Below are 80,887 nucleotides of genomic sequence, written 5' to 3' on the forward strand. Positions count from 1 at the left end.
GGGCCAGCATATCGACATTTCGCTGCTGGACGCCCAGGTGTCCTGGCTGATCAACCAGGGCGCGGGTTATCTCGTCTCCGGCAAGGTGCCCGGCCGCCTCGGCAACGGCCACCCGACCATCGTGCCCTACGAGACCTTTCCGGGCGCCGACCAGACTTTCATCCTGGCCGTCGGTAATGACAGCCAGTTCCAGAAATTCTGCGCTGTCGCCGGGGCGCCGGAGCTGGCGGCGGATCCGCGTTTTGCCAAGAATGCCGACCGGGTGCGCAATCGCAAGGAGCTGGTGCCGATCATCCGCCGCCTCACCATCGAAAAGACCGCCGCCGAATGGATCGCCCAGCTGGAAGCGACCGGTGTACCCTGCGGCCCTGTCAATGACCTGGCACAGGTGTTCGACGATCCTCAGGTGCAGGCGCGCGAGATGAAGATCACCCTGCCCCATCCCCTGAGCGGCGCCGTCGACCTCATCGGCTCGCCGATCAACCTGGAAAAAACCCCGGTCAGCTACCGCGCCGCGCCGCCGCTGCTCGGCGCGGACACAGCGGATGTGCTGACCCGGCATCTGGGCCTTGCGCCCGAAACCCTTGCAGAGCTTGCGACACGCGGCATTGTTGGCCTTGAAACGGCACCAGAAGGACAGACAAAGAAATGACCACCGGCGCGGACATCATTGCGGGAAAACTGGCCTCGGCGGGCTGCCGGCATGCCTTCGGCATTCCGGGCGGCGAGGTGCTGGCGCTGATGCAGGCGCTAGATCAGGCAGGGCTGAAATTCGTGCTGGTCAAACATGAAAACGCCGGCGGCTTCATGGCCGAAGGCGGCTGGCATGCGGACGGCGCGCCGGGCGTTCTGCTCGCAACGCTCGGTCCGGGCGCGGCCAACGCCATCAACGTCGTCGCCAATGCCTGGCAGGACCGGGTGCCGCTGATTTTCCTGACCGGCTGTGTCGACCAGGGCGAAGCCGAAAGCTACACCCACCAGGTGTTCGATCACCAGCAGCTGCTGCGCCCGATCGTCAAGGCGAGCTTTTCCGCACGGCTTGGTGCGCTCGACGTCATGATGGAGAAGGCCCTCGCCATTGCCCTCGACGGCCAGCCAGGACCGGTCCATATCGACGTGCCGATCAAGGTCGCCGAAGGCGAGACCGCCGAGCCCTGGAGCCAGGCCTTTCAGGCGGCCCCCGTCGCGACCCAGCCGCTGCCCGGCAGCGACCTCGAAACCGCGCTGAGCCTGATCGCCAAGGCCAAACGCCCAATTGCGATTGCCGGCGTCGATGCCGTCAACGAAGGCGCGTCCGCCGCAATCACCCAGTTCTGCGAGACTTTCCGGGTGCCGCTGGTGACCTCCTACAAGGGCAAGGGGTTGCTAGACGAAACCCACCCGCTGGCGCTCGGCGGCGCGGGCCTTTCGCCCAAGGCGGACGGGCATCTGCTGCCGCTGATCAACCAGTCGGACTGCATCCTGCTCCTGGGCTACGACCCGATCGAGATGCGCATCAACTGGCGCAACCCCTGGTCCGCCGACGCGCCGGTGATCGACATCACCCCGGTGCTCAGGACCCACGGCATGCATTCGGTTGCCGCAACGCTGAGGGGCGCCGTGGCGCCGGTCCTGAAACTGATGGGCGAGGTCCGCGACCCGGGCGCGCCGTCCTGGACCGGCGGCGAGCCGGCAAGGACCCGAGCCGACCTCGAGGCTGCCTTCGCGCCCGAAGCCTCCGGCTGGGGCCCCGGCACCGTCTTCCACACGCTGCGCGACGTCCTGCCCGACGACACCGTTGCCACCGCCGACAGCGGCGCCCACCGCATTCTGGTCAGCCAGATCTGGCGCTGCCCGATGCCGCGCCAGATGCTGCAATCCTCCGCGCTCTGCACCATGGGCTGCGCCGTCCCGCTCGCCATGGGTCACCGCCTGGTCGAGGGTCAGTCGCCGGTGATCGCCTTTGTCGGCGACGCGGGCCTGGAAATGTGCCTCGGTGAACTCTCCACCCTGCGCGATCTGAAAATCCCGGTGATCATCTGCGTGTTGGTCGATACCAGCCTAGCCCTGATCGAACTCAAGCAACGCGGCAGCCAGCGGCCGAATGTCGGCGTCGATTTCGGCGAAACGGATTTTCCAGCGGTCGCCAGGGCCTATGGCGGGCATGGGGTCTGGGTGGAGGATGCGGATACTCTCAGGAGCGAAGCCGAGGACGCCCTGAAACGCGACGGCTTCACGCTGCTCGCCTGCCGCATCGAACGGCGAGCCTATGACGGGGCGTTTTAGAGGGGCGGATTGAAAGTGCATTGCGAATACGGATTGTGTCCCACTTCCCCTGCAATTCAATCGAAGAAGACACGCCCCAAACACCGGCGTCACCCCGGGCGAACGAAGTGAGACCCGGGGCCTACTCGTTTGCAGAGAGCAGGAACAAAGGCACCCCTTGAAGACGCATCGTGGGCTTTGGCAAGCGGGTCCCGGCTCGCGCTGCGCTTGGCCGGGATGACACCGAAGGTAACGTCTTTCACCTCAGTTTTGGCGAGAAATTGCAAACACAATTGCCTTGCCCAGTGAGAGGGGCAAGTGGCCAGGTTTGTTTCTGGGCCGGCGATCTCGTTTCGCCAGGATCCCGCATCTCCTTCCCGTGAAGGCTGTCTCGCCCCCACGGGAAGCTTTCTCATTCACGCCACCGCCGCCGGGTCCAGGAACCCGCCCGACTGCCGGTTCCAGAGCTGGGCATAGACCCCGCCCTTCTGCAGGAGCGCCTGGTGGGAGCCTTCTTCGATGATCCGGCCCTGGTCCATGATGATCAGCCGGTCCATCGCGGCGATGGTCGACAGGCGGTGGGCAATGGCGATCACCGTCTTGCCCTTCATCAGGTCGAACAGGCTCTCCTGAATGGCGGCCTCGACTTCGGAATCGAGTGCCGAGGTCGCCTCGTCCAGGACCAGGATCGGCGCGTCCTTCAGAAGCACCCGGGCAATCGCGATCCGCTGGCGCTGGCCGCCGGAGAGCTTGACACCGCGCTCGCCGACATGGGCGTCCAACCCCTGCCGCCCCCGAAAGTCCTGAAGATCAGGAATGAACGACATGGCATGGGCTTTTTCGGCCGCCCGCATGGCTTCCTCCCGGCTTGCACCGGCCCGGCCATAGACGATGTTGTCGAACACCGAGCGGTGCAGCAGCGAGGTGTCCTGGGTGACCATGCCGATCTGCGCCCGGAGGCTGTCCTGGGTGACAGCGGCGATGTCCTGGCCGTCGATCCGGATGCGCCCGCCCTCAAGGTCGTAAAAGCGCAGCAACAGGTTGACCAGGGTCGACTTGCCGGCGCCCGAGCGTCCGACCAGGCCGACTTTTTCGCCCGGCGCGATCCGGAGCGACAGGTCCTCGATGACACCCTTGTCCTGACCGTAATGGAACCGGATCCGGTCAAAGACGATCTCGCCCCTGGAAACGGCCAGCGGTTTCGCGTCCGCGCGGTCCACCAGCGTGTGCGGCCGGGAGATCGTCTGCATGCCTTCCTGCACCGTTCCGACATTTTCGAAAATGTCGGTCGTGATCCACATGATCCAGGCGGACATGTTGACGATCCGCACGGACAGTGTGATCGCCAGCGTCAGCGAGCCGACCGTGACCAGACCGCCCTGCCACAGGCTGATCCCCAGTGCGCTCAAGGACGCGATGAAGATGCCGTTGACGATCCAGAGCAGGATGACCATCAGCGTCAGCGGCCGCAGGATCTCATAGAACTTCCGTGTGTGGTCCTCCAGCGACTCGCGTGTGTAGGCTTCCTCCATCCGGCCCGCGGCAAACAGCTTCACGGTCAGGATGTTGGTGTAGCTGTCGACGATCCGTCCGGTCAGGCTCGAGCGCGCCTCGGACATGATCGCCGAGCGTTCCTTGATCTTCGGAACGAAATGGACAAGCAGCCCCACATAGATGATCAGCCAGCCGGCCAGCGGCAGGATCAGCCAGGCATCGACCCCGAGAAACAGATAGACGGCCGCCGTGACATAGATCAGCACGAACCAGATCGCATCGATCAGCGAGACGACGGAGCCGCGCAGGGAAGGCCCTGTCTGGATGATCTTGTTGGCGATCCGCCCGGCAAAATCATTGTTGAAATAGGACAGGGACTGCCCGAGCACGTGTTTGTGCGTCTGCCAGCGAATGAGGTTGGTCATGGCTGGTTCGATGATCTGGAACTTGATCATCGTGTGGCCCGCGCCGAACAGCGGGCGCAGCAGGACAACCACCACCAGCATCCAGATCAGTTCGCTGCCGTGATCGGCGAGCAGCCGGTCCGGACCGGTCGTGTTCAGATAATCGATGATCCGCCCGAGATAATCGAACAGGGCGACCTCAATGATCGAGACAAAAAACCCGAACACCATCAGCCAGGCCAGCGGCTGCCAGATCTGACGGACGAAATGCCAGTAAAACGCGCTCAACTCGGACGGCGGCGGCGTTCCGTCGTGGTGTTTGAAGGGTGAAACAATGTTTTCAAGATAGGAAAAGACCGTGTTCATCGGTCCGGTGCTCCGTTTGGCTTTGAGATTCAGGAAGGGAATCGTACCGGCACGGAGTGGCTCAAAGAGAGAAACGGGTCGCGGGCGGTACGGATGAAACGCTGATACCGACACGGGAACCGAATGTGGTCTGCGTGCCGGTCTAGATTGGACCGAGATTTCGCATGTGGCTCTCTGGGGTTGTGATGGCTTTACAACGAGGAATGGCCGCACGCTCGGAAATGTGCCTGTGGACCGACACCACCGTAGCCGTTGTTCGGGGCGGATCAAGCTGAAAGTGCCACGGGGAGGATCATCACGGTATGCACGTGTGAATTGTGCCACAGTGGTGGCGGTGATGTTGCTGCCGAATGAGCTGGATGTCCTCTGAGCCTGTTGAGCGGTCCCCATCGCAGGAATGTGATTGGCTTTGAAGGGATCGGGCCGGGTCCTATTTACCGTAACAGGAATGCGGGAATGCCCGGAACACTGGAGAGGCAATGCGTCGGTTCTTGATCTGGAGTGCGGGTTTCTTGCTTCTCAATCTCGGGCTCTGGCTGGCTGTCGTGGTGTCAGGGCTGCACACGGTCTCGGAAAACTGGCGGAGCGCCAGCCGGGCGCCCCTCGGGATCGCGCCTGATCCTCGGATTGAACGGCAAGCCGTGATCCAGGTCTATGCCGCCAGGGCCGTCAGCTGGCGGGGGTATTTCGGCGTGCACAGCTGGATCTCCATCAAGGCGCCCGAGGCCGAGTATTTCACCACATATGAGGTGACAGGCTGGCGAGTCCGCTACGGCGGGCAAGCCGTTTCCGCTTCGCGCCGCGCGCCGGACAGCCGCTGGTTCGGTTCGGAGCCCAGTTTGATTGCGGACTTTCGCGGCCGGGAAGCGGAGGCCGCCATTGCAAGGCTGCAGACGGCCATCAGCGACTACCGCCACAATGACGAATACACCGTCTGGCCGGGTCCCAACTCGAACACCTTCATCGCCCATCTCGGCCGTGTCGTCCCTGAGCTGAGACTGGACCTGCCCCCGACGGCGGTGGGCAAGGATTTCCTCTCAACCGGCCTTTGGGCCAAAGCCCCGAGCGGCACAGGCTATCAACTCTCCCTGTCCGGCCTTCTGGGTGTCCTGATCGCCTGGGAAGAGGGCCTTGAGGTCAACCTGCTTGGTCTGACTTATGGCGTTGATGTCAAGGACCTGTCGATCAAGTTACCCATGGTGGGACGGGTGGGGTTTTGAGCAAACAACATGAGGCGGGACAGAAGATCCCGGTCCTTTTTTGGGTCGGGGTCGATACCGACCTGGCGCTGTTCGGACTGAAGCATCGCGGAAGCCAGCGGTCGAATGCCAGTACCGATCTTGGGGAAACGGATTCTTCGGCCGTCGTCAGCGCATAGGACCGGCGATTTGGAGAGAAGGCATTCCAAGAGCTGAAATCTGCTGCACTGCGCAGGAATGACCAGACTGAGGCGGCAGTTGAAAGACTGCTTACGTGCAGGGGGCGGCTTTGCATGGCATTTTCCGGTTTGGCCGGAAACCCGGACATCGCCGTCCAGGGATGCGCGTGCTAGGTTGACAACCAACACATCTTCGAAAGGTCCCCCGCTCAATGGTATTAGACGCGCGCTCCCCACGCCTCGCAGTGCTGATCGACGCCGACAATGCGTCGGCCAGGATTGTTGACGGGCTCTTTGACGAGATCGCGAAGATCGGCGAGGCAAGCGTTCGACGCATTTACGGCGACTTTTCCAGCCCGAGATCAAAAGCATGGATCGACGTTCTGGCCCGGCATGCCATCATTCCGCACCAGCAGTTCGCCTACACGACCGGCAAGAACGCCTCCGACATCACGCTGGTCATTGACGCGATGGACCTCTTGCTGAGCGGACGCTTCGACGGCTTTTGCCTGGTGTCCTCCGACAGCGATTTTACGCGGCTCGCTGCCCGTATTCGGGAACAGGGCGTCGATGTCTTCGGCTTCGGCGAGCAGAAGACGCCCGAGAGCTTCCGGCAGGCTTGCCGGCGGTTCACCTACACCGAGAACCTGCTCCCCGATTCCCCTGCAAACGCGGAGGCAGCGGGCAGCACATCAAAGCCGCTTCAATCGCCTAGCGCGGCAACGCCCATTATCCGGCGCGTTCTCGACCAGATGGAGACAGAAGACGGTTGGGCACCGCTTGGAGAAGTTGGAACGCATCTTGCCAACCTCTCATCGGATTTCGATCCGCGCAATTTCGGTTTCCGCAAGCTCAGCGATCTTGTCCGCAAGACCAACGCCTTCGAGATCGAGCATCCGGAGGGGCGATCCATCCGCATCCGCGAGAAGCCATCCCCGAAGAAAGCCTCGGCAAGACGGAAATCCTAACCGGCCTCCCGGTTGGACGGTTCGTGTCGGCTGTCCGGTTTGGCAGCACTTGACTGGGAAAGGAGGGGCGGATCGCTCGCTGGGCGGATGCCCTATGCATGAACGACCCGCCGACTCCCGGACGAGGATCAGGATTCCGGCAGGCTGGCTGGGTTGAAGTCGCACATCTCGGCCGCCTTGGCGAGGCTCTCTTTGAAGCCAACCGGCGAGAAGCGGCCGTAAAGCCAGGTCTCGCCGAGGCTTTCGCGTTCGACGGAAATGTCGACCGTTCGTTCCGCATTCGCCACCACGGCGATCATCTCTTTCACGAAACCACCGGTCATTGCGAGGCTGTTCGGGTCGGATTGGCCAACGGGGAACATCTCTTCGCCCAGCCAGATGTCTTCACCGTCAATCGTGATCTCGACGAGGTCGGTCTCGCTCCACGGATCTTCTTCATTGTCCGTGTAAGGCGCGTATTCGTAGCTGAAGCCCGCGTTGTAGCCCTTGGCATCGAAACTGAACTGCAAGGATCCGGACGTGTCGCGCGCCGCGGCATTGGTGTAGACGAGGCAGGTCCCGCCGATCCTGGCCGCCTCCCAGTCACCACTCGAAAATGTGGCCGCTGCCACAGGTGCCGACGCCGGCAGAAAGGCCAGCAACAGGGCATAAGGTCTTAAATTCATTCGATAGGTCTCCAAAAAGTTCTGAAATACGCAGCAAGGCTAAATGCCGACCCGCGTATGCGGCACGCATGCGGGAAAAGGTCCGATGCAGTTGCCGCGCCGCATGCTGACCGCTAACCGGTTTCCATTTGGTGTAACCGAAAGCGCGCTATTGATTTTTCCTGGCCGGCGCCTGCCACGCCCACCGCTTAATCCCGCCCCTCATCCCACGCCTTCAACTGCTCCACCGCAGACTTCGGCCCCAGTGTCAGCCGGTAGAAGTCAAACAACCCCGGTTTCACCGAGGCGAAGAAATAGCAGAAATGCAGCGGAAAGAACCGGTAGCGCAGGTAGCGGAACTTTTCCGGCGGCATCCGGTCGGGAATGCGCACGCTGTAGCGTCTCGGCTCCGGCCGCTTGCCGTCGGCCCTGGTGAGCGCGGCGTAGCGCGCCACCGGCGGCGTGCGGCCGCCGCAGAGCGGGTCGTGGGGTGAATAGAGATCCGTCCAGTCGACACCTGAGCGCGCGACACTTGCCATCGCCTCGCCGAATCCGTTCTGGGCGCCATAGCCGCCAAGGCAATCGAAGGCCGGCCCCAAGGTAACGAAGGCGAAGCCGCCCTTGCGTTTGACGATATCCGGGTTCCGGCGCAGCGCCGCGGCAAGGATATAGATCGCCACGAACGTCCCGCAGCTGTGCGAAGTGAAAACCAACTCCTCGTCCGCGTCTGCCTGTGCCTCCATGGCAACGATCTTGTCGGCGCAGTCTTCTATACGCGCCAGCATCGGGCCGTGTTCGCCGCGCGCCATGCGTGAAATGAAATGCCAGCTGTTGACCAGGTATCGGAAATAGCTTTTCGGCTCCAGGAATTGCTTGAGGGCATGCACCGCCGCCATCCAAAGGCCGCTGCCCGCCAGAAAAACCGCCCAGGAAACGGGGCCTTTATAGGGCTCCGGAGCCAAACCGGCCGCTGCCTCAAGCGCCGTGGGCGCCAGCAGAAGCGGTGGCAGCAGGCTGGTCATCAGGTAGAGCAGCAGGCCGACCGCCGGATAAAGACAGAACACCGCGTGGGCCCAATTGCTCTTCCACACCGCCCGATAGCCGCCGGCCCGGGCATAGAGAAAGAACGAGCGGATGGCATCCAGAACGGTGCGCGGCCAGATGCGTTCGAAATCCGGCCGGATCACATCCCGCCAGCCGAGCTGCACAAACCGCGTGTCGACATGGGCCTCAGGCCAATCCACCTGGCCGGCCCAGTAGGCCGAACCGTCTCCGGGATCGTTGCTTTCACTAAACGGGCCAAATGTTCCGTCCACCTTCCTGATCTTCAAGAAAGTGCCGAATTCCTTTTGGAACAGGGGGAAGCATTTGCGTACCGGACGCAGGTCGTAGCCCGGAAAGTAGAAGACCAGACGCTTGATGTTCTTTCTTATTGTCGTCCCCCACCCCAGCTGCCGATCTTGAACGCCGGACTTCAGCAAGTCGGCCGTCCTTTTAGCGCGGATGGCGCATAAGGCCAAATCTTCCGTTGCGGCCTGTGGAAACCAGTCTCCGGCGCAGGCCGGTCACGTCGCCATTTGGCCCACTGGACTTTCCCGCGCTCCTGATTATGCTGCACCCGCGAAAAGAACGGCCGATGCGGGAACAACGGCCGCGGGAGGACAAAACCATGAAGATCTGCCGGACCAGGGCGGAGCTGCGGCAGGCCGTGCGCGGCTGGAAGCTTGCGGGGGAAACGGTCGGGCTGGTGCCGACCATGGGTTATCTCCATGAGGGCCATCTCGGGCTGGTGCGCCTGGCGCGTGAAAAGGCCGACCGGGCCGTCACCACCATCTTTGTCAATCCGACCCAGTTCGGTCCGAACGAGGACCTCGACACCTATCCGCGCGACGAGGCGCGGGATCTGGCCCTGCTGGAAGCCGAAAACGTCGACGCGGTATTCATGCCGGATGTCACCGAGATGTACGGTGCCGGCGGAGACACCTTTGTCGAGGTGCCGGGCTTGTCCAGCATCCTGCAAGGGGCACTCAGGCCCGGTCATTTTCGCGGCGTTGCCACGGTGGTCACCAAGCTCTTCAACATCGCGACACCGGATTTCGCCGTCTTCGGTGAAAAGGATTATCAGCAGCTGACCCTGATCCGGCAGATGGTCCGCGATCTCGACATGCCGCTGGAAATTGTCGCGCACCCGACGGTGCGCGAAGCCGACGGATTGGCCATGTCCTCGCGCAATGTGCGCCTTTCCCCCGAGCACCGCCAGCAGGCGGTCGCACTGAGCCGGTCGCTGAGCGCCGCCGAGGCCCTGGCGACGTCCGGGCCTGAGATTGACGCGCTGGAGAAAGCTGTCCGCGCGGAGCTGGCCGAAGCCAGGGACGGCGACGTGCAAAGCGTCGATATCCGCGATGCGGAGACCCTTGCCGCGCTGTCCGGCCCGCTCAAACGCCCGGCGGTCGTGCTCCTGGCCGTGCGCTTCGGCGCCGTTCTCCTGATCGACCAGCGGGTGATTACGCCCAGATCCGTTCCCGGCGCCTGACCGGCCCCAGACTTTTCCCTGAAAGGATGCCCGATGAGCAGCCCGAAACCCGTCCGCCGCATCACCGCGCCGCAGATCACAAAGAAGAAGGGCGGTGAGCCGATCGTGTCGCTGACCTCCTATCACGCCCACACGGCGGCGATCGTCGACAGATATGCCGATTTCATCCTGGTCGGCGACAGTCTCGGCATGGTCATGCATGGCATGGAATCCACCGTCGGCGTGTCGCTCGACCTGATGATCATGCATGGCAAGGCGGTCGTGCGCGGCACCAGCCGGGCCCTGGTCGTGGTCGACATGCCTTTCGGCACCTATGAGGAAAGCCCGTCGGAAGCCTTCCGCAATGCCGCCCGAGTGATGAAGGAAACCCAGTGCGGCGCGGTCAAGCTGGAAGGCGGCACGCGCATGGCCGAGACCATCCGTTTCCTGACCGAGCGCGGTGTGCCGGTGATGGCCCATATCGGCCTGACACCGCAATCGGTCCATGTCATGGGCGGCTTCAAGACGCAAGGACGTCAGGAGAGTGACTGGGACCAGCACTTCGAGGATGCCAGGGCCGTCACGGAGGCCGGTGCCTTCGCCGTTGTGCTGGAGGGCATGGTCGAGCCGCTGGCCGCGCAGGTGACCAAGGAAATCCCGATCCCGACCATCGGCATCGGCGCCTCAGCCGAGTGCGACGGTCAGATCCTGGTGCTGGAAGACATGCTCGGCCTCAACCCGACCCCACCGAAATTCGTCAAGGTCTATGGCGATCTCGGCGGTCAGATCGAGGCGGCGGTCAAGGCCTATGCCGACGACGTCAAGGACCGCAGTTTTCCGGGCGAAGGGCAGGTCTACCGGTAAGGTGAGCCGACCGAGATGTCACCCCGGGTGAGCATCGCGAGACCCGGGGCCTACTCGCCACGCCGCTTGTCGAAGCAGATGCAAGGATCACCCAGGTGCCTCCTCCACAATGCTCAAGAAATGAGTGGGCCCCCGGATCTCCCTTCGATCGTCCTGGGTGACACTTGAGTTTGCCGCCGTTTTTTTGACAAAGCGCCTTCCCAGTCATTAAGACCAAACAGGTCAGCTCGACCCGAGCCAACGCGTTTTCCTGAAAAATGCGCAGCTTTGCCAATGTCATCTCTTGAAACAACACAACCTTTCCTAGAGTTGCATTGAACATTTCATCTTTTCGGTTGGCGACTTGTCATCCCATGCGCCAAATCACTAAACAAACCGAAATGCATTGTTTGCCGGTTTGGAAATTTTAATAAATAGTACTTCAAACTTTTCCTTCGAACTGAAGCGGGCCAATCGAGACTATTCGGTCACGGCTTCGATGAGCCGCCGCCGCAACGCGATTGTTGCGCTTTTGGCCGGTTGGTGAGGGATACACGCATGAATGCCCTGACGATCCTTACCTGCCTGATTTGCTGGCTGGTGGCCGCAAGTACCGGCGCGCGCGCGGACACGCTCCGCTTTGTCACGCTGAGCTATCCGCCATACGAATATGAGGAAGCAGACAAGGTCGACGGCATCGTCGTGCGCATCCTGCGTGAAGCCTTTTCACGGTTGGGGCATGAGTTGGAAATCGAGGTACTGCCCTGGAAACGCGCGCTGCTGATGGCGCGCCAGGGATCGGTTGACGGCATTTTCACCGTCTACAAGACCGAAGAACGACTGAAATTTCTCGACTACTCCGAAACAGTGGTGATGCCCCAGGTGGTTTCCATCTGGGCCCTGAAGGGCAGCAATGTGCCTTTCGACGGCACTATGGAGAGCCTGCACGATGTTCCCCTCGGTGTGGTGCACGGCGTCAGCTACGGCAAGATCGCGGACACCGCCATCGAAAACGGCACGCTCAAGCAGCTCGATTATGCACCCAACAGCGCACACAATATCAAGAAGCTTCTGGCAGGGCGCACGCTGGCGGTGATCATGAACCGCTACGGCGCGCTCTATCATTTGCGGCTCCAGAACGGCTTCGACAAGGTCGAGGAATTGCAGCCGGAAGTCTCCGCGGTGCCCTCCTATGTCGGCTTTTCAAAGGCCAGAAACCTCTCCGGGCTGCGCGATCAGTTCGATCAGGTCCTGCAAGCCATGATCACCTCCGGCGACTACCAGGACATCGTTGACGGATATTACCTGGATGCCCTGCCGGCATTGGACTTCTGATGCATATGAGAGATCAGGGTGCACCGATGAAGATCCCGGCATCACGGCACATTGAGATTGGGGGAACTGCCTCCCGCACCAGGATGGCAACAGCTTCGATCTGCAAGCCCTGCCCCACTGCCGGCGGCGCATCCTTCAAGGACCGGAGCATCCGGTGAGAGAGCTGGTAAAAGGCATCGGTGTTGCTGCCTTCTTGTTGTTTGCGGTTGCTTGCGCGCGCGCCGGACCGGTCAAGCTGGTGACGTTTGAATATCCGCCCTACGAATACTGGAACGGAACGCAGGCCGACGGCATCGTCGTTCGGATCGTGACCGAAGCCTTCGGGAAGCTGGGCCGTTCGGTGTCCATCCAGGTTCTGCCCTGGAAGCGGGCTTTGCATCTCGTCAAAACCGGTGAGGCGGATGCCATTTTCACGGCTTTCAAGACCGACGAGCGCGAGCAGTTTTTGGACTATTCGACCGTTGTTTTGATGCCTCAGGTGGTCTCTGTCTGGACCCGGAAAGACGCCGAAATCGGCTTCAACGGGTCGATGGAAAGCCTTGCCTGGACGGATATCGGCCTGGTGGAGGGAATAAGCTACGGACCGGTCGTCGATGCGGCTATCAAGGCGCGCCAGCTGAAATCGCTCGACTATGTACCTGAAAGTTCCAGCAACATCAGGCAGTTGCTTGGCGGTCGTGTCGACGCTGTTATCATGAACCGATACGGTGCCATGCATCACCTGAACCAGCTGAACGCATTGCCGGATGTGGTGGAACTGCAGCCGGAGATCTCGTCCGTACCGTCCTACATTGCCTATTCCAAAAAGGGCGGATCTGCCGAGCTGCGCGATGCTATTGATGATGTGCTTCAGCGTATGATTGCCTCGGGTGAATACAAGGCGATCATTGACGCCTATTTCAGGGAATGAGTCGGTTTCCGAAGAACCGCCGGGAGCAGGCTGATAGGTCGGCCCATCAGCCTGCTCCCGGCGCGTCTTCTGCAAACCTGGATAGATTTGATTAATGCAAGTCTTTACATTTGTATTTTTTCATATACTTGCCAGTTCAAAAAATAATTTTGTAATCATATTTTCAGATAAAGAATATTTATCGATCTTGTCAGAAAAATTTAATGTGAATTATTTGCGATCTGCGGCTAGCCTCGTTTGAATATTTTTCGCTGTGAGGAGGCAATCATGCTGAAGCTTGTCAAATTTATCGGAGTTGCAATCGTCGCCGCCGGTCTGTCCGTCGTAGCGCAGGCTGAAACCGTCAAACTGGTCACTCTGGAATATCCCCCTTACGAATATCAGGACGGAGACAAGGCCGACGGCATCGCCGTCAGGATTGTCCGGGAAGCCTTTAAGAAGATGGGCAAGGACGTCAGCATCGATGTGCTGCCCTGGAAACGGGCCCTGCACATGACCAAGACGGGTGAAGCCGACGCGATCTTCACCGCCTATAAGAACGACGAGCGGGTCACGTTCCTGGACTATTCGGAAACCGTGCTGATGCCGCAGGTGCTGTCGGTCTGGGTCAAGAAAGGCAATGACATTGCCTTTGACGGATCGATGGAGAGCATTGCTTCAGCCAAAATCGGCCTGGTCGACGGGATCAGCTACGGCGCCATGGTCGACGACGCAGTCAAGGCCGGTACACTGAAGTCGCTCGACTATGCCCCGGAAAGCTCCAACAACATCAAGAAGCTGATGGGTGGGCGCATCGATGCCGTCATCATGAACAAGTATGGCGCCATGCACCACCTGAAGCAGCAGAACGGCCTCGGCGATGTGGTCGAGCTGCAGCCGGAGATTTCCTCGGTGCCGTCCTATATCGCCTTTTCAAAGGCCAACAATCTCGCCGGCATGCGCGACGAGCTCGACGGCGTGCTTCAGGAGATGATCGCATCGGGCGAATATCAGGCCATCATCGACGCCTATTTTGCCGAGTGAGGGAGGCCTGTCCGCCCGCCTCCTTCCCGGAGACCGGGTCCTGAAGGATGGACCGGACTTAAAGAGCGCCCTGACTTCTGAGGCATTCCGGCCAAGTAGGCCGGCGCGGTCAGGAGCCACAACACCTGAAAAACGGCGGCCGAGGGTCGCCGTTTCCTTTTCCAGACGTTCCCTCAGGCGAGGAGCGCGTCGCTTTGCGGGCCGAGGTCGAGACCGACAATGACCGGATCGTGGTCGGAGGCCGCGAAAGGATCGTCGTTGTAGAAGTCCGGATTGTTGAAGTCCTGGTCGTAGTTCAGGAGGTCCGGCTCATCGGCGTTGATGTGCCATTCGGTCAGGCCGGTGACCTGGCCGGCCAGCGAGCCGGAGGCCAGCGCCTGGTCGAGCGTGCCCTGCTGACCGTCGAAGACGTAGCTGTAGGCGTCTTCCTGGCCGAGGAACTGATCGATCAGGTCGGTGTAGCCGGCCCCGTCGCGAACAGCCTGGACCGGGTCCTCCTCGGCATAGGCGTTGAAGTCGCCCATCAGCAGGTAATCCGCATCGGCCTTGCCGAGACCTGCGAGCGTATCGGCATAGGCACCGTCCAGATAGGCCGCCAACTCGCTGGCAGCATCCGCGCGGACCTGGTTCCAGAAACCCTGGCCATTGCCCTGATCGAAATTCGGATCCGCGATCAGCGCATCCAGCGCAGCCTGGACCGCCGCCACCTCGCCCGCCGGAACCGAACCGCCGTCAAGCGCCGCCTGCACGCCGTCCGCGAGATCCTGCAGATTGCTGTCGCCCTTGGACTTGAAGTGGTTGGAGACAATCGTGAAGACTTCGCCATTGGCGTCCTCGAAAGTCGCGATCGTTGCCGGGCGGTTGCGCTGGAAATCGCCGACCCGGTCACTGGACGAGACATAGGTGTTCAGGAATTCGGCGATGGCATAAGTGTCCGCCGCCGACGCTTCCTCAAACACCAGCGCTTCCGCATGGACCAGCGTCAGCTTGGTCGTGTCGTAGACCATGCCGGTCATGATTGCGTCGGTTCCGAGGAAACCGTCGCCGCCGAGCGGATTGGCGTAGTCGTAGACCGCTCCGGTTCCGTCCGCCAGGGCTTTGGCATTCAGGGCATCGACCAGGGTGGCGATCGCCGACGCCTCGCCGAAGCCGTTGTTCTCGATCTCCTGAAGCGCGAAGACTTCCGCTTCCGTGCGCACCATCGCCTCGACGATCTTGGCGGTCTGCCGGTCGAATTCGGCCTGGTTGTCGGCCCCGCGCGGGTTGAGATCGCCGTTCGGTCCGGTGCCGCCGGAAAAGGTGGTGAAGTAGTTCAGCACGTTGAAGCTGGCCACCTGGATTTCGCCGCCGACATCGTCCGGCATGTCCTGGCGGGCGCCGGAATTGGTTGCCTCGTCAATGTCGAGCGTGCCGTCGACCAGCACCTTGAACTCGCCGAACTCGTAGGTCAGAACGCCTTCGATCGCCGAGTTCATTTCCGCGCCGAGCCGCAGCGTCGGACCGTCGACGGTGAAATCGTCACCGGCGCTGAGGATGCCGTCGCCGTCGTCACCGGCGGTGGTGTTGGCGACATAGCTGTAGCTGTCCGGGTTCTGGCTGGAGGTCCCGTCGGTGATCACCAGACGGTTGTTCATGTTGCCTTCGATATGCGCGGCAATCTCGTCCGCCTGGGTCTGCGCATCGTAAAGCTGGGTTGCCTGGGTCTGCGCGCCGGCACTGACCGTGATGTCGCCAAAGCGGTCGAAGTTGAAGTTCTCGATGATGGTCACCCGCTCGTTTTCGATGCCCGAGGTGACCGAGATGCGCATGCCCTCATATTGCTCGTAATTGGTTGCGGCCTTAGACAGCTGGATGCTTGCCGCCGTCGGCAGCGTTGTGCTGCCGGTCTTGGTGATCTCGGCGCTGCCGAGCTGGGTCATGCCGAAGAACTCCTCGACGGTACCGGCAACGTCGACCACGTCTCCAACGACCACAGTCGGTGCGCCGCCGGTGAACACAAAGATGCCCTCCGAGGTCAGCGCATCGCCATCGGCGTCCGCATCCTCTTCCTGCAGGAAGAAGCCGTTGCCGGTGGTGTAGGTGACCACGGCGGAGACCAGCACGTAATCGCCGACGAGCAGGCTGGCCGAGCCGGTGCCCTGGATCTCGGAAATGAACCGCGCCGTCGGCTCGCCGCCGCCACCACCACCGTCATTGGCCGCGCCCTTGGTTTCCGTGGCCGGGTCGTTCCAGGAGCCGTCGTCGCTGCGTTGCAGGGACTGGCCGACCGGTGTGGAGTTGCTCTCGGAGACACCTATATCCGTGGAGGTGACTTCCGTACCGGCGATGGTCGTGGTGATGGTGCCTTCGTAAGTCAGGAACTCGACCACCCCGGTGCCGTTCACCAGGGCGACCCCATCCGGCGCACCGTTCTGGATGCCGTTCGCGGGCAGATCCCAGACGTAATAATCATAGCTGCCGTCGGTGGTCATGGTCAGGGTCGAGAGATCGGCGCTGTTGTAGCTGGCGCCGCCATTGCCGTTGATCAGCTGGACTTGAAGACCGCTGACATCGGCATCCGCATTGACTCGGATTTCGACGAACTCGCCGGTGTCGTTGCCGTCATTGTCGTAATGAAGTTCGTTGATGCGCGCTTCCGTGAGTGGCCCGGTGCCACCGCCATTTTCCGCGCCCTTGGTTTCCGGCGCGGCCTCGCTCCAGGAGCCGTCATCATTGCGCTGCAGGGAGTCGCCGGCCGCCGTGCCGCTGTCCTCGGCAACGCCGACATCCGTGGACGTAACCTCGACACCGGCTATGGTGGTGGTGATTTCGCCTTCATAGGACAGAAACTCGACCACCTCGCCATCATTCACCAGCGCGATGCCGTCGGGCGCGCCATTTTGAATACCGTTCGAAGGCAGATCCCAGACGTAGTAATCGTAAGTACCGTCGGTGGTCATGGTCAGCCCGGAAACGGCGGCGAGATTGTACTCGGCGCCGCCATTGCCATTGATCAGGCGCACGTCCAGGGCCGAGACATCGGCGCCGGCATTGACGCGGATCTCGACGAATTCGCCTGTGTCTGAACCGGCATTGTCGTAGTGGAATTCGTTGATCCGGGCATTGAGCTCGACACCCGGCGCTTCGTTGGCGGCGCCCTTGGTCGCGGCCGCCGCCTCGTTCCAGGTCCCGTCCTCATTGCGCTGGAGCGAATGGCCCGTTTCGGTGCCGCCATTCTCAGCGACGCCGACGTCGGTCGAGGTGACGGTCTGGCCATCGATCACCGTTTCGATTTCGCCTTCGTAGCTCAGAAATTCCAGAACCGAACCGCCATTGACGAGGGCGATGCCATCCGGCGCGCCATTCTGCAGGCCGTTTGCCGGCAGGTCCCAGACGTAATAGTCGTAAGTGCCGTCCGTGGTCATCGTCAGGCTGGAAACGTCAACGCGATTGTATTCCGAGCCGTTGGAGCCGTTGATCAAACCGATCTGCAGGAACGAAATATCGTCTCCGGCGGCAGTACGGATCTCGACAAATTCGCCGGTATCCGTGCCGGCATTGTCGTAATGGAATTCGTTGATGCGGGCATCCACGTCCGGAATTTCGACCACGTCTGTGACCGTGACGGTCAGGTCCTGGCTGTCCGTGGCGCCTTCGGTGTCCGTCGCGGTGACGATCAGGTCATAGGCATTGTCGCCATCCAAATCCGCCGGCGCTTCAAAATCCGGCGCGTCGCGGAATCGGATCTCGCCGGTTGCCTCATCGATGGTGAAGAGGCCGGCATCGTCACCGGAGAGCGAGAAGCTGATGCCGTCGCTGTCAACGTCGCTGGCGGCTGCGAGCGCAACCACGTCCGTGCCGTTCTCGGCAAAATCGACTTCGGAGGCCAGCTCCAGATCAGGGGCATCGTTGGTGCCGGTGACCGTCACGCTGACCGTGGCGGTGGTGCTGCCGCCGCGGCCGTCATCGACGGTGTAGGTGAAGGTGTCGGCGACGGTTTCCCCCTCTTTCAGCGTATCGAAAACACCGGCCGGGCTGTACATCACAGTGCCGTCGACAACGGAGATCAATGCGCCCAGGCTGCTCAGCGCGTCGACCCGGGTGATGGTCAGCGTATCGCCGTCAAAATCAGTGTCATTGGCCAGCAGGTCGTCGAAAGACAGGGTCAGGCTCGTGTCTTCATCCGTGGCGGCAGCATCGTCGAGCGCCAGCACCTTATTGTTCCGGCCGTCGAGATAAAGCGTGTAGTTTTCCTCGGCGAAATGCAGCGCCTCGACGTTTCTCAGGTAGTCGACTTCCACCGGTCGGCCAGTGTCGCCGAAGCGGGTGACGATGGCGGTGGTGGAGAACCAGCCGCGGCACAGATTGACATCATAGTCGAAGATCGAGCCGTCGAACGCGGCGGTGTCGAAACCGCGGCCGCCATCGATAAAGTCGTTGCCGGCACCGCCATCGATCCAGTCATTGCCGCGGCCCGCAAAGATGGTGTCGTTGCCGCCCCTGCCGTAGATCTCGTCGTCGCCGCCGAAACCAAAAATGAAGTCGGACCAGTTGCTGCCCATCAGAAGATTGGAGCGATGATCGCCGAAAACGAACCCGAAGCGGAAATGCCAAGTCATGTGAATCTTCCCCAAACTGCGGACCAAATCTGGGGCGGTTGGTAGTCCATGCCCCGTGTCAACTTCGTGTCAGTTTTCTGACATTTGACCACATGGACAAGAGAATTTTAGCCGGGAAAATAATGCTTTAGCCGTAAAATAATCAGAATAGCTCAACAGTTGCCTCTGCGTTCAGGCAGCGATGCGCTTACCAAGCAACTGGCAAATATGCGATTTTTCGCAGCGTCATTCTTACGCATGCGTTATGCGACTTAAAGTTTTCTAAACAAAAAATACAACTGAAAAAATTTTTACAGGGTGGAAAAAATCGCCACCCCCATCAGCACAACCATGCTGTTTGAATCAAAAGAGGGCCGCATTGCGGCCCTCCCATGAGATCGACGTGACACATTGTCCGGATCAAATCCCAGCGAAACCGTTCAATACCAGAGGCTGCTCCAGAACCGAACCATTCCGCCCAGACACATGGGCCACGTTCGAATACTCATTAGACATGGGCACACCTCCTTTCAGTTGTTGACAATGGAATTAATGTGAGACCGCAGGTACAGTTTCACAAGCCCAAAAAGCGGTCTCTCCCGCACAAGGCTTGCGCAAAGTGGTCCGCTGTTACTTTGCGGCAACAGCGCCTTCCGCGATCGACAGGAACATCAGGTCGAGCTCTGTCGCCAGCTCCGCCAGCGCCTCGCCGCCCTCGTCCATGTAGGGAGCGAACACAAAGCTCGGCATTTTCCAGGACAAAGTCGCCGTGCCGTCGCCATTGTCAGTGACGTAAAACCGGATGGGTGCCTCGATGCCCGCCGCGACGGATGCTTCCAGCATGCGCACCGCGTAGTCATTGCGGTACACGCCGATGACCATGTTGCCGGGAATGGTGAGGCCGCGTCCCTTAGCGCCGGCCGACGCGCTTGCTTGGGTGATCAGTCCCATCTTGTCCGCTTTGACGGCCGCTTTCAGGTCCTCGACCAGGGCCTGGAACGCCTTATCGGTCGGCACGACCTGCCAGCCCTCCCGGTCGGGCAGGCTGCCGGCCCGGGCCAGCCCGGAAACAGCGAACGCCATCACCACACAAAAAACCAGAAAACGCATGTTCCTTCTCCCGCAATACGACGCTCCGATTGCGGGAAATCTAGCCGGGTTCCGCTCACAGGCCGCTCACAATGCGGTGTGGGCGTTTGGAGGACGAAAGGTTTGGCTCTCAGCCCATGCCCAGCTTCAAGCGCAGACGGGTCCCGGCAAGGCTGCCGAGAAAGCCGAAGACCAGCCAGAGCCAGCCGTGGAGCGATCCGGAGACCAGGCCGCCGAGATAGGCGCCGATATTGCAGCCATAGGCAAGGCGCGCGCCATAGCCCATCAGCAGACCGCCGGCGATCGCCGTCAGGACATCTCGGCGGCTGAGCTGCCAGACCGGCGCAAACCGGCCCGCCAGGGCTGCGGCCACCATTGCTCCCAGGATCACGCCGAAATCCATGACCGACGTAGTGTCGCGCAGAACGGAGTTTTCCAGGGCGGCGGGCTGCCAGGTCCAATAGGGCCAGTTCTCGACCGGGACGCCGATGAACTGGAAGAGTTTGGCCCCCCAGAGCGCAAAGGCTGAGGTGATGCCCCAGGGCCGGCCGACCACGACAAAGGTGGCGATGCCGACCATGGCGAGCATGATCGCGCCCAGCATCGGCGACCAAGGCCCCTTGAGCAGCGACTCGGTTGGGCGCGGCGGCGCGATGCCGCCATGCGCCTTCCGTTCGATCCAGACGGTAAGAAGCGCCAGCCCGCCCAGCACCAGAGCCGTCAGCAGGAAAGCGCCGTGGGGACCGAATTCCCGGATCAGGGACACCGACGGCAGTTTCGGCAAGCGCCCCCAGAGATGGACATGGGCAGTGGCGGCAACCGACCCCAGGATAAACGCCGCCAGCGTGATCATCATTCGTGTCGATCCGCCGCCGGCGGTGAACAATGTGCCCGAGCCGCAGCCGCCGCCCAGTTGCATGCCGGCCCCGAACATGAATGCGCCCAGCGCCGCGGCAATGCCGAAGGGAAAGACAAAGCCACCGGTCGGCCAGCCAAAGCCCGCGCCCCAGGCAATCAGCGGAAAGGACACCGCGCTGGTGAGCAGGATCAGGACGAATTGCGCCCGCAGGCCGCCGCCGCGCTTTTCCGTGACAATCCGCCTCCAGGCGGCCGTGAAACCGAAGCTGGCATGATAAAGAGACAGGCCGGCGACGCCGCCGATCAGAACAGCGACAGCTTGCCGCAGGCCGGCCTCGCCATAGGCGCCGACGGCGATCAGCACCAGCAGGCCTCCGGCGATGGCCGCCACCACAATCTGCGATTTCTGAACCGTCATGGTCATCCTGATGCGTTATTGAAGCCCTACGCTTTGAGGGCGTGTGTTCGTTATCGCCCTTATGATACGGGCCTTTCCGGCGATCAAGAGAAGGGCCGGCAGGCCCGCGCTCGAATTCGGCCATAATTTCGCGACGAACTTACCTTCTGATCGCCTACACATTGCCAACACCTTTTTGTGTTTTGCAGTTCAAGTGAAGCCTGCGGAATTTTAGCGGTAGAGATTCATCGGCTGACTGTGCGTCTTGCGCCGCCTATTCGCGGTACTCGGCGGTCCAGCCCGAAAAACAAAAAGGCCAGTTATGCGACTGAGCGATCAATTCGGCTACGACCTTACCCTGACGGACAAGGACGCCCTTGCGGCCTGGAACGAAACCGTCCGGGCCTTCCTCGCCCACGGCAAGACCACGCCAACCCATCTCGAAACCTGCCTCACGCTTGCCCCCGACTTCGCGCTTGCACACGCCGCACGCGGCCTGTTCTGCCTGCTACTTGGGCGCAAGGAGCTTTACCACACCGCCCGCGAATGCCTGTCGATCGCCCGGGCCTCCGCAAAGGAACGGCCGTTGACGGACCGGGAAACGGCTATCGTCGATGCGCTGGATGCCTGGCTGCAGGGCTTCCCGAGCCGGTCCGCGGACCTTCTCGATGCTTCGCTCGTCAAGGTGCCCGAGGACACGCTGACCATGAAGCTGGTGCATGCCATCCGCTTTGTACTCGGCGATTCCGTCGGCATGCGCCAATCCATCGAGCGGGTTTTTTCCGCCTATTCCGAACATCACCCCGGTTATGGCTATCTCATGGGCTGCCGGGCGTTTTCCCTTGAAGAAACCGGCGAATACCGTCTGGCGGAAGCTTCCGGTCGCCGGGGGCTGGAATTTGCCCGCGACGATGCCTGGGGCCTGCACGCGGTCGCCCATGTCCACGACATGACCGGCCGCTCGGAGGAAGGCGCAGGCTGGCTCGAGAACCATCCAGACGGCTGGGCCCATTGCAACAATTTCGGCTATCACGTCTGGTGGCACCTGGCTCTGATGTATCTGGACCAGGGCGAAGCGGACAAGGCGCTGGCCCTCTACGACACCGACATCCGCAAGGACAAGACGGACGACTACCGCGACATCTCCAACGCGGCTTCCCTGCTGGTTCGGCTGGAGCTGGATGGTGTCGATACAGGCTCGCGCTGGGACGAGCTGGCGCTGCTGTCGGACAAGCGCGCCGAGGACGGCTGCAACGTCTTTGCCGATCTCCACTACCTGCTGGCGCTTTTGAATGGCGGCCGCCGCATGGGCGCCGACCGCCTGCTGGCCGGTCTGAAACAGCGCGCGCAAAGCGAAACGGATATCGGCCGCATCACGGCGGAAGCCGGCTTGCCAACCGGTCTCGGCCTGGAGCAGTACAGGAAAGGCAATTACGCCTCCGCCTTCACGCTGCTGACCTCCGCCAGGGACAATCTCTATCTGGTGGGCGGCTCGCATGCCCAGCGCGACGTCTTCGAGCGCATTACCATTGACGCGGCGCTCCGGGCCGGATTGCCGGGCGATGCCGAACGGCTTATCAAGAGCCGCAGTCAAAAGCGCGGCGCCCTCGACCGGTTTGCCGAACAACGCCTTGATACCTGCGAAAAAATGCATCGGGCCCAAGAGGTCATGCAAGACAAGAAACTCAGGGCCACCGGCTCGGTCTGACCTTTTCCGGTCCGGCAAGCGACATATTCTGGAACCAACGTGAACGCGCATCCGCAAACGAAACGCCCCCGTGACCCGCGCCTGGATTTTTTCCGCGGGCTCGGCATGTTCATCATCTATATTGCTCATCTGCCCAACAACTGGTGGACCCTGTGGATCCCGGCGCGGTTCGGTTTTTCCGACGCCACGGAGATCTTCGTGTTCTGCTCGGGCATGGCTTCGGCGCTCGCCTTCGGCAAGATCTTCGACATTCACGGCTGGAGCATGGGCGCGGCGCGCATCCTGCACCGCATGTGGCAGGTCTACTGGGCTCATATCGGCCAGTTCCTGGTGATCGCCGTCGGTCTGGTGATGCTGCATGAAAGCAACTTCCTGAACGAGTGCTGCGGCCTGACACAGGACTATGTCGGCTCGCTCAATCTCTGGCACCTTTTCAACAGGACCGAAGTGGCTTTGCCCGGCCTGATGACGCTCACCTGGGTGCCGAACTATTTCGACATCCTGCCGATGTATGTGGTGATTCTGGCGCTGATCCCGGTGATCATGCTGGCGGCCCGGATCTCGGTCAAAGCCGCCTTTGCCGTCTCGATCGGCCTCTGGCTGGCCTCCCAGTTCGACCTGCTCAGCCTGCCGGCGGAGCCCTGGTCCGACCGGGAATGGTTCTTCAATCCGTTCGCCTGGCAGATGCTGTTCTTCACCGGTTTTGCCTTCATGCGCGGCTGGATCCCGGCACCGCCGGTGAACCGGGGCCTGGTCATCTTCTGTATTGCCATCATGCTGGTCACGGTCCCCTTTGCCTATTTCCGGGTCTATGGCGAATACCACCTGGACTGGGTCTGGGCGCGCGAAGTGCGCGAAGCCATCCGGCCGCTGTGGATCAAGACCGAGTTCGGCCTGTTCCGCTATCTCCACTTCCTGGCGCTGGCTTATGTCGCCTGGGTCGCGGCCGGCGAACATGGCAGGCGCCTGCTCGGGCATGGCGCCCTCTGGGGTCGGTTTGTCGTGATCGTTCAAAAGGTCGGCCAGCAGTCCCTGCCGGTCTTCATGGCCAGCCTCGTGATCGCCCAGGCGGCCGGTCTGCTGCGCGACATGGTCTGGGGCCGGGGCGACTGGATCCCGCAGATCCTGTCCAACCTGCTCGGCTTCCTTGCCCTGATCGCGGTGGCTTATGTAGCCGGCTGGTACAAGAGCCAACCCTGGCGCAAACCGCCGGCGACCCCGACCTCCGGTCCGTCCGAGCGGCCGAGGACACCGCCCGCAGATGATGGCGACCAACTTGCCAGGTCGAAAACGGGCACGCGGGAACCGGCCCTGACCTAACGGGCAACGTTCCGACGCCAGACACAAAAACACCGGCCGAAAGGCCGGTGTTTGCGTTTTTCATCCGGACAGTCTGGCCGCTTAATGCAGCGAAGCCATCTCGAGATCCGCTTCAAACGCGTTGGCGACCGCGGCTTCGCGGCTGTCCGCAAGCAGGATCGGCGTCCCGTCCGCGTTCAAAAGCGCATAAAGCGTCATGTTGTCATGCAGCGGCGGCACGTCCGGGAACATTTCCCGAAGATCGCGTGCCTTGATCGGCTTGATATAGGCAATGTCGCCCGTGCCGAGTTCGGTCAACTCGTCAACCGTCATGATTTCGGCGAGATCTGCATTGTCTGCCCACCAGGGGCTATTGGGGTCGTGCATCAGTCTTCTCCATCTGTTGGCCGACGAGGGTCTATTCGCCGCTGGAGATTTCTATTTTTCTTATGACACGTTCGGGTTCCGGACGTGCCAGGTCGATGGACAGAAGCCCATCTTTCAGGTCGGCTCCGAGGATCTCGATCCCCTCGGCCAGGACAAAGGCCCGCTGAAACTGGCGGGCGGCAATGCCGCGATGCAGGTACTGGCGGGTCTTGTCGTCGACCTGCCGGCCGCGGATCACCAGCTGGCTCTCTTCCACGGAGACGTCCAACTGATCCCTGGTAAATCCGGCCACAGCCAGTGTGATCCGGATGATGTCGCCCTGACCTTCAGACTTCGGAAGTCTTTCGATGTTGTAGGGCGGGTAACCGTCATTGGCGGCCTTGGAGACGCGATCGAGCACGCGCTCGATATCGTCGAACCCGAGCATAAACGGGCTAGAAAACGCTGACATGCGTGACATCCTCAAAGTCCTTGGCGAAGCGACCTTGCGCCCGGACCCTTTTTAGGCATCCGGACCGGAACCAACCGGCTCCGTTCATGATTAAATATGGAGCTTCGTTAAAATTGATTCAAGGAGTCGGGTTTTCCGGGCGTTTACCTGTCAACCTTCTGTGAATTGTTCACCTGTCCGAAGTCAAAACAGGGTTTTGTTTCAAGAACCTCGCCAGGGCGGAGATTGCCTGGCGCAATTCCGGCCCGTGACGTTCATCCTGGTGCATGACCAGCCATCGTTCCGTTTTCAGCTTCTCGATCGGATCGGAAATACGCATGAGGTCTGAAAATCCGTCGCCGACAAAACACGGAAACAGCATCTTCACATGGCCGCTGCGCACCAGGGACAGTGCCAGGGACCCCTTGTTGACCGTGATCACGGCGTCACCGCCATGATTTTCCTTTAGCCAAAGCCCCGTCGGCGAATTGGCGTCGTCTTCCACAAGGCCGGCCCAGGAGAGCGGCGTATCCCGGGGCACGGCCCGTGACTGATAAACGGCATAGTCCACATGACCGACCTTTCGGCCCGCGAGCCAGGCCTGTTTCGGCCTGGCATTGCGCACGCCGATATCGATCTGGCGCCTTGCGATGTCACGGCTTTTCAAGTCCGCGAGAAACTCCGGCGTCCAGTCGGCATCCGGTTGCCAGAACTTGTCGATATGACCGATGAGCAAGCGCGTGGTCCAGTCGCCTGCGGAAATCCGGATCCGGCGGCGGGTCCGGCCACCATCTTTCCAGGTAGCGATCGCACTGGCGACCTCTTCCATGTCTTCCAGGTGGCGCAGCAGATCATGAGCCGCCGCCGTCAACCGGTAGCCGCGCGCCTCCCGTTCCACCAGGCGAACGTTCAGATCCCTTTCCAGCGCCGTGACCCGCCGCCCGAGAGTCGCGGCGCTGACGCCGGTCGCCTGGGCTGCGCCGGCCAGCCCCCCTGCTCTGGCAACGGCCAGGAACAAGCGCAGATCTTCCCAATCGATATTTCGTTTCATTTTTGAAATCTCGATTTCAATTAGAAAACATGGAAATAAGCCACATGCATGAGAGTATCTGCAGATCACTTCCACTAGCAATCAAAATTGAAGGGAGCGGCAGATGCTCATTCCCTATTCCCTGCCTCTGGAGACAAGGGGTAAAGCCGGAGCCACGCGGCGATGGAACGATCCGGTTCGCGGCCTCTATCCGCACCACGCGGAGTTCTGGCCGGCGGACATCCCCGAACATCACCTGCTGTGGCAGCGGCACTTGCGGCTGGTGCGAAAGCGCAGGCGGCTGGTGATCCTCAAGGCGCTGCGCTGGTGTTTCGGCCGCTCAAGGGACCGACGGCAAAGCGGGGCGGTGACACCGCCCCGCGCCCGCGAAACGTCCTGCAAAGCTTACCGGTGCGAAGCACCGTTTTCCATTGCGGCCCCCGGTTCCGTCCGGATCACTCAGCCGTTGTCAGCAGCCGGCTGCCGTGGGGATTGTCGATGACCATCTTCCAGCTGCCGTCCGGCTGACGGCGCAGGACGGCAACGGACAACCCTTCTCCGGTTACCGCCTTGCCGTCCGGGGCCGTGCCGGTCATCTGCCAAGGGGCGATATGAACCGCGATGTCGCCCTCGACGATCACCTCGTGACCGGAATAACTGAATTTCGGCGACAGGCTTTGAAACTCCTGAAACAGCTTCCGGGAGAGAGCGCTGTCGGAGACAGGCTGACCGGGCTCAAAGGCAATGCTCTGCGCGGGCTCGTAGGTCTGCATGACCGCATCAATGTCGCCCTTTTCGAACGAGTAGGTCATGGACTGGATGAGGGAAAGAACGTCTTTTTGGACGGGAGTCATGTCGTTGGTTCCTTCTGCATGGATCGGGGTTGCAAGGGTCGTCAGGGCGGCGGCGGCCGCCAGGCCGGTGTGCTTGAGGATGCGCATTGAAGTCATGCCTTTGTTCAGGCAAAGCGGTGCCAGTCCCGCTTGAAGCCAAGAGGGTTGAGGGTTGAAATGTCTGGCAGTTCTGCCGGTCGGGGCCCTTAGAGCGGCGGCGACAGAATTTGGGTGAGCTGGGAGCGGATCTCGGTCGGGCAGCGCTGCCACGGCACAGCGCGCTGGAGTTCAAAGGTCTTCAGGCTGTCGATCACCGATCCAATGCGTTTTCTGACCCCGGCATAGTCCTCTGGGGCACCAGCCGAATTGGGCGTCTGACCTGGCCTGATCCGTCCGGAGGAAATGCCGGCAGGCAGGCGGCGCGGGCAGCTGCATTTCGCCCTGTCACTGACCAGGCCGCAATGATCGGAGGTAAAGGCCATGACCTCGCCACGCGCACGCGACAACCGTTTGCGGTAGGCCGCTGGTGTCAGGTCGAGGATTTCCGAGGCCTCGCCGTGATCCAGTTCGAAGATATCACCAAGCACGTAGGCCAGGCGCAGGTCCATGGAGAGGCACAGCAGCATCGCCATAGTGCAGGAGACCCGCAGCTCGTTCAAAAGCAGCGCCTCGTCCGGGGCTTCCGGCGGATCGGCCACAAGGCCGGTTTCCAGGTCGGCGGCAAAGGCCTCGAAGGTCAGGCCGAGGTCCCGGTCGCGGATCTTCTTGGCGCCAACGAGATAGCGGACCGCCACCCGGTAGACCCAGGTGGAAAAGGCACTGTCGCCGCGAAAGGTCGACAGCTTGGTCAGGACCAGGATCAGTATTTCCTGCGTTGCCTCAATTGCATCTTCCGGATCGACCAGAATGCGCCGCGCCAGGTGGTGGATCTGGTCCTGGACACCGGAAAGAACGTCCTCCAGTGCCTGCCGGTCGCCCTCCTGCGCTTTCCTGATCCTGTCTGCCGAAATCGAGATTGCCGTCATCATCTGCCGTCCTTGTTTGCCGTTTATACTGTTAGAGGCACGGGTGACGGAATGTGTGACATGTTTTTTTGATCATAGGCCTGCTTGCGCGATCCGGCGCGGCGCGCCATCTTGGCGCGCTTCCCGATTTTTCACCTTTCAACAACCGAGCTTTTTGATGACCCGTGACGAGTTTGACGCCTTCTGCAAAACCCTGGCCGCGACCAGCCATGTCATCCAATGGGGCAATGCCTCCGTCTGGAAGGTCGGCGGCAAGATCTTCGCGATCTGTTCGGGCTGGGGCGAAGGCGATCATCCCCGGTTCAGCTTCAAATGCTCCGACATCTCCTACGCGCTTCTCATTCAGCAGGACGGCTTGATCCCGGCCCCTTATCTGGCGCGGGCCAAATGGGTGCAGCTGGAAAAGGAAGGCGCCATGTCGGACGAGGACCTCAAGGCCTATATCGTTGCCGCGCACAAGATCATCGCGGGCAAGCTGACCAAGAAACAGCAGAAGGAGCTGGGTCTTGCCGGTTGACTTTTCCGGCAAGTGGCGCTCGCTCGGCCTGTTGATGCTGGCCGAGATCGCCGGCATGAGTCTGTGGTTCATGTCCGCGGCGATCCTACCGGACCTGACCCGGGAATTCGCCATCTCCGAATTCGCCCAGGCGGCGCTTTCCAGCGCCGTTCAGATCGGCTTCGTGGTCGGAGCCGTCACCTCGGCACTGCTTGGCCTGGCGGACCGGATCGATCCCAGGCGCTTCTTCGCGGTCAGCGCCATTCTCGCGGCGGTCTTCAATGCCAGCCTGCTTGTGTTCGAGCCCGGCGGCGCGATCACCATTTTCGCCAGATTTGCCACTGGCGCCCTTTTGGCCGGTGTCTATCCGGTCGGCATGAAGATCGCCGTCGGCTGGGGCCAGAAGGACCGCGGATTGCTGGTCGGCACGCTGGTCGGTGCGCTGACCTTCGGCTCGGCGGCGCCACATCTGTTGGCGCTGCTCGGTGGCGCGGACTGGCGCTGGAGCCTGAGTGTCGCCTCGCTTGCAGCGGCCTCCGGCGGTGTCCTGTGCCTGTTTGTCGGCCTCGGCCCCTTCCACGCAAAAGCACCGCGCATGAAGATCGGCGCAATCCTGACGGCCTGGACCGACCGCAAGATCCGCTATGCCTATGCCGGCTATCTCGGCCATATGTGGGAGCTTTACGCCATGTGGGCCTGGATCGGCGTGGCGCTGACTGTTTCTTTTTCAGCCCATATGCCGCTAGGTGAGGCCGTCGCCTTCTCCCGGCTGATCGCCTTTCTGGCAATCGCGGCCGGTGGTGCCGCCTGCATTGTCGCAGGGCTGGCAGCCGACCGGATCGGCAAGGCCAACATCGCCATTCTGGCCATGGCCGTCAGCGGCACGGCGGCGCTCGCCTCTGCGCTCACCTTCGGTGGTCCGGTCTGGCTGACGGTGGTCTGCGTTCTGGTGTGGGGCGCGGCGATCCTGCCGGATTCGGCACAATTCTCCGCGCTGGTCGCGGATTTCGCGCCACCGGACCAGGCCGGCAGCCTGATGACGTTCCAGACGGCGCTCGGTTTCGCCCTGACCTTTTTCACGGTCCAGCTGACCCCGCTCGGCGCCGAGCTGATCGGCTGGCCGGGCGTCTTCGCGGTGATGGCCATTGGCCCCGCGCTCGGCATTTTGGGAATGTTGAAGCTGAAAATGCGATGAGCCGGGCTAGGCTGTAGTTAAACCGCCTGGAGGCGGGTTCGGTCATCCGCGTGACGCGCGCACCGATTTCGGCGGCGCCATGCCGTCGTCCGGCTCCTGGCCGAAAAACGTGCCGCCAAGCTGACCGCCCGCATTGGTCTTTTCGACCACCTTGCGGATCTTCTTGGCTTCTGCTTCGGCGTCCTGGCGGTGTTTCGGACTGAGAACGCTCATTTCAGCAATCATCTGATCCTCCTTGTTTGGTTTTGGATCCAGGATGACAACGGACGAGAGCGCCATTGGTTCCCAAAAAATTCTCTACCCTGCTCTGCTGGCGCGCCCCGGCCCTAATCCGGACGAGCACCTGGAACGTAGGTCTTCTCACAGTTCCCATCTCAACGCAGGTGGTTTGCCAACCCCGCCAGGAGGTCTCCGATGAGCACTGGACATGAAACGGCCGTCACGGATCAGCCGCGACAGCCGTCAAGCGTCCCCCCCGCTGCCGCATGGCTTGGAGGAACCGGCGCCCTGCCATTCCTTGCCTTGGCGCTTCTGACTATTTTCGGACCGGACACCTGGACTGCCTGGGCGGGCCGGGCACTCACCTTCTATGGCGCGGTGATCTTGTCGTTTCTCGGCGGCATCCAATGGGGAATGGCTATCGCTGCCCGATCACCGGCGCCGGACAGCGCGCTCCCGCGCAGGCTGGTGACGAGCGTGGTGCCGTCGTTGATCGGTTGGGCGGCCCTCCTGATGCCATTCAAGATCGGACTGTTCATGATGGTCGCCGCCTTCGCGCTCGTTCTCTTCGCCGACGTCAGGGCATCGATGAAGGGAGAAGCGCCGGACTGGTACCCGAAACTGCGCATTCCTCTCAGTGCGGTTGTAATGGCCTCGCTGGTTGCTGGAGCGATGGCGTAAAGGTTTTCGTGTCACCCGGCCCGGCCTCCCTGACCGAAGAGTTTGTCCTCAATCAGCCGTTCTCCGAGGCCAGCAATATCAGGGGAATGGCCGCAAAGACCATCTGGCCAGCAAGTCCGAGCCAGGCGACCGGTTCACCGTAACGCGACAGGTGCTGAGCCAGCGTATTGCCGAAGACGGTAAGCGACAGGGTTACCTCGAACACCATCAGAATGGCGAAGGCCAGCGATCCCATGGCCAATCTGTCGCCGAACCGCCTCGGAATGCGCCAATGGCGCAGAACCGGCTTCGCAACAAGATAGCTTGCCAAAAGCATCAGCGGCAGTTCGACAGCCACTGCGGTCAGTTCACCGGCCTGCGGAGCCAGAAAAAGGACCCTGACCGCGCCGAGGACGAAACCGATCGCGAACACGCACAGGCTGTAGGAGAAGGCGGACAGGAAAACGGATTTCATGGGTCCATGTTACGCCGGCGCCCGCCCGGAACCAATCCAGCGTTTGGTCGCGGCAGCCGAGCGACCTCCGCTGACAATCCTTCAGCCACCGGCTATACTCGGGCACCATGAATGCCGAGACAGAATTGATGATCCTCTGCGCGGGACCTGGAGCCAAGGTCTGGCACGGCCCCGCCTCCGATCAGCCCTTGCGCAGCAAGGGCAAACGCCAGGTGCAAAAGATCGGCGCCTATCTGGGTAAAAAACGATTGCGTCCGGACCGGGTGCTCACAAGCCCGGCGAAACGCGCCCGAGCCAGCGCGGAAAAGGCGCTGAAAGCGGCCGGCTGGACCGTGCGGGGGCTGGCAATTTCGGACGAGCTAGCGGCCGGACACCTGCCCAGCCTGACCGATTGCAAAAGGCCGCTTCTGGTGGTCCTGCCCGAAGAAGCAAAGGCACTCCTGGGCCGGCAGGGCATTGAAGCCGGTGTCACCCCCGGTGCCCTGATCCGGATTGGCGGAGAGCCGGACCGGCCCCGGCTGGTGGCACGGATCGATCCGAAGGACCTGTCCGATCTCTTTCCCTTTCCAGCGCCGGACGGACCGGAACGGAGGCCTCGGCCAGCCTATTATTACCGCCAGTCCGCCGTCATCCCGTTCCGCCGTATAGCCTCCGGCACCGAAGTTCTGATCATCGGTTCGTCCAGCGGCCGCCACTGGACGGTGCCCAAGGGTATTGTCGAACCGGGCCTGTCGCCCGCCGCCTCCGCCAGGATCGAGGCGCGAGAAGAAGCCGGCGTCGAGGGCACGGTCGGCCGGACGCCGCTCGGCCATTTCACCTATGCGAAATGGGGCGCGACCTGCGAGGTGACCGTCTATCCGATGGAGGTGAGAAAAGTGCTGGACGGCGGTGCCTGGGAAGAGCACCACCGGACCCGGAAATGGGTTCCCGGGCCCGAAACCGCCGCCTTGCTGAAACAACCGGCCTTCGCGCTTTTGGCGGCCAGGGTCTAGGGTCTGTGGACAATTAGGTTTCGGTCTTGGCGCTTGTCGGATTTCGGTCTTCGAGCAGGAGGAAAGTTCGCAGTGGTGTCGACACCACAAGGACTTTCCGATGCACGCGAAACCGAAATCCGCAGCGTCCCCCCAAATATTGGCAATGGGGATTTGGCTCAAATGGCTCATTTCGGCGTCGCAAAGGCTTGAAAGGGCCGGCCCTTCCCGCGCCTTTGCTTCTGGAAATTGAGCCATTTGCATCCAAACCGAGACCAAATCCTAATTGTCCACAGACCCTAGTCACCCGAATCTGAAGTTCGTCTTATTTCCCGGCACACTCGGAACAAGCTTCAGATTCAAAAGGGTGACTAGCAAGCATATGTTTCTAGTGTGGTTTTCGAATTTGAAATTCGCTTCGATGGTCGCTGCAACAATGAGGCGAATTCCAAATTCACCACACTAGACGGTCAGCACACTGTTGCGTCTTGAAGATCCGGATCTTGTTTTCCGTTGGCAAAGACCATGGCTGGGCATGTCTCGACGTGCACCCGCCAGCTGGGGTCAAATTATGTCGGGCGCTGAAAAGCGGTGACGTGAACGCTGGCGTTCGCTGGAAGCAGGCTCCCGTTTTCGTGACGCCGTCACAATGCCGTTGCCGCTTTTCCAGGTTACGGTATAATGATGATCAGTCAGGCGGCAAGTCTTGGGGACGCGCAAATATGAGCGTGTTCCAATGATTGACCGCGCTGCCAGCGAGGGCTTCACTCGTCAATGAGGCGTAGCTTCAGGTCCCCCCTCTCAGGACGTCCTGAAATCAAGTGCTTCGCCGTCGGCATGTTAAAAGTACGGCTGCATCCCTGGATTTCGCTGGATGTTGTTTGATCTTGGTTTTGCCGCACCTTTTGCTGCCCTCTTTCTTGTTACCGCAGTCTTTTTCCTCTTCATTCGGGAAGTATACGCCGCAGAAGTGGTCGCTTTGCTTGCGGTAGCAGCTGCGCTTCTGTCTGGCATGGTTTCAATAGAAGATGTTTTGAAGGCATTCGGAAATCCAGCGCCTGCAACAATCGGCGCCATGTTCGTCATCAGTGCGGCTCTCGTACGCACCGGCGTACTGGAAACCGTAGCCAACATCCTGAAGAAAGGAGTCGAACAGTCTCCTAAATTCACTATTGCGCTGTTCTTTTCCCTAGCCGGGGTCGCCTCGGCATTTATGAACAACACACCGGTGGTCATGATCTTAATACCGGTGGTATTCAGCCTTGCTCGTGAACTGGGCACGAGCGCTTCGCGGCTGTTAATGCCATTGAGTTTCATTGTTATTCTCGGTGGTACATGTTCTCTGATTGGTACATCGACAAACCTGCTTGTTGACGGTGTCTCTCAGGAACTCGGCTTTGCTCCCTTTTCACTTTTTGAGATCGCCCCGCTGGGGATTGTTCTGGCAATAACGGGTGGTCTTTTCCTCGCGGTTGCAGCACCTAGACTTCTGCCGCAGCGCGCCAGCTTAAGCGAATTGACGGCACCGCGAGAATCCAAGGCATGGCGCGTCGAACTTTTCGTGCCGCACGGTTCACTGCTTGTTGGAAAACCATTGCTCGAGATTCGGGATTTCCAGCGCCGGTCCATTCGCATCGTTGATTTGGTCCGCCAGGATCTCTCTCTCCGGCAAGACCTGGATAAAGTCCGGCTACAAGCGGGCGACCGGGTGATTTTGCGCGCAACAGATGCCGAGATCATGGCTTTTCGCGACCAAGAACGTGCCGGGGTGGAGATTGCCGGAGCCGAACTTGCGGCTGCGCGACGCAATATCGTCATGGAAGTGCTGGTCAGCAGTTCAAAAGGGCCAATTTCCGACTTGGGCTGGCGCCGCCTTTACAGGGTCTATCCTGTTGCCATTCACCGGCGCGGCGAGGCCATCGATGTCAATAATTCTGATCTGCGCCTGGAACCAGGTGATACGGTTTTGCTCGACGGCACAGCTGAGGATATTGAACGGATTGCCAGCAATGAAGACCTGATTCCTTTGGCTCCCATCACTGCCCGTAGCTACCGTACCCGCAGGGCTCCCGTTGCAATTTGCATTCTGGCAGCGGTTGTGATCGGCGCCGCACTTGACCTTGCACCTATTCTGCCATTGGCGATCATCGGCGCTGCAGCGGTTCTGGCGACACGCTGTGTCGATCCTGAGGAGGGTATTGGCGCAATTGACGGTCGATTGCTGCTGCTTATCGTTTCGATGCTTGTACTCGGTACGGCACTTGAGAAGACCGGCGCTATGGAGATGATCGTGAGGCTGCTCTCCCAAAATCTCGCAGGTCTCCCTCCCCTGGTGGCGCTTGCCGTCGTCTATGCCTTTGCATCCTTATTGACTGAAGTTGTGTCAAACAACGCTATTGCCGTGATCATGACACCGGTTGCTGCCGGAGTAGCTGTTCAACTCGGTCTGGATCCCCGTGCATTCATAGTCGCCGTGATGTTTGGCGCCAGTGCAAGTTTCGCCACTCCAATCGGATACCAGACCAATACCATGGTGTACAACGCCGGTGGCTACCGGTTTGGTGACTTTATCCGCCTGGGACTGCCCATGAACGTCCTCGCCGGTCTTGTTACCGTGATCGTTGCTCCGATGATTTGGCCTCTGACACCTTGAAAAGAACCGTGTCTGGACTGTTCGGCGCAGGCCGCTTGCCTCAACGGTTCCCCTTGCTAATGAATGTCGCTAACGTGGCCGGATTGACGCTGGCAAGCCGGGCACTGGGCCTTCTACGGGACATAATCCTTGCGGCAACTCTCGGTGCCGGGCCAGTTGCCACTGCATTCATGCTTGCCTTTCGTCTGGCGAACCAGTTTCGTGCGCTTCTCGCGGAAGGTGCCTTCACGGCAGCCTTTCTGCCAATCGATGCGATTGACGAGACGGACGCAAAGGAAACCCGGTCCTTCAGAGCCGAAGTATTGGGTTGGCTGGTGCTCGCAAACCTTGTCCTCCTAGCCGCCGTCCTGATAGCACCAGAGGTAATGTTGGGATTGTTCGCACCCGGCCTCGACGCAAGCAATCCGGCCTATCCTCTTGCCAGCCTTTTTCTCCGGATCACATTTCCCTTTCTCTTTTTCGCTTCGTTGCTTGCATTTTTCGGAGCCCGGCTGGGAGCCAATGGTCGCTTCACCGCGTTTGCCGCCACACCGATTGTCATGAATGTGTGCCTGATCGGAGGATTGCAGTTCAGCTGGATGTTTGCCTCAAGCGGACATGCTGCAGCCTGGTCCGTTCTTGTATCCGGTGGATTACAATTGGCTCTTGTAATCTGGGCATTCCGGCGTGCCGACCTGAAGCAACCTTGGCCGAAGCTCGGCCTGTCAACATCTACTCGCACATTCTTCCGAAACCTCGGACCAGCGTTGCTAAGTTCGGGCGCTCTTCAGGTCGCTGCGTTCACAGACACGGTATTGGCATCGTTTCTTCCAACCGGTTCCCTGGTGCATCTTTATTTTGCAGACCGATTATACCAGTTGCCGATCGGTGTGCTTTCGCTTGCCCTCGGGACAGTCATGCTGCCGGATATCGCCCGCCATTTTTCTAAGGGTGAAACTCTGAATGCTCGACGGGTAGTCAACCATGCACTTTGGTTATGTCTAGCACTGGGCCTTCCGGCCGCTGGAATACTTGCGTTTTGGGGAGAGCCGATTGCGAGGCTACTATTTCAGCGCGGTTCTTTTACATCTGCGGACACAATTGCGACGGCTTCCATTCTGACTGCCTATGCCTTCGGGTTGCTGCCCGCCCTTATGGTTCGACCACTTGTTGTTGCCTTTCAGGGACGCGGCGATACCGCGACACCGTTCAGACTGCTTGCCATTGCGCTTGGCCTCAACATCGTCTGCAAAGTAGCCCTTGTGCCGAATTGGGGAGCACCTGGCCTTGCCCTGGCCACGTCGGTCGGCATGACCTGTTACTTTGTTTTACTCTTTTGGAGCGCCTGGCGGCGTGGCTACTGCGGCACAACCCGGCAACCAATCCACTGATACGATGCGGGTCGGCGTGCGGGCAGAAGGCCGCGAACACCGGCTTTTTCACGAACGTTCTCACGAATATCTCGGAGCGGTTCTCACACGTCGGCGCGCTCGTTCAGTTCCAGATGCCCCTTCTTGTTGGAAAACACCCGGCGCAGCATGGGTTCGAAGAAGTCCAGCGGCTTGGAGGGATAGTCCGGGTCGAAAGAGGCCTGGTCATAGGTGTGGCAGAAATACTTGCAGTCCTCGTAATAGGGACTGTCCCTGTATTTCTCGCGCGCATTGCGGTCGCCGCCGAGATGATGATTGTAATAATACCCTTGGAATACACAGTGGTGCTCGATGATCCAGCGGGTCTTTTCGGAGACGTAGGGGCGCACCATGGCGGCTGCCAGTTCGCCGTGATTATAAGGCGACAGGATATCGCCGATATCGTGGATCAGGGCCGCGACGACAATTTCCTCCTCGGCGCCATCCTCAAAGGCCCGGGTCGCCGATTGCAAGGAGTGCTGGTAGCGGTTGATCGGATAGGGCGTCCAGTCCTCATCCAGCGACTTCAGCATCGAAATAATGCGGTCGACCAAGCCGGCATTGAAGTCTTCCTCATAATCCATGACGGCCAGGAAATCCTCCCGGCTGGCATCTTCCATCCGGGTCCAGGTGGGTTTGTGGGATTTGTTGGATCTGTCGAGCATGTTGGCCTCCTTTAAGAGCATGCCAAAACGCTATCAGGAACCACCTGATTAGAAAAACTGATTGTTTTTATCAGTTTGATAGAAAATATTGTTCGGCATGGATCTAAAACATCTGACCACCTTTCTGGCCGTTGCCGAAACGGAGAGTTTCCACCGGGCGGCCAACCGGCTCAACATCACCCAGGCAGCGGTCTCCAGCCGGATCCGTGCCCTGGAAGAGGAACTCGACGTGGAGCTGTTCCTGCGCGGTGCCGGCGGCACCAGGCTCAGCGAGGCCGGGAACTATCTGAGGCCGCTGGCCGAGCAGATGCTGGCCAACTGGCAGCAGATCGCAGGCAGCATCGGCCGCCGGTTTGCCGACCGGCTGGCGCTCCGGATCGGCTGTCAGCTGTCGATCTGGGACCAGCTGCTGGTGGATCTCACGGTCTGGGCCGAGCAGAACCTCGGCAAACTGCCGCTGACGCTCAATTTCGACCATGAAAGCAATGCCGTCGACCTGGTACGCCGGCAGGTTCTCGATCTGACGGTTACGCACGAAAAGGCCCATGGCACAAAGCTGGTAACCGTGCCGCTGCCACCGGAACGCATGGTGCTGGTGGCAGACCGGCCCTGCCGGGTGAGCGATGCGGACCTGCCGCTGTTCCTCAATTTCCGGCTCGGGCCTCAATATGACGCAGCCACGGCTGACCTGCTGGGCGAGAGGCCCGGTCACTTCTTCCTGAGCAATGCCACGATGGGCCTTGCCTACCTCCTGCGCCGGGGCGGCATGGCCTTTTGCCCCGGGCGCATGGTTGCGGACGCGCTCACCAACGGACGGCTGTTTGAAGTGACCGGGGCCGAAGGCTTCGACCTCGACCGCTTTGCCATTTACGATCCGCAAGGTGTGGCGGCGGAGCTGGTGGAACAGGTGTTGCCGGGGCTCATGGACGTGGCGCTGGCCTGATCCGGGGCTCGTTTTAGCCTGCCAAGTACGCAGGGCGGAGTTTGCCCTGAGTGTCACCCCGAACCAGCGGAGCGAGACCCGGTGCCTACTCGCAGCTCCGATTGCCGCAGTTGCGAGATTTGTTTCCTATGTTCTGTAGTATTTCGAGAAAAGTCTGAGCCGACTTTAGCTGCCTCTCGGCTCTGCCTCGAACGCAAAAGTCGGCAATGCTTGTTTCAAACAATTCTCGAAATGCTTTTGCACTCTGGAAATGAGTAGGACCCGGGTCTCGCTCCGCTCGCACGGGGTGACACCGAAGTTTGGTTCGCCTCCCATGGAAATAAAGCCATCTCCCCAAAGCATTTGAACTGAACCGCGATCTGGCATAGAGAAAGTTGCAAATGTAACTTATTGCGGCACCAGCGGCGCGGGAGGCTGCGGGTTTCAGCGGCCAAGGGTTGGGAGAAAACAATAAAATGTCCGAGAAGAGCTACACCTATCAATCGATTGCCCAGGCTGTTCTGGACCAGGGCATCGACACGATGTTCGGTCTGATGGGCGACGCCAACCTGTTCATGGTCGATCACTATGTGCGCGCCGGAAAGGGCACCTTCGTGCCGGTTTCCTATGAGGGCAGCGCGGTGCTGATGGCGCTGGCCTATTCGCATGTCTCGGGCAAGATGGGCGTCGGCACGGTCACCCACGGACCGGCCCTGACCAACTGCGTGACCGCCTTGACCGAGGGCGCGCGCGGGCACATTCCAATGGTGCTGCTGGCCGGCGACACGCCGGTGATGAACCCGCAGAACCTGCAAAATATCGACCAGCGCGAACTGGTCAAGGTGACCGGCGCCGGCTTTGAGCAGCTGCGCGCGCCGGAGACAGCCGCCCGCGACGTTGCCCATGCCTTCTATCGGGCCCGGGTGGAAAAACGCCCGATCGTGCTCAACATGCCGGCCGATTTCATGTGGCAGGAGGTTGCCCATGAAAAGACCGTCTTCAAGGCCTTCGGCGCGCCCGCCTTTGTTCCCGAAGGCGACGATCTCGACGCCGCCGTCGGCATGATCGCTTCCGCCAAGCGCCCGGTGATCCTGGCCGGCGGCGGCGCTATCGATGCCCGCGACAAGCTGATCGAGCTGGCCGACCGGCTTGAGGCTCCCCTGGCAACCACCCTGAAGGCCAAGGGGCTCTTCAACGGTCATCCCTACAACATGGACATTTTCGGCACGCTGAGCACGCCGGCCACCTATGACGCCATCGACAAGGCCGACTGCATCGTTGCCTTCGGGGCCAGCCTGCACCACTTCACCACCGACAAGGGCGCCCTGATGAGGGGCAAGCGCGTTGTCCAGGTGAATGACACGGTCACCGAGGTCAGCAAGAATTTTCACGCCGACGCCGCCCTGGTCGCCGATGCCGCGCTGACGGCGGACAATTTCCTTTATTGGCTGAACGAGGCGGAGATCCCTCCAAGCGGCTTCACCAAAGAGCTGGACGGCGCGGCACTCACCGCCCATCCGCCGGCGAACCCCGCCGACACCAAGCCGGGCTATGTCAATTACGTGCATGCGCTTGACCGGCTCGAGGAAGTGCTTCCCAAGGACCGTGTTCTGACGACGGATGGCGGCCGCTTCATGACGGAAGTCTGGTGCCGGATCTCCGCGCCCGACCCGCGCAGCTTCCTGGTCACCGCCAATTTCGGTTCCATCGGCCTTGGCCTGCAGGAAGCGCTCGGCGCCGGCTTTGCCGCGCCGGACCGGCCCGTCGTGCTCTTCACCGGCGATGGCGGCTTCATGATGGGCGGCATCAACGAGTTCAACACGGCCGTCCGCCTGAAACAGGACCTGATCGTCGTCGTTGCCAATGACAGCGCCTATGGCGCGGAGCATATCCAGTTTCTCGACCGGGCGATGGACCCGGGCCTTGCCATGTTCGACTGGCCGTCCTTTGCCGCGGTTGCCACCGCGCTTGGCGGCCACGGCCTCACCGTCACTTCGGCGGAGGAGCTGGAAACCGCGATCAAGGCCATCGAAACGCGCGACAAGCCCCTCCTGATCGAACTGCGCCTCGACCCGAACGACGTGCCGCGCATGCGGATCTGATAAGGCGGGGCCTCACCGGCGCGAAAATCTCCGCGCCGGTGTCGTGCCCCTCAGCCGAGTGGCAGTCCGTCGTCACGCGTGATCGCTATGACCGCCGAGCGGGGAACGCTGTCGCCGCCTTCCGGCCAATGGCTGTCGCCGTCCTCACCCGGGTGCTGGATGCCGACAAAGAGCGTCTTGCCGTCTGAGGACATGGCGGCGCCCGTCACCTCGCACTCTTTGGGACCAACCAGGAAACGCTTGATCTCACCCGTCGCCGGATCGCCGACCAGCATCTGGTTGTTGCCCTGACCGGCGAAATCTTCCGCGTTCGAGTAGTTGCCGTCGGTCTGAATCCAGAGCAGTCCCTTGGTGTCGAAGAACAGGCCGTCTGGCGAGTTGAACATGTTGCCGTCGTTGATGTTCACCGACCCGCCATAGGCATCCTCGTGAACCGTCGGGTTTCCGGCCAGCGCGAACAGGTCCCAGGTGAAGCTGTCGCTGGTGTGGTTGCCGCCCGAAGGCCACCAGCGGACAATCTGGCCATAGTTGTTTTCCGCGCGCGGGTTTGGCCCCATGGCCGGGGTGGCATCGCCGCCTGCGTTTGTCTTGATTGCCCGGTTCTTGTTGTTGGTCAGGGCACAATAGACCTCCGCCTTCTTCGGATTGGCGGCGACCCATTCCGGCCGGTCCATCGTGGTGGCGCCCACCGCAGATCCCGCCATGCGGGCATGGATGGCCACTTCGGCGGCGGATGCCATGCCGGTGGTTTCCGGTGTCAGGGCCAGCCACTGACCGGTGCCGTCCGGATGGAACCTGGCCGCATAAAGCGTGCCGTCGGCCAGAAGGTCGGAATTGTCGGCGCCTTCCGCATAGACGCCGTCGGAGACGAACCGGTACAGGAACTCGCCCCGTTCATCATCGCCCATATAGACGACGATCCGGCCGTCGCCATTGACCACGACTTCGGCGTTTTCGTGCTTGAAGCGCCCGAGCGCGGTTCTTTTCTTCGGTGTCGATTCAGGATCCGATGGGTCGATCTCGACCACCCAGCCGTTGCGGTTGGCTTCGTTGGGATGCTTGGCAATGTCGAACCGGTCGTCGATCCTGGCCCAGCCATACCCCCAGTCCTCGACATTGATGCCATAGCGTTTCTGGGCGTCGGTCCGCTCGATGTCCGGATCGGACGAGGAATAGTAACCGTTGAAATTTTCCTCGCAGGCCAAGTATGTGCCCCAGGGCGTTTGGCCGTTGCCGCAATTGTTCCAGGTGCCCTTGCTCAGGGTTCCCGCGGGATCGGATTCCGTCTGCATCAGCGGGTGGCCGGCGGCGGGACCCGTGATCTCCATCTCCGTTTCGGGCGTGATCCGGCGATTGTACTTGCCGTCCTTGACCATCTCCCAACCGTTGTCGCCCTTGACGATTTCGACGACCGAGACGCCATGGGCAAGCATGCCCTTGAGCACGTCGTCATCGGTCTCCGCCGCGCCGTCTGGCCGGTTGCCCCAGATGATATTCCGGTTGGTGTATTCGTTGTTGTTGACCAGCACCGTTGCGTCGCCCAGCTCGAACAGGGCCATGCCGTCAATGTTGTCGCCATAGGCACCGGCCTGGCTCTCGCCGGTTCCCCGGGTGGCATGGTCGAATTCGGGCACGCCGGCAAACATCGGATCTCCCCAGCGCACCACCACCTGGCTGGAATAGCCTTCCGGCACCGTCACCTGGTCCAAGGTGTTTGCTGCCACCTGCTGGAAACCGAGGCGCGACCCTTGAGCGGCCGCCTCTCCGGGCGCGAACATGCCCGTGCCGAGCACGAACGACCCCGCACCAAACGCCATCACGCCGCCGAGGAATCCCCGCCGCGACAACGCTTCGTCGACAACCTTGTCGAACTCCGTCACCTCCGGCGGCGGGTTGATATGCTCGTCGAATTCGTCAAACGACCATTCCCTTGTTTCCGTCTTTTTCACGTCGCGTCCTCCCTTGTGTCGCCCGCCTCAACCCGGAAACACTTCAACTCTATCAAAGGTTGCGTTTCTTCGTATCGAAGCCGGTAATGGAACAGTAAGCGAATGCCGGTCGGCCAGCAATTGGCGCAGGAGAAATAATTAGTTGGCTTATTAAACGCCACATCGCTGCTGTCGCGGCAGGTCCGGCACGACCTTCGCGCAGACGTGCATCCAGCCGTTCGGCCAATAACAAAAGTGTGATCCCGGCGACAGACACGTTCACCGTGTTTGCCGCATGGTGCGGGCACAGGCGCAAACCGGGACCCTCTGCACCCCGCCGCGCCGATACAATTGAAACGCAATCACCGGCAACTGATACCAAAACCCCGGCCCTTCCGGCGCGTGGCAATGGTATTTTATGCCGCTACGGAACCTCAGGGGCGGTTAAGGGGCCTATTCAAGGAGATCAATGTGGCCGAGTCTTTTTTCCTGCCGTTCAACTATGTCGATCATCTGACCAGTCCGGGTCTCGGCACCAGCGCCGGCCCGGTCAAATTGAACCAGTATCTGTGCAAGGACCGCGGCAATGGCGGCAATGACAGCGCGACCAGTTTTTTCAAGAATTTCCGCTGGATCAAGGACAAGGACGGCCTGACGCTGAACCAGCGCGTCGGCGGCCGCGCCATCGACCTGGCGCTGAAAGGCCAGGGCAATGACAAGACCTTTGTCCAGATTTGGAACTTCATGCTGAAGAACAAGGATCTGCTCGACAAATACAAGGTCGAGGTCTGCGGCCGGGCCAACAAGGACGGCTCCAAGGATGTTCACCAGAAGGGCAAGATCAAGCAGATCTATTTCGACAAGATGTCCGACCAGGCCGCCCTGCAGGCGATGGTCCAGGACCGTTTCTTCGGCATGGACTGCATCGGCTTCATTGCCAATTTCCTGATCTATTGCGGCGAATGGGACAAGTATTACGGCGTCTCGCCCAAGCGTTATCCGGACCATGTCGCCAAGATCAATATCGACGACATCAACGAGGTCAGGCCGCTCGATTTCATGGTCTGGAACGGCCATGTGGCCATTGTCGACTGGGTCTGGGACAAGATCGACGATAACAGCGTGCGCATCGACATGTGCCAGAGCTCCAGCGGCGGCCCGCAATGCAACGAATATGTCACGCTGAAACAGACAAACGGCAAGGGCATCAAGGGCGGCCGCGAGTTCACCATCCTCGGCGGCACCCCGCACCCGCCGGTGCGCGGCCATTTCACCATTTGGCGGCGGGAGGGGTTCTTCTATTGAGAGGTGTCAGCCCGACAACTCCTGCTCGATCGCCAGGCCTGCCAGACGCGCGGAGGCCAGGAGACGGTCAAGGCTCTGGCCATTGCGCGCCATGGACGACAGGCCCGCTAGGGTGGTGCTCATGTAATCGGCAAGATGCCTTGCCTGATCGGGGTGCCGTTCGGCGATAAACCGGTAGAGCATGTCGTCCGAGTTGGCATGATAGCTCCGCGCGGCTGACCGCGCCTCGCTGTCGATACAGCGGATCCCTTCCAGCACCATGCAGCCGGACGCGTCCGGATCCGCGGCGAAACGGTGCGCCGCGTCCTCGATCACCGCCTTCAGGCCCTCCGCCACCGGACGATCCTGGCGCAGCAGATCCGGCATCGGAATGGCCTCGGTCCGGGTGAACCGCTCCAGAACACGCTCATAGAGCTTCGCCTTGCTGCCGAAGGCGGCGTAGAAACTGGGCGGTTTGATGCCGAACGCCTCCGTGAGATCCGACACACTGACCGCGTCATACCCCTTTGCATGAAAGAGCTGCTGCGCCGTTTCAACCGCCTGGTCGGGGTCGAACCGGCGCGGCCGTCCGCGCGGTCGCATTTTATTTTTAGTGATCACTACAAAAATCCTTGAATGCCGTCTCCCCGTTATTATTTAGTGATCATTACAATAATCAGCAAGGAAAGCCTGATGTCCGAGTTCAAAGATAAATCCGTTCTGGTCCTGGGTGGCAGCCGCGGCATTGGCGCGGCGATCGTGCGGCGCTTCGCGTCCGACGGGGCAAACGTCACCTTCACCTATGCCGGTTCCGCGGACGCCGCGAAACAGGTGGCCTCCGAAACGGGCAGCACGGCCGTTGTCGCGGACAGCGCGGACCGGGAGGCGCTGATCAAGGTGGTACGGGACAGGGGCCCCCTGGACGTGCTGGTGGTGAATGCCGGCATTGCCCTGGTCGGCGACCCGCTGGAGCAGGACCCGGACGAGATCGACCGCCTGTTCCGCATCAACGTGCATGCGCCCTATCACGCCGCGGTCGAGGCGGCCCGGCAGATGCCGGATGGCGGCCGCATCATCGTGATCGGATCGGTCAACGGCGACCGGATGCCCATGGCGGGCCTGGCGTCCTACGCCCTCAGCAAGTCCGCCTTGCAGGGCCTCGCTCGCGGCCTGGCAAGGGACCTCGGTCCGCGCGGCATCACTGTCAACATCGTCCAGCCGGGGCCGATCGACACCGACCTGAACCCCGCGGACGGGCCGATGAAAGACATGATGCACAGCTTCCTGGCCATCAAGCGGCATGGGCGGCCGGAGGAAGTCGCCGGAATGGTGGCCTGGCTGTCCGGACCGGAGGCCGGTTTCGTGACCGGCGCCATGCATACGATCGACGGCGCTTTCGGCGCCTGACGCAAGACGCGCGGGAGCCGCACGGCAGTGTGTGTTCCCGCACCGGATTTCTCGGCAAGGAAGACCGCTGACCTGAGACGGCCTAAAGAAATGCGGGCGGGCACACCTGTGCCTGTCCGCATGAAAAGGACGCCCTGGCGACCCGTTATTCCGTGTAACCCTGATAGCCGTTTTCGTTGCAGTCGACGCTGACTGCATCTGTGCCGGTATAGTTCACCACCCAATTCCATTGCGCCTTGGTGTCGGCGTCGGCGGAGGTGCGGTAGTTGCAGGTTGGCGCAACCCCGTTGCTGCAAAAGCCCTTGGCCGAGTTTTTCTGGCAGTCCTGGCTGGACCCCGAGTTGAGCAAGCTCATGCAGCTGTCGGTGACAGTGAAAAACGTCGAGGACGGCAGGCACAGGATGTTGCCGATATTCTTCGGGATGGACCGCTGATCATCGTCCACCGTGCATCCGTAACTGATGTCCGGACTGCAATGATGGTAGCCCGCGCCGATGTCCGATGTCCGCAGCGCAATCGCCGTGGAATTGTTCATTTTATCCATGGTGAGCGTTGCTTCGACAGTCTGCGAGGCGGAAAACGCAGAATTAGTCAGAATTACCGTCAAAGTCGCAGCAAAGGCGATTTATTTCGCAATATTCATTGCAATTTCTCCTTAAATACGTTGAGGGGATACTTTAATCATACTTGAAGTTCTATTTAAACTAGCTATCCTGATGGATAGATATTTAAAGTTAACTTTAAGCCAGAGCACTTCTAGCGGGCGGTTTCTTGCGAAAAAACTGATGTAGATCCTGCCAGGCCTGGATGCACTACGGCCCTTGAAAGCCCTGCCAGTTCCTGTCGGATGTTTGGAAGTCTTGTCGGCAATCCGTCCGCCTGCCTGGGTTTCGGCTCACACCTGCCTGCGCCAGAGCCTGAGTCCCACCGCCACTTTCGCCGTTGCCCCGACAACGGCCAGGCACAGCCCCACCTTCGTCACCCACTCCATCGTGCCCTCGATCAAGAGCGCGTGGACTGCGCTGCCGATGACAATGACCAGCGCCAGGACCACATGCGCCCGGCGCCAGGTGCGGGGAGAAACACGGAGACGGCGGCGAAGGACGGCCAGGAGCGTGGTGGCGAGAACCGCCGCCATCGCGATCACGCCCCAGGCGGAAAAGGGCGTCGGCGAGCGGAACAAAAGCGCGTCGATGACGTCCGGCGGGCTGGTGACAAAAAGCCCGGCGACATGGAGAAACAGCGCCGTGACCAGACAGGCTCCCGTCCAGCGGTGCAGCCTGCGGCCACGAGGTCCGTCAAGACCCGGCAGAAGACCGCCGGCCAGCAGAGGCTGGAGCAGTAGCAGAGACATCGCGATGATGCCGGCAAAGCCGGCGGCGATATAGACCGGCTGGCGCCATTGCAGCAGCGGGCTGAATGCCGCCAGCGCCAGGGGCAGCAGGATAAGCAGGACCACGGCCATCCAGATCAGGAGCGGCCGGAGCGCCCTTTCCGGCGGACGTCGCATCGGCCCAGGCATGGTCCGGGTCAGGCCGGCTGCAGCACGAAATGCGCCTCCAGGCTGGTGTCGCTTGAGCTGTTCATCACCGGACGCAGGAAGACGGTCTCGAAGTCGCCGCTGTCATAGGCAAGATGCCCGTGCGGCTGGCCGAAGGCCGGCACGATCTGCGGCATTTCCAGGCGGAACACGCCATTGGCGTCCGTCAGCGTCGCGCCGTGGCTGCGCTGGTCGCGCTCATGGCCTTCCGTGGTGTGGGCCCAGATCTGGATGCGCTGACCGGCCAGCGGCGCGCCGTCGCCTGCCCGGCGCACGGTGCCCGACATCCAGAAGCCGCCGCCGCCGATCCGGTCGACGACCGGCGCGCCGGGCCGGTAGTTGTTGGAGCCGCCGCGCATCGAGCGGGTCGGCGCCAGGCCCTTGGCCTCGGCCGGGACACTCATCCCGGCGCGGGAGACAACCAGACCAACGGCACCGGCGGCCAGAAGGGCACGGCGGGAGATGAAGCAGCGGGTCATCAAGATCTCTCCTGTCGAAACGGGCCGGCAACACACGAGGTGCCGGCAACACTCGGCTGGAAAGTATAGTGCGTTTGCTGGCTTTTCCGAGGCACGCTGGCGCTCAACGCGGCACTTCGCGCTCACGGTTGCGTGAATATTTCCGGGAATTCGGCTTTCGCCCCACCGTAACTTTTGCCATAGGTTACCGCCGCGTGACACCAACGGCCCTTAACGGGCCCGGCGGGCGCGCCCGACAGGTTCTGGAAGGATAGTGGATATGGGTTTCTTTGATTTTGTGAAAGATGCGGGCAAGTCGCTGTTTGGCGATGACGAGGCGCCGGAGGCAAGCGCCGAAGCGATCGAAAAGGAAGTTGCCGATCTCGGCCTGGAAGGCGACGTGAAGGTCGAAGTCAGCGGTGACACGGTCAAGATCGCCGGCGCCGCGCCGACGCAGGAAGCACGCGAGAAACTGATCCTGGCCGCAGGCAACGTTTTGGGCGTCGCCAAGGTTGAAGAAGAGATCACGGTTGCCGCCGCCGAGCCGGAAGCCAGCTTCCACACGGTGGAAAAGGGCGACACGCTCTGGAAGGTCGCCGAGAAGGCCTATGGCAACGGCTCCAAATATCAGGCGATCTTCGAGGCCAACAAGCCGATGCTGTCCGATCCGGACAAGATCTATCCGGGCCAGGTGCTGCGCATCCCGGCGCTCTGATACGGGACGGCCGCGGCCTTGCTTCAAGGCCCGCGGCCGGCCTCACGGTTTTGTCGATTGCATGTCATCGGCCTGGGCGGCAGGTTTCTTGAAATCTGGCAACCTGGACGCATCATGATCAATCGCAGAAAAATTCTTGGGCATGCGCTCGTTGCCGCCGGCACTACGGCGGCCGCTGGCGTTGCGCTGCCCGCTTTTGCAAAAGATCCGCTGGCGCTGACCGGCTACGATCCGGTGTCCTATTTCACCGGCAACACGCCTTTGAAAGGCAAGCCCGCGTTCACCGCGACCCACAATGGCCTGACCTACCGGTTTGCGTCGGAAGACAACCGGGACGCCTTCACTTCCAGTCCGGCCCGCTACGCGCCGCAATATGACGGCTATTGCGCCTATGGCGTCTCACGCGGCTACAAGGTCGGCGTCGACCCGCTGGCCTACAAGGTTGTTTCCGGCAAGCTCTACCTCAACTTCTCCCGCTCCGTGCAGCGCACCTGGAGCCGGGATATTCCTGGCTATGTCTCCAAGGCGGACAAGGCCTGGCCGGGGCTGAATTAGCGGGGATTGCCTCCTTGCCGGGAGCCGCGCGGTCCAAAAGCATTTCCACACATTCTGACGTCATCCTGAGGAGCCGCGCCATCGCTGTCTCGAAGGATCCGCAACTTGCACCGGAGTGCGCAGCCCGTCCTTCGAGACGGGCCTTCGGCCCTCCTCTGGATGACGCGGAGTGGGTGGTGAGGCCTGCTGGAGGCTCCGGCAACTGTCTCGAAATCGTGGATCATTGACCGCACCTGCCGCTCACCGATTGCCCGGCTTTTGCCCCCCGCCTAAACTCGCCGCATGGCGCGCATTCTGGAAACCGAGCTCTATCAACCCGTCAAGGCTTACCTGGAAGGCCAGGGCTATGAGGTGAAGGCCGAGGTCGGCGCCGCCGATCTCGTCGCCTGCCGGGACGCGGAAGATCCGGTGATCGTCGAACTGAAGACCGGGTTCACTCTGAGCCTGTTTCATCAGGCCATCGAGCGCCAGGCGGTGACCGACGCGGTTTATGTGGCCGTCGCGCGCGGTCCGGGGAAACGCTTCCTGTCGTCGCTGAAAAACAATCTGAAGCTTGCCCGCCGGCTCGGCATCGGCCTGATCACCGTGCGGCTATCGGACGGTTTCGTCGAGGTCCATGCCGATCCCGGCCCCTATGAACCGCGCAAGTCGAAACCGCGCAAGGAGCGGCTGCTCCGGGAGTTCGCCCGCCGGGTCGGCGATCCGAATACCGGCGGCTCGACCCGGGTCACCCTGGTGACCGCCTACCGCCAGGACGCCATTCGCTGCGCGGAACATCTTGCGGAGAGCGGCCCCTGCCGCGGCGCCGAGGTCGCCAAGGCGACAGGCGTTTCCAACGCCACCCGCATGATGGCCGACGATCATTACGGCTGGTTCGAGCGGGTCGAGCGCGGTGTCTACGGCCTGACCCCGAAGGGCCGGAGGTCGCTTGAGGGGGCCACGAAAAAGACGGCTTAGGGCAAGGCCCTGGCGTCACAGCCCCTCAATCGGCACGCTCAGTGCAAAATACTCGACAATATTGCCGTCCGGATCGGCGACCTTGAGGAGACTGATCGGCCCTTCGGTGATGACACCGGGAGCCTGGATGGCATCGGGGGCGACCGCCTGCACATGCCGGTGGGCGGCGTCGAGGTCCGCCACCTTGAGATAGGGGATGGTGCTTGCGCCCAGTTTCGCGTCCGGCGCAAAAGCCTGTTTGGAAACGACCGCAAACAGGCCACCGGCCACATCGAACCCCATGAACGCCTCCGTGCGCACCTTGGGCGCGGCACCGAACAGGCGGGTGTAGAAGGTTTCGGACCGGTCCAGATCCGTTGAAAGAACATAGAGGCCCAGGCGTTCGACGGCAGCGGGTTCGGTCTGGTTCATAGCTGTCTCCTGCGCGTTGAGCGCGGTTGGGGTTGTCAGAAGAAGAAAAGCAAAGAAGGTGGTCAGGTGGCGTGTCATGGCTCGTCCCGTGGTGTCAGGTCTGCTTCCCAAAAGGGGGCCTGCGGTCCTATAAAGACGCCCTGCTGACAGCGTGTTGGCAGCATCAACACGGAACGGGGACATATGCGGCGCGCGGACCGGCTGTTTGAAATCATCCAGATCCTGAGGCGGGTGCGCCGGCCGGTCTCGGCGCAGGCGATCGCGGACGAGCTGGAAGTGTCGAAACGCTCGGTCTATCGCGACATCGCCACGTTGATGGCCCAGCGCGTGCCGATCCGCGGCGAGGCCGGGATCGGCTATATTCTGGAGGACGGCTTCGACATGCCGCCCTTGATGCTGACCGCCGAGGAGATCGACGCCGCCGTTCTGGGTGCACTCTGGGTGTCGACCCGCGCCGAGCCGGAGCTCGCCCGGGCGGCGGAGAACCTCCTGGCCAAGATCGAGGCGATCACGCCGGAGCCGCTGCGCCGTCATATCGGGGGCACGGCCATGAGCGTGCGACCCGTGACCTCTGCATCAGAGGACCTGGTTGATGCGGGGCTGCTGCGCCAGGCCATTCTGGACGGCAGGAAGGTGGTTCTCGGCTATCGCGATCAGAACGGTCGGGAAAGCGAGCGCACCGTCTGGCCGATCCTTCTGGGCTATCGCGACGAAGGCCGGATCCTGGCGGCCTGGTGCGAGCTGCGCGAAGGCTTCCGTTATTTCCGCACGGACCGCATGACCTTTGCCAGGGCGCTGGAGAGCCGCTATCCGGACAACCCGGCAGCTCTGAAGAAACGCTGGCGGGCGGCAATGGACGCCGAGCGGAAACAGTTTGAAGCCGCCGATCAGCTCTTCTGGCCGAGATAGACCGCCTGGGTGACCTCGCGCCCGTCCTGCAGCGGATTTGCAAACACCACCGGCTCGGCCCAGGCCTCGGCAAAGGCAGCGGCCAAAAGCGCGGTGATGGCCTCGTCCGGGGCCTCATCCGACCACAGGCCGACAACGCCGCCGGGTTTCAGGAACCGCTGCACGGCGGTGAGGCCTTCCTGAGTGTAAAACCCTTTCGAGCCGCCATGGAGCAGGCGTTCGGGCGTGTGGTCGATGTCGATCAGGATTGCGTCATACTGGCGGCCGGGCTGCCCGGCATCGAAGCCGTCTTCCGAGGCCGCCAGGGCAAAGAAATCGCCCTGGATCAGCCGGCAGCGCGGATCGTCGGAAAGGTCCGTCTTCATCGGCACCAGCCCTTCCCTGTGCCAGCGGATCACCGGTTCCAGAAGATCGACGACATCCAGTGCGGCCACCGTCTCATGCGCCAGCACCGCCTTCGCGGTGTAGCCGAGACCAAGACCACCGACCAGCACGTCCAGCCCGTTGCCGGTCAGCGCCGCAAGCCCCTTGTCCGCCAGCGCGATTTCCGACGCGGTGAACAGGCTCGACATCAGATGTTCTTCGCCAAGCAGGATTTCATACACGTCGGTCTGAAGCGCCAGGATATGGCGCCGGCGCAGGGAAATCGCACCGATCGGCGTCGGGGCGTAGTCCAGTTCTTCAAACAATTTGCTCATTGGCGCAACGTGACGGCAAAGACCTGTCTTGGGAAGAGAAGACTTCAGGCAAGCTTGGAAAACCTTCGCCGGGCCCTCGTTCAAGGTCCCGTGCGCGGGCTAATTCACATTCGGCTGGCTGACGGTTCAGCGTACCGTCAGGACACTGCAGGCCGCGTGTCGGGCGACCTTGTCTGACACGCTGCCAAGCAACATGCCTTCCAGGCTACCGAGGCCCCGGCTGCCCAGCACGATCATGTCCACCCCGGTCGTTTTCGCGGCATTCAGGATGGTCTCGGCATAGTCACCGGCCTCGACCAGGGTGCTGACCTCGCCGACCCCGGCCTTGCGGGCCCTGTCTGCTGCATCCTCGACGATGCGGTCGCCGATCGCGGAGAGGACCCGTGCCATCTCCTCGTTGTTCCGGGACGCCCGGAACAGGTCCGTCATAGACCCCGGCACGTTTTCCAGATCCGGCATTGCGCTGGCCGAAGCATGGCGCACGAGATGTTCGGCTTTGGCCATCCTGCTGGCTTCCTCGGCACGGCTGCCATGCAGCATCACGTGCAGAACCGTCAACCTCGCGCCGAATTTCACGGCGATCCCGGCCGCCGTATCGACTGCCTTGATCGATGTGTCGGAACCGTCTGTTGCAACGAGTACATGTTTGATCATCTGAACCTCCCTCTTTGGCCACCTGTTTTCAGGCCTTTCTGAAGGAGCCTCCGTTGCCCGCCTTATGTGCTCCGGCACCGGCGGCTCCCTTCCGCCTGTAGCGGTGGTCTCACGGCATCCGGCTTAACGCATTTACGCGTGCCGCACGTTGACCTTGCTCAATCCGGGGCGGGTTGGGAGAAGCGGACGGGGCGCGGCCACACGGCCATTGCCCGGCTTTCCGTCAGCAATAGCGTTCCGGTCCGATTCCTTGCGCCTCCGAATAGCGGTCGCCATGGGCCCAGCCGACGGGCAGCGCAGCCTCGATCCGCTCCAGATCTTCTTCCGTGAGGGTGAGGGCCGCGCCTGAAACACATTCGCGCAGGTGATCCACCGAGCGCGTGCCCGGGATCGGGATCACATGCGGCCCGCGGCTCAAGAGCCAGGCATTCGCCAGCCCGGCCGCGCTCGTGCCCATCTCCGCCGCGAGTGCGCGGAAACCTGCCAGGATGCGCAGGTTCTCCGTCAGGTTCGGCTCCATGAAGCGCGGGTTTGTGGAAAGGAACGGCAGATCGGCAATCCGTTCACGCGGGATCGGGTGGTCTGTCAAGAGCGAGCGGCCGACGGGTGAGAAGGCCACCATCGCGACACCGAGTTCGGCGCAGGCCTGCACCAGTCCGAGATCGGGCGCGCGCGTCGAAAGCGAATATTCCGATTGCACGGCGGCGATGGGGAAGACCTTCATGGCGCGGCGCAGGGTCGACGGCGCGATTTCCGACAGGCCGATGGCGCGGGCCTTGCCCTTGTCTACCAGCCGGCCGAGATTGGCCGCCGTTTCTTCCGAGGTAAAACGCGGGTCGCGGCGATGGGCATAGAAGAGATCCACGTAGTCGAGGCCGAGCCGCTGAAGCGACTTGTCCAGTTCGGCTTCAAGGTGCTCCGCCGAATTGTCAAAACAGCGGTTGCCGTCCGCATCTTTGGTGATCGAGGCCTTGGTCGCGATGACGAACTCGTCCCGCGCACCCGGATTGGCTTTCAGATAGGTGCCGAGGGCGGTTTCCGACTTGCCCATGCCATAGACATTGGCCGTATCCAGATGCGTGACGCCGAGGTCCCGGCAGGCATTCAGAACGGCGTGGCTTTCGGTCTCGTTGGTCGGCCCGTACATGTCGGAAAAGGACATGGCGCCATAGCCGATCGCGCCGACCTCCGGCCCGTTGGCCCCCAATCTGCGTTTTTCCATCTGTCCCCTCTACGCCCTCACAAAAGCTCAAGGGGTCCTTCTTAAGCGATTGTTGTGAGCGCTGAAAGGGCGGAGGTGGTGGCTTCGAAGATGGGCACTCCTCCTGACCCGCGAAAACCAGCCAAGCCATCAAAGCGTTCATCGCGACGTTCATGACAAGGCCATCGCGGACGGATTGCGAAGGTATCTTTTGTGGCTCCGCGAGCTGCATTGCAGCCACAGCACAAAGGACTTATCTGCTGTCCACACGACTCTGGAGAGATCACGACATGAAACAGCCCACAAGCAAGACTGCCATTATCTGTCCCTGGGAAAACAGTCAGAAATTCTGGATGGCCGACGGGGAGTACACCGGAATTGTCGTCGGCCAAGAGGCAACTGGTGGTTCGTATGTCATCACCAACGGTGTGATTGCGCCGGGCGGGTTCGTGCCGGACCATTACCACAAGTGGGAAGATCAAACGTTCCATGTCATTGAAGGGACGCTTGAAGCCAAAATTGGCGATCAGTTCGTCGAAATCAGCGCAGGTGACACGGTCTTCTGCCCTAAAGGCGTGTCTCACTACATGAAAAATACAGGTTCGGTCCCCGCCAAATTGATCAGCTACATCCTTCCCGGCAAGTGGGCAGAGGACTTCATGGCAGAAACCTCGCGGCAGAATAAAAGTGGCGCGTTCGATCCCGAAAAAATCGAGCAGCAATTCGGGGTGGTGTATCTGTGAAGGTCACCTGATCCACATTTGGATCGAACGAAGGTGTTATGGGCCGGCCCCTCCAAACTTCTTCAGCTGCGCACTTTTCAATGGCAGGGAGTACCTGACAAAGCCCGGATGACATATATTCGTTTGGAAGACTGAGTGACCCAAAAGAGACCGGAGACTGATGTGTCCCCAAGCAAGGGCCGTGTTGAAAGACTGATCGATACGATTGGCGCAGAGTTCCAGGCGCATCTTATCGGCTTGTGGAACACCTCCACGGTCTTTGATATTCAGGACGGCGCCGTTGAAAAGATGATCTCTCGCGAAGCGCCATTCGGTGTCATCGGGATCAAGATCCTGATGCGCAATCCGGGAGACGTAGATCGTCTGTTTGAGCACCGGTGGAATTTCAGCATCGGGATCACCGGATGTGAATTCAAGCTCCTGGATGTCGATTACCAGAACGACGTCTGGATCGGTGATGTGAATTCCGCCGAATTCGCTGGGCACGAACACATTGCCTATAAATCCGTTGAACAGATGATTGCCTTTCATGGCGATGATTTCGGCGTCGGAAAAGTCTTCATCGAAAAAATCGGGGCGCTCTGCCCCAGCCTGCTTGAAAAGCCACCTTTGTTCTTCCGGCTGCCGCGCAGGGCGCCGCCCGCCTACAGATTCACGGCTGCCTCCGAGGCCATTCGCAAGGAGGTGGGTCTGTCACCAGAGGGCGGCATGGTTCTGATCGAGGCGATGATCAAGGAACACGGGATTGCGCCCTATACGATCCTTCTAGCCTGCCAGTCCGATGAAACCTTCTGGCTGGTTGATCTCCCTGAAGCGCTTGTCGACCGTTACCAGCATGGCCTGATTGATCCAAGCCTTGGCGAACACCATTCGAACCTTGAGGTCGGGGTCTCCATTACCGCAGAGGCTCTGAGGAACAGGGTCCGGCAGAAGCCGAATAGCACTGAGCGCGACAACGGCGTCTTCTTCTCCATGTCCGGAAGCGGTTCCGCGTCAGGGTATTGGAACGGATTGAATTGACTTAGCGTTGGCTGGAGTCACTTTTAAGGACATCGCCCATAGCCGGCCGCACTGGCCTCCGGCCTCCTGTCAAAGACCGAGCTCAAGCGTCCGGAGCAGGCGGAACCGGGTCTTTCCCGTGTTGCCTTTCAGCGAGATCACGAAGGGCACCAGGCCGTTTTTGGAGGTTTTGACGTATCCCGCCAGGGCCTTCACACCCGGGATCGTGCCCGTCTTGTAACGGGATCCGGCCTTGGTTTTCGGCAGCAGCTCCGCGTGCGGCGCAAACTGCTGCAGCACCCTGGCGAGGCCATAGGGAGAGAACCGGTTGTCGGGGCTGATCCCCGAGCCTTCCTTGAGGTCGATGCCCTCGGTGATGCCGTGTGCGGCCAGGACCTCCTTTGCGACCTGCTGCGACTTTTCAAGACTGACCGGCCCGCCGAGACGGTGGGCGCCGATCTCCAGAAAGATCTGGTTGGCGATATAGTTGTTCGACCCGATCATCAACTGGGTCAGGATTTCCGACAGCGGGCGGGACTGGCGGTGCACATGGACAGGCTCCAGGTCTGCTGGCACGGATCCGGTCGAGATGTCGCCATCGACACTCCCTCCGGCCCGCTCGATAAAGGCGGCGAGAAGCTCGCCGGCATAGCGCACGCCGACAGAAGGGTCTTCCTGGGCGAGGCTGATGCGGCCGCGACCGTTGGGGCCACGCTTGCGGAACTGGCTCACCGCCAGGGGCGTGATCGGGGTCTGCTTTTCCGCGGAGCGGACGGTGTTTCCCTTTCTGACGGCATGGATCGTGTTGAAATTGACCGCAAGCGCCGCGTTCAGGGCGTCATAGGCCTCGCCGGTGTCTTCGATGCCCGGGATCCGAAGATCTTCAGGGTAATAGCTTGCGTCCAGAACGAGGCCCGCGAACGGCTCCTTGCCGGTCGCGGCGACAAGCTCGGGCGCGAGCAGCGCGAGCTCCTCGGAGACCAGGAAGGGATCGCCGCCGCCGCGCACATGGAGCACCCTGTTCCTGTCCAGGTAAAAGCTTGTCTTGAACCGGTAATCGCCCCCCAGAACCTCCAGCGCCAACCAGGCGGTGACGAGCTTGGCGACGGACGCCGGGACGAAGGACCGCTCGGCGTTTTGCGCCACCAGCTCGTTGCCCTTCTCATCCAGCACGAGCACGACCCCCGACGGCGCCGCGGCCGCGACCTTGTCTTCCATACCGGCCAGAGCCGGCCCGCAAACAAGAAACAGGGCGAGGGTGAGAGCAAGCAGGCGCATGGTGGCTCCAGTCAGCCGCTGGTTGTGCGGCCGGTGACCTTGGGTGTTGCCGGGGACACCATGTGAGCCGGTCAGAGGGGACAAATCAACTGGAACTTCGGTTGAGGGGGATGCGGATTGGTGGATGTGGGCCCTAACCGGTCACTCACCCGCTGAAATTCTGCTGCGGTGCAATCCGCCGAAGCCGCCATTCGTTGCATCTGCGAAGACGACTGGCCATCAGATGCTGGCAATGCGGACTTCGCGGTCGTCCGAAGCGTACTTCCAAATCACGCGAATAGCGTGTAGCTTGCCTAAGAGTAAAATTTGAAAGTGCAAGTACTAGATTTCCTCAAGAACAGGAATAGAGCAAGGATCTAAACGTGAGAAAATGGTTACTGAAGCAGTTAATGACCTTCATTAGCCGTAGGGTTGAGAAAGAAGTGCAGGAACTTCGCAACTCAATCAAAGGGAATCCTCATGTCGCTGATTTCAAAGTTGAGAAGGCTCTCAAAGCAGATTTCGGGCGGGAAGTTGCTCGGATGCACTGGTCCCATCGACCGTTCGCATCACGATATGACATCGTACGAATAAGCCACGCCGACAAGCAAATTCTTGTACCCATCCTTGGACTGGACGGGGAAAACAATATTGGCATCGCGAAGCTCGGCTACGACCTTAGAAGCCGACTAGGAATATCAAAAACAGACCTTTCAAATGATAGGAAGATCCAACTGACTATCGATCTGGTCGGTTGGTGGGGGCAATTATATTGGTATCTCAACACCAAAGAGCCAGCTGTAAAGGTTCCTGCATGGCTAGCATTTTGGTCAGTTCTTTTAGGCTTTGCCGGTCTACTACTTGCATTGTTATCGATGATTTTTTGAAGCACTCCCAATACAAGCCCGTTCCAACCGGGACAGTTTGAACCACTGCGTCGACTGCTGTCCAATTAGCGATCTGATTTAAATTTCGCTGCCTGCACTCCGCACGAATGTCGCCTTCGGGCGGGGAGCGGCCCGATCCGTTCCAGCATGATTGTTTGCTTTAGCGGGACCACGACCCCGGAATCCGCCAGTCTTCTTACGGCCCAGAGCGGACATTCATACAAAGCACGGCAGACAAGAATTTCCACCAGCTTTTTGAAACAAAAAGAACTCGACCCTTGATCGATGCCAGAATACCGGGAAATCTTTGCTTAACCCTATTGGAGTCAGGAATTCCCGCATGACACAACTCACTGCGAACATTAGGCTCCGCCCGGCTCGCATTGCCCTTCTGGTCAGTCCATCTGACCGTGCCTCGATCATCCGTTTCATGCGTATTTGCACATGCATGTGGGGCGGCCGTTACAACCCCATCATTCCCGTGTTCCGCAAGCCGCCCAAGGCTTGGGCTGCAGAATTCCAAGGCGATAAAACTGGCATCGACATCGCACGAGGCTACATTCGCTTCTTTGAACCAGACGCTTTTGTTGAAGCCAAACCAGGCCTGTTGGAAACGCTTGGACTTGAAGGCCTGCGAGGGATGACTAGCGATCTCTCAGTTACACTTGATGAACTGCTATCGCCCCAACAAAACAGGTCTTGGGCTGAGTTGAAGTTTGGGTTACCCATCACCGACGCGCTCGGCGTAATCTATGATCGCGAAGAGCGCTTCATCCAACGCGAACCGAGATCAGCTATGGTGGTCGATAGACCTCCCCGAACCGGAGCCGCCGAGGCCATGTTCGGCGTATTTCCCACGGAAGAGGATAGCCGTTATTTCGCTTCTAACTACAACGAAGTGTACCGGCCTGATCCTATGCCTTGGAGCCCGCAGACATGGCGCCAAGTTTACCTGCAGGGCACCACCAAACCGTTCGACCCCTCTTCGCACACAATCGAACCTGAGCGTAGCTGGCGACATAACCTCAAGTTATTCGCTTTTGACCCTTCTAAGACCACGGACATCATCGATCTGTGGAACCTGAGGAGCGAGCCTGCCCCCGTATTACCTCTTCCAATCGGCTGGGTCGCGGAACTCACCAACGATATTCAGGCGATTTGTAAAGCAGAGTTCCGGCAGTTAGAGGGAAATTCCTCCGGTTACATGCTTTCAGCAACCCTTGAATTCGCGCGGGGCATTTCTGAGCAGGCGAGGCGAGAGACAATCCAATCCATTCAGCCAGGTCTGCCGCCGGCGCGCGGTCATAACGCGTCGCTGACGATCAAACATTGGCGAGACCGGATCTGGGACGCGCCGGGCGAAGGAATGATGAACGCACCCAAGCGCCTTCGACTGTTCGTCGAAGAAAAACGAATAAGCTTGCAGGTGGACCAGTCTGGCGACCGTCTGAGCGCATCATTTGAGCCTTTGTGGCCCAGCTTTGCAGCCCGATATGGGGCCGGCCGCGTTCGTTGGATAAATAGCCTGAAGGTCGCTAACTACGGCCGAACCAACGTGGCGACGATCTACCCCTACAATACCTTCGATCGCACTTACCCGCGGCTCTCCTTCGGTATGGAAGAGGTGCTGATAGGTACCGACGGATGGAGTATGGGTCAGGAATACATTCGTTCCTCATCGTCCCTTCAGTTCGAAACGCAAGAGAAGGCTATTACAGGAATACTCACCAGAGCGGGCTACTCAGTCTCGTTGTCGGAGCCGGGTCATATCGCCAAACATGTGCTTGATCAGCTCGGCGGTCTCTGGGGAGCCCACCTCATCGCGGACGAAGAGATCCTGCGGACAATGAACGACATGGCGGGCGCTATTCGGAGACGAAGCAACAAGACCGAGGAAATGCAGGAGGAATTTCCCCCGCGTTCGCGAACAGTCAAACAGTGGTCAGATCTTATCAATAGGAGAAAGAAACGGGACTACGGGCGGGGCGACATAGAGCATTTCACCAATAGGAATGTTATTGTGCTGGGGCTTGAGACCCGCTGCACCAATTGTCTTCATGAGAACTGGGCTCCAGTGGACAAGCTGGGTTATGTCCTGTCTTGCAGCCGTTGCCTGAAGGAATACTCCTTCCCGCAAAACACCGACAACCGCGCTCGAAAGTGGGCATACCGTGTATCGGGGCCGTTCTCGGTGCAGGACTACGCCAAAGGCGCTTATGGGGCGGTCCTCGCGCTCCGCGCGATCGATGAACTCAATGGCCACCACGGATCTCTCAACTTCATCACCGCCGTTCGGCTCCTCAAGGAGGGTAAGAGTATCGAGGCTGACTATGTCGCGCTACGCCAGGCCGAGAGCTTTGACGAGGAAAATGATCCAGAAGTCATCTTCGGGGAAGCCAAGTCGTTCAGCGAGCTCGACACCGTCAAACCGAGGGACATCTCCAGACTTAAGGAACTCGCCCTTCAATTCCCCGACTGCTATCTTGTGGTATCGGTGTTGAGGAGCGAATTCACCGAAGGCGAAAAGGTGTTGCTGCGACGCCTTGTGCGTTGGACACGGAAACTTGCACCCAACGCCGGACCACGTAACCAAGTTTTACTGCTGACAGGGCACGAGTTACTTCGGACTTGGGGATTTCTATCAGATACGTGGAAGTCTGTCGGCGGAAGACACGCCATGTTCGCTGACTTTCAACATACAAGATCTCTCAGATCGATAGCCGAAGCAACGATCTCTATTCATCTGGAAATGCCGAGTTTTTGGGAGGCTCGGGATACGTTTAGGAAAAAACGAAACACGCGCAAAAACAAAGGATTTCTGCGAGTTCACGGACAGTGGGGTAAAGTCCTTGGGGCAGTGTCGGGCCCCGAACCTACGGAGGCCACAGCCGATAAAGATGGCCCTGTCCATTCGCCGGGCACATGATCGAATGCTTGTTGCAGTCTCGCAGCCAAAACAGCCATGGCCAGCACTATTACCGGTAGCCGGAATGGGGGCGATGGCGGTACTCGTCTGTAAGCTGCTATACGGGACAGTCAGGATGCAGCCCCCTTTTCGGCCCTTCGTTCAATCCGCAGCAAAAGACCATTCTCCGCCCATTCCCCCCTCAATGAAAATCCCGGCTCGGAAACAGCCGCTTGGCCTGTTCCCTCGGGTGCATCGCCCGTGTCTTCTGCGCGTCCGATTTCAGATGCACCGGCACGTCGTCGGTCTTGGGGCCCATCTGGCCGAGCACGTTGTCGCTGGGGTGGCCGAGCAGGGAGAGGTCGCGGGAGCGGTCTTCGATGTGGTCGGCGATGAGATGCACGACCATGCCTTCGCGCTCCAGCCGGCCGGTGACCTTCAGGAGGCGGCTCCCGAGCATGTCCGTGTAGTGCCGACGGCGATCAGATTGCAGGCCAGTTTCGGCTGAGGAGGAATCGAGTTCTTGCAGCCATTTGCTGATATTCTTTCAACGTGCAGCAAAGGACCTAATTGAGCCCTCAGCAGACATTGTGTTGGCAGACAAAGCCACCATTGAAGCTATTGTCTTGGAACGAGCGGCGACCTTGCCAGAATGATAGCCCCGCCTCGTGTTCGCTCTCCGTGCCGAGCGATTTGTCCGCTTCTATGGTGAGGACTGGATCTCGCCCGCGCAGATCGTATGCTAAGTCAGATCGTACCCACCCATGCCCAAATAGGCGGTGGCCAGTCACAGTAGTATTCTCGCCGCTTCTGGAATCCGCCTCTGCGCGAAGTCGAACAGGTAGCTTCGAAAACATTTTATCATCACGGAAAAAACCGAGTTCTCTCAATGAACCCAAATCTTCTGGTGGCTGAATCGAACTTCCCATTACAATTGCTTGGGCGTCTATGTATATGGCGCTCCAACTGTCGCGATCAAAGAAAAACGCGATTGCTCCTGATGCTGGTGACTTCAATGGTGTGACGCCTTCGTAGCATGCATGAAGTGACTTGAGATCAATCTGACCCATGAAATGCAGGCTTTTGCCATACTTACTACGCGGCCAAATGAATTGCTTGGATGCAACGGGGAGGCCACCAAGCCAAGACGTCGCATCATCAAATTGCGATGGATCGAGTACTATTGACGGCATTTTTTCTGGCCGTTCCGGGATGCCTGAAAGGATTATCCATGCCGCCACGAGATCATCCTTATCAAAATCGGGATTCGGTCCTCCACCGTCTCTATTCTGGCTGCGCAATTGATCACCGTGCAATAACTCTGCAAGTTCGCTCATAAGTCACTCTCTTTGAATTTTTTGATTTTGCGGAACGGTACCTAGGGCGGGTAAAAATTCTGCTGCATGTCTTTGAAGCTGAAAATGCGGTTAATCAGCTTCAAACGCTATCTAAACCGTTGGACGGACTACGGCCAATCGACCAGGCTTCGGCAGCTTTGTCCGCTTTGCAGCCGTTAAATCGAAGCGCAGCAAATGCCTCCTCCCCCTCTAGTGAAAATCCCGGCTCGGAAACAGCCGCTTTGCCTGCTCCCGCGGATGCATTGCCCGTGTCTTCTGCGCGTCCGATTTCAGGTGCACCGGCACGTCGTCGGTCTTGGGGCTCATCTGGCCGAGCACATTGTCGCTGGGGTGGCCGAGCAGGGAGAGGTCGCGGGAGCGGTCCTCGATGTGGTCGGCGATGAGGTGCACGACCATGCCCTCGCGCTCCAGCCGGCCGGTGACCTTCAGAAGCCTTCCGCCGAGAACGGCGGGGCGGAATTTTTCGTACATTTTCGGCCAGACGACCACGTTGGAAACGCCGGTCTCGTCCTCCAGCGTCAGGAAGATGACGCCGGAGGCGGTGCCCGGGCGCTGGCGGGTGATGACGAGGCCGCAGACGGAGACCCGGCGGGCCTCGCGCGGGGTCAGCGCGGCCAGCCGGTCATGCGGGGTCAGATGCGGGATATGCGGGCGGAGCAGCTCCATCGGATGGGCGCGCAGGGTCAGGCGGGTGGCGAGGTAATCCTCGACCACCTCTTGCCCCAGATGCATCGCCGGCAGCATGACATCGGGCTCGAAGATCGCCTCGCCGTCGATCGGGTCGTTGAAGAGCGGCAGCGGCTTGGGTGAGCGGATGGTCTTCACCTGCCAGAGGGCGGCGCGGCGGCTCAGCCCCATGCCGGCAAAGGCGTCGGCCTCGGCAAGCCGCTCCAGGGTGGCCGGCGGCACGCCCGTGCGGAGCCAGAGCGTTTCGGTGTCCGGATAGCCGTTGCCGCGGGCGGCAACGATCCAGGCGGCATCTTCCTCGCGCAGGCCCTTGATCTGGCGGAAGCCGAGCCGCAGCGCCAGCGCGCCGTCGCTGCGCCGCTCCAGAATGTTGTCCCATTCGCTGGTGTTGACGCAGACCGGGCGGACCTCGACCTGGTGCTCGCGCGCGTCGCGCACGATCTGCGCCGGGGCATAAAAGCCCATCGGCTGGGCGTTCAGAAGCGCGCAGGCGAATTCGGCCGGGTAATGGCATTTGAGATAGGCCGAGACATAGGCGAGCATGGCAAAGGCGGCGGCATGGCTTTCCGGGAAGCCGTATTCGCCGAAGCCCTCGATCTGGCCGAAACAGTTCTGGGCGAATTCCGGCTCGTAGCCGCGCGCCAACATGCCGGAGATGAATTTTTCTTTCAGCTGGCCGATCGTGCCCATGCGCCGGAAGGTCGCCATGGAGCGGCGGAGTTTATCGGCCTCCGACGGGGTGAAGCCGGCGGCAACGACGGCGATCTGCATCGCCTGTTCCTGGAACAGCGGCACGCCGAGCGTCTTGCCGAGCACCTCCTCCAGTTCCTTCGACGGGAACGTGACCTTCTCCTTGCCCTGGCGTCGGTTGATATAGGGATGCACCATGCCGCCCTGGATCGGGCCGGGGCGCACGATCGCCACCTCAATGACAAGGTCGTAGAACTCGCGCGGGCGCATGCGCGGCAGGAAGTTCATCTGCGCCCGGCTTTCCACCTGGAAGACGCCGACGGCATCGGCGACGCACAGCATGTCATAGGTCTTTGTGTCCGCCTGGGGCACAGAGCCGAGGGTCAGTTCCTGGCCGTGGTGCTGGTCGATCAGGCCGAAACACTTGCGGATACAGGTCAGCATGCCGAGGCTGAGCAGGTCCACTTTCAGGATGCCGAGCGCGTCGATATCGTCCTTGTCCCATTCGATCACGGTGCGGTTTTCCATGGCCGCGTTCTCGATCGGGCAGAGCGCGTCGAGGCGGCCTTGCGTGATCACGAAACCGCCGACATGCTGGCTGAGGTGCCGCGGGAAACCGATGATCTCCTGGATCAGCTCGATGGTCTGCTGCACGCGCGGATTGGAAAGGTCGAGGCCGAGTTCCCGGACCCGCGTTTCCTCCGGCCCCTTGTTGGAGCTGCCCCAGATCTGGCCGGCAAGCGCGGCGGTGACATCGGCGTTCAGGCCCATCACCTTGCCGACCTCGCGGATGGCGGCGCGGGTGCGGAAATGGATCACCGTGGCGCAGAGCCCGGCGCGGTGGCGGCCGTATTTTTCATAGACATACTGGATCACCTCCTCGCGCCGCTCATGCTCGAAATCGACATCGATGTCGGGCGGCTCGCCGCGATGCTCGGAGATGAAGCGCTCGGACACCATGGTGATGGTTTCCGGGCCGACATCGGTGATGCCGAGCGCGTAGCAGATGATCGAGTTGGCCGCCGAGCCACGGCCCTGGCACAGGATGTTGCGGCTGCGGGCAAAGCCGATGATGTCATGCACGGTCAGGAAATAGGCGGCGAATTTCAGCTTGGCGATCAGCGTCAGTTCCTTTGCCGCCAGTTTCAGCGCGTGTTCCGGCACGCCCGCCGGATAGCGGTTTTCCAGGCCCTCATAGGTCAGCTGCTCCAGCCGCTCCTGGGGCGGCACGCCGCCCATGATCTCGTCCGGATATTCGTAAGACAGCTCGGAGAGGTCGAAGCTGCAGCGGGTGGCAATTTCCAGCGTGCGGCGGAACGCGGCCGGATGATGGCGGTAGAGCCGGGCCATGTCCTCCGGCGCCTTCAGCCGGCGCTCGCCATTGGGAAGGGCCCGTGTGCCGATTGCGTCGATGGTGCAGCCCTCGCGCAGGCAGGTCAGCACATCGGCGAGCCGGCGGCGGCCGGCGTGGTGCATCATGACATCGCCGACGGCGACCATGGGTGCGGCCAGGGAGTGCGCCGCCTGGGCGCAGGTGCGGAACCAGGCCTGGTCGGTGCCGTCATAACGCGGCGCGGCGCCCAAAAAAACATGGCCGGGCATCTCCTGGCGCAGCCGGCGGATGTGATCCTTAGCCGTCTCACAAAGTCCACTTTGGGCACTGGCGCCCTGCGGCAGGGCGATCAGGATCAGGCCCTTCGCCGCCGTCAGGAGATCGTCGAAGCTGAGCTGGCAGTCGCCCTTTTCCGCGCGGCGCTTGCCGAGGGTCAGAAGCTGGCTGAGCCGTTCATAGGCGGCGCGGTCGGTCGGCAGCGCGATCCAGTCGACGGGGCTGTCCGCAAGGACGAGACGGGCGCCGACGATCAGCCGCGGCAGTTTCAAGGTCTCCGGCAGGGCGAGCGGCGGGCTGGTGCTGGTCTGCTGGCGCGAAGAACTATCGATCTGCGAATGGGAGCGGATCTGGACACCCTCTTCCGTGGCCGCGCGCCTGATCTCCTTCAGCGCCGAATAGGCCCTGACCACGCCGGCCAGCGAATTGCGGTCGGTGATCGCGATCGCGTCGAGCCCGAGCGCGGCGGCCCGCGTCACCAGCTCTTCCGGATGGGACGCGCCCCGCAGGAAGGAGAAATTCGAGGTCACCGCCAGCTCCGCATAGCGGGCGGGTTCCAGGCGAAAACTGTCGGAGGATGGCAGGGAGCTCATGGGCGCAGTCCCCGTGAACCGGCACGGCCCGTCCCCTTGCGCCCGTCTCCCCCCTTGCGGGGGAGATGTCCGGGAACCGGACAGAGGGGGGTGAAGCCGCGCCGCGCAATACGAAGACGCCAGCGTTCGCCGAGAGACCGATACCCCCCTCTGTCAGCATATGCTGACATCTCCCCCGCAAGGGGGGAGAAGGGGTGCAGGCGGTGAGGTTCTAAACACGTTCGGACACGGGAAACGCTCCCCTGCCCCTCCATCGTCATCCCGGTCAAGCGCAGCGCGAGCCGGGACCGGGGAGGCACAGGTCTTCGGGGTTTGAGTGCCGTGAAACCGAAAGACACGGGCTCCCCGGTCCCGGATCTCCGCTGCGCTGCGTCCGGGATGACGGTGGAAAGGGTGGTGCCTGAAAGGTAAAACCAGCCCGCCATCAGCCGAACTCCCCCTGCACGAACCAGGCCGGGTGTTGCGGCGTGTGGAACAGCCACAGGCGCTGGCCCTCGCCGGTGCCGACGCGCCAGTAGTCGCGCAGGCCCTTGGCCCAGCTGTCGTCCTGTTCCCACCAGGCCGGCGTGATCCGCTCCGGCCCCTCGGCCTCCAGCACCGTGCGCAGGCGGCCGCGCCAGCGGAAGCGGCGCGGCGGCTCGAAGCCGGAGCCCAGGATCGGCTCGGGGGCGAACAGGCGGATCGGGCGCGGGCGGCGGCACGGCCAGTCGGGCACCGCCCGGCTGTAGGCGGCCGGCACCAGCTTGAAGCTGCGTTCGGGAATGTGGCTGTCGACCGGCTGGAAACGCTGGATGTTGTCGAGGCCGACCCGGTTGCCGAGCTGGGTGATCAGATCGTCGAGACTGTCCTTGGCGAGGCCTTCCGAGCGGTCCAGCTGGCGCAGGCCGAGCGGCTCCACCTCCAGCGCCTCCAGGCGGATCATGTCGATGCCGTAGCCCGCATCGACCGAACTGACGCCGCGCTCGAACAGGGCCACGAGGCGCTCGCCGTCGCGCATCGGCCGGGCGAGCTTCAACTCGACCGCCTGGCTTTCCTGGTCGACCCGGCGGAAGGTCAGCTTCAGGGCGCGCGCGCCTTTCTGGGCCTCGTCGAGCCGCTGGCAGAGATGCGCTGTGAGGCGCCGGGCGGCTGCCATGACATCGTCGAGAAGCCCGATCGGCTCGGGCAGGGTCATGCGCACGGCAAAGCTTTTCTCGTCGCCGAGCGGCGAGATCTGTTCCGGCAGGCTGCCGAGCGCCTGATCGAGACGGGCCAGCACCTCCCGGTCATAACGCCGGGCGACGGTGGCGCGGGGCAGATTGTAGAGCTGGGACACCGTGGCGATGCCGAGCCGCTCCAGGCTGGTGCAGGTCTGGTCGCTGAGCCGCAGGGCGCTGAGCGGCAGGGCACCGATCCTTGCCAGCGTCTCGCCGGGCGCGGCAATGCCTTCGGAGAACCGGGCCAGCGCCCAGGCCGTGCCGGGCGTGTCGGCCAGCCCCAGCCGGGCGGTCAGGCCCGCGCGGGCCAGCCGGGCGCGGATGTCGTCGATGAGCGGCTCCTCGCCGCCCATCAGATGGGCCGAGCCGGTGATGTCGAGAAAGAGCCCGTCGCGGCCGTCGAGACCGACCCAGGGGCAATAGCGGGTCGCCCAGCGGGCCAAGAGCCTCAGGAACCGCTGATCGGCGTTCGGATCCGCCGGGCGGGTCAAGAGGTCGGGGCAGAAGCTGCGTGCATGAACCAGGGTCATGCCCCGGTTGAGACCGAAGCCTTCGGCGCGCGGGCAGAGGTCGTAAAGGCGTTCGGAATTGCGGTCGAACAGGCTTAGGGCAAACGGCGCGTCGACGGGCCGAGCACGCAGGACACGCTCAGCCGCCAGCCTCGGAAACCACAATGACACGATGCGACGCTGCATCCCAACGAACGATCCATTCCGACAATGTTCCTATTTTGTTCTTTATAAGCGACCAGCGCCAATGAGTCGAGTCATGGCCGTTTTGACGAGGCCCGGACGCGGGCGCCGGAGTGCCGGAACAGCGCCAGCGGGTTTCGGCGGCGTTGCTGCCCGCGCCTTCCGGGATCAGCAAGAGCGCGGTGGTGCCGCCGGCCTCCGCGGCAAGCTGCAGGCGGCGGCCCTCCGTCAGCCCGATGGCGCCGGAAAGCTCCGCGACCACCAGCCCGGCGGCGCCGGAGCGCAAGGCCGTTTCCGCGCTGGCCAGAACGGTGAGCTGGCTGTCGGCGCGGGTCAAAAGCAGCCGGCCCGGATCGCAATAGGGCGCAAGGCCTTCCGGATTGACGGTCGGCTTCCAGCTCTCGGAAATCCAGACGACGGCGCCCTTGGCGGCGCCGGCCGCAATCGCGGCAAAGGCCAGCGCGCTGTTCCCGCAGATCTCGTGGGCGCGGGCGTGTTTCAGCGGATAGACGGAGGAAAAGGTCAGGGACATGCAAGGGATCATCTGCTGCATTCGATTCTGGGAGAAGCCTAGCTGATGGCGGCCGGATGCGGAACCGGGGTTTGTTCCCGCTCCCTTCTCCTTCGTCATGCCATGGCTTGACCATGGCATCCATGCCGTTTCGGTTCCTCTGGCAAAGCCCTGCCTGCAGGCAACGTAGCGGCATGGATTGCCGGATCAAGTCCGGCAATGACGACAAAGAGAGACTTTGAACCATCGACATTCAGATTTCAGACGACGCCCCCTCCCCAATCCACCGTTGCCCGGCGGTGCCCGGGTTGCTATACGCCCGGCACAACAGGCGGGACATGGAAATGACGAGCAGCCTTTTCGGCGGCCGCAAGATCGGCACCATCGCGATTGTCGGCAATGGCCCGGTTTCGGTGGCCGATGCACCGGAGATCGACAGGTGCGACCTGGTACTGCGCTTCAACAGCGCACCGGCGCTCGGCGCGGCCGGGCAGCGGGTCGATGTGCTGATGCTCAACCGGGCGCGGGTCTACATGGCCAAGCGGATCAACCCGCTGGCGCTGCACCGGGCACCGGAAGTCTGGGTCAACGACATCCAGGAAAACGGCGAAGTCGACTGGCTGTTCGCGCGCGAGTGCAAACCGACTTATCTCGGCTTCGGCCCCAAGGACAAGGCGCGCGCGCATCTGAAAGAATACGATCCCTTCGACACCAGCCAGCCGACCTCCGGCGCCTCGATCATCGCCGAGCTGCTGGACGTGGCGCCGGAGGTCAAGATCCACCTGTTCGGCTTCACCCACCAGGGCAAACAGCACACCCATGACTGGAACGCGGAAAAGGAATGGGTCGAGCAGCTGGTGCAGGAGGGCCGCATCATCCGCCACCTGACCCCGGGGCCGAAGCCGCAACGAAGCCTGGCCGGCAAAGTGGAATACGGGCTGCGCTGGCTGGAAAAGCGGGCGAAACACTACCTCCACAACAAGCTGCTGCATTCGGGCGCCAGCACCAAGCGGCGCATCTTCGGCCGCGGCGGCTGAAGACCGGCCGCCCTTTGGGGGCCGGACAGCCCCTGGATCCGTAGAATCACCTGAGCGGGCTTGTCATTACAGGTTCATATGAACGAAGTTCACGTTTCATATGAGCCGACTAATCTTCTTTGCGACAGATCGACCATCGGGGACAGCCACGCCGTCCAGGTGCAGCTAAACACCCGATTCTACAGTCTTTTCGAGCGCTGAGCCCCGCGAAAAACGCCCCTTCTCCGCCGATGACTGACCGGCTTGTGCCGATTTTACTCCGTTCCCTCTTGCGGACGCGGTCAAGGCGTCTTTTAATGTTCATATGAGCGTCATATAACGTTCATATGAAAACAATACGAAACGCAGGCGTTATCCTTTCTGGTGCCGATAGAGCCATTTCGGCGCCGTGAAAAAACCAACTGCTGACCGGGGCACCGAGTGCCCCTCTAGATGGGAGCAAATGAATATGGCTTATCGCAAGACCGTCGCCAGCCTCGTTGCTGCGGCCGCCCTTCTGGGCACCTCCTCCGCTTCTTATGCGGCAACCGACATTTCCTGGTGGCACGCCATGGGCGGCCGTCTGGGCGAAGTCGTTGTCGACATCTCGAACGGCTTCAACGGTTCCCAGGACGCCTGCCAGATCACTCCGGTGTTCAAAGGCACCTACGAAGAGACCCTGACTGCCGGCATCGCCGCTTTCCGCGCCGGTGAACAGCCGAACATCCTGCAGGTCTTCGATGCCGGCGCCGCCACCATCATCGGTGCCAAGGGCGCAGTCATCCCGGCCCAGGACATCCTGGAAAACGCCGGCGCCACCTTCAACATCGAAGACTATATCGATGGTGTGCGCTACTTCTACGCCGACAGCGACGGCAAGATGATCGGCATGCCGTTCAACTCGTCCACGCCGATCCTCTACACCAACGAGGAAGCCCTGAAAAAGGCCGGCGTCGAAGCTCCGAAGACCTGGGAAGAATTCGAAGCCATCGCTCCGAAGCTGAAAGAAGCCGGCTATGTGCCGCTCGCTCAGTCCCACCTGCCGTGGATCTTCACCGAGAACTTCAAGTCCCGTCATAACCTGCAGTTCGCAACCAACAACAACGGTTACGACGGCGCGGAAGGCACCAAGCTGGTCTTCGGCGAGCCGATCAAGAACCACTTCACCGCCGTCAAGGGATGGCTGGACGATGGCCTGTTCGGTTACTACGGCACCGGCTGGGGCGACAACCAGACCCCGTTCAACGAAGGCAAGGTTGCCATGTGGCTCGGCTCTTCGGGCTCCTTCGGCGGCATCTCCAAGACCGTCGAGTTCCCGTTCTCCGCAACCTACCTGCCTTACTGGGATTCGGTTGAAGGCGCAGGCACCGGCACTTTCATCGGCGGCGCGGCTCTCTTTGCCATGTCCGGCAAGCCGGATGAGGAAAACAAGTGCGTTGCTTCCTTCTACGAGTATCTGACTTCCCCGGAAGTCCAGTACATGTGGCACAAGGAAACCGGCTATGTGCCGATCACCAACGCTGCCTATGAGCTGGCCAAGAAGGACGGCTACTACAAGGAAGCTCCGGCTGCCGAAATCGGCATCAAGCAGCTGACCCTGCCGGGCGGCGAGTGGACCAAGGGCTACCGCATGGGCTTCTACGTCCAGATCCGCGACGTCATGAACCGTGAATACGGAAAGATCATGTCCGGTGAGACCTCCGTCGAAGACGCTTTTGCCACCATCGAAGCCGAAGGCAACAAGCTTCTGGAGCGTTTCGCGAAGACCACCAGCAACTAAGCTGGCTCTGACCTGACACCGATGGGGGCGCCCCGCGCCCCCATTTCATTGAAAGGAAAGCGGGTCGGCCGGTATTCTGGCGGCCCGCTTTGCCCGTTCCCGGTGGTCGAGAAATCCATATGAAAAAAGTCCAGTTCCAGTCCCGGTGGCTGCCCTATCTCCTGCTCCTGCCGCAGCTCGCCATCGTGACGATCTTCTTCCTGTGGCCGGCCGCCGAGGCGGTGCAGTCCTCCTTCTATCTTGAAGATCCGTTCGGCTTCGGCTCCACCTTTGTCGGCCTCGACAATTTCACGGACACGCTGACCTCGTCCGACTATGGACGTGTGGCGCGGTTCACGGCCGTCTTCACCTTCTTCGTGACCTTCCTGTCGCTCGGCATCGCGCTGTTGCTCGCGGTGAAAGCCGACAAGGTCCTGCGCGGCGCCTCGGCCTACAAGACCCTGCTGATGTGGGTCTACGCGGTCGCCCCTCCTGTCGCCGGCCTGATCGGCGTTCTGCTGTTCGACCAGCATGTCGGCCCGATGGTCGATTTCTTCGCCATGTTCGGCTGGAAGATGCAGATCGGCGTCGACTATTTCGACACCAGTTTCGCCATGCTGACGACGGCCGTGTGGAAACAGATCCCGGTCAATTTCATCTTCTTCCTGTCGGGCCTCCAGGGCATCTCCAAATCGGTCCAGGAAGCGGCCAGCATCGACTGCCGCTCCGGCCTGCGCCGGTTCTGGACGGTGACCTTCCCGCTGCTGGCTCCGACCGGATTCTTCCTGCTGATCATCAACATAACCTATGCCTTCTTCGACACGTTCGGCATCGTCGACGTCATTGTGAAGAACGAGCCCGGCAACAACCCGGTGACCCTGGTCTACAAGGTCTATCTGGACGGTTTCCGCGGAAATGACCTTGGCGGCTCCTCCGCCCAGTCGGTCATCCTGATGGCCATGGTGTTCATCCTGACAATCATTCAGTTCCGCCTGATCGAGCGGCGCGTGCACTACACGTAAGGGGGCGGTGATGAGAAAAACACAGATCTGGGATCACGTGATCCTGCTTGCCGGCGTCTTCTTCATGGTCACGCCCGTGGTCCTGGCCTTCCTGACCAGTACCCATGACGCGATCACGATCTACAAGGAAGGCATCCAGTTCGCGCCGGGCGGCAAGTTCCTTGAAAACTACGAGACCGTGCTGTTCCAGGCGGGTGGCTTCACCAAGGAAGTCGACGGTTTCGTGATGCTGAAGAACTCGCTGATCCTCGGCCTCGGCTTTGCCATCGGCAAGATCATCATCTCGATGCTTGCGGCCTATGCGATCGTCTATTTCCGCTTTCCGATGGCCACGCTCTGCTTCTGGGTGATCTTCGCGACGCTGCTGCTGCCGCTTGAGGTGCGCATCCTGCCGTCCTACGAGATCGTGCAGAAGCTCGGCATGGTGAATACCTATTCCGGACTGATCGTGCCGCTGATCGCCTCAGCCACCGGCACCTTCTTCTTCCGGCAGTTCTTCCTGTCCGTGCCGGACGAGTTGCTGGAGGCCGCCCGCATCGACGGTGCTGGCCCGTGGAAGTTCTTCAAGGACATCCTGGTGCCGCTGTCGCAAACGATGATCGCGGCGATCTTCATCATCATGTTCGTCTATGGCTGGAACCAGTATCTCTGGCCGACCCTGATCACCACCGACGAAAGCCTGTTCACCCTGGTGCGCGGCATCAAGCAGATCCTGCAGGTCTGGGTCGGCGCGCAGATCCCGGCCTTCAACGAGGCCATGGCGCTGGCGATCCTCGCCATCGTGCCGCCGGTGCTCATCGTGGTGGTCTTCCAAAGCTGGTTTGTCAAAGGGCTCGTCGAGAGCGATAAGTGAGGTTTTAGATGTCAACGATTACTCTCGACACGGTCCGCAAGGTCTATGCGGGCAATGTGGAAGCGGTCAAAGGCGTGTCCATCGACATTGCCGACGGCGAGTTCATCGTCCTGGTGGGCCCGTCCGGCTGCGGCAAGTCGACCCTTTTGCGCATGATTGCCGGCCTGGAGGACATCACCACCGGTGAGGTCAAGATCGGCGACCGGATGGTCAACAATGTCGACCCGGCCGACCGGGACATCGCCATGGTGTTCCAGAACTATGCGCTTTATCCGCATATGTCGGTCTACAACAACCTGGCCTATGGCCTCAAAAACCGCGGCATGGACAAGGGCGAGATCGACCGCCGGGTGAAGGAAGCCGCGCGCATCCTGGAAATCGGCGACTATCTCGACCGCAAGCCGCGCCAGCTCTCCGGCGGTCAGCGCCAGCGCGTCGCCATGGGCCGCGCGATCGTGCGCGAACCGGCGGCCTTCCTGTTCGACGAGCCGCTGTCCAACCTCGACGCCAAGCTGCGCGTGCAGATGCGCGTCGAGATCAAGCGCCTGCAGCGCGCGCTCGGCACGACCAGCGTCTATGTCACTCACGACCAGCTGGAAGCCATGACGCTGGCGGACCGGCTGGTGGTGCTGAACGGCGGCAATATCGAGCAGATCGGCGCGCCGATCGATGTCTATGACAAGCCGGCCTCGACCTTCGTCGCCAGCTTCATCGGCTCGCCGGCCATGAACCTTCTGGATGTGAAAGCCGACGGCAACGGCCTCTCCCTGGCAAAAGGAGCCGGTCTTTCCGGCGCCAATGCCAAGGGTAAGGACCGCTACACGCTCGGCATCCGCCCGGAGCACATGGAAGAGGTTGCCGGTCCGAACGGAGGCGACGGCCTCCTGCTGGAAGCGGTGGTGAACGTTCTGGAGCCGGTTGGCGCGGAAAGCTACATCTATGCCAGCCTCGGCGACGGCGGCCCGGAGATCGTCGTGCGCGTCTCCAGCCACGCCCGCCACGAGGCCGGCGAGAAACTGTTCCTGAAGGTCGCCCCGGAAAACGCACATTACTTCGACGCCGACACCGGCCGCCGGATCGACTGAACGAACGCATTCAGGCGAGGCGGTCTTAACGAGGGGCCGCCGGACCCGAACAGCCACCCCGGGCAACCGGGGTGGCCTTTTTGTTTTGGGGTCGGCTGTTTCAGCCAACAACCTCCCTCACCCTCCCGTTCGTCATTGCAGGGCTTGACCCTGCAATCCATGCCATTGCGTTGCCATAAACACGGCCTCGACGTGCCGAGAAGAAACGGCGTGGATGCCATGGTCGAGCCATGGCATGACGAAGATGGAGAGACCCGGACCCGACTTCATCGACGACCTCTCCTGACGGTGCTTGTCAGGAGCCTGTCAGCGAGGCTCTGGCACCCCTCCGCGCTATCTGGCACACCGCTTTGAACACCGAAACAGGAGAGCCGCTTGGAGCCGTTCAAGAACAACATTTCGCCCGACCTCGTGCGTTGCATCGGCCTGCATGTCGCCAGGCATCTGGACGGGTTCGACCGGAGCGCCTTCGAGGCGGAGATCCTGGCGGAACTGGACGCGCTGGAGCTGAAGCAGCGGGCGGCGCTGATTGCCGACGGTCTGGATAAGCATCTGCCCGATGACTTGAGCCACCGCTTCGACATCCTGGAAAAGATGCTGCATCCGATGACGGAAGTCGCCTTCGACCGGGGCAGCGACGCGCATGGCATTCGCGGCTGGGGCATGATGGCGCTCGGCATGGTGGTTTCCAAGAGTGGCCTTGCGGATTTCGAGGCATCCTTTGCGCTTCTGAAGGAAATGACCAAGCGCGCCACGGCCGAATTCGACGTGCGGCCGTTTCTCGACAAGGACCAGGACCGGGCGCTGGCGATCATGGCGCCCTGGGTCACGGACGACAGCGTGCATGTGCGCCGGCTGGTGTCGGAAGGCACGCGTCCGCGCCTGCCCTGGGGGCTGCGGCTGAAGAAGCTGGTGGCTGATCCCACGCCCACCCTGCCTCTGCTGGAGGCGCTCAAGGACGACCCGGAGGACTATGTCCGCCGCTCGGTCGCCAACCACCTCAACGACATTGCCAAGGACCATCCGGACCTTGTGGCGGAGATCGCCACGCGCTGGCTGAAGGATGCGGACAGGAACCGGGAGAAGCTCGTCCGCCACGCCTGCCGCTCGCTGATCAAGCAGGGCCATCCGGCAACGCTTGAAGCCTTCGGCCTGAACCCACCGGAGATCCATCTGGACGGGCCGGTCATCACGACAGAGAAGGTAGATTACGGTTCGGCGCTCGGTTTCCGCATCGATCTCACCTCCACCGGCAAGGCGCCCCAGGAGCTGGTGCTCGACTATCTGGTGCATTTCAAGAAGGCCAACGGCTCGCTGGCGCCGAAAGTCTTCAAATGGACCAAGCTGACATTAGCGCCGGGCGAAACCCTGTCGCTTTCCCGCGACCATGCGATCCGGCCGATCACGACCCGAGTCTATTACGGCGGCACGCAGGCGGTGAGCCTTCGGATCAACGGGCGAGATTTCGGGTTTTCGGAATTTGAGCTGGTGATGGACAAAGCGACCGTCTGAGGCAGGTCTTCGCTAGTCCTCACCCCTCCAAAATCACATGCGGCACAAACCGGGACAGGTCCTGCGTCACTGGCGCCTTGTCCTCGCGCAGGCAGATGCCGGCGGCCTGGCCGCCGATGATCCAGGAGCCGATCATGACATAATCGTCGCCGAATTTCGGCGGCTCGGCATAGGCCTGCAGGATGAAGCCTTCCGCGCCGTAGTCTCCCGGCGTCGAAATCTCTTCCTGGTCAACACCCCGCACGGTGATATTCGCGCCCTCGCGGCTGAACAGCGGTTTCTTCACGTGGGGGCCGGCCAGAAAGCTCTCCGGCGCCTCGCCGTCGAAATAGGCCGGCAGCAGGTTCGGATGGTCCGGGAACATTTCCCAGAGCAGCGGCAGGATGCCCTTGTTGGAGAGGATCGCCTTCCAGGGTGGCTCCAGAAGATGGATCGGCGCGCCCGGCAGGTAAGGCCCATAGTCCTCGCGGAACATGTCCTCGTAGGGATAGAGCTTGAACAGCGCGTCGATGACGAAGCTGTCGGCATCGGCAAAGCGTCCTTCTTCATCGACGCCAATGTCCTCGACGGCGACAAAATGCGGAATGAGGCCGGCCTGCTTGGCGCAGTCTTCCAGATAGCGCACCGTGGCGCGGTCCTCGTCCTGGCCCTTCGAGGACGCGAAATGGATGTGGTAGCCGGGCGCGAACATTGCCGAAAAACGCTCGATCAGCCGGTCCTGCACGGAATTGTACTGATCCGAAGTCTCGGGCAGCACGCCGGCGGCCATCTGCTCCTCCAGCCACATCCACTGAAAAAACCCGGTCTCGTAGAGGGCAGTCGGCGTGTCGGCGTTGAATTCCAGCAGTTTTGCCGGCCCGCTGCCATCATAGAAGAAATCGAACCGGCCATAGAGCGACGGCTGCTGTTCGACCCAGGATTTGCGGATCCAGTCGCGATAGGCTTCCGGAATGGCGATCTTTTCAAGGAGTGCATTGTCATGGACCACGCGGTCGACGAGATCGAGGCACATGCCGTAAAGCGCCTGGCTCGGGTCCTCGATATCGTCCTCGATCTCTTTCAAGGTGAACTGATAGGCCCGGGTCTCGTCCCAGTAGGGCGCGCCATACATGGTGTGGAAGCCGAAGCCCAGCTTCTCCGCCTCCGCTTTCCAGCCCGGCCTTTCGGGAATGTCGATCCGTTTCATGTTCTGGCCCTATGCAAGACACCGCGAAGGCTGGGAGGACAGCACTCAAAAAGGTTCTGCGCGTTCGAACGTCAACGACACACTACCACCTCGCCTCTTGCGCCCCTCTCCCTCCTTGCGGGGGAGATGTCAGCAAAGCTGACAGAGGGGGGTGAACCGGTGCCGCGCATTCCAGCGCAGCTTCATTTGCCGGGAGGCCGATACCCCCTCTGTCTCCTTAAGGAAACATCTCCCCCGCAAGGGAGGAGAGGGGTGTATGCCGGACGGCTCGGGGCACACCAATCGCTTCTGCGAACACAATCCTCAAAACACTGCAATCAAAGCTTCGCCAGCAATGCCTGGACGTCGTTGCGGCCCGGGTTTTCCAGGGCCTTGATCTTGGCTTCGAGATCGGCGCCGCTTTCGAGGCGGGCGTCTTCTTCGGCGGCTTCCAGCATCGCCTGCTGCTCGGCCTGGCGCTGTTCCAGGCGGGCGAGGCTGTCGACGGCGCTGGCGAGGCGGCCGTCGGAGGCGGTGGTGTTGGTGGAGGCCGCCTTCTGGGCCCTGATCAGGGCCTCGTTCGCCTTGGCGCTTTCCATCTTGCGCTGCAGGGTCTCGATCTTGTTCTGCGACTGGCGGATGGTGGCGTCCATGCGCTCTTCGGTGGTCTTGTACTGGTCGAACAGGGCCTGGTCGGCCTCGGCCTTGTCGCGCAGTTTCAGGATGCTTTCGATGATCTCGACGGCGAGCGGTTCATCGCCCTGCGCCTTGGCGGTGCGGGCGGCCTCGGTGCGCCGCTCGATCTCGCCCATCAGCTCCTCGACGGAACGTTCCTTCAGCCGCCGGTTGGCGGACATGCGCGCCTTCTCGTCCTTGGCGTTGGCGATGGCCTGTTTGGCCTCGCGCACTTCCTGCTCCAGGATGGTCATCAGGTTGGCGTCCTGGATGGATTCGGCGGCATCGTGGGCATGGCCCTTGAACGCCGTGATCAATTTGCCCCAAACACTCATAATAGGATGTCCTTGCTCAGTAACGGCGGGTTCAGGCAGCGGCTTTCGGGCCGACTTCAGCGGCCAGCTCAAGCGCGCTGTTGGCGATGGTGCGCAGCTCGGTCTCGACGGAATCGAGGGTCGAGCGCACGGACATGGCGCCAAAGAGCTCGTAATATTCACGGCCGTCGATCACATCGATCGACAGGGCGCAGAGCGGCAGCAGCTTCTTGTGGTTGCGCAGCATCATCGCCTCGAACGCGGCCGGATCGTCCTGGGCCTCGCGCGGCCAAAGCACGGTTGACGTCAGGATCTGGCTTTCGCCCGCCGTCAGGAACAGGGTGATCTCGCCGGCAGAACGAAGCTGGACTTCCAACACATCGGGCTGGTGGGGGCTCAGGGTGCAGCTGATCTCGCCTCCGGAAAAGGAAGCGGACTGTTCAAGGGCCGTCTTCAGGGCCTGAAGCGTCCAAGGGGTTTGCGGTGCGTTCATTCCGGGCCTCCCGTTGCGGCCGGGGACGGTCCCGGCCCCGAACAAGTAGAAGTCAACCATTCGCGTTTCAAGCGATTTTTCCCTTGCTTTCGGGATTTGACAAGGCCGCTGCCGCTGGTCAGAGTACTCCGCGATTCAAACAATGGCAGAGTGAGCCGTGCCGATCCTGCAAGTCATCATCGCGAGGCTTTACCAGCATGTAATCGAGCTCAAGCTCTGGCTGCTGGGAGCGCTCATCTGCGGCTATCTGTTCATTTCCTGGGTGCTGTTTCTTCTTGCCGGCGAGACCGGCCTGACCGGCAACCCTCTGACCTTCATCTATTTCGCGGCCACAACCGCCTCGACGGTCGGCTACGGCGATCTGTCGCCGGAGACGGAAGCCGGGCGCATGGTGGCGGCCTTCTGGTTCTTTCCGGGAGCCCTTTTGATTTTCTCCGCAGTCCTGGGCCGGTTGACCGGTGTGCTTGTGGAAGGAGTGAGGCGTATGGCGGACGGCAACGGAAACTTCGAACGCGTTCAGAACGCGACTGTCATCGTGGGCTATCACCGCGACAAGACCCCGCTCATGGTCGAGAACCTTGTCGCCGGCCAGGACGGCGACGACAAGATCATCCTGCTGGCGTCGTCCAAGAATGTCGAGGTGCCGGAAGGCGTCCGGCTGATCCGTGCCGAGCGGCTCGATGCATTGCAGTCGCTGCGGCGGGCGGCCATTGCCGGCGCGCAGAAGGTGCTGGTCTATGCCGCCACGGACGCGGAAACTTTCAACACCTGCCTCGCCATCCGCGAGCTCAATGACAGTGTCCATATCGCGGCCTATTTCGAGGACCGGGACACGGCGCGGCGCGCGGGCAAGCTGGCCCATATCGAGCCGGTGGTCTCCAATGCCTGCGAAGCGCTGGTGCGGGCCGCGCAGGATCCGGGCGCCGGCCAGATCCTGATGGCGCTGTCCACCGCCGGGCTTGGCGCCACCGTCTACTCGGCCGTAATCGAGACGGACAGCACTTCCGACACGGCGGCACTGGAAAAGGCGCTCTCCGGCGCCGAAGGCACCTTGATCGCGGTGTCTCAGCCCGATGACGAGTCGTTTATGTTCCGCCCCTTTCCCAAGGCACTGAAGTCCGGCGGATCGATCTATTATCTGGCGCAGAAGCGGCTGAGCGCGCGGCAGATCTCGGATGGCCTGGAGGGCGGCGATGTTCGGGTCACTGTTTAACAAGAAACCGAAAGGCTGGCTGCCGCCGGAAGTGCTCGGCCTGACCATCGGCCGGGGCATCACGTTCGACAAGATCGCGCTGAAGCTGCTGCCGGCCGACAGCCTGATCGAGCATCCTGACACGACGCTGATGATCACCGCCCAGGGGCACTGCGATCTCGGCGAACAGTCGCACATGCACCGCTTCTATCCCGATGACGACCGCTTTCTGGTCCAATTCCAGGGCGGCGACGGGCATGAGGACGAGCGCGTCGACGAGATCATGCTCTGGTATTTCTACGACGTTCAGTACCCGTCCGGCGACGGCGAGTGGAACCAGATGAAAAACGCCCTTCGCCAGACGACTTTCAACCTGCAGACCGAGGACGGCCTGCAGCGTTTTGACCGCGCCTGGTTCGACACATCGACCGCGCCCGAAGACCCGATGACATATTGGGAGGAAGTGTGCGACGATCGGGAGGGCCGCGGCCGGCGGAAGATTTTCCAGACGGCCATGCTGTTCGCCCGGACGCTCAAGGACGGGCGCGACGAAATGCTGCTCATTAACATGGAAGAACCGGAAAACGCGGAACGCAGCATCGCCTACATGATCGGCTTTCCGCTCGAACGCCATAATTTTTCTGTCTAATTCACGCCACGGGAGACACCAATGGCAGACCTTCAGGCATCGCTTTCGGGCATCGTCCCTTTCATCGCCTATTTTGCAGCGGCCATCGTCATGCTGCTGGTCTTCATGAAGATCTACACCGTCATGACGCCCCATGACGAAATGGCCCTGATCAAGGACAACAATGTCGCCGCCTCGGTGGTGTTCAGCGCCGCCTTTCTCGGCTTCTCCCTGCCGCTGGCGAGCGCTGCCGCAAACTCGCTCGGCATCATCGACTTCGTCATCTGGGGCATCATCGCCTGCATCGCCCAGCTGATCGTCTATCAGATCTTCCGCCGCTTCTATCCCAGGATCACCGAGCGGATTGAAAAGGGAGAGATCGCGATCAGCATCAACCTTGCCGCCGTCTCGATCACGATCGGCCTGCTCAACGCCGCCTGCATCACCTACTGACCGGTCCGGATGCTCCAACGCATCAGACCGCAACGAAGGTCGGGAGAACTTTCATGAAACGCTCCAAATCGATCAAGCTGGTCGTCATGGCGACAACGACCGTGTCGCTGGCAGGCTGCTCTGACGAACCCAATCTGGACGGCCAAGTCTACAAGACCGAAGCCGACTGCGTTGCCGCAGACTTCGTTCCGGACGAAGTCTGCCCCGTGCTCATGCAGGCCGGCAAGGACATCAACGCGTCCTCGGCCCCACGCTACGACACGGCAACGCTTTGCGCCGAGCAGCATGGCAACAACACCTGCCTCTATGACACCTCGAACGAGGGCTCTTATTACGCGCCCCAGCCAGTCGGCTATTTCGTTTCCGGCAACCTGACCGGTCTCACGGCGGCGGTCGCCAGCGCTGCGCTTATCAACAACATCCGTCCGCTCTATCCGGAGCGCGGCAGCCGGCGCTATTACACCTCTCACGGCTATTATGTCGGCAATTACGGTGGCACCAGCTGGCGCACCTATGACGACGCGGTCAAGACCACGCCGAAGCCTGCCAAGGTCCAGACGCGTACCTCCGTCGCCTCCCGAGGCGGCTTCGGCAGCCGCTCCAGCTTCGGGTCCCGCGGCGGCTGAGCCTGGATTGGCGCGGGAATGCCGGGCAGATCGCTGGCCGGTCCATTGGCCAGGATCGTTGACGGCGCTTGCGTCCCTGGTGTCACCCCGGACAAGCGCAGCGCAGATCCGGGGCCTACTCGCGTCACCTCTTGCTGAAGTATGCAGTGCACCTGGCACCGCACCCACGTCACGCTGCTGCTCTGGAAATGAGTGGGCCCCGGGTCTCACTTTGCTCGCCCGGGGTGACACCAATGCGCAAAACCAATTGCCTTGAAGGCGCTGCAGCTGTCCTTGGTGAACCGTCCTCTGCGTCCTCGCGTAGACAACGAGACCATTCGGAGACACCCCGATGAAACGAATTGCTGCCGTCCTCCTCCTTTTGGCAGGATCCTTTGGCCCCGCGATTGCGGAAGCTGGAGACGCTAGCGGTGCAACCGCCCACGACTTTTCCTTCGAAATGCCCCACGGCGACCCGCTCTCCCTAAGGGACTTCAGCGGCAAGGCCGTACTGATCGTCAACACGGCGACCGAGTGCGGCTTTAGCGGACAGCTCTCCGGCCTGCAGCAGCTCCATGAAACCTATGCTGACCGCGGTCTGGTCGTGCTCGGCGTGCCGTCGAACGATTTCGGCGGCCAGGAACCCAGGGCGGATGGCGACATCGCGAAATTCTGCGCGGCCAAATATGGCACGGCCTTTCCGCTGACCGCCAAGACCTCCGTCAAGGGCAAGGGCGCGCATCCGTTCTACCAATGGGTCGCCGACACGATGGGCGTCGCCGCCCGTCCCTATTGGAACTTCCACAAATACCTGATCGGCCCGGACGGGCGCATCGTTGCGTGGTTCTCGACCCCGACTTCGCCGACCTCGCGAAAAGTCACCGCCGAAATCGAGCGGGTTCTGGACGCCTTGCCTGGCAGCTAGAGCATGTCGCCACCCTTGAGCCACGTCAACGCAGACCCACTGTCCCGCACTTAAGCTCCTGCCAGTTATTCCCGAACCGCAAGGAGCCGAAAGCATGGCCGTATCCGACTGGGACGATTTCGTGGCGCAGACCGATCTGCGCATGGCCGCCGTCCGCAAGGGCATACCGGAAGTCGCCAAGGGTTTCGGCGCCCTGGCCAAGGCCGCGACGGCCGCCGGCGCGCTGGACGCCAAGACCAAGGAGCTGATCGCACTCGCCATCGGCATCACCGCCCGCTGCGACGGCTGCCTGGCCTATCACGCAAGGGCCGCGGCCCGGCTCGGTGCGAGCCGCGAGGAAATTCTCGAGGTGATCGGGGTTTCGGTCTATATGGGCGGCGGCCCGTCGATGATCTATGGCGCCGAGGCGCTGGACGCCTTTGACGGGCTGAAGGACGACGGCTGAGACGCGCCGCCGCTTATTCTTGAAAACTCTAGATGGCTTCCTCCAGAAGTGCCTCTGCCAGAGCCTCGCACGGCGCGCTCGTTGCCGCCTTGCTGCGCACCAGGATGATGTCCAGCGGGTCCATCGGCGGCAGGTCCTGGTCGACGCCCAAACGGTCAACGGTCGGTGGCACGGCCATCTGGGCGACGGCGGCGACCGCGAGGCCCGCCTCGACCAGGGTGACCAGGGCGGAGTGGCTGAAACTGGAATAGGCCGAGCGGTAGGAAAGACCGCTGCGACCTAGCCCGCATTTCTCACAGTGTTGTCGCTTGATGGGTTTCCGTCGGGCAGTTTTCTGATTGTGTCGGGTTACCGGTTTCAGGCCGAGCGGTGCCGCCGCCGCGTTTTGCGGCGGTCGGTTT

Annotated in this window: 74 protein-coding genes (1 of these 74 running past the window's edge); 41 read left to right on the forward strand and 33 right to left on the reverse strand. The window is 61.3% G+C overall.

Features of this window, described 5'->3' with window-relative positions; genetic code table 11:
• Both M0H32_RS16475 and M0H32_RS16480 read left to right on the forward strand, forming a co-directional pair.
• Positions 1-652, forward strand: the 3' portion of a protein-coding gene (locus M0H32_RS16475; protein WP_248155954.1) for a CaiB/BaiF CoA transferase family protein. Its footprint begins 623 nt before the window's first position; the window shows 652 of its 1,275 coding nt (coding positions 624-1,275); the start codon falls outside the window, past its left edge; its stop codon occupies positions 650-652.
• Positions 649-2,265, forward strand: coding sequence for a thiamine pyrophosphate-binding protein (locus tag M0H32_RS16480; protein ID WP_248155956.1), 1,617 nt, complete (start codon positions 649-651; stop codon positions 2,263-2,265). The genes M0H32_RS16475 and M0H32_RS16480 overlap by 4 nt, the downstream gene beginning before the upstream one ends.
• Before the next feature lie 395 nt (positions 2,266-2,660).
• Here the strand turns inward: M0H32_RS16480 and M0H32_RS16485 are convergent, their stop codons facing one another.
• Positions 2,661-4,508: an ABC transporter ATP-binding protein gene (locus M0H32_RS16485; RefSeq protein WP_248155958.1), complete on the reverse strand. Its 1,848-nt coding sequence runs from the start codon at positions 4,506-4,508 to the stop codon at positions 2,661-2,663.
• 479 nt (positions 4,509-4,987) lie between these two features.
• Here M0H32_RS16485 and M0H32_RS16490 point away from each other — a divergent pair, with 479 nt between their 5' ends.
• A complete protein-coding gene (locus M0H32_RS16490; protein WP_248155960.1) occupies positions 4,988-5,728 on the forward strand; it encodes a DUF3750 domain-containing protein in 741 nt (246 codons plus the stop codon).
• 370 nt (positions 5,729-6,098) lie between these two features.
• The gene (locus M0H32_RS16495) at positions 6,099-6,854 is read left to right on the forward strand and encodes an NYN domain-containing protein (RefSeq protein ID WP_248155962.1); all 756 of its coding nucleotides are present in this window, start codon (positions 6,099-6,101) and stop codon (positions 6,852-6,854) included.
• Positions 6,855-6,982: 128 nt separating this feature from the next.
• Here the strand turns inward: M0H32_RS16495 and M0H32_RS16500 are convergent, their stop codons facing one another.
• Together M0H32_RS16500 and M0H32_RS16505 are read right to left on the reverse strand one after the other, a co-directional pair.
• The gene (locus tag M0H32_RS16500) at positions 6,983-7,519 is read right to left on the reverse strand and encodes a hypothetical protein (protein WP_248155964.1); all 537 of its coding nucleotides are present in this window, start codon (positions 7,517-7,519) and stop codon (positions 6,983-6,985) included.
• 188 nt (positions 7,520-7,707) lie between these two features.
• Positions 7,708-8,814 carry a hypothetical protein gene (locus M0H32_RS16505; RefSeq protein WP_248155966.1) on the reverse strand — a complete coding sequence of 369 codons (1,107 nt, stop codon included), beginning with the start codon at positions 8,812-8,814 and terminating at the stop codon, positions 7,708-7,710.
• A 353-nt stretch (positions 8,815-9,167) separates the two neighbouring features.
• Between M0H32_RS16505 and panC the strand changes: the two genes are divergently transcribed.
• The 5 genes from panC (at position 9,168) to M0H32_RS16530 (ending at position 14,121) form a co-directional block, all read left to right on the forward strand.
• On the forward strand, positions 9,168-10,031 hold the full coding sequence (panC, locus tag M0H32_RS16510) for a pantoate--beta-alanine ligase (protein ID WP_248155968.1): 864 nt from the start codon (positions 9,168-9,170) through the stop codon (positions 10,029-10,031).
• 33 nt (positions 10,032-10,064) lie between these two features.
• Positions 10,065-10,874: a 3-methyl-2-oxobutanoate hydroxymethyltransferase gene (gene panB / locus M0H32_RS16515; RefSeq protein ID WP_248155970.1), complete on the forward strand. Its 810-nt coding sequence runs from the start codon at positions 10,065-10,067 to the stop codon at positions 10,872-10,874.
• A 537-nt stretch (positions 10,875-11,411) separates the two neighbouring features.
• Positions 11,412-12,188, forward strand: coding sequence for a substrate-binding periplasmic protein (locus M0H32_RS16520; RefSeq protein WP_248155972.1), 777 nt, complete (start codon positions 11,412-11,414; stop codon positions 12,186-12,188).
• A gap of 154 nt (positions 12,189-12,342) precedes the next feature.
• Positions 12,343-13,098, forward strand: coding sequence for a substrate-binding periplasmic protein (locus tag M0H32_RS16525; protein ID WP_248155974.1), 756 nt, complete (start codon positions 12,343-12,345; stop codon positions 13,096-13,098).
• 267 nt (positions 13,099-13,365) lie between these two features.
• Positions 13,366-14,121, forward strand: coding sequence for a substrate-binding periplasmic protein (locus M0H32_RS16530; protein ID WP_248155976.1), 756 nt, complete (start codon positions 13,366-13,368; stop codon positions 14,119-14,121).
• Positions 14,122-14,294: 173 nt separating this feature from the next.
• On the opposite strand, the gene M0H32_RS16535 is transcribed toward M0H32_RS16530, so the two are convergent.
• The 3 genes from M0H32_RS16535 to M0H32_RS16545 all read right to left on the reverse strand — a co-directional run bounded on the left by M0H32_RS16535 (position 14,295) and on the right by M0H32_RS16545 (position 21,069).
• Complete coding sequence (locus M0H32_RS16535) at positions 14,295-18,719, reverse strand: ExeM/NucH family extracellular endonuclease (protein ID WP_248155978.1); 4,425 nt, start codon at positions 18,717-18,719, stop codon at positions 14,295-14,297.
• Between the two features lie 609 nt (positions 18,720-19,328).
• Positions 19,329-19,808 (reverse strand): DUF302 domain-containing protein, encoded by a 480-nt coding sequence (locus tag M0H32_RS16540; protein WP_248155980.1) that lies wholly within the window; start codon positions 19,806-19,808, stop codon positions 19,329-19,331.
• 109 nt (positions 19,809-19,917) lie between these two features.
• Positions 19,918-21,069, reverse strand: coding sequence for a YeeE/YedE family protein (locus M0H32_RS16545; RefSeq protein WP_248155982.1), 1,152 nt, complete (start codon positions 21,067-21,069; stop codon positions 19,918-19,920).
• A 295-nt stretch (positions 21,070-21,364) separates the two neighbouring features.
• Here M0H32_RS16545 and M0H32_RS16550 point away from each other — a divergent pair, with 295 nt between their 5' ends.
• Positions 21,365-22,750: a tetratricopeptide repeat protein gene (locus M0H32_RS16550; protein WP_248155984.1), complete on the forward strand. Its 1,386-nt coding sequence runs from the start codon at positions 21,365-21,367 to the stop codon at positions 22,748-22,750.
• Between the two features lie 39 nt (positions 22,751-22,789).
• Positions 22,790-24,070 carry an OpgC family protein gene (locus tag M0H32_RS16555; RefSeq protein ID WP_425607329.1) on the forward strand — a complete coding sequence of 427 codons (1,281 nt, stop codon included), beginning with the start codon at positions 22,790-22,792 and terminating at the stop codon, positions 24,068-24,070.
• An 81-nt stretch (positions 24,071-24,151) separates the two neighbouring features.
• Here M0H32_RS16555 and M0H32_RS16560 read toward each other — a convergent pair whose 3' ends face one another.
• The 5 genes from M0H32_RS16560 to M0H32_RS16580 form a co-directional block, all read right to left on the reverse strand.
• Complete coding sequence (locus tag M0H32_RS16560) at positions 24,152-24,436, reverse strand: BQ00720 family protein (protein WP_248155986.1); 285 nt, start codon at positions 24,434-24,436, stop codon at positions 24,152-24,154.
• A gap of 31 nt (positions 24,437-24,467) precedes the next feature.
• Positions 24,468-24,896, reverse strand: a complete 429-nt coding sequence (locus tag M0H32_RS16565; RefSeq protein WP_094073631.1) for an Hsp20 family protein — start codon at positions 24,894-24,896, stop codon at positions 24,468-24,470.
• A 160-nt stretch (positions 24,897-25,056) separates the two neighbouring features.
• Positions 25,057-25,917, reverse strand: coding sequence for a LysR family transcriptional regulator (locus M0H32_RS16570; protein WP_248155988.1), 861 nt, complete (start codon positions 25,915-25,917; stop codon positions 25,057-25,059).
• A 434-nt stretch (positions 25,918-26,351) separates the two neighbouring features.
• Positions 26,352-26,846: a YybH family protein gene (locus M0H32_RS16575; protein ID WP_248155990.1), complete on the reverse strand. Its 495-nt coding sequence runs from the start codon at positions 26,844-26,846 to the stop codon at positions 26,352-26,354.
• 89 nt (positions 26,847-26,935) lie between these two features.
• Positions 26,936-27,757 carry an RNA polymerase sigma factor gene (locus M0H32_RS16580; RefSeq protein ID WP_248155992.1) on the reverse strand — a complete coding sequence of 274 codons (822 nt, stop codon included), beginning with the start codon at positions 27,755-27,757 and terminating at the stop codon, positions 26,936-26,938.
• A 154-nt stretch (positions 27,758-27,911) separates the two neighbouring features.
• Between M0H32_RS16580 and M0H32_RS16585 the strand changes: the two genes are divergently transcribed.
• Entirely contained in the window at positions 27,912-28,271 is a 360-nt protein-coding gene (locus M0H32_RS16585; protein ID WP_248155993.1) for an MmcQ/YjbR family DNA-binding protein, read from the forward strand.
• The gene (locus M0H32_RS16590; protein ID WP_248155995.1) at positions 28,261-29,445 is read left to right on the forward strand and encodes an MFS transporter; all 1,185 of its coding nucleotides are present in this window, start codon (positions 28,261-28,263) and stop codon (positions 29,443-29,445) included. The genes M0H32_RS16585 and M0H32_RS16590 overlap by 11 nt, the downstream gene beginning before the upstream one ends.
• Before the next feature lie 42 nt (positions 29,446-29,487).
• Here the strand turns inward: M0H32_RS16590 and M0H32_RS16595 are convergent, their stop codons facing one another.
• Positions 29,488-29,670 carry a hypothetical protein gene (locus M0H32_RS16595; protein WP_248155997.1) on the reverse strand — a complete coding sequence of 61 codons (183 nt, stop codon included), beginning with the start codon at positions 29,668-29,670 and terminating at the stop codon, positions 29,488-29,490.
• A gap of 189 nt (positions 29,671-29,859) precedes the next feature.
• On the opposite strand from M0H32_RS16595, the gene M0H32_RS16600 reads away from it, so the two are divergent.
• A complete protein-coding gene (locus M0H32_RS16600) occupies positions 29,860-30,345 on the forward strand; it encodes a DUF3429 domain-containing protein (RefSeq protein WP_248155999.1) in 486 nt (161 codons plus the stop codon).
• A 52-nt stretch (positions 30,346-30,397) separates the two neighbouring features.
• Here M0H32_RS16600 and M0H32_RS16605 read toward each other — a convergent pair whose 3' ends face one another.
• Entirely contained in the window at positions 30,398-30,799 is a 402-nt protein-coding gene (locus M0H32_RS16605; protein ID WP_248156001.1) for a hypothetical protein, read from the reverse strand.
• Positions 30,800-30,927: 128 nt separating this feature from the next.
• On the opposite strand from M0H32_RS16605, the gene M0H32_RS16610 reads away from it, so the two are divergent.
• The 3 genes from M0H32_RS16610 to murJ all read left to right on the forward strand — a co-directional run bounded on the left by M0H32_RS16610 (position 30,928) and on the right by murJ (position 35,793).
• Positions 30,928-31,791 carry an NUDIX domain-containing protein gene (locus M0H32_RS16610; protein ID WP_248156003.1) on the forward strand — a complete coding sequence of 288 codons (864 nt, stop codon included), beginning with the start codon at positions 30,928-30,930 and terminating at the stop codon, positions 31,789-31,791.
• Positions 31,792-32,644: 853 nt separating this feature from the next.
• Positions 32,645-34,423: an SLC13 family permease gene (locus M0H32_RS16615; RefSeq protein ID WP_248156005.1), complete on the forward strand. Its 1,779-nt coding sequence runs from the start codon at positions 32,645-32,647 to the stop codon at positions 34,421-34,423.
• Between the two features lie 8 nt (positions 34,424-34,431).
• Positions 34,432-35,793 (forward strand): murein biosynthesis integral membrane protein MurJ, encoded by a 1,362-nt coding sequence (gene murJ / locus M0H32_RS16620; protein ID WP_248156007.1) that lies wholly within the window; start codon positions 34,432-34,434, stop codon positions 35,791-35,793.
• A gap of 83 nt (positions 35,794-35,876) precedes the next feature.
• Here the strand turns inward: murJ and M0H32_RS16625 are convergent, their stop codons facing one another.
• Positions 35,877-36,476 (reverse strand): HD domain-containing protein, encoded by a 600-nt coding sequence (locus M0H32_RS16625; RefSeq protein WP_248156009.1) that lies wholly within the window; start codon positions 36,474-36,476, stop codon positions 35,877-35,879.
• Between the two features lie 97 nt (positions 36,477-36,573).
• Between M0H32_RS16625 and M0H32_RS16630 the strand changes: the two genes are divergently transcribed.
• Entirely contained in the window at positions 36,574-37,419 is an 846-nt protein-coding gene (locus M0H32_RS16630) for a LysR family transcriptional regulator (RefSeq protein ID WP_248156011.1), read from the forward strand.
• A 455-nt stretch (positions 37,420-37,874) separates the two neighbouring features.
• Positions 37,875-39,500 carry a thiamine pyrophosphate-binding protein gene (locus M0H32_RS16635; protein ID WP_248156013.1) on the forward strand — a complete coding sequence of 542 codons (1,626 nt, stop codon included), beginning with the start codon at positions 37,875-37,877 and terminating at the stop codon, positions 39,498-39,500.
• Between the two features lie 50 nt (positions 39,501-39,550).
• Here the strand turns inward: M0H32_RS16635 and M0H32_RS16640 are convergent, their stop codons facing one another.
• Positions 39,551-41,449 carry a PhoX family protein gene (locus tag M0H32_RS16640; RefSeq protein WP_248156015.1) on the reverse strand — a complete coding sequence of 633 codons (1,899 nt, stop codon included), beginning with the start codon at positions 41,447-41,449 and terminating at the stop codon, positions 39,551-39,553.
• 450 nt (positions 41,450-41,899) lie between these two features.
• On the opposite strand from M0H32_RS16640, the gene M0H32_RS16645 reads away from it, so the two are divergent.
• The gene (locus M0H32_RS16645) at positions 41,900-42,733 is read left to right on the forward strand and encodes a hypothetical protein (protein WP_248156017.1); all 834 of its coding nucleotides are present in this window, start codon (positions 41,900-41,902) and stop codon (positions 42,731-42,733) included.
• A 6-nt stretch (positions 42,734-42,739) separates the two neighbouring features.
• On the opposite strand, the gene M0H32_RS16650 is transcribed toward M0H32_RS16645, so the two are convergent.
• Positions 42,740-43,315, reverse strand: a complete 576-nt coding sequence (locus M0H32_RS16650; protein ID WP_248156019.1) for a TetR/AcrR family transcriptional regulator — start codon at positions 43,313-43,315, stop codon at positions 42,740-42,742.
• Positions 43,316-43,405: 90 nt separating this feature from the next.
• On the opposite strand from M0H32_RS16650, the gene bdcA reads away from it, so the two are divergent.
• The gene (gene bdcA / locus M0H32_RS16655) at positions 43,406-44,119 is read left to right on the forward strand and encodes an SDR family oxidoreductase (RefSeq protein ID WP_248156021.1); all 714 of its coding nucleotides are present in this window, start codon (positions 43,406-43,408) and stop codon (positions 44,117-44,119) included.
• A gap of 145 nt (positions 44,120-44,264) precedes the next feature.
• Here bdcA and M0H32_RS16660 read toward each other — a convergent pair whose 3' ends face one another.
• The 3 genes from M0H32_RS16660 to M0H32_RS16670 all read right to left on the reverse strand — a co-directional run bounded on the left by M0H32_RS16660 (position 44,265) and on the right by M0H32_RS16670 (position 46,138).
• Positions 44,265-44,663 (reverse strand): hypothetical protein, encoded by a 399-nt coding sequence (locus M0H32_RS16660; RefSeq protein WP_248156023.1) that lies wholly within the window; start codon positions 44,661-44,663, stop codon positions 44,265-44,267.
• A gap of 351 nt (positions 44,664-45,014) precedes the next feature.
• Positions 45,015-45,641, reverse strand: a complete 627-nt coding sequence (locus M0H32_RS16665; protein ID WP_248156025.1) for a ferric reductase-like transmembrane domain-containing protein — start codon at positions 45,639-45,641, stop codon at positions 45,015-45,017.
• A gap of 8 nt (positions 45,642-45,649) precedes the next feature.
• Entirely contained in the window at positions 45,650-46,138 is a 489-nt protein-coding gene (locus M0H32_RS16670; RefSeq protein ID WP_248156027.1) for a peptidase associated/transthyretin-like domain-containing protein, read from the reverse strand.
• A gap of 259 nt (positions 46,139-46,397) precedes the next feature.
• Here M0H32_RS16670 and lysM point away from each other — a divergent pair, with 259 nt between their 5' ends.
• The 3 genes from lysM (at position 46,398) to M0H32_RS16685 (ending at position 48,344) form a co-directional block, all read left to right on the forward strand.
• The gene (gene lysM, locus M0H32_RS16675; protein WP_248156029.1) at positions 46,398-46,832 is read left to right on the forward strand and encodes a peptidoglycan-binding protein LysM; all 435 of its coding nucleotides are present in this window, start codon (positions 46,398-46,400) and stop codon (positions 46,830-46,832) included.
• 114 nt (positions 46,833-46,946) lie between these two features.
• Complete coding sequence (locus tag M0H32_RS16680; RefSeq protein WP_248156031.1) at positions 46,947-47,387, forward strand: YHS domain-containing (seleno)protein; 441 nt, start codon at positions 46,947-46,949, stop codon at positions 47,385-47,387.
• 282 nt (positions 47,388-47,669) lie between these two features.
• A complete protein-coding gene (locus M0H32_RS16685; protein WP_248156033.1) occupies positions 47,670-48,344 on the forward strand; it encodes a DUF2161 domain-containing phosphodiesterase in 675 nt (224 codons plus the stop codon).
• A gap of 15 nt (positions 48,345-48,359) precedes the next feature.
• Here the strand turns inward: M0H32_RS16685 and M0H32_RS16690 are convergent, their stop codons facing one another.
• Complete coding sequence (locus M0H32_RS16690) at positions 48,360-48,755, reverse strand: VOC family protein (protein WP_248156035.1); 396 nt, start codon at positions 48,753-48,755, stop codon at positions 48,360-48,362.
• Positions 48,756-48,938: 183 nt separating this feature from the next.
• Here M0H32_RS16690 and M0H32_RS16695 point away from each other — a divergent pair, with 183 nt between their 5' ends.
• The gene (locus M0H32_RS16695) at positions 48,939-49,664 is read left to right on the forward strand and encodes a helix-turn-helix transcriptional regulator (protein ID WP_248156037.1); all 726 of its coding nucleotides are present in this window, start codon (positions 48,939-48,941) and stop codon (positions 49,662-49,664) included.
• Here M0H32_RS16695 and M0H32_RS16700 read toward each other — a convergent pair.
• The 3 genes from M0H32_RS16700 to M0H32_RS16710 all read right to left on the reverse strand — a co-directional run bounded on the left by M0H32_RS16700 (position 49,643) and on the right by M0H32_RS16710 (position 52,238).
• Positions 49,643-50,362 carry a spermidine synthase gene (locus M0H32_RS16700; RefSeq protein ID WP_248156039.1) on the reverse strand — a complete coding sequence of 240 codons (720 nt, stop codon included), beginning with the start codon at positions 50,360-50,362 and terminating at the stop codon, positions 49,643-49,645. The two genes, M0H32_RS16695 and M0H32_RS16700, sit on opposite strands and share 22 nt — an antisense overlap.
• 126 nt (positions 50,363-50,488) lie before the next feature.
• A complete protein-coding gene (locus M0H32_RS16705; protein WP_248156041.1) occupies positions 50,489-51,016 on the reverse strand; it encodes a universal stress protein in 528 nt (175 codons plus the stop codon).
• Between the two features lie 223 nt (positions 51,017-51,239).
• A complete protein-coding gene (locus M0H32_RS16710; RefSeq protein WP_248156043.1) occupies positions 51,240-52,238 on the reverse strand; it encodes an aldo/keto reductase in 999 nt (332 codons plus the stop codon).
• 269 nt (positions 52,239-52,507) lie between these two features.
• On the opposite strand from M0H32_RS16710, the gene M0H32_RS16715 reads away from it, so the two are divergent.
• Together M0H32_RS16715 and M0H32_RS16720 are read left to right on the forward strand one after the other, a co-directional pair.
• A complete protein-coding gene (locus M0H32_RS16715; RefSeq protein ID WP_248156045.1) occupies positions 52,508-52,960 on the forward strand; it encodes a cupin domain-containing protein in 453 nt (150 codons plus the stop codon).
• Between the two features lie 162 nt (positions 52,961-53,122).
• A complete protein-coding gene (locus tag M0H32_RS16720; RefSeq protein ID WP_248156047.1) occupies positions 53,123-53,980 on the forward strand; it encodes a hypothetical protein in 858 nt (285 codons plus the stop codon).
• 69 nt (positions 53,981-54,049) lie between these two features.
• Here the strand turns inward: M0H32_RS16720 and M0H32_RS16725 are convergent, their stop codons facing one another.
• Positions 54,050-55,237: a D-alanyl-D-alanine carboxypeptidase/D-alanyl-D-alanine-endopeptidase gene (locus M0H32_RS16725; RefSeq protein ID WP_248156049.1), complete on the reverse strand. Its 1,188-nt coding sequence runs from the start codon at positions 55,235-55,237 to the stop codon at positions 54,050-54,052.
• A gap of 362 nt (positions 55,238-55,599) precedes the next feature.
• On the opposite strand from M0H32_RS16725, the gene M0H32_RS16730 reads away from it, so the two are divergent.
• Together M0H32_RS16730 and M0H32_RS16735 are read left to right on the forward strand one after the other, a co-directional pair.
• Positions 55,600-56,103, forward strand: coding sequence for a hypothetical protein (locus M0H32_RS16730; protein ID WP_248156051.1), 504 nt, complete (start codon positions 55,600-55,602; stop codon positions 56,101-56,103).
• 340 nt (positions 56,104-56,443) lie between these two features.
• Entirely contained in the window at positions 56,444-59,029 is a 2,586-nt protein-coding gene (locus tag M0H32_RS16735) for a hypothetical protein (RefSeq protein WP_248156052.1), read from the forward strand.
• 181 nt (positions 59,030-59,210) lie between these two features.
• On the opposite strand, the gene M0H32_RS16740 is transcribed toward M0H32_RS16735, so the two are convergent.
• From M0H32_RS16740 to M0H32_RS16760, 5 genes are all read right to left on the reverse strand, one after another.
• A complete protein-coding gene (locus M0H32_RS16740; protein ID WP_248156054.1) occupies positions 59,211-59,468 on the reverse strand; it encodes a hypothetical protein in 258 nt (85 codons plus the stop codon).
• Positions 59,469-59,586: 118 nt separating this feature from the next.
• Positions 59,587-60,345, reverse strand: coding sequence for a DUF1963 domain-containing protein (locus tag M0H32_RS16745; protein ID WP_248156056.1), 759 nt, complete (start codon positions 60,343-60,345; stop codon positions 59,587-59,589).
• A gap of 210 nt (positions 60,346-60,555) precedes the next feature.
• Entirely contained in the window at positions 60,556-63,945 is a 3,390-nt protein-coding gene (locus tag M0H32_RS16750) for an error-prone DNA polymerase (protein ID WP_248156058.1), read from the reverse strand.
• 424 nt (positions 63,946-64,369) lie between these two features.
• The gene (locus M0H32_RS16755; protein ID WP_248156060.1) at positions 64,370-65,821 is read right to left on the reverse strand and encodes a Y-family DNA polymerase; all 1,452 of its coding nucleotides are present in this window, start codon (positions 65,819-65,821) and stop codon (positions 64,370-64,372) included.
• On the reverse strand, positions 65,790-66,365 hold the full coding sequence (locus tag M0H32_RS16760) for an ImuA family protein (protein WP_248156061.1): 576 nt from the start codon (positions 66,363-66,365) through the stop codon (positions 65,790-65,792). Before M0H32_RS16760 ends, M0H32_RS16755 begins: the two co-directional genes overlap by 32 nt.
• A 323-nt stretch (positions 66,366-66,688) precedes the next feature.
• On the opposite strand from M0H32_RS16760, the gene M0H32_RS16765 reads away from it, so the two are divergent.
• The 6 genes from M0H32_RS16765 (at position 66,689) to M0H32_RS16790 (ending at position 73,591) form a co-directional block, all read left to right on the forward strand.
• Positions 66,689-67,381 carry a glycosyltransferase family 29 protein gene (locus tag M0H32_RS16765; RefSeq protein ID WP_248156063.1) on the forward strand — a complete coding sequence of 231 codons (693 nt, stop codon included), beginning with the start codon at positions 66,689-66,691 and terminating at the stop codon, positions 67,379-67,381.
• A gap of 448 nt (positions 67,382-67,829) precedes the next feature.
• Positions 67,830-69,140 (forward strand): extracellular solute-binding protein, encoded by a 1,311-nt coding sequence (locus M0H32_RS16770; protein ID WP_248156065.1) that lies wholly within the window; start codon positions 67,830-67,832, stop codon positions 69,138-69,140.
• 119 nt (positions 69,141-69,259) lie between these two features.
• Positions 69,260-70,141, forward strand: coding sequence for an ABC transporter permease subunit (locus tag M0H32_RS16775; RefSeq protein ID WP_248156067.1), 882 nt, complete (start codon positions 69,260-69,262; stop codon positions 70,139-70,141).
• A 10-nt stretch (positions 70,142-70,151) separates the two neighbouring features.
• Positions 70,152-70,994, forward strand: a complete 843-nt coding sequence (gene ugpE, locus M0H32_RS16780; RefSeq protein ID WP_248156069.1) for a sn-glycerol-3-phosphate ABC transporter permease UgpE — start codon at positions 70,152-70,154, stop codon at positions 70,992-70,994.
• A gap of 8 nt (positions 70,995-71,002) precedes the next feature.
• A complete protein-coding gene (locus M0H32_RS16785; protein WP_248156071.1) occupies positions 71,003-72,079 on the forward strand; it encodes a sn-glycerol-3-phosphate import ATP-binding protein UgpC in 1,077 nt (358 codons plus the stop codon).
• 375 nt (positions 72,080-72,454) lie between these two features.
• Positions 72,455-73,591: a DNA alkylation repair protein gene (locus tag M0H32_RS16790; RefSeq protein ID WP_248156073.1), complete on the forward strand. Its 1,137-nt coding sequence runs from the start codon at positions 72,455-72,457 to the stop codon at positions 73,589-73,591.
• A 19-nt stretch (positions 73,592-73,610) separates the two neighbouring features.
• On the opposite strand, the gene M0H32_RS16795 is transcribed toward M0H32_RS16790, so the two are convergent.
• From M0H32_RS16795 to M0H32_RS16805, 3 genes are all read right to left on the reverse strand, one after another.
• Positions 73,611-74,777, reverse strand: coding sequence for a glutathionylspermidine synthase family protein (locus M0H32_RS16795; RefSeq protein ID WP_248156075.1), 1,167 nt, complete (start codon positions 74,775-74,777; stop codon positions 73,611-73,613).
• A gap of 317 nt (positions 74,778-75,094) precedes the next feature.
• On the reverse strand, positions 75,095-75,766 hold the full coding sequence (locus tag M0H32_RS16800) for a PspA/IM30 family protein (protein ID WP_248156077.1): 672 nt from the start codon (positions 75,764-75,766) through the stop codon (positions 75,095-75,097).
• A 31-nt stretch (positions 75,767-75,797) separates the two neighbouring features.
• Entirely contained in the window at positions 75,798-76,238 is a 441-nt protein-coding gene (locus M0H32_RS16805; RefSeq protein ID WP_248156079.1) for a YjfI family protein, read from the reverse strand.
• A gap of 157 nt (positions 76,239-76,395) precedes the next feature.
• Here M0H32_RS16805 and M0H32_RS16810 point away from each other — a divergent pair, with 157 nt between their 5' ends.
• The 6 genes from M0H32_RS16810 to M0H32_RS16835 all read left to right on the forward strand — a co-directional run bounded on the left by M0H32_RS16810 (position 76,396) and on the right by M0H32_RS16835 (position 80,486).
• Positions 76,396-77,451: an ion channel gene (locus M0H32_RS16810; protein ID WP_248156081.1), complete on the forward strand. Its 1,056-nt coding sequence runs from the start codon at positions 76,396-76,398 to the stop codon at positions 77,449-77,451.
• Entirely contained in the window at positions 77,432-78,079 is a 648-nt protein-coding gene (locus M0H32_RS16815; protein ID WP_248156082.1) for a DUF2491 family protein, read from the forward strand. Before M0H32_RS16810 ends, M0H32_RS16815 begins: the two co-directional genes overlap by 20 nt.
• Positions 78,080-78,100: 21 nt before the next feature.
• On the forward strand, positions 78,101-78,511 hold the full coding sequence (locus M0H32_RS16820; RefSeq protein ID WP_248156083.1) for a DUF350 domain-containing protein: 411 nt from the start codon (positions 78,101-78,103) through the stop codon (positions 78,509-78,511).
• A 53-nt stretch (positions 78,512-78,564) separates the two neighbouring features.
• Positions 78,565-79,137, forward strand: coding sequence for a DUF1190 domain-containing protein (locus M0H32_RS16825; RefSeq protein WP_248156084.1), 573 nt, complete (start codon positions 78,565-78,567; stop codon positions 79,135-79,137).
• Between the two features lie 331 nt (positions 79,138-79,468).
• Positions 79,469-80,041, forward strand: coding sequence for a glutathione peroxidase (locus M0H32_RS16830; protein ID WP_248156085.1), 573 nt, complete (start codon positions 79,469-79,471; stop codon positions 80,039-80,041).
• Positions 80,042-80,135: 94 nt separating this feature from the next.
• Entirely contained in the window at positions 80,136-80,486 is a 351-nt protein-coding gene (locus tag M0H32_RS16835) for a carboxymuconolactone decarboxylase family protein (RefSeq protein WP_248156086.1), read from the forward strand.
• A 28-nt stretch (positions 80,487-80,514) separates the two neighbouring features.
• On the opposite strand, the gene M0H32_RS16840 is transcribed toward M0H32_RS16835, so the two are convergent.
• The coding region (locus M0H32_RS16840; protein WP_345779341.1) for a LysR substrate-binding domain-containing protein at positions 80,515-80,887 on the reverse strand (373 nt) is incomplete at its 5' end.

The organism is Roseibium sediminicola (assembly GCF_023156505.1).
GTDB classification, from domain to species: Bacteria; Pseudomonadota; Alphaproteobacteria; order Rhizobiales; family Stappiaceae; genus Roseibium; species Roseibium sediminicola.

What these genes read in the sequence shown, in the direction of transcription:
- M0H32_RS16480 (WP_248155956.1), top strand. Translation starts at nt 649, where the DNA reads ATGACCACCGGCGCGGACATCATTGCGGGAAAACTGGCCTCGGCGGGC.
- M0H32_RS16485 (WP_248155958.1), bottom strand. Translation starts at nt 4,508, where the DNA reads ATGAACACGGTCTTTTCCTATCTTGAAAACATTGTTTCACCCTTCAAA.
- M0H32_RS16490 (WP_248155960.1), top strand. Translation starts at nt 4,988, where the DNA reads ATGCGTCGGTTCTTGATCTGGAGTGCGGGTTTCTTGCTTCTCAATCTC.
- M0H32_RS16495 (WP_248155962.1), top strand. Translation starts at nt 6,099, where the DNA reads ATGGTATTAGACGCGCGCTCCCCACGCCTCGCAGTGCTGATCGACGCC.
- M0H32_RS16500 (WP_248155964.1), bottom strand. Translation starts at nt 7,519, where the DNA reads ATGAATTTAAGACCTTATGCCCTGTTGCTGGCCTTTCTGCCGGCGTCG.
- panC (WP_248155968.1), top strand. Translation starts at nt 9,168, where the DNA reads ATGAAGATCTGCCGGACCAGGGCGGAGCTGCGGCAGGCCGTGCGCGGC.
- panB (WP_248155970.1), top strand. Translation starts at nt 10,065, where the DNA reads ATGAGCAGCCCGAAACCCGTCCGCCGCATCACCGCGCCGCAGATCACA.
- M0H32_RS16520 (WP_248155972.1), top strand. Translation starts at nt 11,412, where the DNA reads ATGAATGCCCTGACGATCCTTACCTGCCTGATTTGCTGGCTGGTGGCC.
- M0H32_RS16530 (WP_248155976.1), top strand. Translation starts at nt 13,366, where the DNA reads ATGCTGAAGCTTGTCAAATTTATCGGAGTTGCAATCGTCGCCGCCGGT.
- M0H32_RS16535 (WP_248155978.1), bottom strand. Translation starts at nt 18,719, where the DNA reads ATGACTTGGCATTTCCGCTTCGGGTTCGTTTTCGGCGATCATCGCTCC.
- M0H32_RS16540 (WP_248155980.1), bottom strand. Translation starts at nt 19,808, where the DNA reads ATGCGTTTTCTGGTTTTTTGTGTGGTGATGGCGTTCGCTGTTTCCGGG.
- M0H32_RS16545 (WP_248155982.1), bottom strand. Translation starts at nt 21,069, where the DNA reads ATGACCATGACGGTTCAGAAATCGCAGATTGTGGTGGCGGCCATCGCC.
- M0H32_RS16550 (WP_248155984.1), top strand. Translation starts at nt 21,365, where the DNA reads ATGCGACTGAGCGATCAATTCGGCTACGACCTTACCCTGACGGACAAG.
- M0H32_RS16560 (WP_248155986.1), bottom strand. Translation starts at nt 24,436, where the DNA reads ATGCACGACCCCAATAGCCCCTGGTGGGCAGACAATGCAGATCTCGCC.
- M0H32_RS16565 (WP_094073631.1), bottom strand. Translation starts at nt 24,896, where the DNA reads ATGTCACGCATGTCAGCGTTTTCTAGCCCGTTTATGCTCGGGTTCGAC.
- M0H32_RS16570 (WP_248155988.1), bottom strand. Translation starts at nt 25,917, where the DNA reads ATGAAACGAAATATCGATTGGGAAGATCTGCGCTTGTTCCTGGCCGTT.
- M0H32_RS16575 (WP_248155990.1), bottom strand. Translation starts at nt 26,846, where the DNA reads ATGACTTCAATGCGCATCCTCAAGCACACCGGCCTGGCGGCCGCCGCC.
- M0H32_RS16580 (WP_248155992.1), bottom strand. Translation starts at nt 27,757, where the DNA reads ATGATGACGGCAATCTCGATTTCGGCAGACAGGATCAGGAAAGCGCAG.
- M0H32_RS16585 (WP_248155993.1), top strand. Translation starts at nt 27,912, where the DNA reads ATGACCCGTGACGAGTTTGACGCCTTCTGCAAAACCCTGGCCGCGACC.
- M0H32_RS16595 (WP_248155997.1), bottom strand. Translation starts at nt 29,670, where the DNA reads ATGATTGCTGAAATGAGCGTTCTCAGTCCGAAACACCGCCAGGACGCC.
- M0H32_RS16600 (WP_248155999.1), top strand. Translation starts at nt 29,860, where the DNA reads ATGAGCACTGGACATGAAACGGCCGTCACGGATCAGCCGCGACAGCCG.
- M0H32_RS16605 (WP_248156001.1), bottom strand. Translation starts at nt 30,799, where the DNA reads ATGAAATCCGTTTTCCTGTCCGCCTTCTCCTACAGCCTGTGCGTGTTC.
- M0H32_RS16610 (WP_248156003.1), top strand. Translation starts at nt 30,928, where the DNA reads ATGATCCTCTGCGCGGGACCTGGAGCCAAGGTCTGGCACGGCCCCGCC.
- M0H32_RS16615 (WP_248156005.1), top strand. Translation starts at nt 32,645, where the DNA reads ATGTTGTTTGATCTTGGTTTTGCCGCACCTTTTGCTGCCCTCTTTCTT.
- M0H32_RS16625 (WP_248156009.1), bottom strand. Translation starts at nt 36,476, where the DNA reads ATGCTCGACAGATCCAACAAATCCCACAAACCCACCTGGACCCGGATG.
- M0H32_RS16630 (WP_248156011.1), top strand. Translation starts at nt 36,574, where the DNA reads ATGGATCTAAAACATCTGACCACCTTTCTGGCCGTTGCCGAAACGGAG.
- M0H32_RS16635 (WP_248156013.1), top strand. Translation starts at nt 37,875, where the DNA reads ATGTCCGAGAAGAGCTACACCTATCAATCGATTGCCCAGGCTGTTCTG.
- M0H32_RS16650 (WP_248156019.1), bottom strand. Translation starts at nt 43,315, where the DNA reads ATGCGACCGCGCGGACGGCCGCGCCGGTTCGACCCCGACCAGGCGGTT.
- bdcA (WP_248156021.1), top strand. Translation starts at nt 43,406, where the DNA reads ATGTCCGAGTTCAAAGATAAATCCGTTCTGGTCCTGGGTGGCAGCCGC.
- M0H32_RS16660 (WP_248156023.1), bottom strand. Translation starts at nt 44,663, where the DNA reads ATGGATAAAATGAACAATTCCACGGCGATTGCGCTGCGGACATCGGAC.
- M0H32_RS16665 (WP_248156025.1), bottom strand. Translation starts at nt 45,641, where the DNA reads ATGCCTGGGCCGATGCGACGTCCGCCGGAAAGGGCGCTCCGGCCGCTC.
- M0H32_RS16670 (WP_248156027.1), bottom strand. Translation starts at nt 46,138, where the DNA reads ATGACCCGCTGCTTCATCTCCCGCCGTGCCCTTCTGGCCGCCGGTGCC.
- lysM (WP_248156029.1), top strand. Translation starts at nt 46,398, where the DNA reads ATGGGTTTCTTTGATTTTGTGAAAGATGCGGGCAAGTCGCTGTTTGGC.
- M0H32_RS16680 (WP_248156031.1), top strand. Translation starts at nt 46,947, where the DNA reads ATGATCAATCGCAGAAAAATTCTTGGGCATGCGCTCGTTGCCGCCGGC.
- M0H32_RS16685 (WP_248156033.1), top strand. Translation starts at nt 47,670, where the DNA reads ATGGCGCGCATTCTGGAAACCGAGCTCTATCAACCCGTCAAGGCTTAC.
- M0H32_RS16690 (WP_248156035.1), bottom strand. Translation starts at nt 48,755, where the DNA reads ATGAACCAGACCGAACCCGCTGCCGTCGAACGCCTGGGCCTCTATGTT.
- M0H32_RS16695 (WP_248156037.1), top strand. Translation starts at nt 48,939, where the DNA reads ATGCGGCGCGCGGACCGGCTGTTTGAAATCATCCAGATCCTGAGGCGG.
- M0H32_RS16700 (WP_248156039.1), bottom strand. Translation starts at nt 50,362, where the DNA reads ATGAGCAAATTGTTTGAAGAACTGGACTACGCCCCGACGCCGATCGGT.
- M0H32_RS16705 (WP_248156041.1), bottom strand. Translation starts at nt 51,016, where the DNA reads ATGATCAAACATGTACTCGTTGCAACAGACGGTTCCGACACATCGATC.
- M0H32_RS16710 (WP_248156043.1), bottom strand. Translation starts at nt 52,238, where the DNA reads ATGGAAAAACGCAGATTGGGGGCCAACGGGCCGGAGGTCGGCGCGATC.
- M0H32_RS16715 (WP_248156045.1), top strand. Translation starts at nt 52,508, where the DNA reads ATGAAACAGCCCACAAGCAAGACTGCCATTATCTGTCCCTGGGAAAAC.
- M0H32_RS16725 (WP_248156049.1), bottom strand. Translation starts at nt 55,237, where the DNA reads ATGCGCCTGCTTGCTCTCACCCTCGCCCTGTTTCTTGTTTGCGGGCCG.
- M0H32_RS16735 (WP_248156052.1), top strand. Translation starts at nt 56,444, where the DNA reads ATGACACAACTCACTGCGAACATTAGGCTCCGCCCGGCTCGCATTGCC.
- M0H32_RS16740 (WP_248156054.1), bottom strand. Translation starts at nt 59,468, where the DNA reads ATGCTCGGGAGCCGCCTCCTGAAGGTCACCGGCCGGCTGGAGCGCGAA.
- M0H32_RS16745 (WP_248156056.1), bottom strand. Translation starts at nt 60,345, where the DNA reads ATGAGCGAACTTGCAGAGTTATTGCACGGTGATCAATTGCGCAGCCAG.
- M0H32_RS16750 (WP_248156058.1), bottom strand. Translation starts at nt 63,945, where the DNA reads ATGAGCTCCCTGCCATCCTCCGACAGTTTTCGCCTGGAACCCGCCCGC.
- M0H32_RS16760 (WP_248156061.1), bottom strand. Translation starts at nt 66,365, where the DNA reads ATGTCCCTGACCTTTTCCTCCGTCTATCCGCTGAAACACGCCCGCGCC.
- M0H32_RS16765 (WP_248156063.1), top strand. Translation starts at nt 66,689, where the DNA reads ATGACGAGCAGCCTTTTCGGCGGCCGCAAGATCGGCACCATCGCGATT.
- M0H32_RS16770 (WP_248156065.1), top strand. Translation starts at nt 67,830, where the DNA reads ATGGCTTATCGCAAGACCGTCGCCAGCCTCGTTGCTGCGGCCGCCCTT.
- M0H32_RS16775 (WP_248156067.1), top strand. Translation starts at nt 69,260, where the DNA reads ATGAAAAAAGTCCAGTTCCAGTCCCGGTGGCTGCCCTATCTCCTGCTC.
- ugpE (WP_248156069.1), top strand. Translation starts at nt 70,152, where the DNA reads ATGAGAAAAACACAGATCTGGGATCACGTGATCCTGCTTGCCGGCGTC.
- M0H32_RS16785 (WP_248156071.1), top strand. Translation starts at nt 71,003, where the DNA reads ATGTCAACGATTACTCTCGACACGGTCCGCAAGGTCTATGCGGGCAAT.
- M0H32_RS16795 (WP_248156075.1), bottom strand. Translation starts at nt 74,777, where the DNA reads ATGAAACGGATCGACATTCCCGAAAGGCCGGGCTGGAAAGCGGAGGCG.
- M0H32_RS16800 (WP_248156077.1), bottom strand. Translation starts at nt 75,766, where the DNA reads ATGAGTGTTTGGGGCAAATTGATCACGGCGTTCAAGGGCCATGCCCAC.
- M0H32_RS16805 (WP_248156079.1), bottom strand. Translation starts at nt 76,238, where the DNA reads ATGAACGCACCGCAAACCCCTTGGACGCTTCAGGCCCTGAAGACGGCC.
- M0H32_RS16815 (WP_248156082.1), top strand. Translation starts at nt 77,432, where the DNA reads ATGTTCGGGTCACTGTTTAACAAGAAACCGAAAGGCTGGCTGCCGCCG.
- M0H32_RS16820 (WP_248156083.1), top strand. Translation starts at nt 78,101, where the DNA reads ATGGCAGACCTTCAGGCATCGCTTTCGGGCATCGTCCCTTTCATCGCC.
- M0H32_RS16825 (WP_248156084.1), top strand. Translation starts at nt 78,565, where the DNA reads ATGAAACGCTCCAAATCGATCAAGCTGGTCGTCATGGCGACAACGACC.
- M0H32_RS16830 (WP_248156085.1), top strand. Translation starts at nt 79,469, where the DNA reads ATGAAACGAATTGCTGCCGTCCTCCTCCTTTTGGCAGGATCCTTTGGC.
- M0H32_RS16835 (WP_248156086.1), top strand. Translation starts at nt 80,136, where the DNA reads ATGGCCGTATCCGACTGGGACGATTTCGTGGCGCAGACCGATCTGCGC.